The following is a 115,343-nucleotide window of genomic DNA, read 5'->3' as shown; positions in this document are numbered from 1 at the left end:
CCTACGCCAGCGTTGGCAATAAGTATATCCAATTGTCCCCATTTTTCGAGTATCAGGTTTACCGCACCTTGCTGAGATTTAAAATCTGCAACATCTGCTTCAATGGCCAATACATCACCGTGTGCTGCCAGATGCGATGCGGCCTGGTTTGCGCTGGCAATTGTCCTGCTGGTAATGGCTACTTTATAACCTTCTTTTAAAAGGGCTTCGGCAATACCGAAACCAATTCCTTTACTTCCTCCTGTAATTAATGCAACTTTCATGTTCTTGTAACGTATAGTATCGAAAAATGTTTAATTAGATTTTTTCTTGTTATGGTGCGGAAGCTCCATAATCTGGATATCTTTAAAATCGACAGGCTGCCCTTCACTTTGTAGCGCAATAAAACCTTGTGTAAGTGCTTTTCCATCGATTTTAATTTTCGGATCGAAACTGTTAGCTACGCCTCCGCCAATTTGTGGCTTGCTGTACTGCAATACCGTATCGCCATTAATAATATGCTTTACGATCGAATCACCCATAACAATAAGTTCGGCAGATACCCACTGGTCGCCATCATATGTTTTCGATTTCGAATCCAGACAATGCCCATCATAAAGCTTACCTTGATAAAAAATATCCGTTCCAGGTGAACACATGTTTCCGGTAGTGCGGGGACGGCCATCGCTCAAACCACCTAAAAACTGCATCTCGACTGAAATTGGCCAATCCTGTTCTTTAGGCATGGTTTTCGGATCTTGAGAATGGAACATCACCCCGCTATTACGCAAAGTATAACTTGGCGCACCTTTTTGCAGCTCGCCAACAAAACGGTATTTTAATTTTAGATGATAGTAAGAGAAGGGTGTTTTATAATAAAGATGACCAAACTGATCATTGAAATCGCCGTATTGGTCATAACGGACCTGTATTATACCGTCTACAACCCTAAAAGTATTTCCGAAATTCACGTTGTAATCGTGGTGGTGGATTTTTACATTCCAATCTTTAACGTCTTTCCCATTAAAAAGTGTAACCCACTTTTCAGATCTGTTATTGATGTTTTTGGTTGTACTGCAGCTCCATAATGTAACAGCAAGAAAGAGATAGCCTAGTTTTTTCATTTGGTTAATTTTGTTTGCGCCCTGTTTAAAAATATGAATCACAAAATACATAAACAAACTGATTTTAATGTACAATAAGGGTTTACCACGAGAATTTTGCATTTTGGCGTTGTTTTTCGATAATAAAAAAAATCGCATTATACCAGTCCTCTGCATTTCCCTTCTTCCGTCCCTTTAATTACCTTTGCGCCATGGCGAAAACGCGGACAAGCAGAACCAAAAGCAAATCAAAGCACCCCCTTCTAAAGAAGATTACCAATATTGCTACGAAAGTATTTTTATATTTTCTGCTGGTTTCTGTGTTTTGGGTAATCGCCCTGCGTTTTATCACCCCCCCCATTACACTTTTAATGGTGCTACGGAACATTGAGCGAAAAGCGGATGGAAAGACTTTTAAAACCGAAAAAAAGTGGGTGAAATTCGAGGATATGTCTGATAATATGAAAAGGGCTGCGGTATCCGCCGAAGATCAGCTCTTTTTAAAACACATTGGTTTTGATATGAAAGCCATTGAAAAAGCTTTTGCCAGTAATGCCAAAGGGAAAAAGATAAAGGGTGGAAGTACCATTTCGCAACAAACAGCTAAAAACGTTTTTTTGTGGCCTGGCCGGTCGTGGATAAGAAAAGGTTTTGAAGCTTATTTTACGCTACTCATCGAACTGTTCTGGAGCAAAGAAAGAATATTGGAAGTTTACCTGAACGTAATCGAAATGGGCGATGGGATTTATGGCGCCGAGGCCGCCGCCCAGGAGTATTATGGTAAATCCTGTACAAAACTCACTAAGAAACAAGCCGCTTTAATTGCTTCCTGTTTTCCAAACCCAAGAAGGTGGACGCCAAAAAATGCAACCCCATACATCAGGCACCGCCAGTATCTGATTTTAAGGAATATGAATAGGTTAGGGCCGCTGGATTTTTAATCGACAGGCAAAGTCTTCAGTCCGTTTATCGACTAAGGACTTTGGACTCCAGACTTGGGGCTAAAACTAGTCGTGATCCTTATTCCACCTGATTTTTATTCCACCTTTTTCGTCATCTACCGCTTTTAGATGTAATACGATGCCGCGCATGCGGGCTTCTCTTTTTTCTGATCTGGTTAAGTTTTCGTCGCCTTTAGGGTTTCTCAGCGGGATGTCCATCTCTACATTTGTGCCATTTCCTAAAGCGTAAGTGCCTTTTACGTTAAAGTTTAACGCGCTGGAGTTTATCTGCATCGGACTGATTTCTATTTTATCACCACGTATGTTAAGTGTTCCATCAAGATTTTTAATTTCTACGTTTGATAAGTTCCTGTTGGCAAAAGCAAATTTTCCGACCTTAACCATTGGGTCGAAATTCACAAGGGCGGCATTGTTCAGGTTGAACACTACTTTTCCGTTTATCGATCGCGGAAGAATTTTTCCGGTGTGCGATATCCTTCCGGAAATGTTGGCTAACGCTGATAAATAACCCTTTAAATTCTTGTTGGTAATGGTGTTCTGCCCGAAGTTATCAAACGAATAAAAGAAATCTTTAACACTTACATGGCTGATCTTTGAATTGATTTTAAAGCTGTTTGAGGCAGCTTCCTGCATAATATTCCCATTTAGTGATAACCGACCACCCGCGTGGGCCACGCTTATTTTGTTGAAGAAAATCCCCCCGCCACGCAAAGAAATATCAGCATCTAGATTTTTGGCCAGAAAATTATCATAAATGGCTTTATCAACGGTTAAACGGATATTCATTTTCGAAAGCTCCAGTACATTGCTCAGCTCTTTGGAAACCACTTGTTTGTTTCCACTCGATTTTTTCTTTGCCGTTCTTGGTCCTAAGAAGGGTAAAAATTCCTTTAAATAGAGTTGAGGGCTCGACATTTTTAAGTTTACCAATATTTTTTCGGGAGCAGTATAATACAGGTTGGCAAAATTGGCGATGCTACAACTTACATTAAGCTCGCTTTTGCCCAGCTGAAAATGCCCGTTCTGTATCGATAAATCATTCTGGTTGAAGTTGATGTTTAAAGCACTTTTTACCAGATGAAGCTTCCGGGGGATGTAAAGGATATCAGCATCGGCAATCTGTATTTTACCTGAAACAACAGGTTTGGTAAATCTGAAATTATCAATATCTGCCTTACAGTAAAGCCTTAAGTTGGCTGTTCCGTTTTTAAATTCAAAATCGTTCGTGCCCAATGAATTGTTTAAATTGGATAGGGGAAATTGCGAGGTTACTAGTCCGGTAGCAATCGGACGCGATAAATTATTCACTGTGAAAGTGTCGATCTTAAGCGGTGCATTAAAATATTTTGCCGTAAGCCTGTGGAACTTGATGGATGAATTTTCATCACCAATAATACCACCAACGGTATCCCGATTGGTAAAGGAACCATCAAAATTACAGGCCGTTAATTTGCCTGCCGGAATAGAAACCACATTATCCCGAACGGTTATGCCTACTTTGATCAAGGGATCTCCGTATTTCCCGGATCCGTCATCAACAATGTTTCCCCGGATATCGATCGGTTTTTCTATGCCGAACTTTAGGAGTTTGGAAGAGATATTAGGCGATAAGAGTAAGGCAACATCTCTAAATAAAATATCATCAACAGCTATGCTAATGGCAAAAGCAGATTTATCCAATTCTATTTTGGCCCCGATTTTAAAAGGATGGCCGCCAATGTTTAGAATTTCGGGACTCAGAATTACTGCATTAAGATCACGGCTATAACGTGCATTTAATGTTCCATCTAAAGTTTTGTCTTTTAAAAAGCTTCCTTTACGCGTATTGAAGGCGAAACTGTTTACCTTGGTCATCAATTTAATTTTACCGGTCCAACCGCTATCAGGATATTGCATTCTGCCCTGGATCTGATCAATATCGAAATTGAATAACTTAAACCTCTTTTTGTTATCTAATATCAGGCTAACCTTGTTAAAATCTATTTTTTTGACTTCTAATAAGGAAGATTTTGATGACGATTTTTTCTCGTTTTTAGGTTTGCTTTTTAAAATACTGGTGTTGCTATAGCCTGTAGAATCGGTGTAGATATAAATAGCGGCATTGTTAATGGCAATCTGTTTAATGTTGATATTACCTACAATGAGCGAAAGTACATTTAGCGATACATCTATATCCTGTGCTTTTAAAAGATCGTGTTTATGTTGGCTCCATAAGCTATCTCTCAGTAAAACGCCGTTTAAGGATACCGAAACCCCGGGGAAACTTTTTAGGAGTGTTGGCTCCATACTTGTAGCGGTAATTTTTCCGTTTAAATTTTTATTGAGCTGTGATAGGATAGAAGTGAGTACTTCTTTTTTATTTCTACTGATGTAAAATGCACCTGCCAGCCAGGTGAGAATAATCAGAACCACAACAACCGATACAATTTTTAAAGAGATTTTGAGCCAGCGCTTCATAGACATTATTTGATTTAACCAATATAATGTTTTTTGCTAGCTAATTGTTTGAGCAGTAGTGAAAATAATGTAGGATATCACTACTGGTTTTAAGAATTATTTTCCTAAAAGTGATTCAAGATCTGGGTGATATTGTGAGGTTAAGAATTGGGTAATGGTGAAATCGGCCAATCGATTGATGTAAAACGGATCTTCCATCAGGATTTTTTTTAAAGCTTCTTCATCCTTTGCCAGTGCTAAAATGATTCCACCAGTTCGGGGTACTTTTCTGCCCGAGGCAACGAAAATGTTTTTTTTATAGTATTTCTTTAAATATTGGACATGGGCGTCCATATGTTCATCCAACTCGGTTAGCGGAACAATATATTTAAGATCTACAATGAACATATGGCTTACAATAAGTGAGCAAAAACAGTAGAATGCCAACTGTTTTGGAACGGAACTTCCCATTTGCTTTCAAGCTCGGCCAGATTTTGTACCATATTGTTAAACACAATCGTTTCTGGCGTTACCTGTTTGATATTTACCAAAGTTTCAAAATCTTCTTTGCTGTTTACTACAACTTCTCCATTTACTTTATAGGCAATGTTGAAACGGTTAAAAAGGTCTACGTGGTATTCCTGTTCAATTTCTTTAATTAAGCGAACAGAGCTATCAATAGAGCAACCGGTAACGCCCGCCTGGCTTTCGTCGACCGTTAGGATAATAAAAAAGCCATAGCGGATTTCTGCTTTTGCAAGCAATTCATTTCCATGTGCTTTCCACTGGTTAGTAAAAGCTGCTAATTTGTTTAAGATCTCACTTTCTTCAACAGAAGTAAATTTGCGATCGCTTTGGTATACCCAAACTCTTGATTGTGGAGAAAAACTCATATACAAATTTATGATTTTAATTAAATTGGTGTGTTTAAAACGCTAACCTGATGAAAAAGTTTACACTCTGCTTGAAAATATCCCTTCTTTCGGCTTTTTGTATGTTTTTATGTGCTTTTTCCGACCCCGAAACCGTAACACAATCGATCAATTTCCTTCAGAAAACATTTACCGATCATTACGATAACAGTCAGGAAAGCGACCAGGTAAAACGTTACGAGCTAAATGTTACCAACAATGGCTTTTGCCGTTACAAGCGTTATTTTAATAACGGTAAAACAGAATATTTCGCATTTAAGCTGTCGAAATTTAAAGATATGGATTATCTTGGTACAACGGCTTCGGGCAAATTGTATATCCATACCAAAGGTGATGATGTAATTGTGCAGACCTATAAAGACAGGGGAGGTGATGTAGATTCGATGGCTACGCAGCTGGTTATTCCTTTAAAAAATATGGAAGCTGAAGACTTAAACCTGATCCGCGATAACCTGAACAAAATTAATGCAGAGGTTTCAATTTCTCAGAAGCCTTAGGTCGTTATCAGATAATGAGAATTTCAAGTTTAGTTGATCATTTTCTTCCAATCTTATTTCGTTTGTCAGTAGATTTTGAGCAATTATCAAAGATAAGGCTTAAACAGCGCGATAATCAGTGGACTATATTCCGCTAAGGCCGCATCTTTTTCCAGGCCCTTACCAATCTGGTTATAGGAAAGATAAAAATCGCTGATGATAAATATCTGGCTTAACAAGATAGACAACTCGTGGTCAGGTATCCGGATCTTGAAGTATCCCGCATCCGTAAGCTTATTACAGATATCTTTAAACTGGTATTCCCGCTTCAATCTCAACTCCTTGTAGCCCGACTTAAAAATATTGATCCTGTTCGATAATTCGATAACATTGAGGAAGATAAAACGATATTTATAAACTATTTCAAAAGAATCCTGAATAAAGTCACCCATAGATTGGTTATCTATATTGGTTATGTTTCCCCAGAGGAGAAACCTTTGGTCATATTCAAATACAAGTTCTTGATAAAGTTCGTGGATAATATCTTCTGTATGCTTGAAGTGATAATGTAGGTTTCCGGCACTGATGCATAAATCTTTGGCATTACCGTGCTGACCCGAGCTCGTTATAAAGCTTGAGTGCCGAATCTAAAATCCGCCTTTTTGTTTGCATAACTCAAAGTTAGTGGAATTTTCCGTCTTTTTTGTGAAAAAGATTGTATAAATTTATAAAAACAGGCCTCAGATCCATTTAAAAGCCACTTTTTTGCTTTGACCTTTAAAAAATAAATTTCGTAATTTTTTAGTTCAACAGGCTTTTTTGACGAATTAAACAGTGCGGTCAGGTATGGGGGATGCAGGTAAACCAGGTAAAGATGAAAGGGCGGTGGGTGTGCCTCTTACCGGACGCTGCTGCGATGTAACCGGATTGAAAATAAACAGGGCTGTTCAAACAGTACCAGGGTTTCCTGTTAAGGAAAAATGCCCGGTTGTTCTGCCGGATGAAATCACGGTTGAATGATTGGCAAGAGATCCAGTCTCCTGATCTTATCTGTATGCGGTTGTTGTTAAGCAAACTGGTTGATGTATGCTCCAGACCCGGCCAATGTTTTATTATAAAACAATTAGAGCCGGTAGCGTAGGGCTATATTTTTTCCTATCGCTTTGATCAGTCCGTGGTTATCGCCGACTGTTTGTTCGGGGCAATCCCATTCTTTGGTGGAACGCTGGATCAATGTCAGTTCTTCGCCCTGTAAACTGATCTTTATTTCTTTGGTGTCTTTGTCGATATTCCTGGTGAGAACACTATAGGTGTAATCTTTGTTCTCAAAGGTGATGCGCAGGGGTAGACTCATTCAGGCAAAGATAATGGATTGTTGGCTTTGCCGGGAGATCTTTTATTCCACAGGCTAGATGAGGAACTGTTGTTGGTGTGGGGCTGCTTTGGTCAGGTTTTGTTTTTGGTTGTCCCCTGCGGGCCGGGCCATTTGCTGTATCTTTTGTTTCAAAAGGATGCCGCGTCTGTCCCTGACAGGGGAGTATGGATACAAATCCAGAGATATTAGTAATAATTATGTTGGAGAACTTTTGGATTGAGGTATTCTATTCCGGAGCTGCCCCTTATTTTTGCGCTGCAAACCCTATAGGATCCACACTTTTTATCCAACCTAGCGCTTTCAGGATTGAAGCGCTTTTTTTGTAAACGGGTACTAGGGATTAAGTGGCGAGACATGCATATGCAGTACGTTAAAACGCAATAGGAGTTTTGGGTGCTGAAAGCTGCTGTGAACCAGGGTGATGCATAGGGCCTGATGATTGGTTTATTGGTGAGATGTCTCTGGAATTAGACTTGTTTTCTCCATAAAACAACCTTTTTTCGGGAAAAAGATGATAGAATCCTGTCAAAAAAAAATTAAAGCCCTATCTTTAAAACCCAAACAGAAACCAGTCGCAATGTACAAGTGCATAATTGTAGATGATGAGCCGCATGCGGTAGCGGGATTGAAGCGGTATATCGACTCGGTCCCCCAGCTGCAATTAGTCAAAAGTTATACCGATCCGCTCAAAGCGCTTATCGAGATTACTGCGGGCGAGCCTGTGGATCTGATCCTGATGGATGTGGATATGCCGGGCATTACCGGCATTGAGCTGGCAAAGGAGGTGAGGCAGAAGACCGATAAACTGGTTTTTACCACTGCGCACCGTCAGTACGCTTTTGATGCTTATGAGGTCGAAGCGGATGCATTTTTATTGAAACCCTATTCCCAGGGAAAGTTCATCGTTATCTTCAATAAACTCTTTCCGCAGAAAACCGGGGATGGTGGCCTGACAATTGCCGATGATTTTATGTTTATCAAGAGCAAGGAAGAAAACCTTAGGCTGATCAAGGTGAATTACGGTGACATTGTTGCGGTGGAAAGCAAAATGAACTATGTGCAGGTGCATACCAGGGACAAGAGTTTTCTGACCTACAGCACGCTGGGCGAAATAGCCAAGAAACTGCTGCCCAGGGAAGGTTTCCTGCAGTTCCAGCGGAGTTTTATCATTGCACAGGAATATATCGAATATATTGAGGGGAATACCATCAAAATGGTGACCGGGACAAAGATCACGGTAGGGGATTACTATAAGAAATATTTCAACGAGTTTGTTGATGATAAGCTCTTCAGGGCGAAGCGCAAAGGTTGAGTGCAGGCCCTGAAGAGTTTAGATTATTGGAAGATCACTCCTGAGCCTGTTGCTGTTGTGGTGAAGGTCGCTGTGGTAGCATCAGTTGGATTGGTATCAAAGTTTCTGAGCTGTTTTTTGGTTGATCTGAATACAAATACGGTTCTTGTTTTTAGGGTGTTTTTTGGCTGTTTCATAACGTTTTTTATGAAAACTAGCCGCCCTGGACAGGCCCGGAAAAGAACTCGGATAGTACCTGTACTATTCTACTTATAAAGGAAAATGCACATGAAAAAAACTATTTCAGCAGGGTTTAAGGGATTCTGGATACATATTCTCATCTGGTTCCTCTTCATTTGCTATGAGGTTGTGGCCGTGGGGCTGATGGTCGGAGCTTTCGGTCATCCGGTGAATTATATTTCACATTACCTGATTACCATTGGGGTATTTTATCTGTCTGCACTGTTGGTTCTGCCCTTTGCGTTTAAGCTTAAAGCCCATATGCTCTGGCGGGCCCCGCTCGGTGTGGCGCTGCTTTTTCTGATTTTTCTTCTGGCCAATTATTATACGGACCTGCTGATGATCGATTGGCATTTTGCCAACCGTTCGGAGGGTTTTTCGCTTACCTGGGCTTATAGTTCCAAGATCCTTTACCGCTGGATTTATGTGTTCGGTTTTTCGGCGGCCTATTTTTTCCTTAAAAACTATCTGGTGGAACGCGACAGGGCTGAGGAGATGGAGAAACAGCGGCTGGAAAGGGTGATTGAGGAGGAAAGGATAAAGCAGGCACTTTCAAAGGCGCAGAACGATTTTTTAAAGGCACAGATCAATCCGCATTTTCTTTTCAATACGCTGGATTTTATATACCATAGCATCTCGGAACTCTCGCAGGAGGCTTCACAGGCGGTGATGACCCTTTCTGAGATGATGCGTTATGCGGTGGATTCGGGCGATCTTGATGATACGGTATCCCTTGGTGAGGAGATTGAGCAGATAGAAAAGCTGATCTATCTTTACCAGCTCAGGAAGAATATGGAGCTCAAGGTGATGAGCTATTTTTCTGATCAGGCGATGGGACTGCGTTTTATCCCGTTGGTGCTGCTGACGCTGGTGGAAAATATATTCAAGCATGGTGATGTGGGCCATGCCCTGCATGAAATTCGCATCATTGCTGTTGTGGAAGATGGTGAGCTGGTTATTGAAACTTCAAATGCGGTAAACCTTATTAGATCTGGGGCGGGCGGCACAAATGCCGGCCTGAAAAATATCGGCCAGCGCCTCCGTTTCGCTTATGGCAACGATATCGGTTTTCATTTCGGGAGGGAAGGGGAGCTTTTCGTTACAAGGATTGCTGTTCCTGTAAGCCGGATCTTACATCAGGGTGAACGAAGGGAACTTTTGACGACGAACCTAAACTAAAGTTCATCCCGGAAAACTGCCATTTCATGTAGAGAATAGCTCTTTTCGTCCCTAAAATATTCTTTTTTGGATATCATTGGTCAAATTGGTTCTGTTAGAGGCGATTTGGAAAGATGAAAACAGAACTGGTCAGGGTGGAAAACCTGTTTGCTGCATTGTTCCGCAATGTTAGCACGGCACGTCATTTGCGTGATGAATTTGATTTTTTCTGGAGGAACGCTCCTTCTGAAAGAGGTAGCGTAGGTATGGCTTATTTCATCCGCCACAGTGCACTGCTCCAGTGTTTTGATTCGCTGCTTTTTCTGCTCAGTTCCAGGCAGATCTGGAATATGGGTGGTTTGGGTGCCTATGCGTCAAGCCGGGGTGTGGAAGGGCCTTTGTTGCCGCTTACCACTGGCGATCAGATCGAAAAGCTCAATGATCTGCTTATCGGGCACGAAAATAACATTAAGGATATATTCAGTCTGCATCAGGATCCGGTGGCCATGGGCTTCCTGGAGCATGAGCTTGCGCACATTACTAATGTGTTGCAGGATTTTGTGGGCTTTTTAAATGATATTGAAATTACTCCGTCTCATCAAGGTATTGACGGCGCCCTCAGCTAAGATACTGCAGGATGTAGTGATATGTCCTGCAGGTTTTTATCGGTAGGGAATGCAGTGGTTTAGAGTTGATGGGATAGATGACAGTGTTTTATGTTCTTTTTTGACCAAGGGGATTATGGGTGGCGTGTTTTAACTTAAAGATGCTGTTTGCTAAAAAGAGATAATCTCAGCTGACATTGGTCTGATTTGCTGGTCTGACAAACTTATTTTGATTTTTTAATGATAGAAATAATATGCTAAGAGCACTCTGGGATTTCTGTAAAAAATATGACAGGGCCAGACGGATTGCTAAATACAGACGGGCCATCCCGCCATATTTACAAAAAGATTTTGAGGTCGAACTTAATTATAAGTTATGGACGACCAAAGGCGCAAGGTTTGCTGCCAGTCATCGGACCGAAACATTGCAGCGCCTCTCCAGTCAGTGCGTAGGTTATCTATCGGCATACCTGATTATAGTTGGACTGGTTAATGTATATGGATTGAAGTTCTGGATGATTACCCTGACAGACAATCAGGTGAATTTTTCGTCGGTTTCTCTTTCTGTGCTGATTCTGTTATTCAGTCAGTTGGAAAGCTCAGAAAGTTTTGTGCTCAAATCCGACCGGTACCATAACTGTGCCCTTGATATCGCTGAGCTTTATAATGAACTGCGTTACAATAAGACCTATGAAAACACTAATCCACAAAAGGGAAAAATCCTGCACGATATCGGAGACAAATATGATAAGATACTAAAGCGATATGAAAACCATAGGCCCATAGACTATAAAAAGTTCCAGATGACCAAACCGGATTATTTTAGACTTTCTCTCGTAACCAGGGTGGTGATCAGGACAGAATATTATTGGAAGGTTCATTTTAAATACCATCTTTTTATGTTCGGACCGCTTGTGGCGTTTTTACTGTTGAACCTTAAAAAAATGGTTTATGGAGTTAATGACCAGATAGAACACTAATGAGTCAGGCTTGTGCCTTGCAGGATGTATCACAATATTAAATAATAACGCTCAAAACAATAAAGATGGAAACACACGGATATTTCAAACAGAAAACAATCAGCCTTAAAGATGTAAAAAGCAAGGGTTTTGTCTATTCTGAAGACTTGCTTTCGCTGATCAGCAGCGAGGAGCTTCGTAATGCTATTTCAAATAAATATGACCTGTCTGAAAGCATCAAGATTGAGCTTGATAAAATAGATTCCCTCTTCGATGCCGTGAAGCGTTATTCCTCAAGATTTACGACTTCAAGACTAAATGTATCATTTGATCAGGTGGTGCCGAGTTTCCAGACAAATGCCGATGGGAAAGAAGTTGTCTATTTTGACATAGCAGAGGCGAATGATTTTCAGGGTGAGGTTTTCAACAACCTAAAAGCGGAGTCAATCTATGATTCTGTCAGCATGTTTTTTGATAACAGAAAGTTAACACAGTATGTTAATTTTTTAAAAGGTACGGATGGCGGCAGCTTTTTGTTGGATGAGCTTGATAGATCGTGGAAGGCCTATTATCTTTCGTCTAATAAAAAAATCGAAAAGAAAGTTTTTCGTCTATTGGATGATGGTGATGAATTGTTTCTGAAAAGCATTAATACAGAGCGGTTCAAGGAGTATGGAATAGCTGAAACCTTCGTGCTGACCTGCCTGGAACTCTTTAAAATATCAAAATCAAATAATTCTCCTCAGTTTACCATCGGTTCCATCGCACTCAGTGAATCTACTATAGATTTTATAATTTCAGTTGATAATCCACATTTTATTGAAGGGCTTGGGCACATCAATTCATCTATTTCGATAAGAAATCAAGATCAGGGAAATACTTCGATCGGTTTTTACAGCTCTCTCGAATTCAATCTGGAAAAAGTTGTTGATGGCAAACTCTTTCTTTTTCCGAATAAAAAGGTGGAAGGTATCAAGCATGAACTGACCATTAATCATACTGTTGCCATCAATGATTTCATTGATAGTTATAGCTCTATCGGCGGTTTTTTTCAGGATTATGATAAATTTAAAGATGATTATTTCCTTTTTAAAGCCTCAACAGATCCAGATGAACTTAGAGCTAAAATAGAAGAAAAAGTAATTAGCCCAAACAGTCCCTTTCGGGGGATCAATGAGCTGGTAGATCTTTTTAAGAAAGACAAGGCTGGACATATTTCCAATTTAGCAGCTCTGCTCAGGATATGTGGTAAAGCAGAAATGCTGGATGTTAATTTTGATGTGAAGTTTAAACTGCGTTATCTGATTTCAAATGTACTTCTATATGGAAAGAACGATCTGATTTAAGTTTGGCAGTAATGACAAATTAATTATAGAATAATAAAAAAGGGTGGTTATTCACCCGAACCAAACAAAAAACTAATAATGATAGAGCTTCCACTTAGGACAAAGTTGATAGAATGGATAAATACTTATCCATATTGGTTCCGGTATGCATGTAAAATAATACTGGAGGATAGGGCGCTGGACGAGGAGGAAGTAAAAAAATGTTATCGCTATTTCCTGGAAGATGAAAACCTGGCAAAAGTGCTTGAACATCCACGGACTGAAATCGTATTTGAAAGCGGAGGAGGACAGTCTGGGGAAACCGATTCCAGCTTCGAGTTACGGGCAATTAAGGATATAGAAAATGTCAATGCGCTTTCAAAAGACCAAGTGATTAAGATAAACAAGCACTTGACAATAATTTTCGGTGTAAATGGAGCAGGGAAATCGGGGTATAGCCGTTTACTTAATAACAGCTTCGGCGGGCGTGGGGAAAAGAAAATATTGGCAAACGTTTTCAGTCCAAGTACTGAGTCGCCTAAGTGTAGTTTTATGTTTAGCAATGATGGTGGTGAATATCAGCTCGATTATCCGGCCGATAAAGAAAATGAGGCTTTTAAGAGATTTATGGTGTATGACAGCAAGTGTGCTAGGGTTCACCTCGAACAGGAAAACGGACTTCTTTTTACGCCTGCTGGGTTTGGTTTTTTTAATTATGTCCTCGATCTTTTCGAAGTACTTAAAGAGGTGCATAGTGAAAAGTTAGCTGAAATGCGTCCCCTTAACCACTTCGTCAATCTTTTTTTAAACGAAAACGCCATAAACGAAAAGATAGCTTCTCTTGGGGCTGATACCAAAGATGAGGATATTGCTACACTATTTATCTGGACTGTTGATGATAAAAAAAGGCAAGATGAGCTAACAGTCCGAAAGGGAGAATTGATCAGCCTGGACATTCCCAAAAAGCTTCTCGAAACGCAGCAATCAAAACAGCTTTTGCAGAATTTTAAAAACGATGTTGAATCTGTGTTGAAAGAAATGTCTGAAATACAGGTGTCTGAGGTTAATAATACAGTAGATAATATAGTTAAATTTGCAAAGCTTGCTGATGCTGAAGGTGTAGATAGCCTCCATAGCTATGGGATTGAAGACCTTGGTTCGCCTGCCTGGAAAAATTTCATTGCCTCTGCCCAAAAGTATGCCGTTGGGCTTAGGCTGGAAGTTGATAATAGCAGTGTCTATCCTGACAATAACGATAATTGTCTTTTTTGCTTGCAGCCTTTGCAAGTTAAACAAAAGGAACTGATCGAGGCCTATTGGAGTCTTCTCCGTAGTGAGGCTTCTTCTGAGGGTAATAAAGCAAGGGGCATTTTAGCAGAACAAATAGCCGCCATAAAAAAAGTAATTGTTCCAATATTTAATGAAGAATCGACAGTTCGGGCACTTGTATTAGCTAAGAATCCCGCTCTTGCCGCTGAATGTGACATTGTAATGTCCTCCATTTCGACTTATAGGGAGACTTTGCTTGGAAATATGAACGGTTTAGTTCTAACTCCATCTGTTAAACTATTATTCCCTGTTGAAAAGATTCAGGCGCTGATCACCATAGTTGAAGATAGCCTGGAAGAACTAATGAAAAAAGATACTGCTGCTGAATTGCTTGCTATTGATAATGAAATTAAGCTGTTAAATGATAAGTTACTTGTCGGTCAGCAGAAGGAAGAGATTTTGAAGTTCCTGAAAAGTCATCGGTGGGCGAAGAAAGCAGAAAAATCACTGGCTCAGTTTAAGAGTAATTCAATAACTAATAAGCAGGGAGGGTTGTTTGCCCAACATGTTACCGATAAGTACCTTGCACTTTTCATTGATGAATGCCGCGCACTGGATGCGCCTTCAAGGGTGACCATTAATCAGCGGAACACAAAGGGACAAACGCTGAGAAAACTGAAAATTGAAGGTGAACTTGCCAACAATGTACTGAGCGAAGGGGAGCAGAGGGCTATTTCATTGGCTGACTTTCTTACCGAGATGCAATTGGATGAAAATAACAGAGGGGTAATCTTTGATGATCCGGTTACTTCTCTTGATCATGAGCGTAAGGCATTAATAGCAAGAAGACTAGCGGTAGAGTCAGCGAAAAGGCAGGTAATCGTGTTTACTCATGATATTGCTTTTTTTGTTCAGCTGCAGAATTTTGCTGAAAGTCTTGAAGGGATAAGTTGCGAATATACTACGATACGAAAAATCGGTGATGCCGCAGGGCTTATCTCACCAGATCTTCCATGGGTGGCACAAAAAGTCAAAGATCGGATCAAATATCTGAGGAATTCGCTTGTCAAACTTAAGGTGATGGAAAAGGGTGGCCAGCAGGATGATTATGCTTTTGCGGCAAAGACCTGGTATGGACTTTTAAGGGAGAGCTGGGAACGATCTGTGGAAGAACGTCTCTTTAAGGGTGTCATCCAGCGTTTCTCTTTTGGTATCGAAACCCAAAAACTTAAAAAAGTTGTTATTAACGAGGAGCTTTTAAAATCAATTGAAGAAGGGATGACAGAAGCTTCCAAGTGGGTTCATGACAGTTCTGCAGAACTTAATCCAACTACGCCTAAAAGTGATAAACTGGATGCAGATCTTAAGTCTTTTGAGGATTTTGCTATCGCCTGTGTTGCTGCTTAGATGGAATCTGCTGTTTTAGATGATCTGGCGTTAGTTCAATTCTGAAATAACAATAAATAATATTTTTAGCGTCAAGATTCTTCATTTGTGATTCATTCTTGTCATGAAGAGAACTGGAAGAATAAAAAAAATAATAATAAACTAAAACTTCTAAATATTTTAGAAGTTTATTATATTTGTAATATATATGCGCTTAACGGGAAAGGATAAGCTTCAAAAGCTGAAAAGCAAAAATAAGGGGAATATTCCCTTATCCAAAGCTGTCGACAAGCTCATCAAGGATATAGAGGCTGCAAAATGGAAGAATAAGGATGAGCTCAAGGACGATAGGCCAGACGCAGATCAGGTTCATCCAGATGGATTCTATTTCTTCGATATTAAAATACACCGCGCAATGGTCATGCTCGAGTTTGAAGAAGAGGGAGAAGCATCCGTAATCTGGGCCGGAACTCACCAGGAATATGAGCGTATATTTAAGAACAACAGGAATACAATAAAAAAATACCTCACTGACAAAGGACTCATTAACGATTAAGAAAATGGACGCAATAAAAAATCTAAGTAAACTACTGAAAAAAGGAGAGATCAGCACAGAACTGGAATTCCAGCGCGCCACCATGCTCGATAGGACATTAAAGCTGATGTCAAAAGAAAACAGTTCAATCAGGGAGCAAAGAGGGAAGCTCCGTCAGCTACTCGTAGATTACGAGGCAAAACACTGGAATGATGGTGAGCCATCGGATGAGAAAGTGGCCCAGAGTGACCTTGCTACAAGTATCGCAGAGACAGAACATGCCTTCAAGCTTGCGCGCAAGCGGATCATCAAAGAAAAACTCAAGGAAAACGGTCTCAAGCAGAAAGACTTGCTCATGTTATTGGGGCATGCAAATGAGAGTTATATCTCTGAGTTGATCAATGGAATCAATCCAATGACGCTTAGTGATGTTGCTGTGCTCCATCTATTACTGGGAATTGAACTTGAAGACCTTGTTCCAACAATACTTGATCTAAAGGTATTGCGAAGGCTTTCTGGTGTCAAGCACAAGATGAACAGCCCCAAACTTGAAGAACGCATCGGAGAACTTGTTGAAGCATAGATACATAATATATAAAAATTAATATACGTCTTTTGACCCTCTCAAAGTACCGTTTTCCAGGCAACAGATATCATAACTCTTGTTATTTCTGTTCTGTGGCCAACTTTTTTACTGTTTTTTTATTATAATCTTCCGCTTTTTGAAAGGCTGTATACCGTTAAGTTAATTTTGTTATCAACTGCTACTGGTTTACCATTCTATATTTTCTATATATTCCAAGCTTGCTTTCAAGAATCGTTCGAAATCCTCCAGCTTCGAGATGCTTTGGTCATGAGTTGAAACCGGTGATCGATGGCGTATTTTGTTTTGGCTTTTAGCTCTTATGTAACTATCCATTTCCTTGAAATAGTCTGGCCTGTATTTTTTTAGATAAAAAATTGTTTTGTCGAAAATACCGATTAGCAGGGTATACTCTTCATCAATCCAAGGGATATTTGGAGCTACTTCCGTTTCCGGCCCGAACATAATGGCATCCTTCCCATCTCGCCAATTGTGAGCTAGAAGGCGGTTTCTTTCCTTTCGTAAATCTTTCCAGTAGCTTTTAATAACCTTTACAGCAGGGCCAACAATTAATTTTAAGCCTTCTTTGAATTTTTCAGCTTCTTGCAAATGAGCGTCATCTTCCAGCTTGATTGTGAATAAAAAATTATATTCGTCAATAAAAGCACAGGTCTGAATATTTATAAAACTTTTTACTGCTAGGCTCTGGGTTTCAAAATGATCTAATATATGTAAATCTGGGAAAGTATTAACTAGATAAATTAACGATCTCAAAAGAGCAAAAAAATAACCAGAAATTCAATCTGACAATTAGTAAAAAATATCAACTGTCAGATTAAGTTGTGGCTTTACAGATTAAGCCTTTAATATTTCTTTAGATTTGATGATCCTTTGTAAAATTCAGTTTTCTCAACCGAATTAGGAGTGATGCTAATCAATTGGCCTTTTGACATTATCACCATTAAAATCAGGTCCGTATTTGTTGATATAGATTTTCTACATCAGCTAGATGGGAGGGTTCGGTGCCGTGGCTAAGTGTTGCAGCTGTACCGCTGGCAATCCCATATCTAAAGGCATCTGGGGGTTGATCCAGTATAGGGGCTTTTTTCTCAATCTAAAAGATTTCCGCTCACAGCCAATTCCTGTATAGGCTGTGAGGAGCAAAAAACATTTCGCGGCGGGCTTCGCCCGCCATTTTTCTGGCTGATTTTTCTGAGGCAGAAAAAATCGAAGGACTGTTTATGGGTTTGCTAGGATAAATTCCACGCGGGCTTAACATGTTAAGGATGAGGCTTCAGTCTTATAAAAACTGAGCAGCAACTTATAGTTAAGTATTCTTAAACTCTTGTTAGGCATGTCACAAAAGAAAAATCAATGTCCGAAGGGCATTTTATCGGCGGACTCTCCATCTTTGCATTCAGGTCAATAGCAAAATGCTAGATAATCATTACCCAGTAACAATACGATTGGAGAAAGAATTCCTTATTGAGGGAGAACAGCTACAGGTTTTCCTTTTAATCCCTCGTTCACTAAATAGGCGAGAAACTTAGAAAATTCGCTTATATCCTGCTCAATGCTCGCATGTTCCAGTGCCTTCATATACTCCTCTCTTTTTTCTACCGGAATTACTGTCCAGGGATATCCCCCTGAAGCCAACATTGCATTCATCAGGAACCGGCCCATCCGCCCGTTGCCATCCATGTAAGGGTGAATGAATACGAAAACAAAGTGACCCAAAACCGCCCTAACAGAAGCCTCAGGCTCACCCTCTAAAAGTTCGAATAGTACAGGCATGCAATCCCTCATTGCATCAACACTCAAGGGCACGTGTTGCGAATTGCTAATATATACCTGATTGCTACGGTATCCGGCAAGATCAGAGGCTTTTAAAATACCAGCGGCAACGCTAGGGTCAAATAACTCTCGATACCAGCGCGGATGGTCCTTGTCAACCTGGACCCCTGGATTTTGACCCTCCAGTATGTTTTTTACTGACTCCTTCACTATCTGGAAAGTCTGGAAATAACCCCGTGCGGCCATTGCGTCCTGTTGCTTTCTGTCCTCCGCATTACCTTTGGTATTCCAGGAACCCAAACTCACTCTTTCTATTAGTTCAGGTGTTACCTTGTATCGCTCTATAGACAAAGAGTGGTAGGCATCGGTGATATAAATCGAATCCACATTTTCCAGGTAAGCCTTATGATCTTTTGGAAGTCCAGGTGGTACTGGAAAATCCCGTATTACCACATCCCGCATCTGTTGCCACATGAGTTTGATACGGTTCACAAAAGGAGACCGTTCACCTAGAGAAAGATCGATTGTTATTTTAGCCTGAAAAGGATCATCTTCTCGTACATCGTAACCTGCTTGGCGCATGGTTTCAATTATTTGGTCAGCAATCCTTTCACGACCAATATTTCTGAAGGCGCCTCCAAGCCGCCCGGCAATTACTGAATGGCCATTTTCAAGCAGCACCGGAAGTAGCTCAGAAGCGTCTCTAATCAATGACAGTGCGGTTCGTGCGTCAAGGCCATTACCGCTGAATGAGGCTGCAGAGCAGTAAAGAAGCGCGCCCGGTAAACTATACATCCTTATGCCTCTTTTTATAGTGGTCAATTCGGGAGCAGGAAGATCCGCCCTGTAATTAAATAGAGATGTATTGTGCGCCAAGGAGGTTGGGTTATTGTTGCCTTTGGGAGATCGCAAAAATAACTGGGCTGGAACCGACCAATTCCCTGCATGGATCTTGAGTGACTGATCGGCCGATAAAATCCAATCATTGCCATACCTCGAATTTAAAAATTTTAGACAAAAATCCCAATATGAGCTATACCATGAGGTCGTTTCTCCAGGACTGGCATTCGGGTCTGAGCTCACATACCAGCCCCTGACTACCTCTTTTATGAAACCGTTTTTTAGCAATATCTCTCGGTAGATACGGTTAGGTAAATCCTCACCGGTTATAGCCACTTCATTTCTATCCTGTAAGTCCTTTAATACACGTAATGCCGCTGCAAATCTTTCCTGTGGTGTCGCCATTTTTTATTTCTTTTGAAAGAAAACTTTTGTTTTCTTGATCCATGATGCTATAGTACAAATGTAAAAAAATATCGGTGTATTTCTATTAAATAGTGTTGTGTTATTTTTATTAAAAAGTGCTGTTGTTTTTCTATTAAAAAGAGTTGTAGTTTTTTTATTTATTAGCGTTGTGGTTTTTTTATTTGTTAGCGTTATGGTCTTCCTATTTATCGGATAAATAACAGCCGATTGCGATAGTCTTTCAATATCTTAAAATATCTAGATTAAAAGCCGCCAATCCACTAGAGCAGTTCACTTCTTTTAGGGGAGTAAAGTCTCCTGATAAAATCAAAATATTTTAAAAAAACTATTGAAGGAATTACGAATTCAAGGGACAGGGAAATCTTGAAAAAAATGTTTTACAATTAATTTACAAGCAAAAATAAATAAACTTTATTTTATTGATTTTCAGTTGTTTACGGTGTGTGATCGATGGTGCCGGAATGGATATTACCGGCTACGGCCCTTTATACCAGGGCTGATATTGCAGATGTATTTGCCTATTTCGCAGGCGGTCTTTTTTACTACTGCTGGCATCAAAAACATTTTCTACAGCGTTTTCCATTGATCGATCTGTTGTAAACGCGTGATAGCAGATAAATTATAGATGTAGTCTTCTCTCATTAAGAATCTTTTTTGTTTATCCAAACTTAGGACGTTGGCTGTCCTCAGCATGATAATTTAACAGATTAATTCAGTTCTCTCCTTGCCTACTTGGCAAAAAACATTTATGAAGATCTAAATCCTTAAAATTTAAATAGGAAATTTCGGGGAATAAGCTAAAACACTTATATTCAGTCAACTTAAAACAATCTCATCTTGAAACGTAGAAACTTTATTTATTTAACTGGCGTAGGAGCTGCCGCGGCTATGCTTCCTGCTATTCCAGTTTTTGGGAAAGAGATTTCCCCCGAGCAAGCCTTAACGTATATCGATCCGGCGGCTAAAAAAATCTTGTCTGATGTAGCCCTAAATGCGGCACGCTCAAAAGGGGCAACTTATACTGATGTACGCGTAGGCAGGTATCTTAACCAATACGTCGTTACACGCGAGGATAAAGTAGAAAATATTGTAAATACCGAATCGTATGGGATTGGTATCAGGGTAATTTCGAATGGCAGTTGGGGATTTGCGGCAACCGACAAAATGGACAAAGATAGTATCGCCAAAGCAGCAGAACTGGCGGTAACTATTGCCAAAGAAAATGCCCGTTTGTTAAGAGAGCCCGTAAAGTTGGCGCCACAAAAAGGATATGGTGAGGTAAGCTGGAAAGCGCCGATTGAGAAAAATACTTTTGAGGTACCCGTAAAAGAAAAGGTAGATTTATTGCTGGCGGTGAACGATGCGGCTATGAAAGGTGGTGTAGATTATATTAATTCCATCTTATTTGCCGTAAATGAACAAAAATATTTTGCATCTACCGATGGTTCTTATATCGACCAGGATATTCACCGCATCTGGCCTACTTTTTTTATCACTAAAATAGATAAGGCAACAGGTAAGTTCGAAACGAGAAATGCATTGAGTGCACCTACAGGCAAGGGATACGAATACCTGGATGCAAGGCCACAGGATAAAATACAAACAGCTTCGGGCACGCTTTATAAAGGCAGGTACGATATGCTTGAAGATGCTACACAGGGAGCCAGGCAGTTGGGTGAAAAAATGAAGGCAAAATCAGTAGAGCCAGGTAAGTATGATCTGGTATTGGATCCTTCACATTTATGGTTAACCATACATGAATCGTGTGGTCATCCAACCGAGCTTGACCGCGTGTTGGGCTATGAGGCCAATTATGCAGGAACCAGTTTCCTGACACTTGACAAATGGGAATCTAAAAAATTTAATTATGGCAGCAAAGAAGTAAATATTACGGCCGATAAAACCGAAGTCGGATCGTTAGGAGCTGTTGGGTATGATGATGAAGGTGTAAAATGCGGAAAATGGGATGTGATTAAAGACGGTATATTGGTAAATTATCAGGCCATCAGAGATCAGGCGCATATATTAGGTTTAAATGCTTCACAGGGCTGTTGTTATGCCGATAACTGGAGTAGTGTGCAGTTTCAGCGCATGGCCAACATTTCTTTGCAGCCGGGCAAAGCCAAGCTGAGTATAGCCGATCAGATCAAAAATGTGGAAAAAGGCATTTACATTGTGGGCGATGGGTCTTTCTCTATCGATCAGCAACGTTATAACTTTCAGTTCGGCGGCCAGCTTTATTACGAAATTAAAGATGGCAAAATCGCAGGCATGCTTAAAGATGTAGCCTATCAGGCCAATACCCAGGAGTTCTGGAATTCGTGCGTGGCTATCTGCGATGAAAGTGATTACCGTTTGGGAGGCTCTTTTTTCGATGGTAAAGGCCAGCCAGGTCAGGTGAGTGCTGTATCCCACGGATCGGCAACCACACGTTTTAATAAAGTTAATGTGATCAACACCGCTAGAAAAATCTGATAGAAATTATGCCAATCTTAACAAAAGCAGAAGCAAAGGCACTTTTAACTAAAGTGCTTTCTTACTCTAAAGCAGAACAATGTGAAGTAAACCTAAATTGCTCAGATAGCGGTAATATAAGGTACGCCCGAAATTCGGTATCAACCAGTGGGGGAATAAGCGCCAACAGCCTGGTAGTTAGTTCTGCCTTCGGGAAAAAACTGGGTACGGCCACTATAAATGAATTTGACGATGCCTCATTGGAAAAAGTAGTGCGCAGGGCAGAAGAACTTGCTCAGCTGGCACCCGAAAATCCTGAATTTATGCCTTTTCTCAGTCCGCAGGAATATGGTGCCGATTCACCAACGTTTTCTCCGGTTACAGCAGCCGTTACCCCGAAAGACAGAGCCGATGCAGTACAGGCCAGTTTAAAACAGGCTATAGACAGCAAGCTGAATGCGGCAGGGTTTTTATCCAACAGTATAGGCTGTTCGGCAATGATGAACAGTAAAGGTTTATTTGCCTACAATACTTCAACCGATGTAGCTTTTAATATTACCGTAAGAACTGATGATGGTAAAGGATCTGGTTATGCCACAAGAGGATACAATGATTTTAGTAAACTCAATGCAAAAGCCGATACGGCTATAGCAGCTAAAAAGGCCATGTCATCGGTAACTGCAAAAGCCATTGAGCCAGGAAAATATACCGTTATTTTAGAACCGACTGCGGTAGCGGTGATGCTGGAAAACCTATTCTTCTCGATGGATGCCAGGCAGGCCGATGAAGGACGGAGCTTTATGAGCAAAACCGGAGGTAAGACAAAATTGGGAGAACAGCTGGTGGATGAAAGAGTAAATATTTATTCAGACCCATGGAATCCCGAACTGCCAACTGCAACATGGTCTGGGGATGGAAGGCCTCAGCAGAAAGTAAACTGGATAGAAAAAGGAGTAGTTAAAAATTTATACAGCTCGAGGTACTGGGCGCAAAAAACCGGGATTAAAGCGATCCCCTTCCCAGCTGGCGCCATTATGAAGGGCGGAACGAAAACCCTGGAAGAGCTGATCAAAGGAACAGAAAAAGGTATATTGGTTACACGCTTATGGTACATCCGAACGGTAGATCCACAAACCCTTTTGCTGACAGGGCTGACCAGGGATGGTACTTTTTACATCGAAAACGGTGAAATTAAGTTCCCTGTCAAAAATTTCCGTTTCAATGAGAGTCCGATTATTATGTTGAATAACCTGGATGAAATCGGAATAGCTGAAAGAACAGTTAGTGCCGAATCGGAAGCCAACTATCTTTTACCTCCATTAAGAATAAGAGATTTTACTTTTACCTCTTTATCTGATGCGGTATAACAAATCAAGAATTAACAATATGATAAAGCCTGAGCATCATCGATGTTCAGGCTTTATTTGTTTAGTTAAAAGCTGAGGTTACAGTCCGTTTGCCCTTGCTGTAATCTCGGCAATATCCAACACCTTAATTTCCTGCTCTTTATCTTTTAGTTTAATACCGTCACTTAGCATGGTCATGCAGAAAGGGCAACCTGCTGCAATAACCTGCGGATTGGTTTGTAAAGCCTCATCAATGCGTTCTACATTAATATCTTTATTTCCCTTTTCTGGTTCTTTAAACATCTGTGCACCTCCGGCGCCACAACACAGGCCATTACTTTTGCAGCGTTTCATTTCTACCAACTGTGCATCAAGTACTTCCAGCGCTTTTCTTGGCGCTTCGTAAATTCCATTTCCACGGCCCAGATAACATGGATCGTGATAGGTGATTTTTTTACCTTTGAAACTTTCGCCACCTTCAGCTTTTAGTTTGCCCTCGTTAATTAAATCCTGGATCAATTGCGTGTGGTGGATTACTTCGTAAGTGCCGCCTAAACCCGGATATTCATTTTTAATGGTATTGAAGCAATGTGGACAGCCTGTTACAATTTTTTTGATATTGTAAGCATTCAATACCTCAATATTGGTCATGGCCTGCATCTGGAAAAGGAATTCGTTGCCAGCCCTTTTAGCAGGATCTCCGGTGCAGCTTTCTTCTGTTCCCAAAACAGCGTATTTTATGCCTACATGATGTAAGATCTTGCAAATGTCGCGGGTAATTTTCTGCGCTCTTTCATCATAACTTCCAGCACAGCCAACCCAAAATAATATTTCCGGTTCTTCACCTGCGGCCATCAACTCGGCCATTGTAGGGACTTTAAATTCCATTTGTCTAGTATCTAGTATCAAGTATCAAGACCTGATGTAATTATTATTTTAATTCAATGCCAACAAAACTGTCAAGCTAGCTTTCTTGTGCCCAGTTAAAACGATCGGCCGGAGAGTATTTCCAGGGTGCCTGGTTATTCTCAATATTTCCCATCATGGCGTTAATGCTGCCCGGTGCCTGCGACTCTTCCATCACGGCAAAACGGCGGAGCTCCATAATAATCTGCAATGGATCGATGTTTACCGGACAGGCCTCTACACAGGCGTTACAACTGGTGCAGGCCCAAATTTCTTCTCTGCTAATGTAGTCATCCAATAAAGATTTTCCATCCTGATGTTCAGCGCCGTGTTTGTCAATATTTTGGCCCACTTCGGTGATGCGGTCGCGGGTATCCATCATAATTTTCCGTGGCGATAAAAGTTTACCTGTAATATTTGCCGGGCATACCGAAGTACATCTCCCACACTCGGTACAGGTATAAGCATTCATAAGGTTTACCCAACTTAAGTCGGTTACGTCTTTGGCGCCAAATTTACCGGGTTCGGTTTCTGCCGGAACAAAAGAAGGATCGAGCATGGCTTTTACCTCATTGGTCACTGAGGCCATATTGGTGAACTCACCCTTAGGCTCTAAATTAGAAAAGTAGGTGTTTGGAAAAGCGAAAAGAATATGAAAATGTTTCGAGTAAGGCAGGTAATTTAAGAATGCCAGAATGCCTATAATGTGGAACCACCAGCAGCTGCGCTCTACGATAACCAAGGCACTCTCTGTAGATGGCAGTATATTCATCAAATATTGGCTAACAGGAAACGCACCGGCGTTAACATAGTGACTGGCGCCCAAAAGCTGTAATTTTGCATCGGCTGCGTTCATTAACAAGAAAGCGCTCATTAATAAAATCTCGGTAATGAGGATGTAATTGGCATCAGATTTTGGCCAGCTTTTCATCTCAACGCCACTAAAGCGTTTAAGTTTTAGGATATTTCTGCGTACAAGAAAAATAGCGCAAGAAACCCAAACGGTAAAGGCAAGGATTTCGAAAGAACCGATCAAAAAGTTATAAAGGCCGCCCAGGCCATTAAAAATACGGTGTGTGCCGAAAAGGCCATCGATCATAATTTCCAACACTTCAATGTTGATGATTACAAAACCAATATATACAAAGAAATGGAGAAAAGCGGGGATGGGGCGGACAACCATCTTGGATTGACCAAAGGCCACGCGAAGCATGGTCATTAATCTTTTTTGCGGCTGATCTTGCCGATCTACCGGTTTTCCTAAACGGATATTGCGAATTATTTTACGCAGGTTAACTGTAAACAGCGCAATTGCTGCAAGTGTAAGTACTAGAAAAAGGATCTGTGCTACCATGCAATATTAGATTGTTACGCTAAATTAGGATATTAATCTAAATAAATTGCTATGCATGCATAAAAAAAATAATAAAATTGTTTGTTTGTACTCATTCTAAGCAAGGATTAAGACCTGTTTTAAGAAAAGTGAAAAATTAATTAATTGATAATCAGCGCAGCAATGAAATAATTGAAAAAAAGTTTTGCTTTTGAAAAAAGAACACTACATTTGCAATCCCAAACGGATGGTGCCATAGCTCAGTCGGTAGAGCAAAGGACTGAAAATCCTTGTGTCCCTGGTTCGAATCCAGGTGGCACCACTTCCAAAAGCCTTTCAGAAATGAGAGGCTTTTTTGGTTCTATGTCCTTTCAAAAAGGAATACCTAAGCCGAAATAAAAATATTTTCCGTCCATCTTCCTGCTTATCAAAAAGATGGCCTTAGTAAGGTTACATTTGAAGAGAAAAACTGAATAAAATCTAAAATCCTTTTTTGGATTTGAAAAAAAGAATGCTACATTTGCAATCCCCAAAGGGGGTGCCATAGCTCAGTCGGTAGAGCAAAGGACTGAAAATCCTTGTGTCCCTGGTTCGAATCCAGGTGGCACCACTTCTAAAAGTCTCGATAATATCGAGACTTTTTTGTTGTGTGCCAGGCATGGCAATCGACTATAGGGTGTGAATCCCGAACACGCTTAGCAGTAGGAAGTGTTAGCTAAAGACAAGGGTGTCGTGGGTGACCACGAATCTGAAGGAAGTCAGCGGCAAATATGGGAGCCCACGAACAGGAACTGTATATAAGGCGGGATAGTGTGGATGATGTTGCAACACAGACAGAAGTCCAATACTGCAAGGACACTATTACGTAGATACAGGGGCTACATCCATAGAAAGTAGATTGTCTTACCCTGGGAGATCTGAATACAATCTGTCAAATGCATGCGCGAATGTAGGCGAGGAAACATTTTCCGGAGACGGATTATGGGGTATTCAGAAGTCAGCCGAGGTCATAGTACCGCAAGAGCGGGAAGGACTGAATGTTAGGATGGCAGAGGAAACATAAAGTTTATGGTAAAGCGTTGACAGCGGAAATACATTAGAGAACTGCTTGCATGAGGGTAGGACGGAATCCGAGAGTAAAATGCAAGAGGAGCTGAGTTTAGCCGTGCAACCAATGTGCACAATGCCTGGAAAGGAGTTTTTTTTTAGTAGTATGCTTGAAGAAATATTAGACATCCGAAATGTACAAAGAGCCTTTAGGCAGGTTACTGCCAATAAGGGCGCCGGCGGTATTGATGGTATGCAGACCGATGAACTTCGTGACTACCTGAATGCAAACTGGCAAACATTAAGATCTGATATCTTGGAAGGCAATTATCGTCCAGATGCCGTTAGAAAGGTAGAAATACCCAAAAGTGGTGGTGGAAGAAGAATGTTGGGGATTCCTACGGTGATCGACCGATTAATTCAGCAAGCCATTTCACAATGGCTCAGTCCAAAGTATGAGGGTGATTTTTCACCAAATAGCTACGGATTCCGTCCGAAGCGTAATGCCCATCAGGCTGTGCTCAAGGCACAGGAATACCTCGACTCAGGTCATACTTGGATTGTAGAATTGGACTTGAATAAGTTCTTCGATCGGGTCAATCACGACAAACTCATGAGCCTTTTATCATTAAAGATAAAGGATAAACGAACATTGAGGCTTATCCGCTCTTACCTGAGTAGTGGTATTATGGAAAATGGACTGGTGACTCCAAGAAGAGAAGGAACTCCGCAAGGTAGTCCTTTGAGTCCTCTTTTATCAAACATCATTTTGAATGAACTTGATTCTACGCTCGAAGAGCGCGGGCACCGTTTCGTTAGATACGCAGATGACTGTAGTATCTACGTTCGGAGTAGTAAGTCTGCCTATAGGGTAATGGATAAGATTACTGTTTATCTGGAAGAGCGTTTGAAATTAAAGGTCAATCGGGAAAAGAGCAAAGTGAGTACACCCACGCAAAGTACGCTACTTGGTTTCTCATTTTATAGCGTCAATAAGAGATGGAAGGTGCGAATTGCATCCAAATCACTACTACGTATCAAGGAGAAGATCAGGGAGCATACAATGCGTAGTAGGTCTGAACGACTAACTTCAAGGATATTGAAACTTAGAGAAATCATCCGGGGCTGGGTAAACTATTTCTCGCTTGCAGAAGCCAAAAGTCACATGAAGGACTCGATGAACTAACCAGAAAGAGACTGAGGATGATTTTGTGGAAACAATGGAAGCGTAGCCGAGGTAGAGAACGTAATTTGATAAAGTTGGGCATTGTTAAAAGTAGAGCTTTTCAATTGGCTAATACCCGAAAGGCTTATTGTAGAACAGCAAATAGCCCAATCTTGCGTACCACTCTAAACAAAGCATACTTTTCAAAACTTGGTTTTGAAGGATTTGCCAACTACTATTATTGGAAAACAACACACCAAACGAAGTTATTCTAACAAACCGCCGTATACCGAACGGTACGTACGGTGGTGTGAGAGGACAGGTAGGGAACTAATCCCTACCTTCCTACTCGATTTAATAGCCTTTGCAGCCTAACAAAAAAAAGATTTTCCTACGACGCTTGTTATTTAAGGACTAAGGTTACCTTAGTAATAAAAATTACCGCTTTTTTATATAGAAAATTATTGGGCATCTTTTTTCAGGAATGCGATGTTTGTTTGCTTATAATTTAATGCACTTGTAGTACCAGCAGTAACATCAATAGTGACGCCTGTTATCTTACCAGCCATAGCTGATGAAAGAAATACTGCGGTATTGGCTATATCTTCCATAAGGGGAAGCTCTTTTAGCATGGTGTCATTTTTCATCTTTTTAATGAATTCTTCTGCTTGGTTGCCACCGGCCTCTATGGCCTCCTTAAAAACCCTTGAATCTGGAGAGCCGGCTGACCGGATATTAATAACCCTCACACCATAGGGGCCCAATTCTGACGCAAGATTACCAGAAAATCCTTCTACGGCATTACACGCCGGGCCGAAGCCGCCTACATTGGCGTAGCCGATACCTCCCGGTGTTGCGGTAAGCGAAAGTACAACACCAGATTTGCGCGCTTTCATTACCCTACCAGCAGCAGTGGCAGTTATAAACTGGGTTTCCATGGCAATAACTATCGGACGGATAAAGTCATCAAGAGTCATGTCTGTCAACGGGATATCCTGTGTGTCCTGCCAGCCTATCGCATTAAAAGATATGTCAACAGATCCCGCTGTATGAATTACGGAATGAATATGGTCGTTTACAGATTTTTCGTCCCTGGCATCAACTTGATGAACTGAAGCTTTTCCGCCTGCGGAATCAATATTATCGGCCGTTTTTCTTACATTTTCGAGATTATGGCCAGTAAGGAATACATGGGCGCCAGCTGCTGCTAATGCATTTGCAATAGCACCTCCAAGTGAGCCGCCAGCCCCGTAAACAATTGCGTTTTTACCTTGTAGTAACATAAAATAATGATCTGATATTTAAATTTAGGAATAAACAGTTCTTTAGGTACTGTGTGGTTATGACAAATAAAGGGTCATTTGGGACAGGAAAAAAATAATCGACCTGGTTTTGCATTAGAAGTGATGTACAAAGGTGGCTCAAAATCATCTTGGCGCTGAGTGGAGCAGTAAATCAAACCTGATTATCCGCCTGGAGAAAAATAGCGGGCCTACCTACTTGATTAGAACTGATGCAATCATTATCTATTTTTTATCCGATGGGTGTAAATTTCAATGTATGGCGTAAAAAAGAAAGCCCATTTGGGCTTTCTTTTTTACGTTTCGCTATGCTCATGCTGTTTTTCGGCTATTTCTTTAACCTTATCCAGCGCTTTCGGCCAGGTTTTTTCGAAATAATCTTTCCATTCATCGCTAATGTTCATATCGATGAGGAGTTCTGTCTTGCCATCTCTTTCATTGAGGGTATAATTCTCGAATGTCTCCCCCCAATCTCCGCTGAGATCTTCCTTGCCGTCTTTTATTTCGCCCAGGTGTTTGATAGACATGTACCGGTTAGGGATATTGTCTTGAATCACAGCTACCATTCCATCTCCGTTATCACCCAGAAACAGGGCTTTGCTTCCTTTTTTCCAATCGGTTTCTACACGCGATCCTTCTGCAAAAACAGCTGTCCACTTGGGGTAGGTTTCTACGCCAAACAGCGCATCCCAAACTTTTTCTGCTGTGGCGTTAATTGTAGTTTTAAATTCGATCTTTTCCATGGTTCTTGGTTTTTAAATCAGATAATTAAGTATAACAAATTTGCACAGGATTTGATTGACTTAAGCGGTGCAAAGGCGACAATTTATGGGGGCATAAGGACTTTTGTCCAGGCACTGTTTTGGAATATCTTTTTTGAAATTTAATGAATATCTCAGTGAAAAGTAATTTAATCGGTAGATTTACGTAATTCACTGATACATATGCACAGCAGCACAATATTTTGAATTAAATTTAGTTTGTTGGTTGACAAAAGTTTCTCCCTGAACAACTTAACCTTTGCCCGGTACGTATATAAAAGATAATGTTACAATAATTTCCATGAGAAATAAGAGATTCCTTTACCTGGTAGCACTAGGTTTTTTAAGCTTTGGGACGATTAACGGCTGCAAAAAGAGCAGTCCTGCGCCTGATGAGCCAGTAAGCCCACCAGTTGTTACTACGCCTACCGGAACTCGGGATGAATTGACTAAAGATTCTATCTTTTTATACGGTAAAGAACTTTATTATTGGAATACTTCGCTGCCAACTTATGAAGTGTTTAATCCGCGTGGATTTAGTTCGAACGAAGCTGAGTTGTACGCTATGACACAATATTCTTTAGATCCGGCAACAGGAAAGCCATATGAATATGTAGGCACAGCTGGCGAACCCAAATATTCGTTTTTCGACTATAATGCGGCTACAACAGGTAAAACAGGTGCGCTTAAAGCAGATGTAAACGGTTCGGCCAATGACTATGGTTTTTCTGTTCAGTATAACAACGACACAGACCTTAGGGTAAAATATGTTTATCCAAACTCACCTGCAGCGCAGCGGGGCTTAACACGTGGCTGTAGGATAACCAGCGTAAATGGACGGACGGATCTTAGCTGGCCAAATGCAGTTAATTTTTTAAATAATGCCATTTTTGGTACAAATGCCACGGTGACTTTGGCTTTCAATGATATTAACAGCAATCCGAAAACAGCTGTTGTATCAAGCAGTCTATATACCGTTAATCCGATATTGTTTACCAATGTTTATACGGTTGGTACAAAGAAAGTTGGTTACATTGTATTTAATAGTTTCACCGACAATGTCTCTGCCGCCATTAATTCAGTTTTTTCTAGTTTCGCTACACAAGGAGTAAGTGAACTCGTGGTTGATTTACGCTATAACGGTGGTGGTTACGTTTCAACAGCTATCCAGATGATTAATTTAGCCGCACCAGCAGGAGAAACAGGTAATACGATGTTTACTTCCCATTATAATAACTACCTACAGTCGATCACTACTGCTCAGCGCAAAGCCTCTGTTTTGGCACACCAACCACTGTTAGATGATGGCGGTAAGTTACAGACCTTTACCACGGGCGTAAACGGAAAGTACGCCACTTATGCCGATTTAAATTATTCACCTACAGCTGCCGATAATATTGAGAAATTTGCAAAATCAGGTAGTTTAACATTAAACAGGGTTTATTTTATAGTAACTGGATCAACAGCCTCGGCAAGCGAGTTAACCATTAACAGTTTAAAGCCGGTAATGGATGTAAAGCTAATTGGTACAACAACCTATGGTAAACCTGTTGGTTTCTTTCCGATCAGAATAGATAAGGTGGATATGTATATTCCAGAATTTGAAACCAAAAATAAACTTGGCGTTGGTGGCTACTATTCTGGCCTTACAGTTGATAAGGAATCAGCCGAAGATTTAACCAAGGCATGGGGTGATGAAACAGAAACTTTGTTGGCCTACGCATTATTATATGCCAAAAACGGAAGTTTTGTAACTACTGCTACAAAAACAGCTAGCTTAAGGACAACGACAACAGTAATGCCGTCAAAACTATCAGTAGCAGAACTAAGAGCATTGGATGAAAAGTTGGACCCAAAAGGATTTAAGGGAATGGTAATGACGCCCGATAAGAAATTTTAGTAAAAGCTTTTTAACGAAAATGCCCGCTTAACATATTCAGTTAAGCAGGCATTCTTATTTGTGGTGGTATTTACAATAATATTTTACTGCTGATATCTTTATTGATGGTAATGTAACCCGGATATTTAAAAGGTGTATTGCCCAGCATAAAGGTTGGTTTTATTTTAATGGTTAATAAACCTAGTTTTTCATCTTTTGAAGCTGATCCTTTCTGAGCAGCCTTGATAATATCATTAAAAACATTACCGTTAGATACTAACCCGTAAATGTTGCTTACCAATTGTACCGGAACGGTAACTGTTTGACCTTGAGCAATACTCACATTTTGATTAACAATGCCTTCTGCCAAATCTGTATTATTAACCAATATCTTATATTCGAACTGGTTTATGGCCGCTAAATTGCTTGATGGGTTGGTTATTTCTAAATTCAGATTGGCTTTTAAAGGAATGTCTTTTCTTAACAAACCAAGGGCAACCCCAGGTAAACTGGTTAAGCTAAAGCTTTGTTGGTCCATTAACTTTTTAACATCTGTACCTGCAATCGATACCTGTTGTACCCCTGTAATTTTATAGGTGCAGTCTTCCAGGGCTTTTATCTGCTGTGCCTGCCTGTTTATTCCACAGCCAAAAATGCTTATGGTAAACAGGAAAAGCAATAGTTTTTCTTTCATGTTATTCATAACGCCAAAATACTAAAACTATTTCAGCTCAATATGGCATTAACCAAAATTAACTTAAGCGCTTGGTGTAACGGTTTCAATATCGTCCCGTTTATCATCATTATCAGTTTTGTTTTCTTCAGCAGGTTTCTCTGTTACGTCTGTTTCTTCCGCCTGATCACCGGATTTTGCTTTTTCCTCATCCTTTTCTTTTTTTTGTGCTTGCTCATAAGGTTTATCCGTTTCTTTTTCTGTTGAAGGGATTACGGTTTCTATTTCGAGCTGTACATCGTCAGTCGGTTTTGGGTGATCGTTGCCCTTTGCTGCTTCTTTTTTATTTTCTTCGTTTTCCATGGTATGAATCTGTTTAATACTTAATAAATAGAATTCGATTGCATTTTGTTTTGTTATTTTAATAAAGCATCTGGCCCATTTTTTAACTTTGTTGAAAAAACACACAGGATATGGCCATTACCCTCAGGAAAATTACTGCACAAGATAATGCAGCTACTGCTTCAATGATCAGGACAATTTTAAGAGAATTTAAAATCGACAAGCCAGGTACTGTTTATACGGATCCAACAACCGATGAGCTCTCTACAGTTTTCGAACATCCTCAATCGGCTTATTGGTTGGCCGAAGAGGATGGGCTTATTGTTGGTGGCTGTGGTATTTATCCAACCGAAGGCTTGCCGGATGGCTGTGTTGAGCTGGTTAAATTGTACACCTCGGCATCTTCGCGCGGAAAAGGTATTGGTAAAATGCTCATGGAGAAAAGTATAGAATCGGCGCAGCATTTTGGTTATAACGAGATTTATCTGGAATCGTTTCCCGATCTTAAAAGGGCAATCGAGATGTACGAAAAGGCAGGGTTTAAAAAACTCGCTGCCCCATTGGGTAATTCTGGCCATTTTGCCTGTAATGTTTGGATGCTGCTGGTTTTATAGAAGGTTAATTGTTGAAACTGGTTAATCGGTAAACTGTTGAAATCGAGAAATACAGCTCAAGTTGAAACTGGTTAACTGCTGGAATTGATAAATCGAGCTTAATTAACCAGTTACCGATTTATACAGTTAACCCTTTAATCTTAATTTTTGCCGACTCTGTTTTCCTCGTCGCTTGTTCCGGTTTGTCTGCTACGGGCAGTTTTGATTTTCATGTTCCCGAATTTATAGGTGAAACTTAAGTTTATTCTACGGCTTTCCCATTCGTTCTGCCAATAGGTTTTAATGTTATTGTACTCCAGATTGGCTCTGAACTTACTGGTGTTAAAGATATCGTTTACTTTTAAGGCAAGTGTTGCATTTTTGTTCCAGAATGACTTTTTAGCGCCAACATTGAGCTGATAACTTTCTAAACTGCGGAATAAACCAGAAATAGAAGGGGAATCGTAATAACCATAAATCGTTAAGCTGTAGTTTTTGGGCAAAGTGATGGTATTATCCGACATAACAGACCAATTCCACGAGAAGGCATTATAGCCGTTTCCCTGGACTGCCGATGTGGTGCGGTTATAACCAACAGAAACTTCGGTACTGTTGTTCCACCATTTAGTTACATCAAAAGGACTTCCGGTGGCCATATAAAAATTTGTTGTACGATTCAGGTTTTCTGGCCTGGAGATACTTTCTTTTGTATTATTGTTCTGATAAATCACTTCCCACATCGCGCCATTACTTACCGAATAACTCAACGTTAGTACCCTGAAATTTTTAATCGAGTAATTAAATTCAAAACTATTGGCATAAGATGGCTGTAATAATGGGTTTCCCTGTATGGCAGTATAGGGGTCGGTATAAAAGGTAAAGGGATTTAAACTGCTGTATGATGGCCTGTTGATGCTTTTACGGTAGGCAGCCGTCACGAGGTTGCTCGAATCCAGTTTTAAGGAGATAAATAGTGTTGGGAAAAGTTTCCAGTATTTCCTGTCAATTAAGGTATTTGTACCTGATGAACTGCCATCACCTCTGGTCTGTTCTGCTCGCAAACCTGCTTTGATCTGTAAGTTTTTGAAACTCTGATCTAAAGAAAGATAACCTGCATTAATGTTTTCATTATATAAAAAGGCGTTAGTTCGACGCGGATCGTTAATCCATCCAGCGGTTTTTAGCGAATCGAAACGTACATCGCTCTGCGATTTTACCCAGCTGCTTTTCCAGCCAGTTTCCATTTTTAATGTTTTTGAAAAATTTAAGCTATAATCGGCCTTGATGGAATAGATAGAAACATTGCCCATACCTTTATTGCGTAAATCGATCGGATTGCCGATCAGCTGATCACTCGCATCGAGGTAATTATTGGTAAAGGTTTCATTCTTGCTGTTGTCGTATTGAACATAATCGGCATCAAAACCCAGTTCACCGCTCAATGTATCTGTTTTGAAACGGTAGTTTAAGTTAAATGCATGGTTTTTTTCGGTATTACTCTGCGGATTAAACATCGATGTTCCGCCCATTTTTATACCAGCCGCATTATAATTTACCGAATTGCTGTTTACCTTGGTTTCTGCAGGAGAAGTAAAGCCTTTTACCATTACACCTAAAGTATGTTTCTCGTTAATAAAATAATCTGCACCGGTAGAGTAATTTAGGCTGTTGGTTACCGGGTGCCAGAAATTGTGCTGGTTATATTGTTCGTCGCCAATGGTTCTGTTTAAAGTTAACCTGTTGTATGAATTATAGTGTCCGGCGTTTAAGCGTACATAGGTACTCACCTTACCGATATTGTAATTGAGGTTGGTGCCAGCGTAAACTTTTTCATAACGGCCGTAACCACCACCCATATTCAGGTTCCCATTAAAGCCCTGCATCTTATTTCTTTTGAGTTTAATGTTGATGATCCCTGCTGTGCCAGCAGCATCGAAAGAGGATGGAGGGTTAGAAATCAGTTCGATTTTGCTTAATACCGATCCGGGCAGCGATTTTAAGTAAGTGGTTAATTCCACGCCCGTCATATAGCTCATCTTACCGTCAATCATCACGTTGATTCCTTTCTTACCTTTCAACACAATGTTATCGTCCTTATCCAGTTTTACTCCCGGCGACCTGCTGATTACTTCCAGTGCATTATCACCTGCGGTATTCATCTGTTCTACGTTTACAATCACCCGGTCTGCTTTTTGATCAATTACAGGCATTTTCGATACGATGTTTACATCTTTCAGGTTTTGAGCATGGTCTGCCAGCGTAATTAATGGGACTTTGACAGATGTATCTTTCACTTCAAAAGGCACAGATTGGTTTTTACCATAACCCATCATTAAGGCTTTAATAAAATACCTGCCAGATTTAACATTGCTGAATTCGTATAAACCTTGTTGGTTGGTGACTTGTAAGGCAACCGAAGCCGAATCAGGTAAGTGGATTAATGCTACTGAAGCATAATCAAGTGCTTTATTACTTTTGTCGGTAACGGTTCCCGATACCTTAATGTTTTGAGGAGAAGCGGTTTGAAGGCTAAAAATAAGCAGCACAAAAAGAGCAGATTTAAATAAGAGGTTCATATCGTGTTTGTTTTATATTGACGATTCAAAGATGAAGAGGTTGCATCAACCTAAAAATTAAATAATCCCAACCCTTTAAAATATTATCCCAATGCTTTTTCGGACAATAAAAGGTGTTGATCCTTAAAATGCACAGGTTGGGATAATTATATGCAGGTTTGGAATAAGAAAATAGGCGGTTAGAAAAGCTTTGTATAGTTTTGGTCCATGAAAACAATAAAAACCATTTCTATTCATATTCTGTGCTGGGTACTTGTTTTGGGGTATTTTTATGGCGGCTATTTAATTGATGGCACAACTTTTAGCAAGGCCGCTTTGAGTATCTCTATGAATTTCATACAATTGATAGAGTTCTACATCTGTTACTTATGGGTATATCCAAGATTTTTGAAAAAGAATAAAGTACTTCAGTTAATTGGAGGCATTTTGTTTACCATAGGGGTATTTATTGTACTTAGGTATTTAATAGAAGAAGTACTTTATTTAAAATGGCTTGGTTTTCATAACTACGACGACCGTACAACTGCCTGGGAGTACATCTCAGATAATATTTATTGGAGTATCGGGTTCATTGTAACACCGGCTGCGGTTTATGGTATCGAGCAGAGCTTTAAATCGGAACAGGTGAACAGGAAACTTAAGGAAGAAGTGGTGAAGGCTGAACTTTTATTTTTAAAATCGCAGATCAATCCACACTTTCTGTACAATACTTTAAATTATGTGTACTCCCTAGCTATTCCCGTTTCCGATAAACTGGCCAATGCTGTTTTGCGGTTATCTGATCTGATGCGTTATACTTTAAATGATAGTCCGGATGGAAAGGTAAGTTTAGAAAAGGAAGTGGAATACCTGGAGAGTTATATTGCATTATTTAAGATGCGTTTTGAACCCAAATTTTATGTCGACTTTACTACCGAGGGCATTGCCAATCAAAAAATAGCTTCGCTGATCCTGATCCCATTTGTTGAAAATGCGCTTAAACATGGCGTGGTAAATGATGAAGCACAGCCTGTACGCATTAAACTTAAGGTGCAGAACAAACGCTTAAGTTTCGAGGTGAGCAATAAGATCAGCCATGCGCAGAAAGATCATTCAAGCGGTGTGGGCATGGTAAATATCCACCGTAGGTTGGATCTGATTTATCCCGAAAAACATGAATTGTTGATTTCGAATAATGGCAATACCTATAAAAGCACTTTGATCTTAAATCTGTAAAGGATAATTTGTATCATTGAGAACTATTCTAATGTTAATTCACGCTAATCGCCAACCCCTAACCGCTAAACCTTAACCATGATCCGTTGCCTTGCCGTTGATGATGAATCTTACGCCTCAGATATTATTGCTGCCTTTATCAATAAAACCCCTTTTTTAGCATTGGTTGGGACCACTACAGATGCTTTTGAAGCACTTAACCTGGTTCAGGAAGGTAAAGTTGATCTTGTTTTTTTAGACATACAGATGCCAGAGTTAACCGGGATCCAGTTTTTAAAAATCTGTGGAGGTAAATGCAAGGTAATCCTAACCACAGCTTATCCAGAATATGCTTTAGAAGGCTTTGATCTTGATGTGCTAGACTATTTGCTTAAACCGATCTCATACGAGCGTTTTTATAAAGCAGCCACTAAAGCACAGCAGATTTTAATGCCTGTGGCACCTGTGCAACAAGAAGTAGTTAGTCAGCAGGTAATGCAGGGGAACGATTTCATTTTCATTAAAGGCGATACCAAGAACAAGTTTATTAAGGTTAATTATGAAGATATCCTATACATTGAAGGATTGAAAAACTATGTTTCGGTTTATACCGCCACCCAAAGGATTGTGACCTACCAGGCACTGCGTGAGCTGGAAACCGAACTGCCCCGGCCACCATTTTACCGCATTCATAAATCGTACATTATCTCTATCGAAAAAATTAAGATGATAGATGGGAATACCGTTTATATTAACGATCAGGCCATTCCAATTGGCGAAACCTATAAGGAGGATTTTTTTAAAGTGGTGAGGGAAGGGAAAAAGAATGGGTAGTTTGGTTAATTGTATAAATCGGTTAACAGGTTAATTGTTGAAGGTTTGATTGTTAAATTGTTGGGATGAACTCTGGTAAGCCGTTTTTATCTTAATGTGCTTAATCTCTTAATGGTAAAAAGGTAAAAGACTAAAGCTCAAAGTAAGTTCTGTGCAAATCCGTTTTTCTGCGGCAAAAAACTAGTCAGATAGATTCTGAAATAAATTCAGAATGACGCGTCTCTTTTTACTTTTCGTGCAAATCAGTGTTCCATGGCAAGAAATGGCCGGATAAATCAATCGATTAGCTCGCTAGTCAGTTTTAACAGTTCAACAATCAATTAACCAATTTAAACAGTTAACCGATTAACCTAACACTGTGCATAAATTCTCCCCATTATTTCTTCCGATTTTTTTTAAGTTTGCTGTATAAAGATTAAATCAAACATCACCATGCAAGAAACGAATTCGCTAAACCAGGTTGCAGAATTTCATACTACCTTTAAACATCCAATTTTAGAAAGTCCGGTTATTCCTTCAAAACAGAGAGCCAATTTGCGTATTTCGCTTTTAGCCGAAGAGTTGAAAGAACTACAGGAAGCAGTAGAAAATGATGATCTTGTAGAAGTTGCTGATGCCCTTTGCGATCTGCAGTATGTTTTGGCCGGTGCTATCCATGAGTTCGGCTTAGGTGGAAAATTTAAGACTTTATTTGATGAAGTTCACCGCTCCAATATGAGCAAAGCCTGCAAAACCGTAGAAGAGGCTGAACAAACCATTCAGTTTTACTTAAATAAAGACCAGACAGAATCTTATTACAAAGAAATCGACGGACTGTTTCTGGTATTCAGGAAATCTGACGACAAGACCTTAAAATCAATCAACTATTCTCCAGCTGATTTAAAATCACATTTGGTTTAACCCGTAAATAGGCTCGAATTGAAAAGGCTAAAACAAATTGTAAACGAGCTAAAATTAACACAGGCAGCGCCTGATGCAGCTTTAATGCGTGAGTTTATTTTCTACTCGCCCAAAATGCCCTTACGCCTGCACCAGGAACAGCTTATTGCTACCTCGAAACAGTTTAGCCTTAAGGTTTTTGATGCCTATTTTACCAATGCTGATATAACCATTAACTGCTTTAGCTGGGGAAATGGAAAACGTAAAGTGTTACTTACGCATGGCTGGGCTTCGAAGGCTTTAGATTTTTATGAGCTGATTATTGAACTCCAGAAAATAGATGACCTGGAAATTATTGCTTTTGATGCACCTGGCAACGGAAGCTCAATCTCTGAATTTTCCAACCTGATGTTATATGCCGGTTCAGTAAAATCTATTGCCTTAAACTATGCGCAGCCTGATGTTCTGATCGGACATTCGCTTGGTGGCATGGCTAATGTAATTGCTTTGCAGGAGCTCGGTTTAATTCCCAATCTGCTCATTAGCATCGCACCATTAATCAGACTGAAAGAAAACTTTGAACAAAGTTTAGATTCGGTGAACATCGGCATAAAGGATCAGGATATTTTTTTCAGCAACTTTGCCAAAGAATTCCCCGTTCCTGTTAGCCACTTTAACCTGACAGAACTGTATCAACTAAGTCCGGATTTAAATCATTTCCTGGTATTCGATCCAGCCGATCATATTTCGCCATACCCGTTCCTTAAAGAATTTCTGGATAAATATCCTGCAATCAGGTCGAAATCTTTTGAAGACCTAGGGCATTATAAAATCCTCAGATCGGTTGAGGTAATTGAAGATATTGCGAAGCTAATTTATGCGCTTCCAACTACATAAATCGTCATTGCGAACTGAAGCGTAAGATAGTGAAGCAATCTTTAAAGCTAAAAAAATAAAAAGTATTTGATCTGATACCAGATTAATCTGCGCTTATCTTCTTCTGAGGGAAAAATATAACATCATTATAGCCCGCTGGTCAACACAGAACTAAATCTCTACCCCTGCGAAAAATCGTCTTTGCGAACAGAAGCGTAGGAATAGTGGGAGAGTGTGAAGCAATCTTCTAATCAAGATAGATAAAGAATTAGATGTGTGTCAGATAGTAATATCCGACACCACGAAAATTAACCCAAAAGCCCACTACAACACGCTTGTAATTCTACACCATAACTTCCAACCTCCGTCTTCGGTCTTCCGACTAAATAATCCCATATTATTTCACATCCATAACAGTGCATAACAGTTAAAATTACCGTATATTCTATTTTAGAGCAACCAAATATATTAATAGCGCATGCAAGCAATTTTAGGTGTAATTTTTCATTTCTTCGGTGGTTTCGCCTCTGGAAGTTTTTATATTCCGTACAAAAAAGTAAAAGGCTGGGCCTGGGAAAGTTACTGGATCGTTGGAGGAATCTTCTCCTGGTTAATCGTTCCGCCGCTTGCTGCTTTTTTAACCATCCCGAATTTTACGGCAATTATCACCAGTACCAATGGTAGTATTTTATGGTTAACCTATTTTTTTGGTGTGCTTTGGGGGATTGGAGGCTTAACCTATGGTTTAGGCGTTCGTTATCTGGGCGTATCATTAGGAAGTAGTATCATTTTAGGGCTTTGTATGGTTTTGGGTTCAATCCTGCCATCCATTTACTTCGATTTTTTTCCGCAGGCAGGTAAAGATACTTTTACCATGTTTTTGCACACCGATTGGGGGCGTATGGTATTGCTGGGGCTTTTAGTCTGTGTTATCGGTATTGTAATCTGCGGTAAAGCAGGTATGATGAAAGAAAAGGAAATGAAATCTGGCATTACCGATCCGCATGGCATGGAGGTGAAAACAGAATATAAATTCGGTCTAGGGTTATTCGTAGGTATTGTTTCGGGTGTTTTAAGTGCCTGCTTTAATTTTGGTATCGAAGCCGGTAAACCAATGGCTGATGCCGCTAATGCAATCTGGAAAGCAGCAAATCCTGCTGAAACAGGTAATTTCTTATTCCAGAACAACGTTACTTATGTAATTGTGCTTTGGGGAGGCCTAACCACTAATTTTATCTGGTGTATGGTATTAAATGCAAGGAATAAAACATTTGGCGATTATACCAATGCAAAAACGCCGCTGTTAAAAAACTATATTTTTTCTGCCCTGGCAGGTACTACATGGTTCTTACAGTTCTTTTTCTATGGCATGGGCGAAAGCAAAATGGGCAATGGTGCCAGTTCGTGGATTCTTCACATGGCCTTTATCATTTTAATTGCCAATGTATGGGGATTGGTATTGAAAGAGTGGAAAGGTGTGTCGAGAAAAACATTGATTACTGTTTTGGCGGGTATTTTAACCATCATCATTTCGGTACTCATTGTGGGTTATGGTAATTCAATAAAAGGTTAATAAATAAAAATTTAAATAGAATATAAGAATGTCAATCGATACGAAAAGTTATAAGCACGTAAGCTATTTGTGGGATGAAGAGGAAGCCGCAAAACTTGCTGGTGATGAAGTTGCCCTCTTAATTTATCGCTCAAATTTATTGGGTGCAGATTTACGCTTAACCAATTATGGAGGTGGAAATACCTCGTGTAAAGTATTGGAAAAAGATCCGCTTACCGGCCTAGAAACCGAAGTAATGTGGGTAAAAGGTTCAGGTGGCGATTTAGGTACCTTAAAGAAAAGTGGTCTTGCAGCATTATATGTTGATCGTTTGCGTAGTCTGAAAAATATTTACCGTGGTGTAGAACACGAAGATGAAATGGTTGAACTGTTTAACCACTGTATTTTCGATTTAAGCTCTAAAGCACCATCAATAGATACCCCTTTGCATGGTTTTCTACCATTTGCACATATCGATCACTTGCATCCAGATGCGGCCATTGCCATCGCTGCGGCTAAAGACGGTAAAAAAATTACCGAAGAATTATTTGGCGGAACGATAGGCTGGGTAGAATGGAAAAAACCTGGTTTCGAACTAGGCCTACAATTAAAGCAATGTTTAGATGAAAACCCAGGTATCCGTGGAATTATGTTGGGCTCACACGGTTTGTTTACCTGGGGTGATACAGCTTATGAAAGTTACCTGAATACCTTAGAAGTTATCGAAATCTGTTCTGATTACCTTAACCAGAACTATGGTAAAAAAGGTCCTGTTTTTGGCGGACAAAAGATTGAAAGTGCCGCATCAGATCAGCGTAAACAACAAGCGGCTGCTTTAGCACCTGTTTTGCGTGGTTTATGTTCTTCTAAACAGCACATGATCGGTCATTTTACCGACGACACCCGTGTTTTAGAATTCATCAATTCTAACGATCTTGATCGCCTTGCACCAATGGGCACAAGCTGTCCTGATCACTTTTTAAGGACTAAAATTAGTCCGCTGGTATTAACTTTAGCCAGCGATGCCGATTTATCGGATGTTAAAGCACTAAAAGAAACTTTAGAGCCTGCTTTCGAAGCATATAGGGCAATGTACACGGCTTATTACGAAGCCTGTAAACACCCAAACAGTCCGGCTATCCGCGATACCAACCCGGTGGTTATTTTATACCCTGGAATTGGCATGTTTACCTTCTCTAAAGATAAACAGACCGCAAGAGTGGCTGCAGAATTCTATATCAATGCCATTAACGTAATGAAAGGGGCAGAGGCCGTTTCAGAATATACTTCATTGCCGCATCAGGAAGCTTTTAACATCGAATATTGGTTGTTGGAAGAAGCGAAGTTACAGCGCATGCCTAAGCCAAAACCTTTAACAGGTAAAATTGCTTTGATAACCGGTAGTGCAGGTGGTATAGGTAAAGCAATTGCTAAAAAGTTTGTTGCAGAAGGTGGTGTGGTGATTTTAAACGATATGAATGCCGAGCGTTTGGAAGAAGCAGGTAAGGAATTTGCGAGCCTGTATGGTAAAGATTCTTATAGTACCGCAATTTTAAATGTAACCAGCGAAGCAGATATTAAACAAGCTTTCGATTCGGCAGCTTTGGCTTTTGGTGGAGTAGATATTATTGTAAACAATGCAGGATTATCGATTTCTAAAACCATTGCCGATCATACCGAGAAGGATTGGGACTTATTATATGATGTTTTGGTAAAAGGTCAGTTTTTTATCACTCAGGCTGCAACAAATACGATGCAAAAGCAGGATATTGGTGGCGATATCATTAATATTGTAAGTAAGAACGCCCTGGTAAGCGGACCTAACAATGCCGGTTATGGCAGTGCAAAAGCTGCTCAGTTACATTTGAGCAGGTTAAATGCTGCAGAATTGGGAGCCGATAATATCCGTGTAAATGTGGTTAACCCTGATGCTGTAATCAGTGATAGCAATATCTGGGCAGGCGGTTGGGCAGAAGGCCGTGCAAAAGCTTATGGAATTACCGTTGCAGAGCTACCGGCTTATTACGCCAAACGTACCTTATTGAACCAGATCATATTACCGGATGATATTGCCAATGCCTGTTTCGCTTTTGTAGGTGGCTTGCTGCAAAAATCAACTGGAAATGTTTTAAATGTTGACGGCGGAGTAGCCATGGCATTTGTAAGATAATACAAAGAGAAATAATAACAATTTGTTCCTCGGTCTGTGTCCCCTCAGACCGAAACGAATAATTAAATTAGTGGTCTGTGGGGACACAGACCACGGCGATAAGAGTAGGCGAATTAAAAAATATTAACCACAGATAAAAAGGATGCACACAGATACAAAATCCGTGTTTATCTGTGTAAATCTGTGGCTAAAAAAAGTAGTCTGTTGAGACATGGACTAAAGCGGACAAATTGAGTTTTAGTGGGTTGTTTAATCGGTCTGTGCCTTGCGCAGATCGAAAATGACTTTAATTTTTTTTTATAATCGTCCTCGTTTGAAACGGCGATGAGCGAGAATGGCGATTGTATCGCCGCAATGATTAACCTAATAAACCAAATATTCTTATGAATATCGAGCAGAACCAGATAGAAAAACATAACGACTCCCTTTTAACCTCGCATCAGCGCAAACTTTCTTTTTTAAAAGAAGATTGGGCGCACGTTGATGTAGAAAGCGTAATCCAGAAATTGGTTGATTTTCAGATTGCCATTCCAAGCTGGGCTTTAGGTACAGGTGGAACACGTTTTGGCCGCTTTGCCATTACTGGCGGTGAACCACGTACCATTGAAGAAAAAATTGAAGATGTTGGTCTGCTTCATGCCCTTAACGGTGCAAGTGGCGCAATTTCGCTTCACATCCCTTGGGATATCCCTCAAAATGCAGAAGCGTTAAAAACTTTGGCATCTGGCTATGGTTTAAAATTCGATGCCATGAACTCAAATACCTTTCAAGATCAGAAAGGTTCTGCACATAGCTATAAATTTGGTTCGTTACAGAATGTAAATAAAGACATCCGTAAACAGGCAATTGAACATAATATCGAGGTAATTAAACACGGTATTGCGCTTGGGTCTGATGCATTAACTGTTTGGCTAGCCGATGGTTCTTGTTTCCCTGGTCAGCTTAATTTCCGCAAAGCTTTCGAAAATACATTAGAAAGCCTGCAAGAAATTTATTCAGCACTGCCAGAAGATTGGAAAATGTTTGTGGAGTACAAAGCCTTTGAACCTAATTTTTATTCAACTACGGTTGGAGACTGGGGACAATCACTGTTATATGCGGGCAAACTGGGTAAAAAAGCTTATACTTTGGTTGATTTAGGTCACCACTTGCCTAATGCAAACATCGAGCAGATTGTTGCTTTATTGTTAATGGAAGGAAAATTGGGTGGTTTCCACTTTAATGATTCTAAATACGGCGATGATGATTTAACTGCGGGAAGTATTAAACCTTACCAATTGTTCCTGATTTTTAACGAGCTGGTAGAAGGTATGGATGCAAAAGGGATGAACCATGCAAAAGATTTAGGTTGGATGATCGATGCTTCACACAATGTGAAAGACCCATTAGAGGATTTATTACAATCAGTGGAAGCCATTATGATTGCCTACGCACAGGCTTTATTGGTTGATAGAAAAGCATTAAACGAAGCGCAGAACAACAACGACGTAGCCAAAGCACAGGAAATTTTACAAAATACTTTCCGGAGCGATTTAAGGGCTTTAGTAGCCGAAGCCAGATTAAGGGCCGGAGCAGCTTTATCACCAATCGATTTATACCGCGGTTTAGAAGTTAGAAATAAGTTAGTTAATCACCGCGGAAATACTGTTGCCACAGGTTTGTAAATAGAGAAATAGAAATGCCTAAACCTGTTATTGCCATATTTGATGTTGGGAAAACGAATAAAAAACTGTTTCTGATTGATGAAAACTACAGTATTGTTTACGAACGGTCTGCACGTTTTGTAGAAACAGTTGATGAGGATGGCGAACCATGCGAAAATCTCGAAAGCCTGCGTTCATCAGTTTACGATTCGCTGCATCAGGTTTTGCAGTTGAAAGAGTTCGATGTTAAGGCCATAAACTTTTCTACTTATGGTGCCAGTTTTGTTTATCTCGATGAAAACGGAGATCCCCTAACACCACTTTATAACTATTTAAAAGAATACCCCGAAGCGCTTAAAAAAGCTTTTTATGCAAAATATGGAGGTGAGGAGAAGATTTCGTTAGAAACGGCCTCGCCAATTTTGGGCAGCTTAAATTCAGGGATGCAATTGTATCGCCTGAAAAACGAAAAGCCCGAAATATTTAAAAAAGTGAAGTGGGCTTTACACCTGCCTCAATATTTAAGTTATTTAATTACGGGTAAGGCCGTGGCCGATATTACCAGTATAGGCTGCCATACCCAGCTTTGGGATTTCAATAAAAGTGAATACCACAACTGGGTTACTGCCGAAAAAATCGACAAGAAATTTGGTGCATTTACCCCTGCAGATTCCAGCCTGAAAACTAGTTTTGAAGGGAATGACATAAAAGTTGGAGTTGGCCTACATGATAGTTCTGCAGCGCTGATTCCTTATCTGGCGAATTTTAACACACCTTTTGTACTCATTTCAACAGGAACCTGGTGCATCAGTTTAAACCCTTTTAACCAGGAACCATTAACTGCTGAAGAACTTAAACAGGATTGCCTGTGTTACATGCATTTTAAAGGCAAGGCGGTTAAGGCTTCGCGTATTTTTGCAGGTTATGAGCACGAGGTACAGCTTAAGCGCATAGCAGAACATTTCGATCGTGCGGCCTATCTGTTTAAACATTTGAAGTTTAACCCTTCAATGATTTTGAAACTGGCCAATAAAATTCCGGAAAACCAACAGGAACAACAGGGCTTTTCAGCAAATTCTGCTTTCCCGGAGCGCGATCTGAATCTCTTTCAAACAGCAGAAGAAGCCTATCATCAATTGATTTTTGATCTGATCAAACAGCAGATTTACTCGTTAAAGCTGATTTTAAATGCAGGCGTGAAAAGAATTTTCGTAGATGGTGGTTTTGGTAAAAATGCGATTTATATGCACCTGCTAGCTACTTCTATCCCGGATATTGAGGTTTATGCCTCTTCAGTTTCGCAGGCTACGGCAATAGGAACGGCTTTAGCGATAAATGATGCCTGGAACGAAAATCCGGCACCAACGGATATGATCCAGTTAAAATACTATTCTGCCATACAACGTACATTAGATTTTTAGGAATTTCCTTATATTAGAATTTCCTATATCAATATAACCATTTTGAAACCAGAAGATTTAATCCCCTACATTAACGTCGACGAGTATTCGTCGACGCCAAAATACAAGCAGCTAACCAATGCTATTTTGGCCGCAATTGAAAGTGGTAAACTTCTGAAAAATAGTTTATTGCCCTCAATAAACGAGCTGAGTTTCAGCCTGGAAATGTCTAGAGATACCGCCGAAAAAGGTTACCGTAACCTTCGGAAACTGGGGGTGGTAGATTCTGTACCAGGAAAGGGTTATTTCATTATCAATACCGATTTCTCGCGTAAACTAAAAGTCTGTCTGCTTTTTAATAAACTCAGTACGCACAAAAAAATCATTTACGATTCATTTACAAAAACATTGGGCGAGCGTGCTGCGATAGATTTTTATATCTACAACAACGATTTCGCACTGTTTAAAAAAATGATTGTTACCAAACGTGATGATTATTCGCACTTTGTAATTATTCCACATTTTTTAGAAGGAGGAGAAAATGCACACGAAATTATCAATACCATTCCCAAAGAAAAGTTAGTCATTCTTGATAAATTGTTGCCAGGCGTAACAGGCGATTATGCTGCGGCTTATGAAAACTTTGCACAGGATATTTACGCGGCTTTAGAACAGGCTTTAGACCGGCTTTCTCATTACCGGACCTTAAAAATTATCTTCCCAAAAAACAGCTATTTTCCGCACGAAATACTAACTGGTTTTTATAGGTTCTGCCAGCAATATGCTTTTGATCATAAAGTAATCCATAACATTAAAGACGAAGAAATTAATCCTGGTGAGGTGTACATTAACCTGATGGAAGATGACCTGGTAACCCTCATTGAACGTTTAATTGCCCAAAAACTTAAAATCGGGAAAGATGTTGGTGTAATTTCTTATAACGAAACACCTTTAAAAAAGATTATTTTGGATGGGATTACTACCATTTCAACTGATTTTAGCGAATTGGGTGCTCAAGCTGCTGAATTTATTCTCAACGGAAAAACTGAAAAGATAGCAGTGCCTTTTTATTTGAACTTGCGTAAATCGCTTTAAAATAGGAGGCTCGTCATTTCGAGCGCAGCCGAGAAATCTATTAGTACAGCTCATAGATCTCTCCGTTTCGCTGTGCTCCAGGAGATGACAACACTACAATGGAACTCATCAATATTAAAGTTACTTAATTAATTGTGCATAAAAACCTAAAAAGAGGTTTTAGCTAAAACTTATTAATGATTACTTTTATCACTTAGCTATTTTAGTTTAAATGAGTGAACAGGTAACCGCGCATCCAGTATCAGAACAAAATCCTTACGATTATATCTTAAAAGATTTTAACCTGAAAAATCTGAGCCAGATTGTTATCCTCAAACATTTAAGCGGATTAATCCATACTGATGTTAAGGGCTTTTACCAGCTGTTTCCGGAGCAGATTGAAATCGATTTTGCAGCCTTTAGTGATGAGGCCTCTGGATTACCCTTCCCAATTGTTCAGGTACAGCAGCACTCAAACTCCGTAAAACTTTCTTGTCGTTGTGCCACGCCGAAGCATAAACTTTGCGAACATCAGGCAAGGGTTTTATACAATATTCTTCAACGCCAGGATCTGCTTATTTTCTTTGATAGTAACCTGCGGAAGCAAAAGCTTTTAAAAATAGCAGTTGACTATGGTTTAGAAAAGGAAGAAAACCTCGATCTTCTTTTTAACCTGAGCTACGAAACTGGTCAGGTTGAAATCAAGCCAAAAATGGATGCCCTCCAGCCATTCAATAAAGAAGCCCAGCAAAATTTACAGGAACTTTTACTTCCGGCAACTAAAGCTAAAACAAGAGTACAGGCTAAAAACGACCAGGGTAAAATGATCCTGGTTTTTGGGCAACACCGCTATTACAACAATTTAACAGTAGAGTTATTTGAGGCTGATACTACTAAAAGTGGTAAGGTTAAAAATCCGATAAAAGGCATCAATCCGGCTGATTTCTTGTTTAAAACAAATGATAATAATCAGATAAAGTTTTATAGCGGCATTACCACTTTTCAACAGAATTACAATAGCGATCAAAGCGAGGCGGAGATCGAAGCCTTAAAAGCGATCGTTAAAAACCCTGAACAGATCCCTTTTTACCTGCAGGATAGTAGGCAATCTGTCGCTATTCAAGCGTCGACCATTACAGCAGTTGATGTTCATTTATTAGAAGTAGACCTGCGTCTTTCGGTAAACCAACGTGATGATTATTACGAAATTACCGGGCGGCTGATCATTGAGGGGAAATCTTACGAGCTGGACAACCTGGTATTGGTGCACCAGTATTTTGTTAAACTTAAAGATCAGCTATACTTAATTGGCAGACTCGATTTTCTACGCGTAATCGGCTTTTTCAAAAAGCAGAGCAACAGATTAATCCTGCACAAAATAAAGTATCCCGAGTTTCAAAAGGTTATTTTGGTACCTTTAGAGGGGAGTATCCATGTCGATTATTCTTATTTGAAACCTGCTACCAAAAGCCAGATCGAAGAAAAAGGTTTTGATCTCGAAAATGAACAATTGATCTACCTGTCAGAATCTGAAGATTATATTCTCCTTACGCCGGTAATGCGCTATGGCAATTTAGAAATACCTGTACTGTCTAAAAAACAGATCCAGGCGCAGGATAAATTAGGAAACCTTTTTACCTTGCACCGTGATGAAAAGGCTGAGCTTCAGTTTATCGGAAATGTATTGAAACAGCATCCTTATTTCTACGATCAGGAAACCAACGATTCTTTTTACCTGCATCGCAAACGGTTTCTGGAAGAAGCCTGGTTTCTAGAAGCTTTTGAGGTATGGCGGAATAAAGGCATTCATATTTTAGGTTTCAACCAACTAAAAAACAATAAACTGAGCGAATTTCAGGCTAAAATTAATATCGAGGTTTTAAGTGGGACAGATTGGTTCGAAACTAAAGTAAAAGTGAAGTTTGGCAAACAACAGGTTGCGTTGAAGCATCTGCATAAATCGATCAGGAACAAAAGTAAGTTTGTAACGCTTGATGATGGAACCCAGGGCATATTACCTCATGAATGGATCGAAAAATTTGCCGCTTATTTTAGTGCAGGTGAAGTAACCGAAGATACCATTCTTACGCCAAAAATTAAGTTTGCTTCTATAAACGAGCTTTATGAAGATGCTTTATTGGATGGTGATGTAAAGAACGAATTGAAACTTTACAAACAGAAATTTGAAGGGACAGATTCGATTCAGGAAGTGGAAGTACCAAAAGGTTTAACAGCAACTTTACGCCATTACCAGAAAGACGGCTTAAACTGGCTCAATTTTTTGGATGATTTTAACTTTGGTTCTTGTTTGGCTGATGATATGGGACTGGGTAAAACCATTCAGGTTTTGGCTTTCATTTTATCACAGCGCGAAAAAGTAAAACACAATACAAATCTGGTCGTGGTTCCGGCTTCGTTAATATTTAACTGGAAGGCCGAAGTAGAGAAGTTTGCACCATCTATAAAGGTAAAAACCATTTATGCTGGCGAACGTACCAAAACAACTGATACTTTCGATGATTACGAAATCATTTTAACCTCTTACGGAACGCTGCTTTCTGATATCCGTTTTTTAAAAGATTATCGCTTTAACTATATCTTTTTAGATGAATCGCAGCTGATCAAAAACCCAGATTCGCAACGTTATAAAGCGGTTCGGATGCTGCAATCGAGGAATAAAGTAACCATGACGGGAACGCCGATAGAGAACAATACCTTTGATTTGTACGGGCAGCTGTCATTCGCTTGTCCGGGTTTGTTTGGCAGTAAACAGCAGTTTGCCGATTTATATTCAACCCCGATCGACCAGTTTAAGGATAGTAGAAGGGCAGAAGAGCTTCAAAGAAAAATAAGGCCATTTATTCTCCGCAGGACAAAAGAACAGGTGGCGAAAGAACTTCCTGATAAAACGGAAATTGTACTGTATTGTGAAATGGGAGTGGAGCAGCGTGAAGTGTACGAAGCGAACAAAAAGGAAATTCAAGATTTTATTCTGGGCAAACAGGAAGATGAGCTGCCTAAAAGTTCGATGCATGTGCTGAAAAGTATTACCACTTTAAGACAGATCTGCAATTCGGCGGCATTATTGGCTGATGGAAAATCGTATTTACAGGCTTCTTCAAAAATTGATGTATTGATGGAGCAGATTGAAAGCAAAGCCGGAAAACATAAAATCCTGGTTTTTTCTCAGTTTGTAACCATGCTGGATCTGATTAAAAAGCAATTGGAAAACCGTGGCATTAAATACGAATATCTTACCGGGCAAACCCGTAAAAGAGCCGAAGTAGTTAGCTCATTTCAACAAAACGCCGATATTCCGGTTTTCCTGATCAGTTTAAAGGCCGGAGGAACAGGATTGAACCTTACCGGAGCCGATTATGTTTACCTGGTAGACCCATGGTGGAACCCTGCGGTAGAAAACCAGGCTATAGATCGGGCATATCGGATTGGCCAGCATAAAAATGTGATGGCTGTGCGTTTAATCTGCCCTGATACCATTGAAGAGAAAATTATGAAACTTCAGGCCACGAAAAAAGACCTGGTTAAGGATCTGATCCAGACTGATGGAAGTTTATTTAAAAACTTGACCAAGAAAGAGTTATTGGGTCTGCTGAGTTAAGTCATCCGCGGTGTAAATAAAGAGATCAACGTGGATTTCAAAAATCGGTCGTTATTCCCACGCAGGTGGAAATTTTAAAGCTTATTGCATTACGATTCCCAATCAAGTTGGGAATGACGCTGCAAGTTAAATGCACCTCCGCTAAGGCGAGCATTTAAATCCCAACCTCAAACTTATAACCCAAAAATTCTGGCACATTAATACTCTCTACAATTTTCCAATCTTTCTTCTCTGCAATAAAATCAGGTGCTGCAAGCCCCGTGCTTTTAGCCGCATTAGTATAAAATTCCATTTTTGCAGGATGGTTTGGCGAACAGGCATTGTAAGTTCTGCCGAATGCCTGTTTTTCTAAAAGTTTAATTGCAATCCCTACAGCATCTGTTTGGTGAATTAAGTTTACAGGAGCTAAACCATTCGGCACATTACTTTTTCCAGCAAAGAATCTCCCTGGGTTACGGTCAGGGCCAATTAAGCCTGCAAAGCGGATCACGGTGCAGTTTTCGGGGAGTAGTTGCTTAAATAGAATTTCTGCAGCTAAAACGACTTTTCCTGAATCCGTATCGGGATGTGGCTCGCTGGTTTCATTTACTATTTTGTTTTCATCAGCGTGAACACTCGTCGAACTGATCAACACCACATGCTTCGATTTGTCTTTCGCAGCAGTCAAAATTGAATTGATCTTTTGGGGGTAATCAAGAAGTTCAGTCGAATTGCGCTTTGGCGGAATACAGATAAACAAGGTATCGGCCTCAAAAAATCTTGGATCAGCCACAACCGCTTCCGCCGTAAAGTTGACTAAAAATGGCTGTATATTTTCGACCTGAAGTATTGCTAGTTTCCCCTGACTTGTGGTAGAACCCTTAACGGTATAATTTGAGCCGATCAGTTTTTTGGCTAAAGCCAGCCCGAACCAGCCACAGCCTAAAATTGATACGGTTTTATGTGTTGTATTATCTGAAATCATTTGCGCTAAAGATAAATAGTTAGCTTTATAATTTGCCATGATTCATGTCAATTCTGCTTTTTATACATGGTTTTCGATAGCTTTAAAATACCATCATAATAAGGTGTAGGTTTGAAATTGAATGCCTTTTCAAATTTGGTAGAATCGAAATGATAATCATGATCATACTGGTAGTACATTTCTACAGTGCCCGCAACTACCTTTTTAAATAAACCTACTAAGCGTAGCATCAGTTTATTAATGATTGAGTATTGAGGCTTGGTTTCATAAATCTTTGCAGCCATTTCTATAAAAGCTTTTCCTTTTAAAGGAGCTGCAGTGGGTAGGTGCCATATCAGGTTGCCAGAATCAGGTGTTTGTCCTAACAGAAATAAAGCTTTTCCAGCATCTTCAATATAAGTAAAACTGTGTAGCGTATTCGGGTCTCCGATCCATTGGGCCCTATTCTTCTTGGCAAATTTATCGAGCACCATCATGTCAAAGAAGCTGTTCATCGAATCTGCGCCGTAAAAATCTGCAGCTCGGGCAATGGTTACATTTATATTGCCCGCTTTCGATTCGTTCATTAATTGTTCGGCTACTTTTGCCCTTACTTCTCCTTTTAAACTACATGGATGGTAGGGTGTATCTTCCGTCATTGGGCCGTTTACTAGCCCATACATATAAACATTATCAAAAAATATTAACCTTGCGTCAGTACGTTTAGTTAAGTTAATCACATTTTGAATAATAACCGGCCACTGTTGCTGCCATATTTTGGCATCGTAAACCAAACCAGCGCACAGGTATATTACTTTCGAACCTTCGGCCGCTGCAAAAAGTTCAACTTCATTTAATAGGTCGGCCTTAACCCAGCTTACATTTGGGTTGCTTGTAGAAATTGGTTTTCGGCTAACTAATCTAATGGTTTCGTTAGTATTGGTTAATTCTCTTGTTAGTGCGTTTGCTGTTGGTCCGCCGGCGCCAAGTATAGTGTGCATATCTTCGTTTTTGATTAGTTCAAAGTTATGCGGCATTAAACCATAAAAACGTTAACAAAAGATAAGGATTAACTTAATCCTTTAAAATGAGTGTGCGTTTACGGATACGCGAGAGTGAAACAGGGGTGATACCTAAAAAATTGGCGATATAGTGCTGTGGAACGCGCTGAAAAATATCTTTTGCAGTTTTTTCAATCTCAGTATAGCGCTCTTCGGGGCTTTGGGTAACAAAAGCATTAAGGCGGTCTTCAAAACAGCAGATGTAATATTCAGCAACCAGATGGCCAAACCGTTCCATTTTCAGCGCCAGCACGGGGTGGTTTAACATTTTCTGAAGATCAGCGTAAGCAATAAGAACAAGTTGGGTTTCCTCCAAGGCCTGAATAAAGTTTATACTCGGTACCCTTCTTACAAAGCTTTTATAGGCACTTACCAGCTCGTTTTCAAAACAAAAATAACCTGTAATTTCCTGTCCGTCTTTAACATGATAATGCCTTACAGCACCCTGGATAATAAAGGCAATATAATCGCATACTTTTCCTTCAGTTACAAAATGTTCCTTTTTCTTTAGGCTAGAAAAACTTAGGTACTGAGTTAAGATTTCCCATTCGCTTTCTTCGAAAGTTACGAATTTTGCTAAACCAGTTTTAAAAGCATTAATTTTAAATTGTTTATCCATATCAATATTTAAGTGCAGCTTAAAGCTACAGATTAATCAAGAATGGTGTTATCCCTTGCCGAGATTATAGCAAGCCCTGCATCGTGGCTCATAACTTTCCTTTTCACCCAATAAAACGGTTGCTTCATCAGCAACGGTTCGGTAACTGTAAAGGGCAGGGTTTCCACAACAAACACAAACGGCATTTACTTTGGTAACATGTTCGGCAATGGCCATTAAGGCTGGCATAGGGCCAAAGGGTTTACCCGTAAAATCCATATCAAGGCCTGCAACAATAACGCGTATGCCTTTAAGGGCGAGTTTGTTGCAAACATCAGGCAGTTCATCATCAAAAAACTGAGCTTCATCTATACCAACCACCTGTGTATTGGTACCAAGCAGTAAAATGGCCGAAGCGCTATCAACGGGGGTAGAGTTTATCGAGTTTAAATCGTGCGAAACAACAGCAGTTTCATGGTAGCGGGTATCGGTGCGGGGTTTAAAAATTTCGACATTCAGTTTAGCAATCTGGGCTCTTTTTAACCTGCGGATCAGCTCTTCCGTTTTACCAGAAAACATAGAGCCACATACCACTTCTATACTTCCCGAAAATTCGCCCCTTCTTCTAAAATTTTGTTCGCTAAATAACATGCCTGTTTTTTTATTCCCCTATGTCCGTTCTATAATTTTTAAACCGAACAAATATGAGAATTTTGTAATCAAAAAAAGTTAAAAATAAAGACTCATGACTTTTAAAAGCCAATTTTACGTGCAAAGCTCCTTTCTGTGTGGGAATTAGCCTTTATTTTTTTCTAAAAAAAATCAAAATAATTAAAAAGGCAATAACGGGCGTTGTGAATATCGCTAGTAATAGTGAACTCCAGAATCCTAAAGAAGTGTTTTTTCCAAAATTGGCTACCGACCAGAAAATCAATATACCCAGTAAAAGTATTAAGATTTCAGGTATACCAAACATGATTGCGCAAGTTGTTGAGAGCATAGTTGTTTTTTGTTTTATTAATAAACTTAGTAAAAATACATCATTTCATAAATATGATTTAGCGGTAATTTCGGTTTTGTTCCTAACAGATTTAGAATAAAGACCAAATAAAACATTAGAAAATTAAATTTAAAGAGGTTACTAATATGAGGTAATCTCAATGGAAGCCAAAAATCATAGAATCGTTGGTGTATTTTTAGTTATTCCCAATTCACTTTAAGGTTTTTTTATACTCAATTGTATCAAACTCAAATTAAGTATTTCTTTTCCCTGCTTAACGGTGTCTGTAACAAAAAGAATCTGACTGTCATTCCTATAGCCGGTTACTCCTTTATCCTTTACCTCTTGAACGAAACCCTTTGATTTTGCCTCTTTAACAATGGACTCTAACTCATTTCTATTAGTAGTGGTATATAAGCATGCATTAGAGGTAGACAGATCGGCTATACGATACGAGCTTGTATCATTTTGCCCAATATGTTTATAGGTTAAGTTAATAGAGTCGCCTTTTTTAAATTCGTAACCTAGTTTTTTGAAGTATGGTGTTTTTAACGCTGGCTTTAACTTTAGTGTCTCTTGAAGGATTGCCAAGCTAGGAAAGGTCTTCTGTTTAGTATCTGAACAGGAAGTGGCCAAAACTAAGCTTGAAATGATGAGGGCGTATTTAAATTTCATATTACTAATATAATAATTTGATCATATATTGAATCGGTGACTGAGCAATTAAACATTCTTTATAAATTTTCTGTTATAATAAACAGAACTACTTAATTATGCTTTTTATAATATTACCGAATGAAATTAAATGAGAATTATATGTTATTTTTGAACACATAGTTACCAACATAAATCGACTAAAAATTCGTTTTAATTTTATGATGAACCAACAGGATATTTTCAGAAAGATCGGCAGCATTTTAACAGAATTAAATGAGCAATATCAGTTTCTAGCTCAAAACCCTCAGCAATTAAACGATTTGGAACTTGAGCTTTTTCTGGCCAATGCCCATTTCCTTTCCGATCATGTTAATATTGTCAAAAAATTAAATACTATAGTTGAAAATAAGACTGCTGAGCCAGGGAATCATGCTTTGTTGGCAGAACAGAACACTATTATCTTACCTGAAGCTGAAAAAAGCTATGCGGAAGAGGAGGAGAGTTTTGAACCTCAGGAACTGGAAGAAGTGGCTACCGCCCAGGAAGAAGAAGAACGTGTAGATGTAAAGCCTGAGCAGGAAGTGCTGGATGATGAAAATATTGAAGAAGAAAAAGCAGCCTCGCTTTTGAATAAAGATTTCTTTAAGCCCGACCAGGATGACCATACTTTTGAATTTGTATTGGGTACACACGATGAAAACGATCAGTTTGATTATGAAGCGAAATCTGTTGAAGAAATTTTCGATCGTCCTTTAAGTAAAGAAGAGGCCGAAATTTTAGCGCGTAAAAAGATAATTCACCAAAAGGAAGAAACTTTATCTGTTCAGGAAGAGCCTGTGCCAACTGAAGAGGATGAAATTGGTCCTGAACCTTTTTTAATTCCGCAGGAAGAAGAGGAAGAACCTTTAGTAATTGCCGAAGAAGAACCTGTTGCAGTTGTTAAAGAAGTGGAACCGGTTGCTGCGCCAAGTGAGCCTATCGAGGTACTGAAAGATGTGAAGCTGGATGATCCCATTATTTCACCACATGTTGAACAGGAGCGCCCTTTATTTAAGCCTGAAGCTGTTCCGGTAAAACCAGCTCCACAACCAGATGCCGCTAAACCTGCACCAAGTTTAAATGATCTGCTTGCCAAAACAAATGGTAAAAGTGATGAGCCTGTTAAAGCACCTATCGCCGATTTAAAGCAGGCGATTAGTTTAAATGAAAAGTTACTTTTTATCAAAGATCTTTTTAATGGGTATAATCTGGCCTATTCGGAAGTAATTGATATCATAAATAAGATGAGCAGTTTCGAAGCGGCAGATGGTTTTCTTCAGAATAATTATGCGGCAAAAAATAACTGGGCCAATAAACAGGCGACGGTTGATCAGTTTTACGAGTTGTTGAACCGAAGGTTTAGCAAATAGAACGGTAGCGATAGGCGCTTGGCGGTTTGTCGAATGGTGTTACTTCGCGCGTGGTCATACTGATCCGATAGCTATAGGATTTGTTTTACTGCGTAGCTTTCCGCTTCGCTACAGGTCAGTATCTATCATGCATCGTCCTCGTTTGTCACAAAGTGACTCCTTTGGAATAACGAGGATGGACGAGATTGGCATTGGTAATGCCTTATAAAAGTCTATTCAGAATCTCTCATTTATATTCCAGATCCCGAACATTTGGAATAGGATGACGCATGTCCTTTGACATCAACAATTAAATTTTGTAAATGGTTAGGAAATGATTGTTCAGCATTTCATTGGTGCTGTAGTCCCACCATCACTTCAATCTTTTTGTAAATTTATCTTTAATAAAAAATACGATTTTTCCCAAAAAGGATTTCCGTTAAGTTGGGTTTATTAATGCAAAACAGTAACACAGAACTGCCCACCTAAACCCGATAAAAGCAAACTCAAGATCGTCCTCGTTTGTCACAAAGTGATTCCTTTGGAATAACGGGGATGAATGAAATTGACATTTGTAATGCCGGTTAAAATTTATTCAGGATCACTCATTTAGATCCTGAAATAAATTTAGGATGACGCGTCTCGGTTGATATATCGACTCCAGACTTAGGACTAAATAAATCCCATCCGGTTAGAATCCAGCTTTAAAAAGATGAACAGTAAGATCGTAAAACTCCATAACGACGATCCTCCGTAACTAATTAAGGGCAACGGGATTCCAATTACGGGAATAATGCCAATGGTCATTCCAATATTAATAAAAATGTGGAAAAAGAGAATACAAGCTACGCTATAGCCATACACCCTAGAGAATGTAGATCGTTGCCTTTCTGCTAAATTAACCAATCGGAGTAGCAGGAACATATACAAACCTATCACTACAGAACAGCCCATAAATCCCCATTCTTCGCCGATGGTAGAAAAGATGAAATCGGTGCTTTGCTCAGGTACATAACCATATTTAGTTTGTGTGCCCTGTAAAAATCCACGGCCGGTTCCCTGACCTGAGCCTATAGCAATCTGCGATTGAATTACATTATAACCTGCACCTTTATTATCGGTTTTAAGCCCTAACATTAATTCGATACGGCTACGTTGGTGAGGAGCTAAAACTTTTTCGTAGGCAATTTTTATTAAAAACAGATAGCCAATAGCGAAAATGGTTACCAAAATAGTAGAGAAGATTATTTTTTGTTTTCTTCTGTTATTGTAAATGAAAAGACCGGCAATTGTGGTAATAATGATGATCAAGATATAGGTAGGCACCAAGAAATCGGCAATAAAGAGCACAATCATTCCCAAAAATATCAATAGAAAGTAACCTGATAAACCTTCGCGGTACAACGGGAACATAAATGCAAGAAACACCAATGCTGAACCAGTATCGGGCTGAAGCATAATTAATAATAGCGGTGCGCCCACGATTAATCCAGCAATCATGATTGATTTAACATCGCGGAATTTAGGGTTAAATGCGCCTACATATCTTGCAAGAAGCAAGGCTGTGCCAAACTTGGCAAATTCGGCAGGTTGAAGTTTAAAAGAGCCTATTGCAATCCATGCCTGGTTCCCGGCCACCTTATTCCCAATTACCAATACGGCCATTAACAACAATAATGTGCCGCCATAAATAAAGGGCGAGAAGACATTGAAAAGCCTCCCATCAAACAATAAAATAGATAAGCCTAAAATTAAACCAGTGATGATATAAATGAGCTGTTTGCCATAAAGCGTGCTAAAGCCAAACACAGCGGTTTGCTCTGGTGGAACAGAAGCATAAATATTGATAAAACCAATAGCGCATAAGGCAATATAGATTAAAACAGTAATCCAATCTACATTAAAGAAAAAACGGTTTCCCTGTTGCTGCTGCATTTTATTTCTGGATTACAGGTTTATCGGTTATTGCTGTTTTTAATTCTTTAGGTTTTGTCGTAACCGTTTGTTTTATCGTTGCCGATTTAATTCTCAAACTATCTTTTATCCTTTTGGTTGAATCTGCTTTTTTAAGCAACAGACTATCTGCCTTCGTTAATTTGATCTTTTTTGTTTTGTCGATTAATAAAGGAAGCAGGTTTTGATTCTTCATCCACTCTACCTGAGCAGCTCTTCCACCACTAACACTACCTTTCAGATATTTTTCGATCATATAACTGGCTATCGGCGCTGCGTATGTACTACCAAAACCCGCATTTTCTACAATTACGGCGATGGCAATTTTCGGATTATCCCTAGGCGCAAAGCCTATAAATACAGAGTGGTTTTTGCCATGCGGATTTTGTACCGTTCCTGTTTTTCCGCAAAGTACTATATCAGGAATCCGTGACAGTATGGCGGTTCCCCAGCTGCTGTTTACCGCATCCTGCATACCATCAATCACAGGTTCGAAATGTCTGGCATCTACCCCTACATAATTTTTAACTACATATTCTTTTTTAACCAGATTTTTATCACCTATACCTTTAATTAAGTGAGGTTTAATGTAATAACCACGGTTAGCAATAATAGCCATGGCATTTGCCATTTGTAATGGGGTAGCGGTAATCTCACCCTGACCAATAGCCTGCGAAATTACATTGGTGTACCCCCATCTTTTGCCATAAATTTTATCGTAGTGGTCTGCGGTATAAAAATAGCCTTTTCTTTCATAGGGCATATCAATGTCGAGCTTTGATCCAAAACCAAACTTGGCCACCTTATCACGCCATTCCTGATAGGTTTGTCTTTGGTTTTTCATCCCGTTTTTGGTAATCAGCTTCTGAAAAACATAACAAAAGTAAGTGTTGCAGGAACGGGCAATACCTCTTCTCAGCGAAATGGAACCATCAAAGTGTTCGCATTTAATTTTTCTATTTCCAGCCTGATAATAGTGCGGACAAAAGAATGTGGTATTGGGATCTATTACGCCTTCTTGTAATCCGATTAGCGCATCAACTGGCTTAAATGACGATCCTGGGGGATAGTAACCCATTATTGGCCTTACTAAAGATGGGCGGTATGGATTACCCACAATAAATTCCATGTAATTGTTCCCTTGGTTTCTGCCAACCAAAAGATTTGGATCATATCCCGGACTGCTTACCAATGAAAGAATTTCTCCGGTAGCGGGTTCGATAGCTACAATTGCCCCAACCTTGTTCATCATCAATTCCTCACCGAGTTTTTGAATCCGCATATCAATCCCTGAGATCAATCTTTCTCCCGAAACCGCGTTTACATCATATTTACCATTAGCATAACTTCCTTGTGGGGTATTGTGCGCATCGTATACCGTATTAATTACACCTTTTTCGCCCCTTAAAGTTTCTTCATAAGAAAACTCTAAACCACTTTTACCCTTATAATCGCCAGGTTTGTAAAAGCCTTCAGATTTTTCGATATCGGTGGGGCTTACTTCTTTTACATAGCCAAATAATTGCCCGCCAACACTATCCGGATAATGTCTGATGGTTCTGTCTTGTGTTCTAAAGCCCGGAAAACGGTAAAGTGTTTCCTGAAGGCGGGCATAACTTTGAACAGAAATCTGTTTGAGGAAAGGGGTAGCCTGATAACTCGATTTTCCCCTTGCTTTTTTAAGGTTTTTCCGAACATCCTCAAAAGTAATGTCTAAAGCTTGTGCAAGTGCCAGGGTATCAAAAGGTTTTACTTCATTTGGCGTAACCATTAAGTCGTACACAGGTTCATTTTGTACAATTACCTTCATGTTCCGGTCTAGAATGGCACCTCGGGCAGGGTACTTATAGATTTTGCGTAAAACATTACTCTCCGCAGAAACGAAAGCCGCATCGCTAATAATCTGGATATAAAATAACTTCCCCAATAAAATCAGGGCGATTACAATAAATAATCCTTGAACGATATATTTTCGGTTAAATAATTGATCCATTAGCGTGGTGTTCTTCTATAGAATATAAACTCTACCAATAAAATAATAAGCAGTGTAAAGATACAACTTAAGCCGCATCTCATTAAGGTATAACCAATTTCGGTTAGCCTAAATGTTTCTAAAAAGAACAGCACCAGGTGGTGTGCAACAACGCAAAGAAAAGCATAAAGTGAAAACCATTGGAAACCCATATAACTTAACGATGGTTCTGGGTCGTCAATTGCGTCCCGGTTTAAACTTATCGATATAAAGGAAATCCTTACAAAAGCCAATACCACGCAAGCCGTAGCATGTACGCCCATAGTATCGTAAAAAGCATCGAGTGTTAAACCTGTCCCAAAAGCCAATAAGTACAGCAAAATATTGGGGATCCCGAATGGAAGCAAGAGCAAAAACAGCACATAGATAAATGGTGTGGAAAGATCATAAAAGCCCATATTTTTGAGCAGGAAGATCTGCACAAAAAGGAGTAAAAACCACCTGATCACATTTACAATTATGATTCTACTATTCATTCGGTTTAACTAAGCTTTCCAAAGCCTTTTGCTCTTCGGCTTTTTTATCTTTAACCACATATACATATTGCAATGTGCTAAAATCTGTAAATAAATTCAATTCTCCTGATAAGAAATTATCATTGGTAGCTACATTTGCCTTGCTGATTTTTCCGACTAAAATTCCGGCAGGAAAAGACCCGTAACCCGAAGTAATAACACTATCGCCAACATACATTTTAATGTGGTTGGGTACCTCTTTAACAAATGCCTTTTTAATATCGAAATTTCCGTCGCCCCAAACCAGTGAGCCGAAAACATGATTCTTTTTCAAGGTTACACTAATCTTAGTGTCTTTATGCAATAGCGATTGAATGGTTGCTAAATGTGCAGAAACGTCACGAATAAAACCAACCACTCCGCGTTGAGGCGCAATAACGGCCATGCCGCTTTTAATGCCGTCAACAGTACCTTTATTAATAGTCATTACGTTATTGCGTAAAGTGATCGAATTTTTAACCACTTTGGCAGCCAAGTAAGTGTATTGTTGATTGGTAACCGTATCTACTACTTTAACATCTTTGGTCGTATCTACCGTAGTTAATCCCAGCAACTGGCTTTTAAGCTTGGCATTTTCGGCCGCAAGGCTATCGTTAACCATGCCCAAGTTTAAGTATCGTTTAAAAACATTTAACCTTTCGTATGCGGTACCCACTACCTCATTGCTTGAGTTTAAAGTTACGCTACGCTGATAGGAGTTATTTTTCACCGTTAGATAGATCCCTACGATAAAAAAAATGATAAATAAAAAAAATGCGTTATATCTGCTGATGAAAATCCAAAGGTTACGCATTTGAGTTTGGAGTTAAAAGATTGGAGTTGGGAGTTAAAAGTTTGGCGTATGAGTGGAAAACTCCAAGCTCACAACTCCAAACCCCAAGCTAAAGGTTATTGCATTAAGAATTTATATCCGCCAATGTTTTTAAGGGCGATGCCGGTACCACGAACTACTGCACGAAGCGGATCTTCTGCAACGTGAACAGGTAATTTGGTTTTAGCAGCTACACGCTTATCTAAACCTCTTAACAATGCACCACCACCGGTTAAATAAATACCAGTTTGGTAAATATCTGCCGAAAGCTCTGGAGGGGTAATCTCTAAAGCTTTTAAAATTGCTTCTTCAATTTTAGAGATCGATTTATCTAAACAGTGTGCAATTTCGGTATAAGAAACCGTGATCTGCTTTGGTACACCAGTCATTAAATCGCGACCTTGAACTGCAAAATCGGCAGGGGCATCCTGAAGTTCAGGTAAAGCTGCACCAACTTCAATTTTAATTTTTTCAGCAGTACGGTCACCAATCATAATGTTGTGCTGACGGCGGATGTAGTTTACAATATCAGAGTCGAAGTTATCTCCTGCAACGCGGATAGATTGATCGCACACGATACCTGATAAAGCGATAACCGCAATTTCTGTTGTACCCCCACCTATATCGATAATCATGTTACCCATTGGCTCTTCCACATCAATCCCGATACCTACGGCTGCTGCCATCGGCTCATGAATTAGGTATACCTCTTTTGCCCCGGCAATTTCAGCTGAATCGCGTACTGCACGTTTTTCTACTTCGGTAATACCAGATGGAATACAGATTACCATACGTAAAGATGGGAACATCCATCCTTTACCGCCATTAAGCATACGGATCATGCCTTTAATCATCGCTTCAGCAGCGTTGAAATCGGCAATTACACCATCTTTTAACGGGCGAACGGTTTTAATATTATCGTGGGTTTTACCCTCCATTTGCATTGCCTGACGACCTATAGCAATGACTTTGTTTGTAGTACGATCGAAAGCAACAATAGATGGCTCATCTACAACTACTTTGTCGTTATGTATAATCAGGGTATTCGCAGTGCCTAAATCGATGGCAACTTCTTGCGTAAACCAGTTAAATAATCCCATGTATAAGGTATGTTTTCTTTATTTTATCAAATCTATACTATTCCTAATGTAAAAATAGCTTTTTTATTGTTTTAAGTTTTATTTTCTTCAGTTATTAAATTGTTTTTAAGGCAATTAAAATGTTCAGAAAACAAAAACCTATAATTCTTGGGTTAAAGCAGTCTTACTATCCGTTGAATCCGATGAAAAAATCGGAACTACTGCAGTCGGGTTAGGTTACCTGGGGCCTGCTTTTCAAATTTCTGCCCCCTCCAAAGGGGGAGGCCACTCAAAGTTTCACCCGCATGGTGCATTTGTGCAGGCGGCAGACAAAACCTTCAGCCTTTAACCCTCAACCTTCTACCTTTCTAGTGTTTAAAGTGTCTTATCCCAGTGGTTACCATTGCAATACCTTTTTCGTTTGCTTTCGCTACAGAATCAGCATCTTTAATCGATCCGCCTGGTTGCAGCACAGCTGTAATTCCGGCTTGGGCAGCAATTTCAACACAATCAGGGAAAGGAAAGAAAGCATCAGATGCCATTGCCGCACCTTTAATACTGAACCCGAAAGCCGCTGCTTTTTCAATCGCTTGTCTCAAGGCATCAACACGCGAAGTTTGACCAACGCCACTTGCAATTAAAACATCATCCTTAACCAAAACAATGGTGTTCGATTTAGTATGTTTTACAATTTTGTTGGCAAAGAACAAATCTTTTAACTCTTGTTCAGTTGGTGCTTTATCGGTTACGGTTGTCATTTGCTCAGGGCCTTCGATAATTAAGTCTTTATCCTGCTCAATTACACCGTTTAATAAGGTTTTAAATTGTTTTTTGCTCAACTCAATCTCGTTACGTTGTAAAATAACGCGGTTTTTCTTTTTGCTGAATAAATCAATCGCTTCTGCTTGGTAAGAAGGTGCAATTAATACTTCAAAGAAAAGATGGTTGATTTCCTGAGCCGTTTCTAAGTCTACCGCAACATTGGTAATCAATACACCACCAAAAGCAGAAACCGGATCGCAGGCCAATGCATCAGTCCAGGCTTGTTTAACAGTAGGACGGGAAGCAATACCGCAAGCGTTTGTATGTTTTAAGATTGCAAAAGTTGGATCTTCAAATTCGTCGATTAAAGCAACGGCTGCATCTACATCAACCAAATTGTTATAAGAAAGTTCTTTACCGTTCAATTTGGTAAACATGGCATCTAAATCGCCATAAAATACACCACCTTGATGAGGGTTTTCGCCATACCGCAACGTTTTAGCTTCTGTTACACTTTGTTTGAAAACATCAAGCGGTTCTTCTGTATTGAAGTAATTAAAAATTGCAGTATCGTAGTGCGAAGACGTGTGAAACGCTGTTTTAGCAAACGATTTACGTTGTGCTAAAGTAGTTTCACCATTTTGCGCTTCTAATTGGGCCTGTAAAGTAGGATAGTCGTTTTTCGATGCGATAATTACCACATCGTTGAAGTTTTTCGCGGCTGCACGGATTAAGGAAATACCACCGATGTCTATTTTCTCAATAATTTCTTCTGGTGTTCCGCCTGCTTTTACAGTTTCTTCAAATGGATATAAGTCAACAATAACCAGGTCAATCTCTGGGATTTCATATTCAGCAATCTGCTCCTGGTCGCCAGCTAATGCTCTACGGTTTAAAATTCCACCAAATACTTTCGGGTGTAGGGTTTTAACACGTCCGCCTAAAATAGATGGATAGCCTGTTAAATCTTCGACCGCCGTAACCGGAAGGTTTAAATCTTTGATGAATTGTTCTGTACCACCGGTCGAAAATAATTGTACCCCTTGCGCGGCCAACAATTTTACCAATGGCTCCAAACCATCTTTATAATATACTGAGATTAAAGCGTTTTTGATTTTAATGGATTGACTCATTCTACTGAAAATTTTGAGCCGCAAAGGTAGTAAAACAGGATTGTTTTTTAATGAGATTTACCTATCAATATTAAATTTTATTCCACTATATATAATAAGGTATATTCATTTGTCAGGTAAGCTGTTCTAAAGCCCAATTAAATAGCCTTATTAACCAGTTTTACTTTGCAGTTTATTTACTGATCTTTTTTACAATGGTTTCTACAATACGTGGGTAATGTTGGTGCTCGAGCTGCTGACCTTTAAACTTTACCATTTCCAGGTTATCGTTTTTGTCTATTCGGTACCTGGCCTGATAAATATACTCTCCTTCATCATAGTTTTCATTAACATAATGAATGGTTATTCCGCCTTCAGTTTCGCCGGCGGCCATAACGGCATTGTGTACATGGTCTCCATACATGCCTTTACCGCCAAATTTTGGAAGGATCGCCGGATGGATATTTACAATTCTGCCTGGGTAAGCATGGATCAGGTTTTTAGGGATTAGCCAGAGAAAACCCGCAAGCACAACAAAATCGATTTCAAGATTTTTGAGCAGGTCTATTACTTCCTCGGTTTTATAGAACTCGTTTTTGTCGAAAATATGAGTGGGGATTTCGAAATTATCAGCCCGCTGTAATACATAGGCATCGGCATTGTTGGTTAATACCAAAGATATTTCTATTTCATTACTCCGTTTAAAATGCTCCATCAGTTTTTGGGCATTGGAGCCAGAACCTGATGCAAAGATGGCTATTCGTTTTTTCACTCAAAAATCGTTTTGCCCAAAAATAGTATTTTTAAGCCTGTTTTCTTAATCGAAAGGAAATTTTATTGAATTAAGTTAAAGTATTTATAATGAATAATTTTAACGTATTTTTGCAGTTCGGAAATAGGGTTCAATTTAAATGAAAAAAAAGTTGAAAGTGTTTTGTAATTTAAAAACATTAATCCTATATTTGCAACCCGAATTATAGGAAACGAATAAGAAAAATAAAAGGCTAAATAGAAATGGCAAATCATAAATCTTCATTAAAAAGAATTAGAGCAAACGCAACAAAACGTTTACGTAACAGATATCAGGCAAAAACTACACGTACCTTTATTAAAAGATTACGTGCTGCAGAAGATAAAAAATCTGCATCTGATTTATTGCCTAAAGTAATCTCTATGTTAGATCGTTTAGCTAAAAAGAATATTATCCACAAAAACAAAGCGGCTAATAACAAATCAAAATTAACGAAATTCGTTAACGGTTTAAAATAAGCCAATTTTTTTACGATATTAGTAAAGGCATCCTAACCAAAAGTTAGGATGCCTTTTTTTTGTCTTAAAAAAATGGAAAACTACGAACAGAAACTAGGTATAAAGTTATGGGCTGAAGAAGATCGCCCCCGTGAAAAACTTTTATTACACGGCCGAAGACATTTAACAGATGCCGAACTGATTGCTATTTTAATTGGCTCGGGAAGTAAAAATGAAACCGCTGTGGATTTAAGTAAAAGGATTTTGTCGTTTTACGATAACAGTTTAACAAAACTGGGAAAGCTTCTATTCTGGATCTTTCCAGGTTTAGAGGTATTGGAGAAGCCAAAGCATTAACTATAATTGCCGCTTTAGAGCTTGGTTTGCGGTGAAAGGAAACTGCTGAAGAGGCCATTACCCATGTTACTACTTCTAACGATGTTTATAAATATTTACATCAAACTTTCGCTAATCTCAATCACGAAGAGTTCTGGATATTACTCCTAAACAGATCTAACCGGGTAATAGGTAAATTTTTGATCAGTAAAGGCGGGCAGGCGGGTACGGTAGCCGATCCGAAAATTATTTTTAAAACAGCTTTGGAAAACAATGCCGCAAATATTGTATTGGCACATAACCATCCTTCAGGAAGTTTAAAACCCAGTGAGAGCGACGATAACTTGACCAGAAATATGGTTGCTTCAGGAAATTTGCTTAGTCTGTATGGTAGATCACCTGATTTTTGCCAATAACCGTTACTAAAGTTATCGAGATGAAGATTTAATTTAAAAGATATTGGGTTGTTAAAGTACAATTAACGTTAAATTAGTATAATAGCGGCTTAAAATTAAATATTACTGGTTAACCAGCGTTAATTAAATTGTGTAAATATATTTATGAATACTTTAAAAATCATCCCTGTTTTTCTTTTGTTAACCGTTATGGCATTTGCGCAAAAAACGGCAGTCCCTATTAATATTATTACTTACAATATCCGTTTAAATGTAGCATCTGATGGTGTTAATGCCTGGCCTAACCGGAAAGATAATGTTAAAGCCCTGGTGAAATTTCATGATGCTGATATTCTTTGCGTACAGGAAGCCTTACCAGAACAGTTTGATGCGCTTCTGGAGAATTCCAATTTCGATGTAGTGGGTGTTGGTCGTGAGGATGGTAAAAGAAAAGGCGAATTTTCTGCCGTTTATTTTGATAAAAACAGGTTCACTAAAAAGGATGGCGGAACTTTTTGGCTGTCAGAAACACCAGATGTTCCATCAAAAGGTTGGGATGCCGCACTTAACCGGATATGCAGCTGGGTTAAGTTGTACGATAAGCAGAATAAAAAAGAGTTTATCGTTTTTAACACACATTACGATCATATTGGGGTTCGGGCGAGGATCGAATCAGCTAAATTGCTTAAACGCAAAATACAGCAGATTGCACCATCGTTACCGGTTGTTTTTACAGGTGACTTAAACGTAACGCCGGAAACAGAAGCTATTGCTACCATAAAATCTTTTCTGATCGATGCAAAAGATATTTCTGTAGAGCCTCCATATGGCCCGACAGGTACTTTTAATGCTTTTGATTTTAACAGCGACCTCAAAAACAGGATCGATTACATTTTTGTAAACAAAGGTTTTAAAGTGCAGAAATTTGCCGTATTGACTGACAGTAAGGATAAAAGGTATTATTCTGATCATTTACCTGTTTTTTGCAGGCTTTGGTTTTAATAAATGCTGTTAAAATCTCTGTTTCCCTTTCAATTCGAGCTTTTTGGTAACCAATACCATTATCACTATATTTTCGAAACACTGGCATTTATAATTGGTGTTAGGTTGTATTATTTCTATAAAAAAGGAATTAAAGACCCGATATCTGATGAAAACAGGCTGTGGATTATGCTGGGCGCCATGCTTGGGGCATTAATTGGCTCGCGTGTAATTGCTGTGCTCGAAACGCCCGAAGTACTCCACCACCTTAGTTTTTCAGTTCTTTATCAAAGTAAAACCATTGTTGGCGGTTTGCTTGGTGGTTTGTTCGGTGTTGAATTGATAAAAAAGATAATAGGTGTGACTACCGCCTCCGGAGATATCTATGTTATCCCGATTTTGGTTGCCCTTATTATTGGCCGTATCGGTTGCTTTTCCATGGGGATCGACGAGCCAACCTACGGCATCCCTACCCATTTTTTTACTGGTATGGATTTGGGCGATGGTGTATTGCGGCATCCCATCATGCTATACGAAATGGTTTACCTCATACTTCTGATTTTTTTGTTCAGTTGCTTGAAAAATAAGATATTGATCAATGGAGACCGTTTTAAATTATTTATGGTATTGTATTTCCTGTTCCGTTTTTGGGTAGAATTTATAAAGCCTTACCATTCATTATTTTTAAATTTAAGCAGCATTCATTGGTCTGCATTGTTTATTTTTATTTATTATTATAGATTCATCATCAGAATTTCGAAACAGATTTTACATAAACAGTAAACATTATGGCCAATACCAGAGATTATATATACTACGATTATACTAAAAGTCTTTGCCCCGAATGTTTACAGCTTTGCGATGCGAAAATTGTTTTTCAGGATGCCAAGGTATTTATGCTGAAAAACTGCAGAACGCATGGCGATAGCAAAGTAATGATTGCTGATGATGTAGAATATTACAAACAGATCAGGAATTACAATAAACAGTCGGAAATGCCGCTTAAGTTTAATACCAAAGTGCATTATGGCTGCCCTTACGATTGCGGCCTGTGTACCGATCATGAACAGCATTCGTGTTTAACCGTAATAGAGGTTACTGATCGTTGCAACCTTGCCTGTCCAACATGTTATGCCATGTCGTCGCCAAGTTATGGCAGGCACCGTACGCTGGAAGAAATAGAACGGATGATGGATGTTGTGGTGGCTAATGAGGGTGAACCCGATGTGGTTCAACTTTCGGGAGGAGAACCAACCGTACATCCCGATTTTTTTAAGATTTTAGACCTTGCCAAAACAAAGCCCATTAAACACTTAATGGTGAATACGAATGGCATCAGGATTGCAAAAGATATTGGCTTTGTAGAGAAATTAGCAAGCTATATGCCCGATTTTGAAATCTACCTGCAGTTTGATAGTTTCAGCGCCGAAGTATTAACCAAGCTAAGGGGAGAAGACCTTACCGAAGTAAGAAGAAAAGCCATCGATCACCTCAATCAGTTTAATGTATCTACTACTTTGGTGGTTACTTTGCAAAATGGCCTTAACGATCATGAAATTGGCGATATTTTAGATTATGCACTTAAACAGAAATGTGTTCGCGGTGTTACTTTCCAGCCTACTCAGGTTGCCGGAAGAAATGATGATTATAATGATCAACAGGGAAGAATCACCCTAACTGAGGTGCGCAGAAAAATTTATGAGCAATACCCAACCTTTACCCCACAAGATTTAATTCCTGTGCCATGCAACCCCGATGCATTGTGTATGGCTTATGCATTAAAGATCGGCGATGAGGTAATGCCGATGACACACCTGATCAATCCGGAAGATTTACTCAACAATTCAAAAAATACTATCGTTTTCGAACACGATGAAAAATTGAAAGAACACATGCTGAATTTGTTTAGTACGGGTGTTTCGGTAGATTGTGCGGAAGATACCTTTGGCGAATTAATGTGTTGCCTGCCAAGGGTAAAATCAGATAGTTTAAGTTACGATAATTTATTTCGGATTATCATCATGAATTTTATGGATCCGCTGGATTTTGATGTACGTGCTGTTAAAAAGTCATGCGTGCACATTGTGAGCGATAAATATAAAATGGTACCCTTCGAAACCATGAATATTTTTTACCGCGACAACAAAATAGATCTGATCAGGGAAAAATTAAATATGAACTAACATGGAAGGTTTATTCGGATTATTTATTGTTTATTGTCTTACCGCTGTTGTACTCTTTGTTGTGGGGATTATTCAGATTATTATCAAATCATCAAGGAAAGAACCTGTAAAGTTTGGGTTAAAATTGCTTATTATTTCAGTAATTATGATGGTGATTGGTTTTGGTGCCTGTGCGGTATTGCTCTTTAACAGTTAATATCGGGTACGGCTATGGAACTTTTTATTGTATATTGGGTAGTTGTCGCATTGTTGTTTGTAATAGGCATCATTCAGATCATCGTGAAAGCTGCGAAAAATCAACCAGTTAAACCCGGCCTTAAACTGGTTATTGCATCTGTTATAATGCTGGTAATAGGAGCAGGAGCATGTGCAGTAATTCTATCTAATTTAAATATTGGCCATTAATCATTTTTATTATGTTCTTGAACCAAAATTTTAGCGCCCGTAAGTCTCAAATCTCATGTCTGGAATCTCAAATCCCGATAATTTAACTTTCTCCTTTGACCTTTAAATAATATCTTTGCGTTTTATAGAAATAGAGTATCAGTCGAGATTTGTCTTGATACCTGATACTCATTACCTGATACTCCAAATGAAAATATCATATAACTGGTTAAAACAATTCGTACAGATCGATAAAACACCTCAAGAGCTTTCGTTAATTCTTACCAATGTTGGTTTAGAAGTAGAAAGTGTAGAAAAAGTGCAGCCTGTTGTGGGCGGTTTAGAAGGCTTGGTTATCGGCGAAGTATTAACCTGTGTTCAGCATCCCAATGCCGATCGTTTGCGCATTACTACGGTAAACGTGGGTGGTAAAGAAAACCTTCAGATTGTTTGTGGTGCTCCAAATGTAGGTGCTGGCCAAAAAGTAGTAGTAGCTACAGTGGGTACTACGGTATATCCTTTAGAGGGCGAACCTTTTAAAATCAAAGAATCAAAAATCAGGGGAGAACTTTCTCAAGGGATGATCTGTGCTGAAGATGAAATTGGTTTGGGTAAATCGCATGATGGGATTATGATCCTTGCTGATGATACTGAAATCGGGATCCGTGCTAAAGACCATTTCAAAATGGATGATGATTTTGTTTTCGAAATCGGATTAACACCAAACCGTGCTGATGCGGCTTCTCACTTAGGTGTGGCGAGAGATTTGGCCGCTTATTTCAGAAGTGAATATGAAATACCTGATCTTTCAGCTTTTAAAACAGATAACGAAAACCTGGTAATTCCGGTAGAGGTAGAAGATTTAGCCGCTTGTCCGCGTTATAGCAGCCTAACACTTTCTGGGGTTACCGTAAAAGAATCGCCAGAGTGGTTAAAAGATAAATTAAAGGTAATTGGTTTACGTCCGATCAATAATGTGGTTGATATTACCAATTATATCCTTCATGGTTTAGGTCAGCCTTTACATGCTTTCGATGCCGATAAAATTACCGGTGGAAAAGTAATCGTGAAAAAAGTTGCAGAAGGAACGCCTTTTGTAACCCTTGATGATGTAGAACGTAAGTTGGGTGCAGATGATTTAATGATCTGCAATGCCGAAACGCCAATGTGTATCGCAGGTGTTTTTGGTGGAAAATCTTCTGGTGTTGATGCCAATACCAAAAATATTTTCTTAGAAAGTGCTTACTTTAATTCGGTTTCTGTTCGTAAAACTTCAAAAAGGCACGGATTAAAAACTGATGCCTCTTTCCGCTACGAGCGTGGTACCGATCCGGAGATTACGGTTACGGCTTTAAAATATGCAGCGTTATTAATTAAAGAACTGGCTGGCGGGGAAATCTCTTCATCAGTATCCGATATTTATCCAAGTCATATCAAGCCTTTCGAGTTTGAAGTAAGTTATACCAACATCAATAAATTAATTGGTGCAAATATTCCATCGGCCGAAATTAAACACATTATTACTGCTTTAGGTATTGCGGCAACCAATACCTCTGAAGATACTTTGGCTTTAAGAGTACCGTCGTTTAAAGTTGATGTAACCCGCGAATGTGATATTACAGAAGAGGTATTGCGTATTTACGGTTATAACAATATAGAAATCCCTTCAAAGGTAAATGCATCGCTTTCTTACAGCATTAAGCCTGAGAAAGAAAATACGCATAACGTAATTGCAGATATGCTTACCTCAAACGGTTATGCAGAAATTATGTGCAACTCGTTAACTAAATCGGCCTATTCGAAAAATTTAGACGAAGCCGTATTTATTTTAAATCCCTTAAGCAGCGATTTAAATGTAATGCGTCAGCATTTATTGATGCCTGCATTAGAGAGTGTAGCTTACAACCAGAACCGTAAAAATGCTGATGTGAAGTTTTATGAATTCGGTAAAACCTATCATTTAATTAATGAGCAGTATGTAGAGCGCTCAAGGTTATTATTGTTGATCTCGGGTGCTAAACAGAGCGAGCAATGGAACCACAATGCTAAATCGATTACCTTTTATAACTTAAAATCGGCAGTTGATGCCATTATAAGCCGTTTGGGTATTGCAAGCTATCAAACCGATACCTTAAACGATGAAAACTTTGCTTACGGAATTAAATATTTCCGTGGAGATAAAACCCTGGTAAGTTTCGGCGCCGTTTCAAAAGCCGACCGTAAAGTAGCAGATGTAAACGCTGAGGTTTTTTATGCCGATTTTGATTGGGCAGCTTTGTTGGATATTGTAAGGAAAAATAAAATCGTGAACAAAGAAGTTTCTAAGTACCCGCAAGTACGTAGAGATTTATCTTTATTGATCGATCAGGCGGTAACTTTCGATACCTTAAAAGGCATTGCTTTCAAAACCGATAAAAAGCTGATCAAAGAGGTTGGTGTGTTTGATGTATATGTAGGTGACAAATTACCGGAGGGTAAAAAATCGTACGCCCTGAATTTCATTTTGCAGGATGAGGAACAAACCTTAACCGATAAGCAGATCGAAAATACGATGCAAAAACTAATCGCGAATTTAACAGCACAAGCTGGAGCAGAAATTAGGAAATAAAATATAAATTCGTATTTTTAGAAATAAATTCATGACTTCTGTTGCAGATCAATTAGATAAGGTATTACAAAAAACGGCTCAGGTATTGGAGCTATGTAATGCGCTACAGGAAGAAAATGATTTATTAAAGCTTGAAAATCAATCGTTAAAAGTAGCGCTCGATACAGCGAAAGGCAAAAATGTAGAACTTGATGAAAAATTAAGGGTTACAAAATTGGCTAAAAGTATAGAGGGGGCAAGTGAGAAGTCGCTTGACATTAAACAAAAAATTAACGATTTTGTGCGGGAGATTGATAAGAGTATTGCATTATTAAAAAAATAATGATGCAGAGAAATCAGAAACTAAGCTAAACAAATGGGAGAAATCTCGATTAAAATAACCATTTCCGACCGTATTTATCCACTAAAGGTGAATATGGAAGAGGAAGAAATTGTGAGACGGGCAGCAAAAATGATCAACGAGCGCATAAAAGATTATCAGGATAATTATGCGGTTAGAGATAAGCAGGATCTTCTTTCTATGGCAGTATTGCACTATGCAACAGCTGTATTAAGAACAGAAAACAAAGTACAAAGCCAGGATACTGCTGTTGCCGATAAAGTTGAAGAATTGGATGTTTTACTCAGTAATTTCTTTTCAAAATAAGGTTCGTTCTTTCGGCGATTCGTCACTCTGAACTTGTTTCAGAGCCTATTTAATAAGATCCTAAAATAAATCCGATAGCTATCGGATTAGGATGACGACGCTAATATTAGCATAAAAACATAGCCGCAGCTAGTTTTTGAGTTTCAAATTTTATAAAACTTAACACTTCAATATCTATAGGGTTAAGAGGGCGTATTTCATCTGCTATGGCACCTGAAAATGGCTTAAACCCTAATTATGCTTAGTTGAGGTTTAAAATGTATGAGACTTTAAAAATTAGTTGCGGTTTTTTTTTACTTAAAAAACAAAATGGAAATAGTTGAAATATTAGGATACGTATTTGCCGTAATAGCGGGTATAGCTATCGGAGTGGTGGTAGGAAGATTCCTCCTGCGTAACTTGCTTAAACAGCAGGAAGTTGCCGCACAGAACAAAGTGAAAAAGATTTTAAAAGATGCAGAAAACAATGCAGAGATCTTAAAAAAGAATAAACTTTTAGAAGCAAAAGAAAAGTTTTTGCAAATGAAAGCTGAGCATGAGCAAGAAGTGAATGCCAAAAACAACAACATTAACCAACGCGAAAATACCATGAAGCAGAAAGAGCAATCGGTAAATCAGCGTATGGAAAATTTTAATAAAAAAGAACAAGAACTCGATAAGCAAAAAAGCGTTTTAGAAAAGCAAACCGAAATTGCGGTTAAAAAGCAAGAAGAAGTTGAAGTGCTTAAAAACCAACACCTAAAACAATTAGAAACCATTGCTGGTCTATCTGCCGAAGAAGCTAAAGAGCAATTGGTAGAAAATCTGAAACAAGAGGCCCGTACACAGGCAATGATGCAGGTGAAGGATATTGTTGATGAAGCAAAGTTAACAGCGAGCAAAGAAGCTAAAAAAGTAGTCATCCAAACCATTCAGCGTACCGCTACCGAAGCTGCAATTGAAAATTCGGTTTCTATTTTTCATATCGAAAGCGATGAGATTAAAGGCCGCGTTATTGGTAGAGAAGGTAGAAATATCCGCGCTTTAGAAGCCGCTACCGGTATTGAGATTATTGTGGATGATACACCAGAGGCAATTATTTTGTCAGGTTTCGATCCGGTAAGAAGGGAAATTGCCCGTTTGGCTTTACACCGTTTGGTAACAGATGGTCGTATCCACCCAGCTCGTATTGAGGAAATTGTAGCGAAAACCAAAAAACAGATCGAAGACGAAATTGTAGAGATTGGTGAGCGTACAGTAATCGATTTGGGTATCCATGGTTTGCACCCCGAGTTGATCCGTATGGTTGGCCGTATGCGTTACCGTTCATCTTACGGACAAAACCTTTTACATCACTCCCGTGAGGTAGCGAATTTCTGTGCAACGATGGCTGCCGAATTAGGCTTAAATGCTAAAATGGCCAAACGTGCAGGTTTATTACATGATATAGGTAAAGTACCTGATGATAATCCTGAATTGCCACACGCAATTTTAGGTATGCAACTGGCCGAAAAATATAAAGAGCACCCTGAAATTTGTAATGCTATTGGCGCCCACCACGATGAAATTGAGATGACTTCAATGATCTCTCCAATTGTGCAGGCTTGTGATGCGATTTCTGGTGCTCGTCCAGGTGCACGTCGTGAGGTGGTAGAAAGTTATATTAAACGCCTTAAAGATTTAGAAGAACTGGCTTTATCTTACCCTGGTGTAGAAAAAACGTTTGCAATTCAGGCTGGTAGAGAACTGCGCGTAATTGTAGAAAGTGAACGCATTACCGATGCACAGGCAGAACTTTTAGCTGCAGATATTTCTACACGTATTCAAACCGAAATGACTTATCCTGGTCAGATTAAGGTTACCGTAATCAGAGAAACCCGTTCTGTAGCATTTGCAAAATAAAGAAGGCAATTCGCCCACCGAATCATCATCCTGAACTTGTTTCAGGATCTTAGTAATAGAAAAGATGCTGAACTGAATTCAGCATGACGATTACGCTAGCCTCGGTTCGTGTCCTCACGAAACGAAATGTAGAAAAGGTTTGTGAAGACACAAACCTGGGCGAATGAATTAAACAAAACATTAAGCGATGGATATTCCATCGCTTTTTTTTATTTTTACATAATGAGCAAGAGAACCATAACGATCGAACCAAAGCGGCCAGTAGATGTGCTTTTTGATAAGTATGCCGAAAGTCACCAAAATCCAACAAACAAGCTGGTGCACTGGATCTGTGTTCCTTTAATTGTATTCAGCTTACTGGGTTTGATCTGGCAGATCCCTTTTCCGCATATCGGTTTTTTAGGTAACTATAATGGTTTCTTTAACTGGGCATCTTTTCTATTGGCCTTTAGCTTGTATTATTACTTTACGCTTTCACCAGTATTGTTTTTTTTAATGATTTGGGTAGTAGGTTTAATGAGTTACATCATCGTAAAAATTGAGCAAGCGGTAGGCTTAGGTAGTGGAACTGCCTACGCTATTTATGCCGCTATATTTGTTGCGTCCTGGATTGGTCAGTTTATTGGGCATAAAATTGAAGGAAAGAAACCGTCATTTCTGGATGATGTTAAGTTCTTGTTAATAGGTCCGATCTGGTTATTGCACTTTATTTGCAAGAAAGTGGGTATTCGTTATTGATCCTGAAGGCACTTAACGTTTAGTTAACTTTAAGGTAAAAGAATGTTAATTAACACCTAACATGTAGTTAACACTGTGGTAATACTTTTGTCCTTATTAAATAAAGGCAAATTGGATTTACTAAACTCTTTTAAAAGAACGGCACTCACGGTGTTCGCTTTAACGATCAGCATACTTGCGTATGCGCAGACAGGGAAAATTTCTGGAACAGTTACCGATAAAAAAACGGGTGAGACCTTAATTGGGGTAACGGTTAAAATTAAAGGTACAACTAAAGGTACTTCTACAGGTGCTGATGGCAAATATACTATCGCTGCATTACAAGATGGTAAATTTGTAATAGAAGCATCTTACGTAGGTTATGCTACAAAGGAAGTACCAGCTGTTGAAGTAAATGGTGGAGGTACAACTACCTTAAACCTGACACTTGAAGAATCAAATTCTCAAAAATTAGCTGATGTACAAGTAAAGGGTGTAGCTGGTAGAGAAAGCGAAACTGCTTTGCTGTCATTGCAAAAGAATGCTATCGAGATTAAACAAGGTATCGGAATCCAGGAACTCTCTAGAAAAGGCGTAAGCGATGTTGAAGAAGGATTGACAAAAATTACCGGTATTACTAAGGTAGACGGCAGAGGTTTATTTGTAAGAGGCTTAGAAGACAGGTATAATAACTTATTAATAAACGGTTTAGCGGTACCTTCTAACAATCCTTTCAAAAAGATTATTCCTTTAGATCTTTTTCCAACTGATATTGTCAGCGTTTTAGAAACCTACAAAACATTCAACTCAGGTTTATACGGCGATTTCGCTGGCGGAACATTCAATATTGTAACCGCTAAGGGCGAAAAAGCAGTAACTAAAATTAATATTGGAACAAGCTTTATCTCGAACAGTACTTTTAAGAAATTCTTGAGGGCAGAAGATGCTACATCCTTTGGTAGTTATTTAGGTTTTAATGGTGATGGAAGAGCTTTGCCTAAAGTTTTTGGAAAGGCCCCGTCTGCTTATACCATGTCGTCTAATGAAGCACTTTCGCAATTTGGTTCTGGTTTCGATGTTGATAATGGCAAGGCTCCTTTAAATACAAGCGTTGGTATTTTACATACACAAAAATTCAATCTTGAAAACCAAAGGTCTTTCCAGTATTTAATCTCTATTAATACAGATAATAATTTTCAAATAAGAGAAGGTGTAGATCGTTTTTTTAATACCGCACAAGGTATTTATGATAATAACCTGTACACAACAACCAATAGGTTTTCTACTAATTCATCTATACTCGGAGCCTTAAACTACGTTACCAAAAGATTAAGTTTAAGTTTTAATGCCTTTTACTTAAAAGGGACTGAAAACTTGATTCAAGATCAATTGGGTTATACCAATAGCCAAGCTACGGTTAACAATACCTTTATAAGGTTAAATCAGTTACAAAAAACTGATTTTTATACCGGGCAAACTTTTGCGAATTATAAAATAACTGAAGATGATGCGCATAGTATAAAAGCTGGTATTTCCTATTCAAAGACAAAATATCAATTGCCAGACAGAAAATCTTTCAGAGGATCTCTTATTGATGAGAACACTACATCAGTAAATTATTCTGGTAACAGTATATATAGACAATATATGGATTTTGATGGGGACTTCTTTGGGTCGGGCATGTTAGAGTACAACTTTAAATTTGGGAACGAAGACTTAACAAAAGCACATAAGCTGAGTGTCGGTTATAACGGTTCGTTTAACAAAGTAGCATCTAACTCCAGATTCGTAGTGTCACAAAATCTAGCATCTAATACAACAAGTTTTGATACAAATGAACCTGATCAAACCTTGGTGAACGAAATTGCTCAGGGTAACTTTACTTATAGAGAAGGTAGTAATGCTACATACGCAGCTACAATGCAAGAAAGTGTAAATGCTGGTTATGTTGATTTAGCATTTAGATTTAATGACAGATTAAACCTAAATGCGGGAGCAAGGTTCGAGCAGTCTCAGCGCTTAACAAGATTTAGAAATCCGGGTAGTTTTGATGAACCATTCCAAAGATCTACTAAAAATAATTTCAATATTTTGCCAGCAGCTAACTTGAAATATAGTATAACAGAGAATTCGAATTTTAGACTATCTGCTTCAAAAACAATAACAAAGCCTGTAATCATGGAGGCATTTCCGTTAGAATTTGTTAATCCTGACGCAACCATAGAAAGCGGTAACCCAAATATCGTGAATAGTAATAATTATAATTTCGATGCGAAGTATGAGTTGTTCCCAACTAGTAAAGAAATGTTTGCCATTACAGCATTTGCCAAGTATTTAGAAAACCCGATCGAACGTTTATTTCTACAGACTGCAGGTAGTGGTGGTTTACAAATTACCTATAACAATTCAAAAAAGGCAGTGCTTTATGGAGCTGAAATTGAATTCTTGTTGCAGTTATCAAGAATAAACGAATCGCTTTCGAACTTCTCGGTTGGCTTCAACACTTCATTAATGTATACTAAGACTACCATTGATGTGGCTAAGAACAGTGTAGAGACCGCCGCCATCGGTAATGATAATACCCGTAAGTTACAAGGTGCTTCTCCTTGGTTGATCAATGCAGATATCAAACACGAATCAGACTTTACTAAAAAATGGAAAAGTACAATGACATTGGCTTACAATATTTATGGCGAGCGTATTTATGCAGTAGGTACAAATGGATTGGATAATTACTATGAAAAGCCTTTTGGTAAGTTGGATTTTATCTGGAATAATAAACTTTCTGGTAAGTGGGATTTAAAACTTGGGGTAGAGAATATCCTGAATCCGACATATAGAATAGAATTAGGCGAAGAAAGTATCATAAAGATATACGAAAACGATTTAACTGTTAAAGATTATAAAAGAGGAGTTGGTGTATCACTAGGTTTAGGCTATACATTTTAACCTCTAGTTGTTTACGATTTGTTAACCCATGATTGATGTAAGCTTAAAGTTGGGTTAATGTATTGAAAACATTGAGGTGGTAAATTTACATTCAAGGAAAACTAAAATATATTATAAAAAAGAATTAAAATGAAAAAATTACTTTATGCAATTGCTGTTTCAGCTACAATTTTTACGGGCTGTTCAAAAGATGATGATGATCAACCAATAATAAAGGTGCCTGTTCAAGGTGAAATCACCGGAAATATTACAGCTAACAGAACTTTAGCTTTTGGTAATTATACTTTAAAAGGGCTAGTGAAAATTCAATCTGGTGTTACCTTAACAATAGAACCAGGTAGTACCTTTACTGCAGATCAAGCTGATGGCGAAGATGGATTAGTAGTTTTAAATGGTGGTAAATTAATCGCTAATGGTACAGCAGATGAGCCAATCGTTTTTACAGCTAAAACCAAATTGGGCGGACAATGGGCTGGTATTATCATGTATGGTGATGCACCAATAGTAAATTCTGCAACGGCTACGGGTACTCAAACAGCAAAATCAGAAGATGGCCAAGATTTAAGCTATGGTGGTACTAATGCCGCACACAATGGTGGTTCGTTAAAATACGTAAGAGTTGAATATGCTGGTTTGGTATTTAATAATAACACAAGAGAGCACAACGGATTTTCATTTTATTCTGTAGGATCAGGTACAGTTTTAGAAAACTTAGTATCATACAAAGGAAACGATGATGGTTTTGAATTTTACGGTGGTACTGTAAGTGCTAAAAATTTAATCTCTTATGGCAATACCGATGATTCATTCGATTGGCAAGATGGCTGGAGAGGCCAGGATAATACCAATTGGTTTGCTTATCAAACAGGCATTGCTAACTACGGAATGGAAATTGAAGCCAAAGGTGTAAATAATGCATTTTGGCCTAAAGCTACGAACATTACCCTTAAAAGAGCAGCTGGTACAACTACAGAATCAAACTCGGAAAAGCAGTATGATGCTATACAATTTAAATCACACGGTAATGGTGATTTTAGTAATATTGTTATTGATGGTTACGCTTCAGTTGAATCTGGTTTCGGATCGGCAGTTCAAATTCGCGATTTGGCTACATATACTGAGCAAGTTGTTGGTGGTAAGATTAAATTGAATAATGTAAAAGTAACGAATACGCCAGTATTATTTCTTTCGCAAAATTCTGGTGGTGCGTTTACTGTGAACGCAGCTAGTTTCGGTGCAAACTGGTCAGTATCAACAACTGCTACAGGTGCTTCTTTAACAAAAGGAAAATGGTCAACTGTTGATGGTTTAGATTTGTTAGCTAATTTATAAGATATAAGAATACTTATCCTTTATAAGAATTTTTGAAAAGGGTGTTTGCCGTTAAGGCAAATACCCTTTTTTGTTAATATTATTTCGAGTATAATTAATTGCTATTTTGTTTTTATGTAATGTATTTTTATTTGATGTTCATTGGCTTATTTATTCTTAAACTTCATTCATAGTTAATTTTTATTTAACCTATTGTATGTATTTTTAGTTATGAAAAATCTAAATACCTATGTTCTTAAAATTGCAATAGTTGCAGTTTTATCAATCTCCTCCCTAACGGGTTGTAAAAAAGATGAAGTCAAAATCGAACCTGTTACTAAAACAACGGAAGTATCAGAAATTGAGTTTTCAAAACTACTACAGTTTGTTTCTATAACTACCACTGCGCCAAAGGATCAAATTGTATACAATGAAAAGAACAAAGAATTTGTTGTATATGGTTGGTATCATAAAAGTTTAGCAGATGTTCAATCTGAGTACGATACTGCAAATGAATATAAAGCCACATATGAGAAATAATATGAAAAAACAGATATTCATTTTGTTAGCTATTATGGTAATAGCTACAGGTTCGTATGCTCAGGTAACATTACAGTCATTTCAAATTGGACAGAACTATTTGCAAGGAACGTCTCTTAAAGTACCAAATATAAATGCACCGACTCCTTTTAAAATTCTTGTCTCAGTACTGAGAGGTGCTAATTCCAATGGAGGATTTGTTTCTGGTAATTGTATAATCAAACTATATTACACAGAAAATCAAAGTAGTGATTCAAATATTCCTGATGATCCATCAAGTGTACTCTTACTGACAAAAAATATTACATCTTCAGACTATAGTTCTAATCAGGCCACTTTAGCTGATTTGGATGCATCATTGCCAGCGAATAAGCAATATGGTAAATTAATTCTGAGGTTTGAATATTTAGATAATCAAAATATAAATCGTATAAGTTACTCCTCCACTAGATATGGGATTTATGTAGTACCTCCAGATGTTCCCCCATTACCAATTACAATAAATTCAGTTAATAAAGTAGAAACGATTCTATTTGGAACTGACTGTGGCTTTGCTCACGCTTACGGTACTTCATACAATCCTAATGGTCACATGGAGAATGGTGTCTGGAAGTTTGCATATGACATTTCTTTTACTAGAAATAATGCTTCAATCTTGGATAGCGATATATATTGGGAATGGGAAGTTGCAGACATGTCTAACTATCCTGTAACTGAAAAGCAGTTTTTAGTATATCCTTATGGAACCATTAAAGGCACGCAGATGAACGGAAGTAAAAAAGTTCTTGTAGAAGCAAATGACTACTTAGATGAATATGACTCGAAAGTTTTTGTAAGGGCTAAGTCAAGGTCTACAGGAGCGATTTTATCTTCTACTTTCTCCATTTATTTTACAGCTGTTAATCATTAAATTTTAAAGAAAAGCCAGATACCTCTCCAATACGTTGTCTATTAAGCGAGGCCATAACGGTGATATTGCGTAAGGCATAAATTTACTGTTGGAGGGCTGTGGTATAAATGGTATCGTATATGACGAAACGATAGGGGGGTACAACTGAAACAACTCTAGGAATAGGATATTCCCTGCTTCTGGTAATTATCAGTTACAATTTGCCATTTCTGGTGGCAAGTATACAATACCAGTAAGGGCAACGAAAAATATTGACGTTCAGTAATAATTCTTTTAAGCCTATTGGTTAGCTGATGAGTTTGATTATTCTTTAAAAGAAATAAAGTGGGTGCTCATCATAACGGAGAACACCCGCTTTATTTTATAACAGTATTTTTATACTGTCTCTTTAACCTCTGCTTTTGCTTTCTTTTCTGCAGCAGGTTTAACCGTTTTTGCCTTTGGAGCTGCAGGAGCAACTTTTTCTTCTTTGATATATGGCGTTATAGAATCATCTTGAGTAATGAAAGTAACTTTTTTAGTTAATTGCTTTGCAAATTTTTCGATTACTTTATCGGTTTTTTTTGCTTTGCCATACTGGGTAACAAGTTCGTTAAATGCAAGGGCTAATTTCGATTCTAATTCTTTCCGTAATTTTTTGCTTGTCGAATGATTTTTCGACTTGGATTTATTCTTTTTCATTTAGAGCTTATGGGATTTCTCCAAAGATAAAAAAACAGAAAGTTAAATTAATATTATGATTATGTTAACACTTGGCTTGGTGCTTAACATGTAAAATATTTCTCATAACTTAGGTTAAATCACATAGGTTAGAATTTAATCGAACGAATATGAACTATCCAATATTAATCGGCGTTGCAGTTCTGGTCATCATTTTAATTGCTTACCTGATTAAAAGAAACCAAAAGGATAAGAAGGCGTTTGAAGAAGAGATCATTCAATCAGAACTTCCGCCTGAAAAAGACGATAAAGAAAATATTTAAAAACTATTTCCTGGTGCGATGTCGCCGCCCAGATCCAGTGTATTCTGGAAACCTTCCAGGTATTGAAGTAAATGCCGTTCCGCATTTGCGTAAGAAGTAAATGTTGATGCCGGTTCATAAGCATCAGAATCAGTTTTACTTTTGTAAAATGAACTGATCTTGAAAACGAAAACTTTGTCATCATTAATCGGCGACATAATTCTAGCCTTTATAGCGTGACCGTTCACCTCAACAAAAAATTCCTTTAAAACGGTATAGATAATAGCAGACATAGACAAGGTTTTAGATTTAACTCAATATGAGAAATCTAAATTACCTTAAATAGCTAATGAATCAACCTGTTATTGATAAAATAACGATTTTTTAACATTAATTTAATATGAAGGCTTATTTCTTAGTAGGCTCGTATGCATAAACCACTTCATATTTACTGTTCTTGAAATTTGAAGAAAGTTGTCCGATTTTTAGATTCTGAGCCTGGGGTGTAGGCTCGCAGTACGAATACTTTTTACCTTTATAAGTAATCGGTTCACCAACCGGTTTGTCAAACTGAACAGCAATAGTTAAATGTTTAGGGTATAGCAAGGCAATCATCGGCAGGTTGTATATTTCCTTAACCAAATAGAAAAATAGTGCCGCCCGGTCATCGCAATCGCTGTGGGTACTTAATAATGTTTGTTCAGGCGAGAAACGTTTTTCCTTGCCGAAATTTTCACCGTCATCTTCATATAAAAAACCATAACGGGTAAATCTCATCAGGTAATCGACACCTTTTTTCTGATCCATGCCTTTCAGGTTTTCTTTCAAGGTGGGAATAAGAGAGCTGTAGGTTTCCCGGCTCAAAGGAATATTAAAATAACTCTCAAAATCTACTACCGGATAATTTTTGAAAATGGTTTGTACATCCTCATTAACTTTTAGCTTAAAATGATGGATTTTTTGACGGTAACTAAATTCGATATCTTTTTGCTGGTAACTTTCGGGTTTAAAATCGGGCATTCGGGTAACCTTATAGGAGAAAGGATTTTTAGCCTCTGGAATTGAAATCTTAACGGGCTTGTAAGCATCCGCCTGTTTAAACAGTTTGCCATAATCGTGGTAATTTAGGCACATAAACTTTTTATCGTCAATCATAAAAAACGGAATATCGCTAATATCCTCCTCGTTTCTTACATAAAAGATAACCTGATCATTGCCCACAGCTAACCTTGCATCGTACCCGCATTTACTCAGTAAAAACCATTTGTATAAAGTATAGCCAAAATAATTATCTGCTTTCGGACTAATCTGTTCGGCTGTTTTGCGGATCAGTTGATAATAAATCCAGTCGTTTAAATGATATTTTTTCTGGTATTTTTCTAAAGATGAGATAAGAGGTGCGTATTGGCCAGAAGAGATGCGGTTATAAAAGTTTGAAACGGCTGATGTAGTTGCTGTTTTTGGTATTGGAAAAACGACTGAAGAATCGATACTAAAGTTGAAAGTCCCATTATAAAAATCGAAAGAATAGTTCTGTCCTTTCGAGATAATGGTATTCATCATCAGGCAAACGAACAAAATGGTCCTCAAAATATATGTGTAAATCCCTCTTTTCAAACCGCTCTATATTTGGTTACATTAAATTTACTTATTATTAACATAAAAGCAACAATTTCTTTATGTGAACAATTTTAGTGCTGCTTAACGTAGTGTTAACATTAAAGGCGGTTCAGAGAGATTGAAAAATGCTTAGGTGTAGAAAGTAATCTGTTTAGAAACATTCTTTCATATTCATAAACGAATTCTATAAATAACATTTCATTAATACCAATTTAACAAGGCAGACTTACTTTTGTGGCATAAATATTTGGTTAGTATTTATAAAGTTTAGGTTAGTTGATAATAAAAAACCCAGATGGATGTCTGGGTTTTTTTATTGAATTAATTTATAGATTCTTACCGAGTTTTTCGAGCATTTCTGGTGGAATATTATGTGTATCAACCACTAAGAAGCCATCTAAACAATCAGAAAATTTAGGATCGATATTGAATGAGATTATCTTCGCATTCAGGTTCATATACTGCCTCAACAATACGGGGATTTTAATATGCGAATTTTCAATGTCTCCGATGATGCTGTCTAAATCTTTGAATGATTCACTACTATCAACCAATGTATCGGTAGAAATTGGTAAAAGGTCAGCCTTGAATTTGTTTCTTGGTTTAACATATTTAGCCATCTCATAATCGAAATGGTTTTTGGTAATGTAATCTACAATTAGGGCCTTACTAAATTTAGAGAAGTTGTTGCTAATACTCACCGGCCCGAACATGTAGCGGTACTGTGGGTTATCGATCAGGTATTTTAAAATGCCCTTCCAAAGCAAAAATAATGGAAGTGGTTTACCCTGGTATTCTTTTCTGATCCACGATCTGCCCAGCTCGATTCCTTGTCTCAACATTGGGTAAAACTGATCTTTCATTTTAAACAGTTCAGACAGGTAGAAGCCACGGCGGCCCATGCTTTCTAAAATCTCATCACCTTTACCAATCCGGTAGGCACCTACAATATTTTCTAAATCCTTATCCCATATAAATAAGTGGTTATAGTAAATATCGTAATTATCAAGATCAATTTTTTTGTTGGTTCCTTCACCAACCTCGCGGAAAGTAATTTCACGCAAACGGCCAATTTCTCTTAAAATATTCGGGATTTTTAACGTCGGAACAATGTATACTTCGTAGTTTTTCTCTGTCCAAACCCTGAAATCTTCCAGAAGTTCAACCTCATTTTTAATTAAAAGCCTTGAAGTTTCTTCAATTACCTCAGCAGGTTTCTTTTTAATCTTAAATAAGTTTAACGGATTAAAGAGTTTTTTCTCCGTATCTAATCCAACACCAAGTGCATACGTACGGGCCCTTAAAAAGTCCATCAGTTTATTACTGCTGTTCATGTGCGAAATTTCAGATACGGCTATTGGTTTGCCAACGCGTACCTTAATGGTGCGGCCATGTTTATTTAGAAACTCCGAAGGTAACTTCGCTGTACGCAGGGTAGGGTGGATGAAGCTTAAAATGTTAAAGAAAACACCGTTATTGCCGTGAAAATAAATAGGTACAACGGGCACTTTTGCTTTAGCAATCAGTTTTCCAACAACAGGATGCCACATCCTGTCGGTTACCTGTTGGGCATCCAACTTAAAGGTAGAAACCTCTCCTGCAGGGAAAATACCAATTGGTGTTCCATTTCTAAGCAAATCAAAAGTAGTTTTTAATCCACTGATACTTGAAGAATGTTGAACATTTTCGAAAGGATTTACCGCAACAAAAAATTCATCAAGGTTTGGTATTTTTTTCAAAATGAAATTGACCATCACCTTTGCATCAGGCCTAACCGTACACAATAGTTTAACTAAAGCCAAACCTTCTACACCACCATAAGGGTGATTTGCAATAGCAATAAAAGGGCCTGTTTTCGGAATACTATTTAAATCATCATCATCAAATTCTATAGAAACGCCAATGGTTTCTAATATCTTGTCTACAAATTCTAAGCCTTTAAAGTGTTGGTTTTGAGCGAATACGTCATTGATGTCGTTCAGTTTCATGATCTCCATCATTAAGCCCGCTAAACCTGGTACACCTAGCTTATCTATCTTTGTTGCTTTTGCAAACTCAGATGTAGTTATGATCTTCATATAAATTCTTAGATTGTTGATAGGCAAAACCTGTTCTGTTTTGCAATTCCAAAAATAAGATTTATATTTATAATACACATGTCATATCGCATCAATGAGAATTTGGCTCAACAAAAATTTTGGTGTTAGCAAAAGTGAATTTAATGGATTGCTATTCCTGGTCTTTATTATTATTGTAATTAAGGCAACACCTATAATGTATGGCTATTATCAGCCCGTTTCAAATGATGGTTCAGATCTTTTAGCACAAATTCAGAAGATAACCATAACAGATCGGGTATATGCCAATACCATTCGTGACCGGATTGAAAATTCAAATCCCGAAAAAACGGTTAAACTTTTCAAATTCAATCCCAACACTTTAGATGCACTGGGTTGGCAAACTTTAGGTTTATCAGCAAAACAGGCACAATCGATTTTGAATTATACCGCTAAGGGCGGTAAGTTTTACAGAGCTGAAGATCTTCAGAAAATGTATACCATTTCGCCGGAAATGTATAAAAAGATATTGCCTTATGTTAACATACCCGATCAGTCCATCAACGCCTCAAGAAAATATGCACCCTTCGAAAAAAAGGAATATGCTGAAAAAACTTTAGTAATCGTCGATATTAATAAGGCCGATTCTGCACAATTGGATGAGATAAAAGGCATTGGCGGAACTTTTGCGCTTAGAATTATTAAATACCGTGAACGTTTAGGCGGTTTTTACAAGAAAGAGCAGCTGCTCGAAGTTTATGGCTTAGATTCTAATAAGTATGCCGAAATTAAAGACCAGATTGAAATCAGTAATGCCCCATTAAAAACAATAAATATAAATACAGCAACGTTTAACGATTTAAAGCGTAATCCATATCTTTCTTTTAAACAGATGAATGCCATTATTCAATACCGTAAGCAGCATGGCAATTATGCTAACCCATCCGATTTAAAAAAGATCATCATTTTAAACCAACAGGTTATTGATAAGATTACGCCTTATATTTCTTTTTAGAAGCTCATGATTATACTTTAAGCATTTTGAAAAGCAGTAACGTGCCCATTCAATTTCAATTATTTGCAAGGTTTAAAAAGACAGACTTTCAATTTGATTTGGAAAGCAATGATTGTGCTAATCGGTTCCGAAAGCCCTGCTTTACACTTTACTCACCCGATTAAAAAAAAATCGGGATTTGTGTTCGTTTCAATCAGGTTTAATTATGGAGGAACAGTGCGCTTAAACCCAAATCATTGTGCCGGCCGCGCCACCTAAACCTCACCGGAACGAACACGGAGTGCAACGGAGTAAAGTGGAGGGCAGGGCTGAATAACGCCAAACGCTGCTGTACCTGATTTGCAAAAAGATAACCAAGTTAAAAATTATGTATCTCCTATTCCAGCTTAGTTATAGGAATTAATTGCTTGCAAGGTCTAAAAAGAATCCATTTTGGCCAAAAGATGCTTTCTGTTCAGTAAGTTTTTCCTGCGAGCCGTCATACTGAGCTTGTTTCAGTATCCATGATGCTGTTTAAAGATTCCTGAGCTGTTATTACCTTATCCTCTCGTTCAATCGAAAACGCCATTATCTAAAATTATTCGGCTATAGTTGTAAGAAAAATAGAAAAAAAATTTCACCGCTAATTTCAAGGTTTAAAATTAACCGATAAACTAATTGAACCGAATACCATTTCATTCTGTAATTGCACAAATATTTAATGGTAACTAACTATCAAATAATTGTTTATAATTGCCTCAACTAACTAAAATATAAATTTAATGAGCGTAAGCTTCGATTTTTCAGAAACAGAAACTCAGCAGAGTGTAAAGGCCATGGTCCGCGATTTTGCAGAGAAAAACATTCGTCCACATATCATGGAATGGGATGAGACACAGTATTTCCCTGTCGAATTGTTTAAACAGCTCGGAGAATTGGGCTTAATGGGCGTTTTGGTTCCCGAAGAATATGGAGGCTCTGGATTGGGCTATCAGGAATATGTTGATGTAATTGTAGAAGTGGCCCGGGTTTGTGGCTCAATCGGCTTATCGCTGGCTGCACACAACTCTTTATGTACCGGCCATATCATGGCATTTGCCAATGCAGAACAGAAGCAAAAGTGGTTACCCAAGCTGGCTACGGCCGAATGGATTGGTGCCTGGGGATTAACCGAAGCCAATACAGGTTCTGATGCGTTGAGAATGATGACTACCGCTGTTGAAGATGGAGACGACTATATCATAAATGGTGCAAAAAACTGGATTACCCATGGTAAAAGTGGCGATATTGCAGTGGTAATGGTAAGAACAGGGGAGCAGGGAAGCTCTAAAGGGATTTCGGCCATTGTGGTAGAGCGTGGTACACCAGGTTTTACAGCAGGCAAAAAAGAAAATAAATTAGGCATGCGTGCATCAGAAACCACAGAAATGATTTTTGATAACTGCCGTGTGCCAAAGGCTAATTTATTGGGTAATGTTGGCGAAGGTTTTAAACAGGCCATGAAAGTTTTAGATGGCGGAAGGATTTCTATTGCGGCATTGGCATTAGGTATTGCAAAAGGTGCTTTTGATGCTGCAGTAGCTTATTCAAAACAGCGCCAGCAGTTTGGTCAGCCCATTGCCAGCTTTCAGGCCATTAGTTTTAAACTGGCTGATATGGCTACCGAAATCGAAGCAGCCGAATTATTGATCCGCCAGGCGGCAGATTTAAAGAACAGGCATTTGCCTATGACGAAAGAATCGGCCATGGCGAAATATTTTGCCTCAGAGGTTTCGGTAAGGGTAGCAACAGACGCTGTTCAGATATTTGGCGGTTATGGTTATACCAAAGATTTTCCGGTAGAAAAATTTTATCGCGATAGTAAATTATGTACAATAGGCGAAGGAACATCTGAAATACAAAAGATTGTAATCGCCAGAGAAGTATTATCAAGGTAGGGGGTTTAAGGTAGAAGGTTTAGGGCTTATGCATCGAACCTCATGCCTTAAACCTTTCGTCTTCAACCTTATAAATAATAAACCAAATATATTATGAGTAATCCGGACGGTTTAACCACCTCCGGATTTTTTTTGTTTTAAAATTTTCGAAACCAATACCCGGCCAGTAGTGTTTTTTACTAAAGACTAAAGACTAAAGACTAAAGACTAAAGACATGGCAAAGTATTCAGAAAAAGCTGGTGAGAAAGTAGAAAAAACCATTCACGAAATGAAAGAGGGTAAGCTTAAAAGCGGATCAGGTAAAAAAGTGACTTCCAAAAAGCAGGCAGTTGCTATCGGATTATCGGAAGCCAGGAAAGAAGGAGCGAAGGTGCCGAAAAAAGGTTAGGAGGTAAAGGGTTTACGGTGTAAGGTTTTAAAACTAATCTTCAAAATAATAATTCCCCCTAAACCCTAAACCCTAAACCCTAAACCCTAAACCCTAAGCCCTATTGCGGTATATCTTTAGTAGTTAAAATGCTATCTACCACATAAACGCTAAATCCGCGCCAAGGAAGGGTATTTTTATATTCTTTATAGTGGAGTTCGTAAAACTTGCCGCTATTGGCCATCATTTTATCTGCAATTTCTTTATTTGCAATAGAAAACTCAAACTCATTATTTTGTAGTGTTCCTGCTTGTCTGGATTTTACCCCACTCTGGATCAATTTCCCTTCGTAGGTTTTAAACAGATAGCCTTTCTTTACTACATAATTTAATTCTCCGGCTTTAACGCCTTCGCCAAAAACAAAGAAATACCGATAATAGCAAATTGCTACCAGTAAAATAACGACTATAACCGTGATAATTATGCCTACTTTTTTGCCTGTTGTCATATCATATAATGTATATATAAATGTAGGTAAACAACAGTTTAATTCAACTAACGATTTAAATAAATTTTCTTTTTATAAAACCTTTCTCATTTTCAATATTTTGCTTACATTTGCAGCCCCGATAGCACGGGAAATTTTAAAAACCACGAGAGGAGGTATTTCAGCGTTATGATCATTATCAACATTAAAGACGGCGAATCATTAGATAAAGCCCTTAAACGTTTCAAGAAAAAGTTTGAAAAAACTGGTGTATTGAGAGAACTACGTAGTCGCCAAGCATACGAGAAAAAATCCGTTGCTCGCCGTACTGAAATTAAACATGCTGTTTACATTCAGAATATGAATCAAGATACAACTGCATAGTTGTTTAAGATATAGATATGTTAAAGTCCTCCCGATGTAAAATCGGGAGGACTTTTTTGTTTTAAAAAGAAATCAAAAACTTTACAATAAACAATTAATTAATGATTTCTTTATATCAAAACTATTTGTAACTTCATATCAATGCCTCTTAAAAAGATATTGAATGTTGCTAAAAAGTTTTATAACCTATTTAACTCACGAGAAGCGCTATTCTCAGCACACCATTACCTCTTATCAAACAGATTTAGATCAGTTTGAAGAGTATGTCAATATTACATTCGAGCTAAACTTTTTAGAAGTTAAGCATATTCACCTAAGGAGCTATATGGTAGACCTGATGGAGAAGAAAGTATCAGAACATACTATCAATAGAAAAATTTCAACATTAAGAAGCTTTTATAAATTTTTACAGCGAAGCGGAAAGATTGATCAAAATCCTACCGTTTTAATTAAAGCACCAAAAATACCCAAAAGGTTACCCGTATTTGTTGATTCGCAAAAGATGGATCAGCTGTTGGACTCGGAGCATTATTTTAATGAAAGTTTCTCTTCTGTTCGCGATCATCTGGTAATTGAGTTGCTTTTTGGTACTGGCATGCGTTTAACAGAACTACTCCAGCTAAAAGATACTGATATTGATATTTATTCGGGAACAATAAAGGTATTGGGTAAAAGAAATAAGGAACGGATCATTCCTGTAAATAAACAGCTTATCAATCAGGTAAATACCTATATTGAGCTAAAAAAGTTGCAAAACTTTAATAACAATTTGCCTATCTTAATCGTTACCAATACAGGTGCAGCGGCATATCCAAAATTAATATACCGTATTGTTACCTCATACCTAAACCACGTATCAACCAATGAGAAGAAAAGTCCCCACGTGCTTCGGCACAGTTATGCAACAAGCCTGCTAAATGCAGGAGCAGATCTAAATGCAATTAAAGAACTTTTGGGTCACGCCAGCTTAGCGGCAACCCAGGTTTACACCCACAATTCGATCGAAAGATTAAAAACAATTTATAAACAAGCCCATCCAAAGGCATAAAAAAAGGAGGAAAAATGAAAATCGGAGTTCAATCAATCCACTTCAGTGCAGACAGTAAGTTGTTAGATTTTATACAAAAAAAGGCAAATAAGCTAGATCAGTTTTTCGACCAGATCATTAGCGGAGAAGTGTATTTAAAGTTAGAGAACGTAGAGGACGAGGCCAATAAGATTAGTGAGATAAAACTCATTGTACCGGGTGGGACCCTCTTTGCTAAAGAACAATGTAAATCATTTGAAGAAGCCACAGATCTGGCAATTGAATCGTTAAGAAAGCAGATTACTAAACATAAAGATAAAACACGCGCAAAATTAAGTGAGCATAAAGCAATTTTAAGCGAAAGCGAAGCTGCTGATTACTAAAAATTAGTATAATTTTAAGAAAAGGCAACATGATTAATCATTATGTTGCCTTTTTTATGGACTATAGCGAGGAATTTACTATTGTTTTTGACTAATACATTATGGTATCGATTGATTTTTTTTAAAAATTTAATAAGGATGTAAACAGTTTTGTGGTGTTAAAGGATATAATAAGTGGTAGCTGGAAAGCGCCAGGGCTTGAGGGCAAGTGCAATTAAACTTAAAAACCGATTCATATTCGTTAGAACACAGAAAAAGTTAAAAAAAATAATACAATTTTAAGCGGAAGCAAAGCGACTGATTATGAAGTACCTATTATTTTAAATCGTCTTAATTGAGTGAGAGGGCTAAAAATTTCACTATTTTTTTTCAAATTTATTTTGAAGTGAAATATAAGTGTGTATATTTGCATTCCCTTTCGGAAACGGTGTTAGGCCAAGAAGAAAAGGCTTGTTCTTTAAAAAGATAAAAGTTTTAAAAAAACACGTTAATAGTATGAAAAATGAAGATTTTTCGTATCATTGCACAAAATTTAAAGCCTCCTTAGCTCAGCTGGTAGAGCAACTGACTTGTAATCAGTAGGTCATTGGTTCGATTCCGATAGGAGGCTCTTTTTATTTTAAAGTGTTAGCATTTTAAAGTAAAAATGGGGAGATTCCAGAGCGGCCAAATGGGACAGACTGTAACTCTGTTATCGCAAGATTTCGAAGGTTCGAATCCTTCTCTCCCCACACTTTAAATGAACGACCAAATGTTTTAATGAGAGATTATTTCTATCATTCTTTCATTCAATCAATCACTAGTTTTTAAAAGCGGAAGTAGCTCAGTTGGTAGAGCGATAGCCTTCCAAGCTATAGGTCGCGAGTTCGAACCTCGTCTTCCGCTCCAATAAAAATTAGAAAGTGGGCAGTTATCGGTAACAGTTTTAATTTGTTTAAAACTAAAAAAGGCTGGAACTGGAAACTAAAAAGCCGACTTAGCTCAGCGGTAGAGCACTTCCTTGGTAAGGAAGAGGTCATGGGTTCAATTCCCATAGTTGGCTCAGGATAATAAAGCTTTGTTAAATCTGTTTAATATGCAGGGTAGACAAGGTTTTTTGTGTTGCATTGCATCAAAACAATAAATAAAATTAATAAAAAGTTAACCTACTAATTAGTTATAAATAAAATGGCAAAAGAAAAATTTGACCGTAGTAAACCGCACTTAAACATCGGTACAATCGGTCACGTCGATCACGGTAAAACAACTTTAACAGCAGCTATTACAAAAGTTTTAGCTGATGCAGGTTTATCTGAGGCACGTTCATTCGATTCAATTGACTCAGCTCCTGAGGAAAAAGAAAGAGGTATTACAATTAATACTGCGCACGTTGAGTATTCAACTGCAAACCGTCACTACGCACACGTAGATTGTCCAGGTCACGCGGATTATGTTAAAAACATGGTTACAGGTGCGGCTCAAATGGATGGTGCTATTATCGTTGTTGCTGCTACTGATGGTCCAATGCCACAAACTCGTGAGCACATCTTATTGGCTCGTCAGGTTGGTGTACCTTCATTGGTTGTATTCATGAACAAAGTGGATATGGTTGATGATCCTGAATTATTAGAATTAGTAGAAATGGAAGTTCGTGAATTATTATCGTTCTACGATTTCCCTGGTGATGATATTCCTGTTATTCAAGGTTCTGCTTTAGGTGGTTTGAACGGAGATGCTAAGTGGGTAGCGAAAATTATGGAATTAATGGATGCTGTTGATAGCTACATTCCAATTCCTCCACGTTTAACTGATCTTCCATTCTTAATGCCTGTTGAAGATGTATTCTCGATCACTGGTCGTGGTACTGTAGCAACTGGTCGTATTGAGCGTGGTGTGATCAACTCTGGAGATCCAGTTGAAATCTTAGGTATGGGTGCTGAGAACTTAAAATCTACAGTAACTGGTGTTGAGATGTTCCGTAAGATCTTAGATTATGGTGAAGCTGGTGATAACGTAGGTTTATTGTTACGTGGTATTGAGAAAACTGATATCCGTCGTGGTATGGTAATCTGTAAACCAGGTTCAGTAACTCCTCACACTGATTTCAAAGCTGAGATCTATGTATTATCAAAAGCAGAAGGTGGTCGTCACACTCCATTCTTCAATAAATACCGTCCTCAATTCTATTTCCGTACCACAGACGTTACTGGTGAGATTTCACTAGCTGAAGGTACTGAGATGGTAATGCCAGGTGATAACGTTACAATCACTGTAAAGTTGATCAACGCTATCGCAATGGAAAAAGGTCTACGTTTCGCTATCCGTGAAGGTGGTAGAACAGTAGGTGCTGGTCAGGTAACTGAAATTTTAAAATAAATCTTAAATCCCGATTTATCGGGACTAAAGAAAATAAGAAAAGCAAAGTGTTTGAGTACGCTTAAGCACTTTGCTTTCTAATTACGGGAATAGTTCAACGGTAGAATAGAGGTCTCCAAAACCTTTGATCAGGGTTCGAATCCTTGTTCCCGTGCTCAAAACAATGGTTGAGTAATTGAATGAGTGAATGATTGAATTTGAAGGTTAGCTTTCGAATATTATCATTCACTCATTTAGTCATTCTGTCATTCAATAAATTAAATATGGCTAAAGTAGTTGAGTTTATAAAAGAATCGTACGATGAAATGACCCAGAAGGTTACATGGCCTACCTGGGGTGAACTGCAAAGTTCTGCAATTCTTGTATTAGTGGCTTCTTTAATTATTGCATTGGTTATTTTTGCAATGGATAAAGGATCAACATTTGTGTTAGATACTTTTTATAAATCACTTTCTAATTAATATTTACTAATGAGCGATCTAAAGTGGTACGTTGTAAGGGCTGTTAGCGGTAAGGAAAAGAAAGTAAAACAGTACATTGATGCTGAGATCAGCCGTTTAGGTTTCTCTCATTTGGTTCCTCAGGTTTTAATACCAATGGAAAAATATTACCAAATGAAAGATGGTAAAAAAATTGCCAAAGAGCGTAACTTCTATCCGGGTTATGTTCTAATCGAAGCTACATTAGATGGAGAATTAGAGCACATCATTAAAGGAATTAATAGTGTTATTGGTTTTTTGGGTGATAAAGCTGGTAATCCAATCCCAATGCGCCAGGCAGAAGTTAACCGTATTTTAGGTGTGGTTGATGAGATGAGCGAGCAGGGTGAAACAATGAATGTGCCTTATTACGTTGGCGAAGGCATTAAAGTGATGGACGGACCTTTCAATGGTTTCTCAGGTATTATCGAAGAGGTAAATGAAGAGAAGAAAAAACTGAAAGTGATGGTTAAGATTTTTGGACGTAAAACGCCACTTGAGCTTAACTACATGCAAGTAGAAAAAGAATAAGAAATTATTTAACATATCAAAGAGCCTTAGAATTTATTTTCTAAGGCTTTTTTTGTTTTAGATCGATTTGTATTTTTATATACTTTTGATGTAGAATTTATTTGTAGTTTAAAATTTATTACTATATTCGTTTATCTCATCTCTCAAATAATCATTATCTAAATTAACAAAATGAAGAAAAATTACGCCTCGTTAAAGCAGTATCTATTTGCTTTAACTTTATTACTTGCCACTACTGTTATTATTTATTCTTGTAAAAAGGACAAACATAATGACCTTTCTATCTCCGAGATTGAAAATTTAAAACATTTGTATAAAACTATGAATACAAATAATTTGAATACGAATCTACTTGCGTCATTAAATCCAAAATGGGAAACAATCAAAGAGTCTAAAATAGGCGACACTTTGATTTACGAAGCTGATTTTGATAATCCAAAAGGTGTTTTTATAAGCAGGTATGATATTAATCCGGAGCAGGGTAAAGAACTTTTTTCGAAAAATTTATTTAAGCTCCTCTTTATTAAGAATTTAAAGAATAATGTAACGAAAGGGTATTACATGAGTATTATTTCGGATAACAAAATTGATTTACATGATATGCATTTTAGAAATGTAGGTGAGTTCAGCGGAGATATCAATTTTTACAGTCTTAATGGAACGTTTTTGAATGGCTGGAAGTATCAACATGGAAAAACAACGACTTTTCGAAGAATAAAAAATACCCAAAAAACATTACAAATGGGAATAGGTCCAGATAAATTTTCTCAGTCTTGTAGTATTTTTGGTTATCCGGTTTATGCGACAATTTGCTTTGAGCGAGAAGGAAGCTATGAAGCATGTTTCCCAAAATTAACAGGCTACTCGTATAGTATTAGTTGCTCCGGTGCTGGTGGTGGTCAGTACGAAGAGGTAGATGTTGAACCTGTGGATGGTTCTCCTGATCCTTATGTTGATTGCAACGGTAATGTAAATGGTTCTGCCATTGAAATACCAAATTGTGGTTGTATTGGCGGGACTACGGGTTTAGAGAGTTGTGAGCAGAGAGAAATAATTGATAGTGTTAAAAACCAATGTATTAAAGCACAATTGGCAAATGCATTAAGTGCTAAAACAACGATTAGAAATATGCTTAATGAAACTTTTGGAGGAACCGTACAATTTGAAAGTTTAAATTTAACATTTACAGATGTTACCACTTTGCCTGACAATATTTCTGGAGATGCTGGAAGAGCGAGTGCAACCTCAATTTATTTCGATATTAGATTAAATGCGAACAAGCTGCCGGGCTATTCTCAAGAATATATATTAAGTACTATATACCATGAGATTTTACACGCATACATGTTCAGTAAATTAACCATGGGCTCAGATGGGAAATACAATATTTCAACCCAGCATGAGGATATGGCCAATAAATATTTGATATTAATGACAGGTGCTTTAAAAATTGCTTTTCCGAATATAAGTAGTCAAGATGCTTGGGCTCTTAGTTGGGGAGGTTTAGAAGGAACTAATCTTTACACAAGTAAACTAACTCAAGAACAAAGAGATGCAATAAATGAGGTAAATGGAAAATATATGAATAAGTCTACATCTCCTAAACAAGGAACATATTGTAATTAAATATGAAATACCTATTATTTATTTTTGTTATGCTATTGAGTAGCATAGCATTTGGGCAGAAAACACCTAAGTTGCCAGAGTTCATAAGCAATTTGGTTATAAAGGGTACAAAAGGAGACGCCTATGATAGTACTAAAAAGAATTTTGCACATTTTTTTGCGATAGCACTTTCTTTTGATGCAGAAGGAAAAATTGATACCCTGTATTACTCAAGTAAATTGAACTCCGAAACAAAACGATTATATGCACTTGATAATTCGTTATTAAAAAGAATTAAAACACACAACTTTAAATTTAATGAGTACGCCTCAAAGATTGTGCTCTTTTCTTATTATTGTTATAAAACAACTGATAACTGTATAGATTATGAAACTGGGTTTTTAAATAGCATAGCAAACTTAATCCCTGAAACGGTTTATGGAAAACCCTTAATCGTATTGAAGCCTATAGTTGACGCCAGCTTGCCCCGAGAGGTTAATTAGTTTTGAAATAATCTTAAATAATAATAAGCTATCTGAAAAAGCACAACAGGTATTAGAACGACTAAAGGCCCCTTGTTCCTTAGCCCTCCTAAACAAGATGGGGTTACTTTGAAAGGAAAACAATGAGAGTACATTTTAATTACAAAAATAATAATTTTACCTCACCTATTGTAGGACTGCAAGATTATCCATATCTTTGCAGTCCTTTAAGCTTTATAGGAGCTATGAGGAATTAAATGTTACATGCTTCCAATATTTAACATTGAGTTTTAAATAAACAAAAAACACAAAATGGCAAAAGAAGTCAGTGCAATGATCAAATTACAGATCAAAGGCGGAGCGGCAAATCCATCGCCACCAGTAGGACCTGCATTAGGTGCTAAAGGGGTGAACATTATGGAGTTTTGCAAACAGTACAACGCTCGTACCCAAGATAAAGCAGGTAAAGTATTGCCAGTTGTAATTACTGTTTATGCTGATAAGTCATTCGATTTCATCATCAAAACCCCTCCGGTAGCAATCCAGTTAAAAGATGCTACTAAATTACAGAGTGGTTCTGCTGAGCCTAACCGTAAAAAAGTTGGATCGGTGACCTGGGACCAGATTAAAGTTATTGCTGAAGATAAAATGCCTGATTTAAATGCATTTACGATCGAATCTGCAATGAGTATGGTTGCCGGTACAGCACGCAGTATGGGAATCACCGTTTCTGGTGACGCACCCTGGAACAATTAATTAAAAAACAGTTTACAACAGTGGCGAAATTAACTAAAAATCAAAAAAAGGCACATGCTAAGATAGAAGCTGGTAAAGCTTATACTTTGAAGGATGCTGCTGCTTTGGTAAAAGAAATCACTACTACTAAATTCGATGCTTCAGTTGATATTGATGTATCTTTAGGAGTAGATCCGCGTAAAGCCAATCAAATGGTACGTGGTATTGCTACTTTACCACACGGAACAGGTAAAACTGTACGTGTTTTAGCTTTAGTAACTCCTGATAAGGAAGAAGAAGCAAAAGCAGCTGGCGCAGACTTCGTAGGTTTAGACGAGTATGTAGCTAAAATTGAAGGTGGTTGGACCGATGTAGACATTATTATCACTACACCAGCTTGTATGGCTAAGGTAGGTAAATTGGGCCGTGTTTTAGGTCCAAGGAACTTAATGCCTAACCCAAAATCTGGTACAGTAACTAACGAAGTTGGTAAAGCTGTAACAGAGGTTAAAGCAGGTAAAATTGATTTTAAAGTAGACAAAACGGGTATCATACACGCCTCGATAGGAAAAGTATCATTCCCAGCAGACAAAATTTATGAGAATGCACTTGAGATTATTCAAGTAATTTCTAAATTAAAACCATCTGCTGCAAAAGGAACTTATTTTAAGAGCATTCACGTGTCTTCTACAATGAGTCCTGGGATTGCAATTGAAACAAAATCAGTAGCGGGGATCTAATCATGAACAGAGAAGAAAAAAACGAAGTAGTTTTAGAGCTACAAGGACAAATGCAAGAGTTTGGCAATTTTTATATTGCTGATACATCTAGCCTTTCTGTAGAGCAGATCAATAACATCCGCCGCAAATGTTTCGAAGGTGATATCGTAATGAAGGTTGCTAAGAACTCTTTAATCCGCAAAGCGATTGAAGGTTTAGATGGCGATGCTTCTGAGATATACGAAGCCCTTAAAGGTTCATCATCATTATTATTCTCAAAAACAGCAAACGCTCCGGCTAAGTTGATTAAAACTTTGAGAAAAACTTCTGATAAACCAGTGCTTAAAGCAGCATATATAGATTCATCAGTATACGTTGGCGACGACCAATTGAATAACTTAGTAAGCTTAAAATCAAGAGAAGAGCTTATTGGGGATATCATTGGATTATTACAGTCACCAGCTAAAAATGTTCTATCTGCGCTTCAATCAGGCGGTAGCAAAATTGCAGGAATTGTTAAAACTCTTCAAGAAAGAGAAGGTTAACGAACACCTTAAGTTCGCAAATTAAACAAAATTATTACACACGTAAATTTTTAAAATCTTAATAAAATGGCAGATTTAAAAGCGTTTGCTGAGCAATTAGTAAACTTAACAGTAAAAGAAGTTAATGAATTAGCTCAAATCTTAAAAGATGAGTATGGTATCGAGCCTGCAGCTGCTGCTGTAGTTGCTGGTCCTGCTGCTGGTGGTGATGCACCTGCTGCTGCTGCAGAAAAAACATCTTTTGATGTAATCTTAAAAGAAGCTGGTGGTCAGAAATTAGCAGTTGTAAAACTTGTTAAAGACTTAACTGGTTTAGGTTTGAAAGAAGCTAAAGACTTAGTAGACGGAGCACCAAAAGAATTAAAAGCTGGTGTTGCTAAAGACGAAGCAGAAGCTCTTAAAAAACAACTAGAAGAAGCTGGAGCAGTAGTTGAGATTAAGTAATCACTTAACTTAGCTAAGCTAAAAATGTAGTAGACACCGACTGAAAATGTCGGTGTCTTTACCTGTTTATAAACATCTCATTTTGTTTGGTTAATGAGCCTGTTTGAAATCTGAACCAAACAAATAGTTTATTCTTAAACTAAAATCTTTTAGTCCATTGGCAAAGACAGTCGAACAAAGAGTAAATTTTGCAACTAGTAAGCACATTATAGACTATCCGGATTTTCTGGATGTGCAATTGCAATCATTCAGAGAATTTTTCCAGATAGATACCACATCAGACGATCGCTCTAGCGAAGGTTTGTTTAAAGTGTTTGCTGAAAACTTTCCAATAACAGATTCAAGAAATATCTTCGTATTAGAGTTTCTTGATTATTTTGTTGATCCGCCACGTTACGATATACATGAGTGTATTGAGCGTGGATTAACCTACAATGTTCCATTAAAAGCAAAGCTTAAGCTTTCTTGTAATGATGTAGAACATGAAGATTTTGAAACCATTATCCAGGATGTGTACTTAGGTACTATCCCGTATATGACACCAAAAGGTACGTTTGTTATCAACGGTGCAGAACGTGTTATCGTTTCGCAATTACACCGTTCTCCAGGAGTGTTCTTCGGTCAAAGCCGTCACACTAACGGAACCAAATTGTATTCTGCCCGTGTAATTCCTTTCAAAGGTTCATGGATCGAGTTCGCTACAGACGTTAATAACGTGATGTATGCGTATATCGATCGTAAGAAAAAATTCCCGGTTACCACTTTATTACGTGCTATCGGTTACGATTCTGATAAAGATATCTTGGAACTTTTTGATCTTGCTGACGAAGTAAAAGTTAGTAAATCTGGTTTAAAGAAATACATCGGTCGTAAACTGGCTGCAAGAGTATTGAAAAAATGGGTTGAAGATTTTGTTGATGAAGATACTGGTGAGGTAGTTTCTATCGACCGTAATGAAGTGATTCTTGAAAGAGAAACCGTTTTAGAAGACGAACACATTGATATGGTTATCGAAGCTGGCGTAAAAAGCATCATCTTATCAAAAGAAGATGGCGCAAGTCAGGCTGATTATACCATTATATATAATACATTACAGAAAGATACATCAAACTCAGAAAAAGAAGCTGTAGAAAACATCTATCGTGCTTTGCGTAACGCAGAACCACCTGATGAGGAAACAGCTCGTGGTATCATTGATCGTTTATTCTTTTCAGATAAACGTTACGATTTAGGAGATGTTGGTCGTTACCGCATCAACCGTAAATTAAAAATGAATACCCCTGATGAGGTTAAAGTATTAACAAAAGCAGATATTATTGCAATTGTAAAATACCTGATCAAATTGATCAACTCAAAAGAAGAGGTAGATGATATCGATCACTTGTCTAACCGTCGTGTACGTACGGTAGGTGAGCAATTGTACGCACAATTTGGTGTTGGTTTAGCCCGTATGGCCAGAACAATCCGTGAGCGTATGAACATTCGCGATAACGAGGTTTTTACACCAACTGATTTGATTAACGCCCGTACGTTATCATCGGTTATCAACTCTTTCTTTGGTACTAACCAGTTATCTCAGTTCATGGATCAAACAAATCCATTGGCAGAGATCACGCACAAACGCCGTTTATCGGCTTTAGGTCCAGGTGGTTTATCACGTGAGCGTGCCGGTTTCGAGGTGCGTGACGTTCACTATACTCACTATGGTCGTTTATGTACTATTGAAACTCCAGAGGGACCAAACATTGGTTTGATTTCATCACTTTGTGTGCATGCAAAAATCAATAATTTAGGTTTCATTGAAACACCATACAAACGTGTTGAAGATGGTAAAGTAGTTGTAGATTCAGACGTTATTTATTTATCAGCAGAAGATGAAGATGGTAAAACCATTGCTCAGGCTAATGCAGAGTATGATGATAAAGGTAACTTTACCACACCACGTGTTAAAGCACGTTACGAGGGTGACTTCCCAATTATTGAGCCTGAGAAATTAGACTTAATGGACGTTGCGCCTAACCAGATTACATCAATCGCTGCTTCGTTAATTCCGTTCTTAGAACACGATGATGCGAACAGGGCTTTGATGGGATCGAACATGCAACGCCAGGCCGTACCATTGTTACGTCCTGAAGCACCAATTGTAGGTACAGGTTTAGAAGGTCGCGTTGCACGTGACTCAAGAACTTTGATCAACGCAGAAGGTGACGGTGTTGTAGAGTATGTTGATGCTAACGAAATCACCATTAAATATGAGCGTAACGAAGATGATCGTTTAGTTTCATTTGAAGGTGATAGCAAAACTTACCGTTTAATTAAATTCAAAAAAACCAACCAGAATACTTGTATCAACTTAAAACCAATCGTTAAGAAAGGTCAGAAAGTTACTAAAGGACAAGTACTTTGCGAAGGTTATGCAACTGAAAATGGTGAATTAGCATTGGGTAGAAACCTGAAAGTGGCGTTCATGCCTTGGCAAGGTTTCAACTTTGAGGATGCGATTGTAATTAACGAGCGTATTGTTCGTGATGACGTTTTCACATCATTGCATATTGAAGAGTTTGAATTAGAAGTACGTGATACTAAACGTGGAGAAGAGGAATTAACACCAGATATCCCGAACGTTTCTGAAGAGGCTACTAAAGACCTTGATGAAAACGGTATTATCCGTATTGGTGCTGATGTAAAAGAAGGTGATATTTTAATTGGTAAGATTACTCCAAAAGGAGAATCTGATCCTTCACCGGAAGAGAAATTACTTCGTGCAATTTTTGGTGATAAAGCAGGTGATGTTAAAGATGCGTCTTTAAAAACTCCTCCTTCAATCCAAGGTGTGGTAATTGATACCAAATTATTCAGCCGTGCTAAGAAAACTACAAAAGCTGAGGAAAAATCAGCAATTGAGAAATTAGACAAAGGATATAACAATATCACTGAGAAATTAAAAGCAGAATTAGTTGACAAGTTATTCACGATCGTAAACGGTAAAACATCTCAGGGTGTATTTAACATTTACAAAGAATTATTAGTTGCTAAAGGCGCTAAATTTACTCAGAAAATTTTAGCTGAGCTTGATTATAATCACATTAGCCCTAACAAATGGACTACTGATGATGATAAAAACGAGATGATTAAAATGTTGCTTCACAACTACGGTATCCGTGTTAACGAAGAACTTGGTGCTTACAAACGTGATAAATTCGCGATCAGTGTAGGTGATGAGCTTCCTTCAGGAATCGTACAGATGGCAAAAGTTTATGTAGCTAAAAAACGTAAATTAAAAGTAGGTGATAAAATGGCGGGACGCCACGGTAACAAAGGTATTGTTGCACGTATTGTACGTGATGAAGATATGCCTTTCTTAGCTGATGGTACTCCGGTTGATATCGTGTTGAACCCACTGGGTGTACCTTCACGTATGAACCTTGGTCAGATCTACGAAACCGTATTGGCATGGGCCGGTAAAGAATTGGGTGTTAAATTTGCAACTCCGATTTTTGATGGCGCTACGCACGATGAGGTGGAAGAATGGATCGCTAAAGCAGGAGTTCCTGCTTCAGGAAAAACCTACTTATACAATGGTTTAACAGGTGAGCGTTTCGATCAGACTACAACTGTAGGTATTATCTACATGTTGAAATTAGGCCACATGGTTGATGATAAGATGCACGCCCGTTCAATCGGACCATACTCATTAATTACACAACAACCATTGGGTGGTAAAGCCCAGTTCGGTGGTCAGCGTTTTGGTGAGATGGAGGTTTGGGCATTAGAGGCATTCGGTGCAGCTAATATTCTTCAGGAGATCTTAACCGTTAAATCGGATGATGTAATCGGAAGAGCCAAAACTTACGAAGCCATTGTTAAAGGTGAAAACCTACCAACACCAGGTGTACCAGAATCGTTCAACGTATTGGTACATGAGTTACGCGGATTAGGTTTAGATATTACGTTAGACTAAGTATTGAGTATTAATGTATCAAGTATCAAGATTGGATTATCCGTCTTGATACTCGATACTAAGTACTTGCTACTAAAAACAAAAAGATATGTCTTACAAAAAGGATAATAAATTAAAAAGCAATTTCACATCAATCACGATTAGCTTATCGTCTCCAGAAATTATTTTGGAACGTTCAAGCGGTGAGGTGTTGAAACCAGAAACCATTAATTACCGTACTTACAAACCTGAGCGTGATGGTTTGTTCTGTGAGCGTATTTTTGGTCCGGTAAAAGATTACGAATGTCATTGCGGTAAATACAAACGTATCCGTTATAAAGGTATTGTTTGCGATCGTTGTGGTGTTGAAGTAACGGAGAAAAAAGTACGTCGTGAGCGTATGGGCCACATTGCTTTGGTGGTTCCTGTTGCGCACATATGGTACTTCCGCTCTTTACCAAACAAAATCGGTTATTTATTAGGTTTACCTACTAAAAAATTAGATTTAATTATCTATTACGAGCGTTACGTAGTTATTCAATCAGGCTTAATGGCTGAAGAAGGTATCAATTATATGGACTTCTTAACGGAAGAAGAATATTTAGATATTTTAGATAAATTACCTAAAGAAAACCAATATTTAGACGATAAAGATCCTAATAAATTTATCGCCAAAATGGGTGCTGAAGCATTAGAAGATTTATTAAAACGTATTGATTTAGATACTTTATCTTATGATTTACGTCACCAGGCAGCTAACGAAACTTCTCAACAACGTAAAAATGAGGCTTTAAAACGTCTGCAGGTTGTTGAAGCTTTCCGTGGAGCTAATACACGTATCGAGAATCGCCCTGAGTGGATGATTGTTAAAATCGTTCCGGTTATTCCACCAGAATTACGTCCGTTAGTACCATTAGAAGGTGGCCGTTTCGCTACTTCCGATTTAAATGATTTATACCGTCGTGTAATTATCCGTAACAACCGTTTAAAACGTTTGATCGAGATTAAAGCACCAGAGGTAATTTTACGTAACGAGAAACGTATGTTGCAGGAAGCTGTAGATTCGTTATTCGATAACTCACGTAAAGTTAATGCGGTAAAAACTGAAGGTAACCGTGCTTTGAAATCACTTTCAGATATCCTGAAAGGTAAACAAGGTCGTTTCCGTCAGAATTTATTAGGTAAACGTGTGGATTATTCAGCTCGTTCTGTAATTGTTGTAGGGCCTAGCCTTAAATTACACGAGTGCGGTATTCCTAAAGATATGGCTGCTGAACTTTACAAACCGTTCATTATTCGTAAGATGATTGAGCGTGGTGTAGTAAAAACAGTTAAATCTGCTAAGAAAATCGTTGATAGAAAAGATCCATTAGTTTGGGATATCTTAGAAAATGTATTAAAAGGGCACCCGGTGTTATTAAACCGTGCACCTACGCTACACAGACTAGGTATCCAGGCTTTCCAGCCAAAATTAATTGAAGGAAAAGCAATCCAGTTACACCCATTAGTTTGTACCGCATTCAACGCCGATTTTGATGGTGACCAGATGGCTGTGCACTTACCATTAGGTAACGCAGCAATTTTGGAAGCCCAGGTATTAATGTTGGCCGCACACAACATCTTAAACCCTGCAAACGGTACGCCAATTACAGTACCATCACAGGATATGGTTTTAGGTCTTTATTATATTACTAAAGGCCGCAGAACAGATGAAACTAGAGTTGTAAAAGGACAGGATTCGAATTTCTATTCTCCGGAAGAAGTTATTATTGCTTATAACGAGAAAGAATTAGACTTGCACGCATTTATCAAAGTAAGGGTAAATGTTAAACAAGCCGATGGTTCTATCGTTAATAAATTAACTGAAACCACTGTAGGTAGAGTATTGTTCAACCAAATGGTTCCTGAAGAAGTTGGATATATCAATGAATTATTAACCAAAAAATCTTTAAGAGATATTATTGGTGAAGTAGTGAAAATGACTGGTATGGCCCGTGCTTCACAATTCTTGGATGATATCAAAGAATTAGGTTTCAAAATGGCATTCCAGGGAGGTTTATCGTTCAACTTACAAGACGTAAACATTCCGGTAGAAAAACATACTTTATTAGAACAGGCAGCAGCTGAGGTTGAAGAGGTAAGAAACAACTATAACATGGGTTTCATTACCAACAACGAGCGTTACAACCAGATCATCGATATCTGGACCCGTATCAACAACAGGTTAACTACATTCGTTATGACTCAGTTATCATCAGATAACCAAGGGTTTAACTCGGTTTACATGATGCTTGATTCAGGTGCACGTGGATCTAAAGAGCAGATTCGTCAGCTTTGCGGAATGCGTGGTTTGATGGCGAAACCTCAAAAATCAGGTTCAGGTGGCGATATCATCGAAAACCCGATCTTATCAAACTTTAAAGAAGGTTTATCGGTATTAGAGTACTTTATCTCTACTCACGGTGCACGTAAAGGTTTGGCAGATACGGCGTTAAAAACGGCGGATGCGGGTTACTTAACCCGTCGTTTACATGATGTGGCGCAGGATATGATTGTTAACGATAACGATTGTGGTACTTTAAGGGGTATGTATACTACCGCTTTAAAAGATCAGGAAGATATCGTTGAGCCATTATACGACAGGATTTTAGGCCGTACTTCACTACATGATGTGTACAATCCGTTGGATAACACTTTATTGGTAGGTGCTGGAGAAGATATTAACGAAGATGTAGCTAAATTGATCGAAGAATCTCCACTAGAAGGTATCGAGATCCGTTCAGTATTAACTTGCGAATCTAAACGTGGTGTTTGTGCATTATGTTATGGCCGTAACTTAGCATCTGGTAAACGCGTTCAAAGAGGTGAGGCAGTTGGTGTAATTGCAGCACAGTCAATCGGTGAGCCGGGTACACAGTTAACACTTCGTACTTTCCACGTGGGTGGTACTGCATCAAACATTGCTGCAGAATCTAACATCGTAGCTAAGTTTGATGGTGTAATCGAATTCGAAAATATCCGTACTGTTGATACACAAACAGAAGAAGGAACAGTTCAGGTGGTATTGGGTCGTTCAGGTGAGTTCAAAATTGTTGAGCCGGGAACCGGACGTATCATTGTAACCAATAACATTCCTTACGGTGCATTCTTGTTCGTAAAAGAAGGTGATAAACTTTCTAAAGGTGATAAAATCTGTTCATGGGATCCGTACAACGCGGTTATTCTATCAGAATTTGCCGGTAAAGCACAATTTGATGCCATTATTGAAGGTGTAACCTTCCGTGAAGAATCAGATGAGCAAACTGGTCACCGTGAAAAAGTAATTATCGATACACGTGATAAAACTAAAAACCCTTCAGTTCAGATCGTTGATAAGAAAGGTGAATTCATCAAAGGTTATAACATTCCGGTAGGTGCCCACGTTTCAGTTGATGAAGGTGAGACTATCCAAACTGGTCAGATTATCGCTAAGATTCCTCGTGCAACTGGTAAAACCCGAGATATTACAGGTGGTTTACCTCGTGTAACGGAATTATTTGAAGCGCGTAACCCATCTAACCCAGCTGTAGTAACTGAGATTGATGGTGTGGTAACTTTAGGTGGCGTTAAACGCGGTAACCGTGAAATCACAATCGAATCGAAAGATGGTGAAGTTAAGAAATACCTGGTTCCATTGTCGAAACACATCCTTGTTCAGGATAACGACTTTGTAAAAGCAGGTATGCCTTTATCAGATGGTTCAATTTCTCCTGCCGATATCTTATCAATTAAAGGCCCTGCAGCGGTTCAAGAATACCTGGTAAATGGTATTCAAGAGGTTTACCGTTTACAAGGTGTGAAAATTAACGATAAGCACTTCGAGGTAATTGTTCACCAGATGATGCAGAAAGTTCACATTGAAGATCCAGGTGATACTATTTTCTTAGAAAACAATGCTGTTGACCGTTGGGATTTTGCCGACGAGAACGATGCGATGTATGACAAGAAAGTGGTTGAAGATGCAGGTGATTCTACAGATTTCAAACCAGGTCAGATTGTTTCATTACGTAGATTAAGAGACGAAAATTCTCAATTAAAACGTAAAGATTTAAAACAGATCACGGTTAGAGATGCAAGACCGGCAACTGCAAGTTCTATCTTACAAGGTATTACACGTGCATCATTGGGTACTAAATCGTTCATTTCTGCAGCTTCCTTCCAGGAAACTACGAAAGTATTAAATGAGGCTGCTATTGCAGGTAAACGCGATAATATGTTAGGCTTGAAAGAAAACGTGATCGTTGGTCACTTAATCCCTTCAGGTACTGGTGTTCGTGGTTACGAAAGAATCATCGTTGGTTCTCAAGAAGAATACGATAAATTATTAGCTTCGAAACAAGAAGAAGTAGAAGCTTAGATTTTAATAGTAATTTTAAGCCCTCTGAATTTTTATTCAGGGGGCTTTTTGTTTTAAAGAATCTATCCATTTTGTTACAGTCCGTCAAACGTTTGCGTAGAGGCACCTTCTTCATCACTTAATCTTATTCTAATAGGTTTGATTAACTTAGGTTTATGAAGTTTTTATCAGTGATATTATTAGTGAGTTTGGGTTTAACAAGCGCTGCTCAGGATGTTAGTCTGGCCTTACAAAAGGCAAAATTACCAGATAGTGAAACTATAAATAAGGAGTGGAATAATGCCTCTGAAGGATTAAATATTAGTTTTGCTAATAGCAACCTCAGGTTTGCAAAAGAGGTACCTCCAGCCATTTCAATTCAAAATATATGGAATACTGCTGCCTGGAAAGGGGAAAAAGTACATACGCAGTTGTTACTGTGGACGAAAGCTAAGCATACCAACATCAGTATACAGGTTTCTGATCTGAAAGATCAACAAGGCAATAGCATAAAAAAAGAAAACATTACTTCAGGTATAATTAAATATGTAATTACCGACGAGTTTAGAGATGGCTGTGGCTACCGTAAAGCTGCAGATTTTGATTCATCTTATGTGGCAGACCTGATCGATACCAAAATTAGCAAGATTGCTATTTATGCCAAAAATACGCAACCAGTTTGGTTAAGTATAAAAGTTCCTGTTAATGTAAAAGCTGGAAATTACTCAGGAACGGTCAAAATTAAAGGGGAAGAGGAATACAATTTGCCAATCAAAATCAAGGTACTCGATAAAACTTTACCACCTCCAAGTGAGTGGAAATACGATTTAGATTTATGGCAGCACCCTGCTGCTATTGCCCGGGCACATAACGTAAAATTATGGAGCGACGAACATTTTGTTTTAATGAAACCATATTACACCATGTTGGCCAATGCCGGACAGAAAACAATTACAGCAAGTATTGTAAACGAACCCTGGGGGCATCAAACCTTTGATGACTATCCAAGCTTAATCAAATGGACAAAGAAAAAAGATGGCAGTTGGCTTTACGATTACAGCCTATTTGATAAGTACATTGCTTTTGTAATGACCACTGGCATAAATCAGCGCATTAGTTGCTACAGCATGGTGCCGTGGAAAATTGCTTTTACCTATTGGGATGAAAGTACACAGAAAGAAGCTGTTTTTACAGAAGCCATTGGTACTCCTGGTTACGATGCCTTTTGGAAGAATATGCTTACCGATTTTACCAAACATTTAAAAGCTAAGAACTGGTTCGAGAAAACCTATATCGCTATGGATGAGCGCCCGATGAAGGCTATGCAGGCTGTAATTAAACTATTAAAAAGTATTGATCCAAAATGGAAACTTGCTTTAGCTGGTGAATACCATCAGGAAATTGAAAAAGACATCGATAATTATTGCATTGCTTCAAAATGGGAATTTCCTGCCGATGTGTTGCAAAAACGTAACGAGCAAGGTAAAACCAGCACCTGGTATACTTGCTGTACCGAACCTTACCCAAATGCATTCAGTTTCTCTTCGCCTGCAGAACAGGTATGGATGGGTTGGTACACCGCCCATAAAAATATGGACGGCTATTTGCGCTGGGCCTACAATAGCTGGACAAAGAGTCCATTGACCGATACCCGTTTTACTGCTTGGCCAGCTGGCGATACCTATATGGTTTATCCTGGACCTTTAACCTCTGTCAGGTTCGAAAAAATGATAGAAGGCGGACAGGATTTTGAGAAAATTAAGCTACTGCAGGCACTTTATACCAAAAATAAAAATACAGCAGCATTTGAGGAATTGAATAAAGCCTTAGAAAATTTCAACTTAAAATCATTATCAACTGTTACTGCAGATGAAATTTTAAAACGCGTAAAACCGCTGCTAAACAAATAATAGATGAAACCAAATGCTTTTTTGTAGGGTTGATGATCTGCCTGGTGTATTGCGAATTGAGTTATGCCCAAAGCGATAACAATTTGAAATGGTTTAATCCTCAAACCAACACCTACAGTACATTAAAGGGCAAAGCCTGGCAAAATACCGATAGTGCCAATTATTTAATTGCTTACCAAGATGGAATGCTTGAAAAAGGAGTACTCCAAATCAGTAATGATGGGAAAAACTGGGAAGATGCCGAAACTTTTGGGTTTGGTAATTTAATTAACGATCCAACATCGCGGACACATTATTTCAAGAAAAGAATTTCAGCAAAATATATACAAGTAAAAGCAAAGGCTATTGCAGGTAATAAAAAGCACTGGCTATTGCGGAGGTAGATTTTTTAGAAAAATAACTTTTTAAAGAACTCTAAAATTTAATTTTATTTCAAACATTATATTTTAAATTCCGCTATTAAGCAGCGGAATTTTTTATTTTTGAGCTATTATGGAAGAACAACAAAACGAGAATCAATTAAACATAGAGCTATCAGAAGAAATCGCTGAAGGAATTTTTTCTAACTTAGCTATTATTACCCATTCTAATACCGAATTCGTATTAGATTTTATCCGTGTAATGCCGGGAATTCCGAAGGCAAAGGTGAAATCAAGGATTATATTAACTCCAGAACACGCAAAGCGTCTGTTAGCAGCATTAGAAGATAATATTCAGAAATTCGAAGCCGTAAACGGACGTATTAAAACTCAAGAAGAACCACCTTTTCCTATGGGCTTCGGCGGACCAACCGCTCAGGCGTAAGACTATTCAAAATCTTACAAACAAATGTTTGTTTGCTATGTTAGCATAGCATATATTTGTTATTTAACCATATATAGATGAGAAAAATTTTATTGAGCGCATTACTTTCTGCCCCACTGTGGGTTTTGGGGCAGGGTTTCCAGGTTAATTTACAAGGACAGAAACAAATTGGTATGGCAGGTGCAGGTTCTGCATTGGCTTTAGATGAGGCTTCCGTATTTTACAATCCAGGTGCAGTAACTTTCTTAGAGAAAAACTCAGTTTCAGCAGGCGTAAACCCATTATTATTCAAATCAGCTTTTAAACAAACAGGTTCGAATGTTACAGAGGATGTGAAGAACAAAATTGCTCCTCCTTTCGAATTTTATGCCGTTTGGGGACCAAAATCAAATAAATGGAAGTTAGGCTTAGGTGTGTACACACCTTTCGGCGGTTTAGTAGATTGGGGCGATAATTGGTCTGGTAAGTATGCTTTAACCTCATTAAATTTAAAAGCAATCTATTTTCAACCAACTTTAAGTATAAAAATTACCGATCGTATTGGTATCGGTGCGGGTTTTGTTTATAACCATGGCGATGTAAATCTTCAAAGAGCCATTCCTGTAAATTTTCCTGACGGCCGTTCGGGAAAAGCAACCTTAGATGGCACCGGAACAGGTTATGGATGGAATGCGGGTCTATATATCAAAACATTAAGCAATATCTCTTTTGCACTCGTACATAAATCGAAAGTAATTACAAAACTTGATGGTGGTTCAGCAGAATTTGAAGTTCCAAAGTCATTAGAAGGATCTTTTCCAGCGGGAAATACCTTTAACGCCGAATTGCCTTTGCCAGCAACCACAAGTTTAGGTATAGGTATTCCATTGTCAAAAAGTACAGTTTTAGCTTTTGATGCAAGTTGGGTACAATGGCATATTTATCAGGATTTGTCTTTTGATTATGCTACCAATACACCTGCGCTCGTTGATACAAAATCAGCACGCAATTATCGTGATGGATCTTCGTTTAAATTAGGTATTAACCACCAGGCATCAGAAAAATTAGCATTAAGAGCAGGTGTTGGTTATGCTTTTTCTCCAGTACAGGATGGATACGTAACACCCGAAGCTCCTGATGCTGACCGATACATTTTAAGTGCTGGTTTAGGTTACACTCCAACCCGCCATTTCGAAGTTAATGCATCGTTCTTTTTTGAAGATGTTAAATCGCGTAAACAAAAGAATATTGAAACGGGCCTGGATGGTACCTTTAAAACTTTGGTTTATGCACCAGGTATTTCGTTAACTTATAAATGGTAGGAGAAATTTAAATGAAAAAATATATATTAAATAGTTTCGTTGCTGCTATCATCCTTTTTGCAGCAGCCTGTAAACCCGAAATAGAAACGCCTGCAGGTACAACCGCCGGACAAGCTAATTTTAGTAAATACATTGCAATAGGTAACTCTTTAACTTCCGGATATGCCGATGGTGGCTTATATTTGGAAGGACAAAAAGTTGCTTATCCAAACTTAATTGCCGCCAAAATGGCTACGGTAGGTGGTGGGGCATTTACCTCTCCGTTTTTTAGTGAAGAGCATTCAAATGGCTCAGGTTATATTTCTTTAACAGCATTGGTTAATGGTACGCCAACTTTAACTCCTGTAATTGATAAACTGGCTATAAGAGATGCAGCGAAGCATTTAGATAAATACAATGGCGAAATCCAAAACTTAGGCATTCCGGGCATGCGTGTTGATTTAGCCTTCGATCCAACACTTACTTTCAGTGCTGCAAATCCTTATTTCGAGCGTTTGTTGCCAGATGCCCAGGTAGGTAAAACCAATTATTTTCAGTTTATTCAAGGAAGAAATCATACTTTTTTTTCGCTTTGGCTTGGAAATAATGATGTATTGGGTTATGCTTTAAATGGAGCGGTTACGGTATCTACTGATCCAACTACCACTTTAACCGATAAGGTTACCTTCTCTTCTTTGTATGCTAATTTTTTAAATGCCTTAACTGCTGGTGGCCAAAAAGGTATAGTTGGTACTATTCCTGATGTAACTGCTGTTCCTTATTTTAATACGGTTACCGTAGCAGCTTTATTAAATGCGGCTAAAGCAATTAATCCTGCAGCGTCATCTATTTATATTCAAACAGGAACAGGTGCGGTAAGGCCTGCAACTGCTGAAGATTTAATCCGTTTGCCGTTTCAATCAGAAGGCATATTTGGAAAACCAAATGGTTCTGGCATTCCTTATGGTTTGCACCCCTTAAATCCAATCGAAAATAAATGGGTATTGGATAAGGATGAAGTAATTAAAGTGAAAGATTATGTAAATAGCTATAATAGCAGCATTAAATCTTTAGCCACAAGCAAAGGTTTAGCCATTGCAGATACTTATGCTTATTTTAATCAGGTTAAAACTGGTATTAATGTTCAGGGTGTTGGTATTAACGCTTCATTTATTACTGGGGGCGCATTCTCTTTAGATGGTATTCATTTAACACCGCGTGGAAATGCAGTAATTGCAAATGTGTTTATTGATGCCATTAATGCTAAATATGGCTCTACCATTCCAACGGTTGATATTACACAATATAGAGGTGTAAAATTTCCGAATTAATTAAAAAGGTTTTTTATACTTTAAAGAGGTTCTAACGCTGTTAGGACCTCTTTTCATTTTAGTCTGTCGTTGATGAGATTGATTACCTTTTCTTTTTCAATAGGCTCAAACCAATTGATCTCTTCATCTCTTCTAAACCAGGTAAGTTGGCGTTTAGCAAAGCGACGTGTATTTTGTTTAATTGCAGCAACGGCATTCTCAAGAGATAATTTTCCGTCTAGATGATCGAAAAGCTCACTATAACCTACCGTATTCAAAGCATTGTATTTTTTAAACGGTATGAGCGATTTTACTTCATCTACTAAGCCATCAGCAATCATTTTATCAACTCTTCGGTTAATTCGGTTGTATAGAACAGCGCGATCAGTATTTAACCCGATTTTGATTATATTAAATGGTCTTTCCTTTTTTGTTGCCGAAAGCATTGACGAAAGTTTTTGGCCCGTTGATAAAAATACCTCCAAACCCCTGATCATTCTCTGTGGATTTTGTTGATCTACCTTTGCGAAATATTCCGGATCTAAGGTTGCCAGCTGTTTTTGGATACTTATTAATCCTTCTTCTTCAAATTGTTTATTCAGTTTTTCGCGTATCGCTAAATCAATATCTGGCATTTCATCTAAGCCATTAATTAAGGCATTTACATATAAACCCGAACCTCCAACCATAATGGCCAGGTTGTGGTCTTTAAAAATTCGATCGAGCGTTCTTAAACCTTCTATTTCAAAATCACCTGTGCTAAATAGTTGTGAAACAGAATGAGAGTTAACAAAATGATGTTTCGCCGCCGTTAATTCGGTAGCATCTGGTTTTGCCGTTCCGATTTCCATTTCCTTAAAAAACTGGCGAGAATCGGCAGAAATAATTTCTGTGCCAAAATGTTGCGCCAGTTGAATAGCCAAGGCTGTTTTGCCAATTGCAGTAGGGCCAACAATGGATATTAAGGTTTTTGGGTGAAGCATAGGGGTTGTATAAAATAAAAGCTGCCAAATTTAAATATTGGTGTGACCCCAAAAAGTTGGACAGATTCAAAATTAAGTTTTTTGTACGAGAGCTCGGTATTCCACCGGGCTCTTTCCATTTAACCTGTTTTTTATTCTTTTATTGTTGTAGTAATGAATATATTCTTTTAACGAAGTGATAAATTCTTCTGCAGTTTCAAAGCTCTCTCTGTACAGCAATTCTGTCTTCATAATACCAAAAAAGCTTTCGGCCAAGGCGTTATCTAAGCAATTTCCTTTTCTGGACATGCTTTGGATAATTCCATTTTTTTCCAGAGCCTTTCTATATCCGTAATG

Annotated in this window: 103 protein-coding genes, 7 tRNA genes and 1 pseudogene (1 of these 111 running past the window's edge); 75 read left to right on the top strand and 36 right to left on the bottom strand. The window is 38.4% G+C overall.

What is annotated here, in order from left to right:
• Positions 1–263 carry the 5' end (the start) of an SDR family oxidoreductase gene (locus tag EYS08_RS15730; RefSeq protein WP_131030930.1) on the bottom strand. It extends 436 nt beyond the left edge of the window, so 263 of the gene's 699 nt are visible here — the first part of the coding sequence; its start codon is at positions 261–263; the stop codon falls past the left edge of the window.
• Between the two features lie 30 nt (positions 264–293).
• Positions 294–1,103 (bottom strand): 3-keto-disaccharide hydrolase, encoded by an 810-nt coding sequence (locus EYS08_RS15725; protein WP_131030929.1) that lies wholly within the window; start codon positions 1,101–1,103, stop codon positions 294–296.
• A 191-nt stretch (positions 1,104–1,294) separates the two neighbouring features.
• Here EYS08_RS15725 and mtgA point away from each other — a divergent pair, with 191 nt between their 5' ends.
• A complete protein-coding gene (mtgA, locus tag EYS08_RS15720) occupies positions 1,295–2,023 on the top strand; it encodes a monofunctional biosynthetic peptidoglycan transglycosylase (RefSeq protein ID WP_131030928.1) in 729 nt (242 codons plus the stop codon).
• A 66-nt stretch (positions 2,024–2,089) separates the two neighbouring features.
• Here mtgA and EYS08_RS15715 read toward each other — a convergent pair whose 3' ends face one another.
• The 3 genes from EYS08_RS15715 to EYS08_RS15705 form a co-directional block, all read right to left on the bottom strand.
• On the bottom strand, positions 2,090–4,501 hold the full coding sequence (locus EYS08_RS15715; protein ID WP_165456482.1) for an AsmA family protein: 2,412 nt from the start codon (positions 4,499–4,501) through the stop codon (positions 2,090–2,092).
• Positions 4,502–4,597: 96 nt separating this feature from the next.
• Positions 4,598–4,888 carry a YciI family protein gene (locus EYS08_RS15710; protein WP_131030926.1) on the bottom strand — a complete coding sequence of 97 codons (291 nt, stop codon included), beginning with the start codon at positions 4,886–4,888 and terminating at the stop codon, positions 4,598–4,600.
• Positions 4,889–4,893: 5 nt separating this feature from the next.
• Positions 4,894–5,373 carry an ABC transporter ATPase gene (locus EYS08_RS15705; RefSeq protein WP_131030925.1) on the bottom strand — a complete coding sequence of 160 codons (480 nt, stop codon included), beginning with the start codon at positions 5,371–5,373 and terminating at the stop codon, positions 4,894–4,896.
• A 50-nt stretch (positions 5,374–5,423) separates the two neighbouring features.
• Between EYS08_RS15705 and EYS08_RS15700 the strand changes: the two genes are divergently transcribed.
• Positions 5,424–5,909 carry a hypothetical protein gene (locus EYS08_RS15700; protein WP_131030924.1) on the top strand — a complete coding sequence of 162 codons (486 nt, stop codon included), beginning with the start codon at positions 5,424–5,426 and terminating at the stop codon, positions 5,907–5,909.
• Between the two features lie 86 nt (positions 5,910–5,995).
• Here EYS08_RS15700 and EYS08_RS15695 read toward each other — a convergent pair whose 3' ends face one another.
• Complete coding sequence (locus tag EYS08_RS15695; RefSeq protein ID WP_131030923.1) at positions 5,996–6,340, bottom strand: TetR/AcrR family transcriptional regulator; 345 nt, start codon at positions 6,338–6,340, stop codon at positions 5,996–5,998.
• Between the two features lie 394 nt (positions 6,341–6,734).
• On the opposite strand from EYS08_RS15695, the gene EYS08_RS25790 reads away from it, so the two are divergent.
• Positions 6,735–6,908, top strand: coding sequence for a hypothetical protein (locus tag EYS08_RS25790; protein ID WP_165456481.1), 174 nt, complete (start codon positions 6,735–6,737; stop codon positions 6,906–6,908).
• A gap of 103 nt (positions 6,909–7,011) precedes the next feature.
• Here EYS08_RS25790 and EYS08_RS15690 read toward each other — a convergent pair whose 3' ends face one another.
• Positions 7,012–7,242 carry a hypothetical protein gene (locus tag EYS08_RS15690; RefSeq protein ID WP_131030922.1) on the bottom strand — a complete coding sequence of 77 codons (231 nt, stop codon included), beginning with the start codon at positions 7,240–7,242 and terminating at the stop codon, positions 7,012–7,014.
• A gap of 598 nt (positions 7,243–7,840) precedes the next feature.
• Here EYS08_RS15690 and EYS08_RS15685 point away from each other — a divergent pair.
• Positions 7,841–8,575, top strand: a complete 735-nt coding sequence (locus EYS08_RS15685; RefSeq protein WP_131030921.1) for a LytR/AlgR family response regulator transcription factor — start codon at positions 7,841–7,843, stop codon at positions 8,573–8,575.
• A gap of 23 nt (positions 8,576–8,598) precedes the next feature.
• Here EYS08_RS15685 and EYS08_RS25785 read toward each other — a convergent pair whose 3' ends face one another.
• Entirely contained in the window at positions 8,599–8,751 is a 153-nt protein-coding gene (locus tag EYS08_RS25785) for a hypothetical protein (protein ID WP_165456480.1), read from the bottom strand.
• 91 nt (positions 8,752–8,842) lie between these two features.
• Between EYS08_RS25785 and EYS08_RS15680 the strand changes: the two genes are divergently transcribed.
• The 7 genes from EYS08_RS15680 to EYS08_RS15650 all read left to right on the top strand — a co-directional run bounded on the left by EYS08_RS15680 (position 8,843) and on the right by EYS08_RS15650 (position 16,614).
• The gene (locus EYS08_RS15680; RefSeq protein WP_165456479.1) at positions 8,843–9,973 is read left to right on the top strand and encodes a sensor histidine kinase; all 1,131 of its coding nucleotides are present in this window, start codon (positions 8,843–8,845) and stop codon (positions 9,971–9,973) included.
• Between the two features lie 113 nt (positions 9,974–10,086).
• Complete coding sequence (locus EYS08_RS15675; protein WP_131030919.1) at positions 10,087–10,578, top strand: hypothetical protein; 492 nt, start codon at positions 10,087–10,089, stop codon at positions 10,576–10,578.
• A 233-nt stretch (positions 10,579–10,811) separates the two neighbouring features.
• Positions 10,812–11,537, top strand: a complete 726-nt coding sequence (locus tag EYS08_RS15670) for an SLATT domain-containing protein (protein ID WP_131030918.1) — start codon at positions 10,812–10,814, stop codon at positions 11,535–11,537.
• 65 nt (positions 11,538–11,602) lie between these two features.
• Complete coding sequence (locus tag EYS08_RS15665; protein ID WP_131030917.1) at positions 11,603–12,862, top strand: hypothetical protein; 1,260 nt, start codon at positions 11,603–11,605, stop codon at positions 12,860–12,862.
• Between the two features lie 78 nt (positions 12,863–12,940).
• Positions 12,941–15,517, top strand: coding sequence for an AAA family ATPase (locus EYS08_RS15660; RefSeq protein ID WP_131030916.1), 2,577 nt, complete (start codon positions 12,941–12,943; stop codon positions 15,515–15,517).
• Positions 15,518–15,704: 187 nt separating this feature from the next.
• Entirely contained in the window at positions 15,705–16,052 is a 348-nt protein-coding gene (locus EYS08_RS15655) for a type II toxin-antitoxin system HigB family toxin (RefSeq protein ID WP_131030915.1), read from the top strand.
• A 4-nt stretch (positions 16,053–16,056) separates the two neighbouring features.
• Positions 16,057–16,614: a helix-turn-helix domain-containing protein gene (locus tag EYS08_RS15650; protein WP_131030914.1), complete on the top strand. Its 558-nt coding sequence runs from the start codon at positions 16,057–16,059 to the stop codon at positions 16,612–16,614.
• 189 nt (positions 16,615–16,803) lie between these two features.
• Here the strand turns inward: EYS08_RS15650 and EYS08_RS15645 are convergent, their stop codons facing one another.
• Positions 16,804–17,388 (bottom strand): hypothetical protein, encoded by a 585-nt coding sequence (locus tag EYS08_RS15645; protein ID WP_131030913.1) that lies wholly within the window; start codon positions 17,386–17,388, stop codon positions 16,804–16,806.
• Between the two features lie 708 nt (positions 17,389–18,096).
• A complete protein-coding gene (locus EYS08_RS15640; protein WP_131030912.1) occupies positions 18,097–19,653 on the bottom strand; it encodes a Fic family protein in 1,557 nt (518 codons plus the stop codon).
• A gap of 858 nt (positions 19,654–20,511) precedes the next feature.
• Here EYS08_RS15640 and EYS08_RS15635 point away from each other — a divergent pair.
• Together EYS08_RS15635 and EYS08_RS15630 are read left to right on the top strand one after the other, a co-directional pair.
• Positions 20,512–22,149: a TldD/PmbA family protein gene (locus EYS08_RS15635; protein ID WP_131030911.1), complete on the top strand. Its 1,638-nt coding sequence runs from the start codon at positions 20,512–20,514 to the stop codon at positions 22,147–22,149.
• A gap of 8 nt (positions 22,150–22,157) precedes the next feature.
• Positions 22,158–23,495, top strand: a complete 1,338-nt coding sequence (locus EYS08_RS15630; RefSeq protein ID WP_208745870.1) for a TldD/PmbA family protein — start codon at positions 22,158–22,160, stop codon at positions 23,493–23,495.
• Positions 23,496–23,573: 78 nt separating this feature from the next.
• On the opposite strand, the gene EYS08_RS15625 is transcribed toward EYS08_RS15630, so the two are convergent.
• Both EYS08_RS15625 and EYS08_RS15620 read right to left on the bottom strand, forming a co-directional pair.
• Positions 23,574–24,362: a (Fe-S)-binding protein gene (locus EYS08_RS15625; RefSeq protein ID WP_131030909.1), complete on the bottom strand. Its 789-nt coding sequence runs from the start codon at positions 24,360–24,362 to the stop codon at positions 23,574–23,576.
• A 76-nt stretch (positions 24,363–24,438) separates the two neighbouring features.
• Positions 24,439–25,734: a (Fe-S)-binding protein gene (locus tag EYS08_RS15620; RefSeq protein ID WP_131030908.1), complete on the bottom strand. Its 1,296-nt coding sequence runs from the start codon at positions 25,732–25,734 to the stop codon at positions 24,439–24,441.
• 228 nt (positions 25,735–25,962) lie between these two features.
• On the opposite strand from EYS08_RS15620, the gene EYS08_RS15615 reads away from it, so the two are divergent.
• The 3 genes and pseudogenes from EYS08_RS15615 to ltrA all read left to right on the top strand — a co-directional run bounded on the left by EYS08_RS15615 (position 25,963) and on the right by ltrA (position 28,200).
• Positions 25,963–26,035 (top strand) — tRNA-Phe (locus EYS08_RS15615).
• Between the two features lie 215 nt (positions 26,036–26,250).
• Positions 26,251–26,323: transfer RNA gene (locus EYS08_RS15610), tRNA-Phe, on the top strand.
• Positions 26,324–26,854: 531 nt separating this feature from the next.
• Positions 26,855–28,200 (top strand): annotated as a pseudogene (gene ltrA / locus EYS08_RS15605) (group II intron reverse transcriptase/maturase).
• Positions 28,201–28,386: 186 nt separating this feature from the next.
• On the opposite strand, the gene EYS08_RS15600 reads toward ltrA, so the two are convergent.
• The gene (locus EYS08_RS15600) at positions 28,387–29,208 is read right to left on the bottom strand and encodes an SDR family NAD(P)-dependent oxidoreductase (protein ID WP_131030907.1); all 822 of its coding nucleotides are present in this window, start codon (positions 29,206–29,208) and stop codon (positions 28,387–28,389) included.
• A gap of 314 nt (positions 29,209–29,522) precedes the next feature.
• The gene (locus EYS08_RS15595) at positions 29,523–29,969 is read right to left on the bottom strand and encodes an SRPBCC family protein (RefSeq protein ID WP_131030906.1); all 447 of its coding nucleotides are present in this window, start codon (positions 29,967–29,969) and stop codon (positions 29,523–29,525) included.
• A 319-nt stretch (positions 29,970–30,288) separates the two neighbouring features.
• On the opposite strand from EYS08_RS15595, the gene EYS08_RS15590 reads away from it, so the two are divergent.
• Positions 30,289–31,887 carry a S41 family peptidase gene (locus tag EYS08_RS15590; RefSeq protein WP_131030905.1) on the top strand — a complete coding sequence of 533 codons (1,599 nt, stop codon included), beginning with the start codon at positions 30,289–30,291 and terminating at the stop codon, positions 31,885–31,887.
• A gap of 70 nt (positions 31,888–31,957) precedes the next feature.
• On the opposite strand, the gene EYS08_RS15585 is transcribed toward EYS08_RS15590, so the two are convergent.
• Entirely contained in the window at positions 31,958–32,560 is a 603-nt protein-coding gene (locus EYS08_RS15585; RefSeq protein WP_131030904.1) for a Rossmann-fold NAD(P)-binding domain-containing protein, read from the bottom strand.
• A gap of 63 nt (positions 32,561–32,623) precedes the next feature.
• Positions 32,624–32,902, bottom strand: coding sequence for a hypothetical protein (locus EYS08_RS15580; RefSeq protein WP_131030903.1), 279 nt, complete (start codon positions 32,900–32,902; stop codon positions 32,624–32,626).
• 110 nt (positions 32,903–33,012) lie between these two features.
• Between EYS08_RS15580 and EYS08_RS15575 the strand changes: the two genes are divergently transcribed.
• Complete coding sequence (locus EYS08_RS15575) at positions 33,013–33,495, top strand: GNAT family N-acetyltransferase (RefSeq protein ID WP_131030902.1); 483 nt, start codon at positions 33,013–33,015, stop codon at positions 33,493–33,495.
• A 140-nt stretch (positions 33,496–33,635) separates the two neighbouring features.
• Here EYS08_RS15575 and EYS08_RS15570 read toward each other — a convergent pair whose 3' ends face one another.
• Positions 33,636–36,050, bottom strand: a complete 2,415-nt coding sequence (locus tag EYS08_RS15570) for an outer membrane beta-barrel family protein (protein WP_131030901.1) — start codon at positions 36,048–36,050, stop codon at positions 33,636–33,638.
• A gap of 207 nt (positions 36,051–36,257) precedes the next feature.
• On the opposite strand from EYS08_RS15570, the gene EYS08_RS15565 reads away from it, so the two are divergent.
• The 10 genes from EYS08_RS15565 to EYS08_RS15520 all read left to right on the top strand — a co-directional run bounded on the left by EYS08_RS15565 (position 36,258) and on the right by EYS08_RS15520 (position 51,291).
• On the top strand, positions 36,258–37,265 hold the full coding sequence (locus EYS08_RS15565) for a sensor histidine kinase (protein WP_131030900.1): 1,008 nt from the start codon (positions 36,258–36,260) through the stop codon (positions 37,263–37,265).
• A 78-nt stretch (positions 37,266–37,343) separates the two neighbouring features.
• Entirely contained in the window at positions 37,344–38,078 is a 735-nt protein-coding gene (locus tag EYS08_RS15560; protein WP_131030899.1) for a LytR/AlgR family response regulator transcription factor, read from the top strand.
• Between the two features lie 432 nt (positions 38,079–38,510).
• Complete coding sequence (locus tag EYS08_RS15555) at positions 38,511–38,978, top strand: pyrophosphohydrolase domain-containing protein (protein ID WP_029277032.1); 468 nt, start codon at positions 38,511–38,513, stop codon at positions 38,976–38,978.
• 18 nt (positions 38,979–38,996) lie between these two features.
• Positions 38,997–39,854 (top strand): alpha/beta hydrolase, encoded by an 858-nt coding sequence (locus tag EYS08_RS15550; RefSeq protein WP_131030898.1) that lies wholly within the window; start codon positions 38,997–38,999, stop codon positions 39,852–39,854.
• 457 nt (positions 39,855–40,311) lie between these two features.
• Positions 40,312–41,406: an L-rhamnose/proton symporter RhaT gene (gene rhaT / locus EYS08_RS15545; RefSeq protein WP_131030897.1), complete on the top strand. Its 1,095-nt coding sequence runs from the start codon at positions 40,312–40,314 to the stop codon at positions 41,404–41,406.
• 28 nt (positions 41,407–41,434) lie between these two features.
• Positions 41,435–43,555, top strand: a complete 2,121-nt coding sequence (locus tag EYS08_RS15540) for a bifunctional aldolase/short-chain dehydrogenase (protein WP_131030896.1) — start codon at positions 41,435–41,437, stop codon at positions 43,553–43,555.
• A gap of 383 nt (positions 43,556–43,938) precedes the next feature.
• Positions 43,939–45,219 carry a sugar isomerase gene (locus tag EYS08_RS15535; protein WP_131030895.1) on the top strand — a complete coding sequence of 427 codons (1,281 nt, stop codon included), beginning with the start codon at positions 43,939–43,941 and terminating at the stop codon, positions 45,217–45,219.
• Positions 45,220–45,233: 14 nt separating this feature from the next.
• Positions 45,234–46,619 carry an FGGY-family carbohydrate kinase gene (locus EYS08_RS15530; protein WP_131030894.1) on the top strand — a complete coding sequence of 462 codons (1,386 nt, stop codon included), beginning with the start codon at positions 45,234–45,236 and terminating at the stop codon, positions 46,617–46,619.
• 42 nt (positions 46,620–46,661) lie between these two features.
• Positions 46,662–47,693 carry a GntR family transcriptional regulator gene (locus tag EYS08_RS15525; protein WP_131030893.1) on the top strand — a complete coding sequence of 344 codons (1,032 nt, stop codon included), beginning with the start codon at positions 46,662–46,664 and terminating at the stop codon, positions 47,691–47,693.
• A gap of 211 nt (positions 47,694–47,904) precedes the next feature.
• Positions 47,905–51,291: a DEAD/DEAH box helicase gene (locus tag EYS08_RS15520; RefSeq protein ID WP_131030892.1), complete on the top strand. Its 3,387-nt coding sequence runs from the start codon at positions 47,905–47,907 to the stop codon at positions 51,289–51,291.
• Positions 51,292–51,445: 154 nt separating this feature from the next.
• Here the strand turns inward: EYS08_RS15520 and EYS08_RS15515 are convergent, their stop codons facing one another.
• The 4 genes from EYS08_RS15515 to EYS08_RS15500 form a co-directional block, all read right to left on the bottom strand.
• Positions 51,446–52,294, bottom strand: a complete 849-nt coding sequence (locus tag EYS08_RS15515; RefSeq protein WP_131030891.1) for a Rossmann-fold NAD(P)-binding domain-containing protein — start codon at positions 52,292–52,294, stop codon at positions 51,446–51,448.
• Between the two features lie 8 nt (positions 52,295–52,302).
• A complete protein-coding gene (locus EYS08_RS15510) occupies positions 52,303–53,235 on the bottom strand; it encodes an NAD-dependent epimerase/dehydratase family protein (RefSeq protein WP_165456478.1) in 933 nt (310 codons plus the stop codon).
• 73 nt (positions 53,236–53,308) lie between these two features.
• On the bottom strand, positions 53,309–53,914 hold the full coding sequence (locus EYS08_RS15505; protein ID WP_131030889.1) for a Crp/Fnr family transcriptional regulator: 606 nt from the start codon (positions 53,912–53,914) through the stop codon (positions 53,309–53,311).
• Positions 53,915–53,962: 48 nt separating this feature from the next.
• Positions 53,963–54,544, bottom strand: a complete 582-nt coding sequence (locus EYS08_RS15500; protein ID WP_051691820.1) for a thymidine kinase — start codon at positions 54,542–54,544, stop codon at positions 53,963–53,965.
• 137 nt (positions 54,545–54,681) lie between these two features.
• Here EYS08_RS15500 and EYS08_RS15495 point away from each other — a divergent pair, with 137 nt between their 5' ends.
• Complete coding sequence (locus tag EYS08_RS15495; RefSeq protein ID WP_131030888.1) at positions 54,682–54,993, top strand: hypothetical protein; 312 nt, start codon at positions 54,682–54,684, stop codon at positions 54,991–54,993.
• A gap of 116 nt (positions 54,994–55,109) precedes the next feature.
• Here EYS08_RS15495 and EYS08_RS15490 read toward each other — a convergent pair whose 3' ends face one another.
• The gene (locus tag EYS08_RS15490) at positions 55,110–55,568 is read right to left on the bottom strand and encodes a hypothetical protein (RefSeq protein ID WP_131030887.1); all 459 of its coding nucleotides are present in this window, start codon (positions 55,566–55,568) and stop codon (positions 55,110–55,112) included.
• 200 nt (positions 55,569–55,768) lie between these two features.
• Between EYS08_RS15490 and EYS08_RS15485 the strand changes: the two genes are divergently transcribed.
• Positions 55,769–56,959: a hypothetical protein gene (locus EYS08_RS15485; RefSeq protein ID WP_131030886.1), complete on the top strand. Its 1,191-nt coding sequence runs from the start codon at positions 55,769–55,771 to the stop codon at positions 56,957–56,959.
• A 651-nt stretch (positions 56,960–57,610) separates the two neighbouring features.
• Here EYS08_RS15485 and rodA read toward each other — a convergent pair.
• The 7 genes from rodA to purN form a co-directional block, all read right to left on the bottom strand.
• Positions 57,611–58,873 (bottom strand): rod shape-determining protein RodA, encoded by a 1,263-nt coding sequence (gene rodA, locus EYS08_RS15480; protein ID WP_131030885.1) that lies wholly within the window; start codon positions 58,871–58,873, stop codon positions 57,611–57,613.
• A 1-nt stretch (position 58,874) separates the two neighbouring features.
• The gene (gene mrdA / locus EYS08_RS15475) at positions 58,875–60,884 is read right to left on the bottom strand and encodes a penicillin-binding protein 2 (RefSeq protein WP_131030884.1); all 2,010 of its coding nucleotides are present in this window, start codon (positions 60,882–60,884) and stop codon (positions 58,875–58,877) included.
• Positions 60,884–61,399: a hypothetical protein gene (locus EYS08_RS15470; protein ID WP_029277298.1), complete on the bottom strand. Its 516-nt coding sequence runs from the start codon at positions 61,397–61,399 to the stop codon at positions 60,884–60,886. Before EYS08_RS15470 ends, mrdA begins: the two co-directional genes overlap by 1 nt.
• Positions 61,392–62,231 (bottom strand): rod shape-determining protein MreC, encoded by an 840-nt coding sequence (gene mreC, locus EYS08_RS15465; RefSeq protein WP_131030883.1) that lies wholly within the window; start codon positions 62,229–62,231, stop codon positions 61,392–61,394. Before mreC ends, EYS08_RS15470 begins: the two co-directional genes overlap by 8 nt.
• A 95-nt stretch (positions 62,232–62,326) precedes the next feature.
• Positions 62,327–63,349 carry a rod shape-determining protein gene (locus EYS08_RS15460; protein WP_010601761.1) on the bottom strand — a complete coding sequence of 341 codons (1,023 nt, stop codon included), beginning with the start codon at positions 63,347–63,349 and terminating at the stop codon, positions 62,327–62,329.
• 347 nt (positions 63,350–63,696) lie between these two features.
• Positions 63,697–65,223 (bottom strand): bifunctional phosphoribosylaminoimidazolecarboxamide formyltransferase/IMP cyclohydrolase, encoded by a 1,527-nt coding sequence (gene purH, locus EYS08_RS15455; protein WP_131030882.1) that lies wholly within the window; start codon positions 65,221–65,223, stop codon positions 63,697–63,699.
• Between the two features lie 172 nt (positions 65,224–65,395).
• On the bottom strand, positions 65,396–65,974 hold the full coding sequence (gene purN / locus EYS08_RS15450; protein WP_131030881.1) for a phosphoribosylglycinamide formyltransferase: 579 nt from the start codon (positions 65,972–65,974) through the stop codon (positions 65,396–65,398).
• Positions 65,975–66,216: 242 nt separating this feature from the next.
• On the opposite strand from purN, the gene rpsT reads away from it, so the two are divergent.
• The 17 genes from rpsT to EYS08_RS15370 all read left to right on the top strand — a co-directional run bounded on the left by rpsT (position 66,217) and on the right by EYS08_RS15370 (position 82,291).
• Positions 66,217–66,471, top strand: coding sequence for a 30S ribosomal protein S20 (rpsT, locus tag EYS08_RS15445; protein WP_029277289.1), 255 nt, complete (start codon positions 66,217–66,219; stop codon positions 66,469–66,471).
• Between the two features lie 72 nt (positions 66,472–66,543).
• Positions 66,544–66,807, top strand: coding sequence for a UPF0758 domain-containing protein (locus EYS08_RS26535; protein ID WP_317130084.1), 264 nt, complete (start codon positions 66,544–66,546; stop codon positions 66,805–66,807).
• Between the two features lie 56 nt (positions 66,808–66,863).
• Complete coding sequence (locus EYS08_RS26530) at positions 66,864–67,202, top strand: JAB domain-containing protein (RefSeq protein WP_317130085.1); 339 nt, start codon at positions 66,864–66,866, stop codon at positions 67,200–67,202.
• 144 nt (positions 67,203–67,346) lie between these two features.
• Positions 67,347–68,183 (top strand): endonuclease/exonuclease/phosphatase family protein, encoded by an 837-nt coding sequence (locus tag EYS08_RS15435; RefSeq protein ID WP_131030880.1) that lies wholly within the window; start codon positions 67,347–67,349, stop codon positions 68,181–68,183.
• 3 nt (positions 68,184–68,186) lie between these two features.
• Positions 68,187–68,945, top strand: coding sequence for a prolipoprotein diacylglyceryl transferase (locus EYS08_RS15430; RefSeq protein ID WP_131030879.1), 759 nt, complete (start codon positions 68,187–68,189; stop codon positions 68,943–68,945).
• A gap of 5 nt (positions 68,946–68,950) precedes the next feature.
• Positions 68,951–70,345, top strand: coding sequence for a radical SAM protein (locus EYS08_RS15425; protein ID WP_131030878.1), 1,395 nt, complete (start codon positions 68,951–68,953; stop codon positions 70,343–70,345).
• Position 70,346: 1 nt separating this feature from the next.
• Positions 70,347–70,541, top strand: coding sequence for a hypothetical protein (locus EYS08_RS15420; RefSeq protein WP_131030877.1), 195 nt, complete (start codon positions 70,347–70,349; stop codon positions 70,539–70,541).
• A gap of 14 nt (positions 70,542–70,555) precedes the next feature.
• Complete coding sequence (locus EYS08_RS15415; RefSeq protein ID WP_131030876.1) at positions 70,556–70,750, top strand: hypothetical protein; 195 nt, start codon at positions 70,556–70,558, stop codon at positions 70,748–70,750.
• A gap of 187 nt (positions 70,751–70,937) precedes the next feature.
• Complete coding sequence (gene pheT, locus EYS08_RS15410) at positions 70,938–73,337, top strand: phenylalanine--tRNA ligase subunit beta (RefSeq protein ID WP_131030875.1); 2,400 nt, start codon at positions 70,938–70,940, stop codon at positions 73,335–73,337.
• A 31-nt stretch (positions 73,338–73,368) separates the two neighbouring features.
• A complete protein-coding gene (locus EYS08_RS15405) occupies positions 73,369–73,659 on the top strand; it encodes a hypothetical protein (protein WP_131030874.1) in 291 nt (96 codons plus the stop codon).
• A 33-nt stretch (positions 73,660–73,692) separates the two neighbouring features.
• Positions 73,693–73,983, top strand: coding sequence for a cell division protein ZapA (locus tag EYS08_RS15400; RefSeq protein ID WP_086545136.1), 291 nt, complete (start codon positions 73,693–73,695; stop codon positions 73,981–73,983).
• 309 nt (positions 73,984–74,292) lie between these two features.
• Entirely contained in the window at positions 74,293–75,864 is a 1,572-nt protein-coding gene (gene rny, locus EYS08_RS15395) for a ribonuclease Y (RefSeq protein WP_131030873.1), read from the top strand.
• Positions 75,865–76,086: 222 nt separating this feature from the next.
• A complete protein-coding gene (locus EYS08_RS15390) occupies positions 76,087–76,602 on the top strand; it encodes an Mpo1 family 2-hydroxy fatty acid dioxygenase (protein ID WP_131030872.1) in 516 nt (171 codons plus the stop codon).
• 111 nt (positions 76,603–76,713) lie between these two features.
• Positions 76,714–79,530, top strand: a complete 2,817-nt coding sequence (locus tag EYS08_RS15385; RefSeq protein ID WP_165456477.1) for a TonB-dependent receptor — start codon at positions 76,714–76,716, stop codon at positions 79,528–79,530.
• Between the two features lie 129 nt (positions 79,531–79,659).
• Positions 79,660–80,862: a hypothetical protein gene (locus EYS08_RS15380; protein ID WP_131030870.1), complete on the top strand. Its 1,203-nt coding sequence runs from the start codon at positions 79,660–79,662 to the stop codon at positions 80,860–80,862.
• 210 nt (positions 80,863–81,072) lie between these two features.
• Positions 81,073–81,381 carry a hypothetical protein gene (locus tag EYS08_RS15375; protein WP_131030869.1) on the top strand — a complete coding sequence of 103 codons (309 nt, stop codon included), beginning with the start codon at positions 81,073–81,075 and terminating at the stop codon, positions 81,379–81,381.
• A gap of 1 nt (position 81,382) precedes the next feature.
• Positions 81,383–82,291: a hypothetical protein gene (locus EYS08_RS15370; protein WP_131030868.1), complete on the top strand. Its 909-nt coding sequence runs from the start codon at positions 81,383–81,385 to the stop codon at positions 82,289–82,291.
• Positions 82,292–82,666: 375 nt separating this feature from the next.
• Here EYS08_RS15370 and EYS08_RS15365 read toward each other — a convergent pair whose 3' ends face one another.
• Positions 82,667–82,972 (bottom strand): hypothetical protein, encoded by a 306-nt coding sequence (locus EYS08_RS15365; RefSeq protein ID WP_131030867.1) that lies wholly within the window; start codon positions 82,970–82,972, stop codon positions 82,667–82,669.
• Between the two features lie 149 nt (positions 82,973–83,121).
• Here EYS08_RS15365 and EYS08_RS25780 point away from each other — a divergent pair, with 149 nt between their 5' ends.
• Positions 83,122–83,274, top strand: a complete 153-nt coding sequence (locus tag EYS08_RS25780) for a hypothetical protein (protein WP_165456476.1) — start codon at positions 83,122–83,124, stop codon at positions 83,272–83,274.
• On the opposite strand, the gene EYS08_RS15360 is transcribed toward EYS08_RS25780, so the two are convergent.
• The 3 genes from EYS08_RS15360 to EYS08_RS15350 form a co-directional block, all read right to left on the bottom strand.
• Entirely contained in the window at positions 83,271–83,546 is a 276-nt protein-coding gene (locus EYS08_RS15360) for a hypothetical protein (RefSeq protein WP_131030866.1), read from the bottom strand. The genes EYS08_RS25780 and EYS08_RS15360 overlap by 4 nt on opposite strands.
• A gap of 115 nt (positions 83,547–83,661) precedes the next feature.
• On the bottom strand, positions 83,662–84,816 hold the full coding sequence (locus tag EYS08_RS15355; protein ID WP_131030865.1) for a hypothetical protein: 1,155 nt from the start codon (positions 84,814–84,816) through the stop codon (positions 83,662–83,664).
• Between the two features lie 383 nt (positions 84,817–85,199).
• Positions 85,200–86,951 carry a lysophospholipid acyltransferase family protein gene (locus tag EYS08_RS15350; RefSeq protein WP_131030864.1) on the bottom strand — a complete coding sequence of 584 codons (1,752 nt, stop codon included), beginning with the start codon at positions 86,949–86,951 and terminating at the stop codon, positions 85,200–85,202.
• A 94-nt stretch (positions 86,952–87,045) separates the two neighbouring features.
• Here EYS08_RS15350 and EYS08_RS15345 point away from each other — a divergent pair, with 94 nt between their 5' ends.
• From EYS08_RS15345 to EYS08_RS25775, 3 genes are all read left to right on the top strand, one after another.
• Positions 87,046–87,945, top strand: coding sequence for a ComEA family DNA-binding protein (locus tag EYS08_RS15345; protein ID WP_131030863.1), 900 nt, complete (start codon positions 87,046–87,048; stop codon positions 87,943–87,945).
• Between the two features lie 761 nt (positions 87,946–88,706).
• Positions 88,707–89,861, top strand: a complete 1,155-nt coding sequence (locus EYS08_RS15340) for an acyl-CoA dehydrogenase family protein (RefSeq protein WP_131030862.1) — start codon at positions 88,707–88,709, stop codon at positions 89,859–89,861.
• Between the two features lie 215 nt (positions 89,862–90,076).
• Positions 90,077–90,250: a DUF6496 domain-containing protein gene (locus EYS08_RS25775; RefSeq protein ID WP_165456475.1), complete on the top strand. Its 174-nt coding sequence runs from the start codon at positions 90,077–90,079 to the stop codon at positions 90,248–90,250.
• A gap of 100 nt (positions 90,251–90,350) precedes the next feature.
• Here the strand turns inward: EYS08_RS25775 and EYS08_RS15335 are convergent, their stop codons facing one another.
• A complete protein-coding gene (locus tag EYS08_RS15335; RefSeq protein WP_131030861.1) occupies positions 90,351–90,737 on the bottom strand; it encodes a hypothetical protein in 387 nt (128 codons plus the stop codon).
• Positions 90,738–90,905: 168 nt separating this feature from the next.
• Between EYS08_RS15335 and rpsU the strand changes: the two genes are divergently transcribed.
• The 24 genes from rpsU (at position 90,906) to EYS08_RS15215 (ending at position 114,045) form a co-directional block, all read left to right on the top strand.
• Positions 90,906–91,100: a 30S ribosomal protein S21 gene (gene rpsU, locus EYS08_RS15330; protein ID WP_086549247.1), complete on the top strand. Its 195-nt coding sequence runs from the start codon at positions 90,906–90,908 to the stop codon at positions 91,098–91,100.
• Positions 91,101–91,263: 163 nt separating this feature from the next.
• Complete coding sequence (locus EYS08_RS15325) at positions 91,264–92,148, top strand: tyrosine-type recombinase/integrase (RefSeq protein WP_131030860.1); 885 nt, start codon at positions 91,264–91,266, stop codon at positions 92,146–92,148.
• Between the two features lie 14 nt (positions 92,149–92,162).
• A complete protein-coding gene (hpf, locus tag EYS08_RS15320; RefSeq protein WP_025143266.1) occupies positions 92,163–92,510 on the top strand; it encodes a ribosome hibernation-promoting factor, HPF/YfiA family in 348 nt (115 codons plus the stop codon).
• A 537-nt stretch (positions 92,511–93,047) separates the two neighbouring features.
• A tRNA-Thr gene (locus EYS08_RS15315) sits at positions 93,048–93,120 on the top strand.
• Between the two features lie 38 nt (positions 93,121–93,158).
• Positions 93,159–93,241: transfer RNA gene (locus tag EYS08_RS15310), tRNA-Tyr, on the top strand.
• Between the two features lie 81 nt (positions 93,242–93,322).
• Positions 93,323–93,398, top strand: a tRNA-Gly gene (locus EYS08_RS15305).
• A gap of 82 nt (positions 93,399–93,480) precedes the next feature.
• Positions 93,481–93,552: transfer RNA gene (locus tag EYS08_RS15300), tRNA-Thr, on the top strand.
• Positions 93,553–93,677: 125 nt separating this feature from the next.
• A complete protein-coding gene (gene tuf, locus EYS08_RS15295) occupies positions 93,678–94,865 on the top strand; it encodes an elongation factor Tu (protein ID WP_057932476.1) in 1,188 nt (395 codons plus the stop codon).
• A gap of 83 nt (positions 94,866–94,948) precedes the next feature.
• Positions 94,949–95,019: transfer RNA gene (locus tag EYS08_RS15290), tRNA-Trp, on the top strand.
• Between the two features lie 109 nt (positions 95,020–95,128).
• Positions 95,129–95,326, top strand: a complete 198-nt coding sequence (gene secE / locus EYS08_RS15285) for a preprotein translocase subunit SecE (RefSeq protein WP_029279332.1) — start codon at positions 95,129–95,131, stop codon at positions 95,324–95,326.
• Positions 95,327–95,335: 9 nt separating this feature from the next.
• On the top strand, positions 95,336–95,875 hold the full coding sequence (gene nusG, locus EYS08_RS15280; RefSeq protein WP_025143263.1) for a transcription termination/antitermination protein NusG: 540 nt from the start codon (positions 95,336–95,338) through the stop codon (positions 95,873–95,875).
• Positions 95,876–96,046: 171 nt separating this feature from the next.
• Complete coding sequence (locus EYS08_RS15275) at positions 96,047–97,501, top strand: hypothetical protein (protein WP_131030859.1); 1,455 nt, start codon at positions 96,047–96,049, stop codon at positions 97,499–97,501.
• 2 nt (positions 97,502–97,503) lie between these two features.
• Positions 97,504–97,983: a hypothetical protein gene (locus tag EYS08_RS15270; RefSeq protein WP_131030858.1), complete on the top strand. Its 480-nt coding sequence runs from the start codon at positions 97,504–97,506 to the stop codon at positions 97,981–97,983.
• Between the two features lie 291 nt (positions 97,984–98,274).
• Positions 98,275–98,718 (top strand): 50S ribosomal protein L11, encoded by a 444-nt coding sequence (gene rplK / locus EYS08_RS15265; RefSeq protein ID WP_010601094.1) that lies wholly within the window; start codon positions 98,275–98,277, stop codon positions 98,716–98,718.
• Between the two features lie 20 nt (positions 98,719–98,738).
• The gene (gene rplA, locus EYS08_RS15260; protein ID WP_025143259.1) at positions 98,739–99,437 is read left to right on the top strand and encodes a 50S ribosomal protein L1; all 699 of its coding nucleotides are present in this window, start codon (positions 98,739–98,741) and stop codon (positions 99,435–99,437) included.
• 2 nt (positions 99,438–99,439) lie between these two features.
• Positions 99,440–99,961, top strand: a complete 522-nt coding sequence (gene rplJ / locus EYS08_RS15255) for a 50S ribosomal protein L10 (protein WP_010601096.1) — start codon at positions 99,440–99,442, stop codon at positions 99,959–99,961.
• A 66-nt stretch (positions 99,962–100,027) separates the two neighbouring features.
• A complete protein-coding gene (gene rplL / locus EYS08_RS15250) occupies positions 100,028–100,405 on the top strand; it encodes a 50S ribosomal protein L7/L12 (RefSeq protein ID WP_010601097.1) in 378 nt (125 codons plus the stop codon).
• A gap of 157 nt (positions 100,406–100,562) precedes the next feature.
• Entirely contained in the window at positions 100,563–104,366 is a 3,804-nt protein-coding gene (gene rpoB / locus EYS08_RS15245) for a DNA-directed RNA polymerase subunit beta (protein WP_029279311.1), read from the top strand.
• An 88-nt stretch (positions 104,367–104,454) separates the two neighbouring features.
• Positions 104,455–108,741, top strand: a complete 4,287-nt coding sequence (gene rpoC / locus EYS08_RS15240; protein WP_131030857.1) for a DNA-directed RNA polymerase subunit beta' — start codon at positions 104,455–104,457, stop codon at positions 108,739–108,741.
• A gap of 155 nt (positions 108,742–108,896) precedes the next feature.
• On the top strand, positions 108,897–110,630 hold the full coding sequence (locus EYS08_RS15235) for a DUF4091 domain-containing protein (protein ID WP_131030856.1): 1,734 nt from the start codon (positions 108,897–108,899) through the stop codon (positions 110,628–110,630).
• Positions 110,631–110,662: 32 nt separating this feature from the next.
• Positions 110,663–111,013, top strand: a complete 351-nt coding sequence (locus EYS08_RS15230) for a discoidin domain-containing protein (RefSeq protein WP_131030943.1) — start codon at positions 110,663–110,665, stop codon at positions 111,011–111,013.
• Positions 111,014–111,122: 109 nt separating this feature from the next.
• Positions 111,123–111,434, top strand: coding sequence for a DUF3467 domain-containing protein (locus EYS08_RS15225; RefSeq protein ID WP_055914859.1), 312 nt, complete (start codon positions 111,123–111,125; stop codon positions 111,432–111,434).
• A gap of 77 nt (positions 111,435–111,511) precedes the next feature.
• The gene (locus tag EYS08_RS15220; RefSeq protein WP_131030855.1) at positions 111,512–112,735 is read left to right on the top strand and encodes an OmpP1/FadL family transporter; all 1,224 of its coding nucleotides are present in this window, start codon (positions 111,512–111,514) and stop codon (positions 112,733–112,735) included.
• Between the two features lie 11 nt (positions 112,736–112,746).
• A complete protein-coding gene (locus tag EYS08_RS15215; RefSeq protein ID WP_131030854.1) occupies positions 112,747–114,045 on the top strand; it encodes an SGNH/GDSL hydrolase family protein in 1,299 nt (432 codons plus the stop codon).
• A 53-nt stretch (positions 114,046–114,098) separates the two neighbouring features.
• On the opposite strand, the gene miaA is transcribed toward EYS08_RS15215, so the two are convergent.
• Positions 114,099–115,007, bottom strand: coding sequence for a tRNA (adenosine(37)-N6)-dimethylallyltransferase MiaA (gene miaA, locus EYS08_RS15210; protein WP_131030853.1), 909 nt, complete (start codon positions 115,005–115,007; stop codon positions 114,099–114,101).
• Positions 115,008–115,079: 72 nt separating this feature from the next.
• A partial coding sequence (locus tag EYS08_RS15205; RefSeq protein WP_208745862.1) for an IS3 family transposase occupies positions 115,080–115,343 on the bottom strand: 264 nt, incomplete at its 5' end.

It is taken from the genome of Pedobacter kyonggii (assembly GCF_004310665.1).
Lineage (GTDB): Bacteria > Bacteroidota > Bacteroidia > Sphingobacteriales > Sphingobacteriaceae > Pedobacter > Pedobacter kyonggii.
Note: the sequence above shows the minus strand (reverse complement) of the source record. Positions and strands in the feature narration are given on the sequence as shown.

What these genes read in the sequence shown, in the direction of transcription:
- EYS08_RS15630 (WP_208745870.1), top strand. Translation starts at nt 22,158, where the DNA reads ATGCCAATCTTAACAAAAGCAGAAGCAAAGGCACTTTTAACTAAAGTG.
- EYS08_RS15220 (WP_131030855.1), top strand. Translation starts at nt 111,512, where the DNA reads ATGAGAAAAATTTTATTGAGCGCATTACTTTCTGCCCCACTGTGGGTT.
- tuf (WP_057932476.1), top strand. Translation starts at nt 93,678, where the DNA reads ATGGCAAAAGAAAAATTTGACCGTAGTAAACCGCACTTAAACATCGGT.
- rpoC (WP_131030857.1), top strand. Translation starts at nt 104,455, where the DNA reads ATGTCTTACAAAAAGGATAATAAATTAAAAAGCAATTTCACATCAATC.
- EYS08_RS15370 (WP_131030868.1), top strand. Translation starts at nt 81,383, where the DNA reads ATGAAAAAACAGATATTCATTTTGTTAGCTATTATGGTAATAGCTACA.
- EYS08_RS25780 (WP_165456476.1), top strand. Translation starts at nt 83,122, where the DNA reads ATGAACTATCCAATATTAATCGGCGTTGCAGTTCTGGTCATCATTTTA.
- mreC (WP_131030883.1), bottom strand. Translation starts at nt 62,231, where the DNA reads ATGCGTAACCTTTGGATTTTCATCAGCAGATATAACGCATTTTTTTTA.
- EYS08_RS15580 (WP_131030903.1), bottom strand. Translation starts at nt 32,902, where the DNA reads ATGGAAAACGAAGAAAATAAAAAAGAAGCAGCAAAGGGCAACGATCAC.
- rodA (WP_131030885.1), bottom strand. Translation starts at nt 58,873, where the DNA reads ATGCAGCAGCAACAGGGAAACCGTTTTTTCTTTAATGTAGATTGGATT.
- EYS08_RS15710 (WP_131030926.1), bottom strand. Translation starts at nt 4,888, where the DNA reads ATGTTCATTGTAGATCTTAAATATATTGTTCCGCTAACCGAGTTGGAT.
- EYS08_RS15595 (WP_131030906.1), bottom strand. Translation starts at nt 29,969, where the DNA reads ATGGAAAAGATCGAATTTAAAACTACAATTAACGCCACAGCAGAAAAA.
- EYS08_RS26535 (WP_317130084.1), top strand. Translation starts at nt 66,544, where the DNA reads ATGGAAAACTACGAACAGAAACTAGGTATAAAGTTATGGGCTGAAGAA.
- EYS08_RS15515 (WP_131030891.1), bottom strand. Translation starts at nt 52,294, where the DNA reads ATGGCAAATTATAAAGCTAACTATTTATCTTTAGCGCAAATGATTTCA.
- EYS08_RS15335 (WP_131030861.1), bottom strand. Translation starts at nt 90,737, where the DNA reads ATGACAACAGGCAAAAAAGTAGGCATAATTATCACGGTTATAGTCGTT.
- rplJ (WP_010601096.1), top strand. Translation starts at nt 99,440, where the DNA reads ATGAACAGAGAAGAAAAAAACGAAGTAGTTTTAGAGCTACAAGGACAA.
- EYS08_RS15275 (WP_131030859.1), top strand. Translation starts at nt 96,047, where the DNA reads ATGAAGAAAAATTACGCCTCGTTAAAGCAGTATCTATTTGCTTTAACT.
- EYS08_RS15430 (WP_131030879.1), top strand. Translation starts at nt 68,187, where the DNA reads ATGCTGTTAAAATCTCTGTTTCCCTTTCAATTCGAGCTTTTTGGTAAC.
- EYS08_RS15640 (WP_131030912.1), bottom strand. Translation starts at nt 19,653, where the DNA reads ATGGCGACACCACAGGAAAGATTTGCAGCGGCATTACGTGTATTAAAG.
- EYS08_RS15345 (WP_131030863.1), top strand. Translation starts at nt 87,046, where the DNA reads ATGAGAATTTGGCTCAACAAAAATTTTGGTGTTAGCAAAAGTGAATTT.
- EYS08_RS15510 (WP_165456478.1), bottom strand. Translation starts at nt 53,235, where the DNA reads ATGCACACTATACTTGGCGCCGGCGGACCAACAGCAAACGCACTAACA.
- EYS08_RS15680 (WP_165456479.1), top strand. Translation starts at nt 8,843, where the DNA reads ATGAAAAAAACTATTTCAGCAGGGTTTAAGGGATTCTGGATACATATT.
- EYS08_RS15365 (WP_131030867.1), bottom strand. Translation starts at nt 82,972, where the DNA reads ATGAAAAAGAATAAATCCAAGTCGAAAAATCATTCGACAAGCAAAAAA.
- EYS08_RS15690 (WP_131030922.1), bottom strand. Translation starts at nt 7,242, where the DNA reads ATGAGTCTACCCCTGCGCATCACCTTTGAGAACAAAGATTACACCTAT.
- hpf (WP_025143266.1), top strand. Translation starts at nt 92,163, where the DNA reads ATGAAAATCGGAGTTCAATCAATCCACTTCAGTGCAGACAGTAAGTTG.
- EYS08_RS15490 (WP_131030887.1), bottom strand. Translation starts at nt 55,568, where the DNA reads ATGAAATTTAAATACGCCCTCATCATTTCAAGCTTAGTTTTGGCCACT.
- EYS08_RS15655 (WP_131030915.1), top strand. Translation starts at nt 15,705, where the DNA reads ATGCGCTTAACGGGAAAGGATAAGCTTCAAAAGCTGAAAAGCAAAAAT.
- EYS08_RS15360 (WP_131030866.1), bottom strand. Translation starts at nt 83,546, where the DNA reads ATGTCTGCTATTATCTATACCGTTTTAAAGGAATTTTTTGTTGAGGTG.
- EYS08_RS15415 (WP_131030876.1), top strand. Translation starts at nt 70,556, where the DNA reads ATGGAACTTTTTATTGTATATTGGGTAGTTGTCGCATTGTTGTTTGTA.
- EYS08_RS15505 (WP_131030889.1), bottom strand. Translation starts at nt 53,914, where the DNA reads ATGGATAAACAATTTAAAATTAATGCTTTTAAAACTGGTTTAGCAAAA.
- EYS08_RS15380 (WP_131030870.1), top strand. Translation starts at nt 79,660, where the DNA reads ATGAAAAAATTACTTTATGCAATTGCTGTTTCAGCTACAATTTTTACG.
- EYS08_RS15355 (WP_131030865.1), bottom strand. Translation starts at nt 84,816, where the DNA reads ATGATGAATACCATTATCTCGAAAGGACAGAACTATTCTTTCGATTTT.
- EYS08_RS15705 (WP_131030925.1), bottom strand. Translation starts at nt 5,373, where the DNA reads ATGAGTTTTTCTCCACAATCAAGAGTTTGGGTATACCAAAGCGATCGC.
- EYS08_RS15660 (WP_131030916.1), top strand. Translation starts at nt 12,941, where the DNA reads ATGATAGAGCTTCCACTTAGGACAAAGTTGATAGAATGGATAAATACT.
- EYS08_RS15585 (WP_131030904.1), bottom strand. Translation starts at nt 32,560, where the DNA reads ATGAAAGAAAAACTATTGCTTTTCCTGTTTACCATAAGCATTTTTGGC.
- rpsT (WP_029277289.1), top strand. Translation starts at nt 66,217, where the DNA reads ATGGCAAATCATAAATCTTCATTAAAAAGAATTAGAGCAAACGCAACA.
- EYS08_RS15420 (WP_131030877.1), top strand. Translation starts at nt 70,347, where the DNA reads ATGGAAGGTTTATTCGGATTATTTATTGTTTATTGTCTTACCGCTGTT.
- EYS08_RS15460 (WP_010601761.1), bottom strand. Translation starts at nt 63,349, where the DNA reads ATGGGATTATTTAACTGGTTTACGCAAGAAGTTGCCATCGATTTAGGC.
- mtgA (WP_131030928.1), top strand. Translation starts at nt 1,295, where the DNA reads ATGGCGAAAACGCGGACAAGCAGAACCAAAAGCAAATCAAAGCACCCC.
- EYS08_RS15215 (WP_131030854.1), top strand. Translation starts at nt 112,747, where the DNA reads ATGAAAAAATATATATTAAATAGTTTCGTTGCTGCTATCATCCTTTTT.
- secE (WP_029279332.1), top strand. Translation starts at nt 95,129, where the DNA reads ATGGCTAAAGTAGTTGAGTTTATAAAAGAATCGTACGATGAAATGACC.
- EYS08_RS15325 (WP_131030860.1), top strand. Translation starts at nt 91,264, where the DNA reads ATGTTGCTAAAAAGTTTTATAACCTATTTAACTCACGAGAAGCGCTAT.
- EYS08_RS15575 (WP_131030902.1), top strand. Translation starts at nt 33,013, where the DNA reads ATGGCCATTACCCTCAGGAAAATTACTGCACAAGATAATGCAGCTACT.
- EYS08_RS15560 (WP_131030899.1), top strand. Translation starts at nt 37,344, where the DNA reads ATGATCCGTTGCCTTGCCGTTGATGATGAATCTTACGCCTCAGATATT.
- EYS08_RS15700 (WP_131030924.1), top strand. Translation starts at nt 5,424, where the DNA reads ATGAAAAAGTTTACACTCTGCTTGAAAATATCCCTTCTTTCGGCTTTT.
- rplL (WP_010601097.1), top strand. Translation starts at nt 100,028, where the DNA reads ATGGCAGATTTAAAAGCGTTTGCTGAGCAATTAGTAAACTTAACAGTA.
- EYS08_RS15400 (WP_086545136.1), top strand. Translation starts at nt 73,693, where the DNA reads ATGGGAGAAATCTCGATTAAAATAACCATTTCCGACCGTATTTATCCA.
- rhaT (WP_131030897.1), top strand. Translation starts at nt 40,312, where the DNA reads ATGCAAGCAATTTTAGGTGTAATTTTTCATTTCTTCGGTGGTTTCGCC.
- EYS08_RS15555 (WP_029277032.1), top strand. Translation starts at nt 38,511, where the DNA reads ATGCAAGAAACGAATTCGCTAAACCAGGTTGCAGAATTTCATACTACC.
- EYS08_RS15540 (WP_131030896.1), top strand. Translation starts at nt 41,435, where the DNA reads ATGTCAATCGATACGAAAAGTTATAAGCACGTAAGCTATTTGTGGGAT.
- EYS08_RS15470 (WP_029277298.1), bottom strand. Translation starts at nt 61,399, where the DNA reads ATGAATAGTAGAATCATAATTGTAAATGTGATCAGGTGGTTTTTACTC.
- EYS08_RS15675 (WP_131030919.1), top strand. Translation starts at nt 10,087, where the DNA reads ATGAAAACAGAACTGGTCAGGGTGGAAAACCTGTTTGCTGCATTGTTC.
- EYS08_RS15500 (WP_051691820.1), bottom strand. Translation starts at nt 54,544, where the DNA reads ATGTTATTTAGCGAACAAAATTTTAGAAGAAGGGGCGAATTTTCGGGA.
- EYS08_RS15715 (WP_165456482.1), bottom strand. Translation starts at nt 4,501, where the DNA reads ATGAAGCGCTGGCTCAAAATCTCTTTAAAAATTGTATCGGTTGTTGTG.
- EYS08_RS15620 (WP_131030908.1), bottom strand. Translation starts at nt 25,734, where the DNA reads ATGGTAGCACAGATCCTTTTTCTAGTACTTACACTTGCAGCAATTGCG.
- mrdA (WP_131030884.1), bottom strand. Translation starts at nt 60,884, where the DNA reads ATGGATCAATTATTTAACCGAAAATATATCGTTCAAGGATTATTTATT.
- EYS08_RS15235 (WP_131030856.1), top strand. Translation starts at nt 108,897, where the DNA reads ATGAAGTTTTTATCAGTGATATTATTAGTGAGTTTGGGTTTAACAAGC.
- EYS08_RS25790 (WP_165456481.1), top strand. Translation starts at nt 6,735, where the DNA reads ATGGGGGATGCAGGTAAACCAGGTAAAGATGAAAGGGCGGTGGGTGTG.
- EYS08_RS15270 (WP_131030858.1), top strand. Translation starts at nt 97,504, where the DNA reads ATGAAATACCTATTATTTATTTTTGTTATGCTATTGAGTAGCATAGCA.
- EYS08_RS15600 (WP_131030907.1), bottom strand. Translation starts at nt 29,208, where the DNA reads ATGTTACTACAAGGTAAAAACGCAATTGTTTACGGGGCTGGCGGCTCA.
- nusG (WP_025143263.1), top strand. Translation starts at nt 95,336, where the DNA reads ATGAGCGATCTAAAGTGGTACGTTGTAAGGGCTGTTAGCGGTAAGGAA.
- rpsU (WP_086549247.1), top strand. Translation starts at nt 90,906, where the DNA reads ATGATCATTATCAACATTAAAGACGGCGAATCATTAGATAAAGCCCTT.
- EYS08_RS15590 (WP_131030905.1), top strand. Translation starts at nt 30,289, where the DNA reads ATGAGAAATAAGAGATTCCTTTACCTGGTAGCACTAGGTTTTTTAAGC.
- EYS08_RS15375 (WP_131030869.1), top strand. Translation starts at nt 81,073, where the DNA reads ATGAAAAATCTAAATACCTATGTTCTTAAAATTGCAATAGTTGCAGTT.
- EYS08_RS15340 (WP_131030862.1), top strand. Translation starts at nt 88,707, where the DNA reads ATGAGCGTAAGCTTCGATTTTTCAGAAACAGAAACTCAGCAGAGTGTA.
- EYS08_RS15565 (WP_131030900.1), top strand. Translation starts at nt 36,258, where the DNA reads ATGAAAACAATAAAAACCATTTCTATTCATATTCTGTGCTGGGTACTT.
- EYS08_RS15570 (WP_131030901.1), bottom strand. Translation starts at nt 36,050, where the DNA reads ATGAACCTCTTATTTAAATCTGCTCTTTTTGTGCTGCTTATTTTTAGC.
- EYS08_RS15650 (WP_131030914.1), top strand. Translation starts at nt 16,057, where the DNA reads ATGGACGCAATAAAAAATCTAAGTAAACTACTGAAAAAAGGAGAGATC.
- EYS08_RS15520 (WP_131030892.1), top strand. Translation starts at nt 47,905, where the DNA reads ATGAGTGAACAGGTAACCGCGCATCCAGTATCAGAACAAAATCCTTAC.
- pheT (WP_131030875.1), top strand. Translation starts at nt 70,938, where the DNA reads ATGAAAATATCATATAACTGGTTAAAACAATTCGTACAGATCGATAAA.
- EYS08_RS15695 (WP_131030923.1), bottom strand. Translation starts at nt 6,340, where the DNA reads ATGGGTGACTTTATTCAGGATTCTTTTGAAATAGTTTATAAATATCGT.
- EYS08_RS15225 (WP_055914859.1), top strand. Translation starts at nt 111,123, where the DNA reads ATGGAAGAACAACAAAACGAGAATCAATTAAACATAGAGCTATCAGAA.
- EYS08_RS15670 (WP_131030918.1), top strand. Translation starts at nt 10,812, where the DNA reads ATGCTAAGAGCACTCTGGGATTTCTGTAAAAAATATGACAGGGCCAGA.
- EYS08_RS15535 (WP_131030895.1), top strand. Translation starts at nt 43,939, where the DNA reads ATGAATATCGAGCAGAACCAGATAGAAAAACATAACGACTCCCTTTTA.
- EYS08_RS15435 (WP_131030880.1), top strand. Translation starts at nt 67,347, where the DNA reads ATGAATACTTTAAAAATCATCCCTGTTTTTCTTTTGTTAACCGTTATG.
- EYS08_RS15665 (WP_131030917.1), top strand. Translation starts at nt 11,603, where the DNA reads ATGGAAACACACGGATATTTCAAACAGAAAACAATCAGCCTTAAAGAT.
- EYS08_RS15725 (WP_131030929.1), bottom strand. Translation starts at nt 1,103, where the DNA reads ATGAAAAAACTAGGCTATCTCTTTCTTGCTGTTACATTATGGAGCTGC.
- EYS08_RS15530 (WP_131030894.1), top strand. Translation starts at nt 45,234, where the DNA reads ATGCCTAAACCTGTTATTGCCATATTTGATGTTGGGAAAACGAATAAA.
- EYS08_RS15685 (WP_131030921.1), top strand. Translation starts at nt 7,841, where the DNA reads ATGTACAAGTGCATAATTGTAGATGATGAGCCGCATGCGGTAGCGGGA.
- EYS08_RS15405 (WP_131030874.1), top strand. Translation starts at nt 73,369, where the DNA reads ATGACTTCTGTTGCAGATCAATTAGATAAGGTATTACAAAAAACGGCT.
- purH (WP_131030882.1), bottom strand. Translation starts at nt 65,223, where the DNA reads ATGAGTCAATCCATTAAAATCAAAAACGCTTTAATCTCAGTATATTAT.
- EYS08_RS15425 (WP_131030878.1), top strand. Translation starts at nt 68,951, where the DNA reads ATGGCCAATACCAGAGATTATATATACTACGATTATACTAAAAGTCTT.
- EYS08_RS15390 (WP_131030872.1), top strand. Translation starts at nt 76,087, where the DNA reads ATGAGCAAGAGAACCATAACGATCGAACCAAAGCGGCCAGTAGATGTG.
- EYS08_RS15625 (WP_131030909.1), bottom strand. Translation starts at nt 24,362, where the DNA reads ATGGAATTTAAAGTCCCTACAATGGCCGAGTTGATGGCCGCAGGTGAA.
- EYS08_RS15230 (WP_131030943.1), top strand. Translation starts at nt 110,663, where the DNA reads ATGATCTGCCTGGTGTATTGCGAATTGAGTTATGCCCAAAGCGATAAC.
- EYS08_RS25775 (WP_165456475.1), top strand. Translation starts at nt 90,077, where the DNA reads ATGGCAAAGTATTCAGAAAAAGCTGGTGAGAAAGTAGAAAAAACCATT.
- rplK (WP_010601094.1), top strand. Translation starts at nt 98,275, where the DNA reads ATGGCAAAAGAAGTCAGTGCAATGATCAAATTACAGATCAAAGGCGGA.
- rny (WP_131030873.1), top strand. Translation starts at nt 74,293, where the DNA reads ATGGAAATAGTTGAAATATTAGGATACGTATTTGCCGTAATAGCGGGT.
- EYS08_RS15485 (WP_131030886.1), top strand. Translation starts at nt 55,769, where the DNA reads ATGATGAACCAACAGGATATTTTCAGAAAGATCGGCAGCATTTTAACA.
- EYS08_RS25785 (WP_165456480.1), bottom strand. Translation starts at nt 8,751, where the DNA reads ATGAAACAGCCAAAAAACACCCTAAAAACAAGAACCGTATTTGTATTC.
- EYS08_RS15350 (WP_131030864.1), bottom strand. Translation starts at nt 86,951, where the DNA reads ATGAAGATCATAACTACATCTGAGTTTGCAAAAGCAACAAAGATAGAT.
- miaA (WP_131030853.1), bottom strand. Translation starts at nt 115,007, where the DNA reads ATGCTTCACCCAAAAACCTTAATATCCATTGTTGGCCCTACTGCAATT.